The sequence below is a fragment of the Shimia sp. genome (assembly GCF_965227725.1).
In the GTDB taxonomy this organism is placed as follows: domain Bacteria; phylum Pseudomonadota; class Alphaproteobacteria; order Rhodobacterales; family Rhodobacteraceae; genus Shimia.
In genome coordinates this window covers 1,236,703-1,350,133 of sequence record NZ_CBDDGH010000005.1, presented here as the reverse complement: position 1 = coordinate 1,350,133, position 113,431 = coordinate 1,236,703, and the positions used below count along the sequence as shown (strand labels likewise).

At 59.4% G+C, this 113,431-nt stretch carries 98 protein-coding genes, 5 tRNA genes and 2 pseudogenes (2 of these 105 running past the window's edge); 59 read left to right on the top strand and 46 right to left on the bottom strand.

Features of this window, described 5'->3' with window-relative positions; genetic code table 11:
• The 13 genes from ACO07T_RS16920 to ACO07T_RS16860 all read left to right on the top strand — a co-directional run.
• Positions 1–758, top strand: the 3' end of a protein-coding gene (locus ACO07T_RS16920; RefSeq protein WP_422050346.1) for a PHA/PHB synthase family protein. Its footprint begins 1,036 nt before the window's first position; only the last 758 of its 1,794 coding nucleotides appear in the window; its start codon lies off the left edge, out of view; it ends in the stop codon at positions 756–758.
• 146 nt (positions 759–904) lie between these two features.
• The gene (locus tag ACO07T_RS16915; RefSeq protein WP_422050345.1) at positions 905–1,351 is read left to right on the top strand and encodes a phasin, PhaP; all 447 of its coding nucleotides are present in this window, start codon (positions 905–907) and stop codon (positions 1,349–1,351) included.
• Positions 1,352–1,480: 129 nt separating this feature from the next.
• Positions 1,481–2,035 carry a polyhydroxyalkanoate synthesis repressor PhaR gene (gene phaR / locus ACO07T_RS16910; protein ID WP_422050522.1) on the top strand — a complete coding sequence of 185 codons (555 nt, stop codon included), beginning with the start codon at positions 1,481–1,483 and terminating at the stop codon, positions 2,033–2,035.
• Positions 2,036–2,188: 153 nt separating this feature from the next.
• Positions 2,189–2,683, top strand: a complete 495-nt coding sequence (locus tag ACO07T_RS16905; RefSeq protein ID WP_422050344.1) for an HU family DNA-binding protein — start codon at positions 2,189–2,191, stop codon at positions 2,681–2,683.
• A 19-nt stretch (positions 2,684–2,702) separates the two neighbouring features.
• A tRNA-Val gene (locus ACO07T_RS16900) sits at positions 2,703–2,777 on the top strand.
• A gap of 132 nt (positions 2,778–2,909) precedes the next feature.
• Positions 2,910–3,491 (top strand): histidine phosphatase family protein, encoded by a 582-nt coding sequence (locus ACO07T_RS16895; protein WP_422050343.1) that lies wholly within the window; start codon positions 2,910–2,912, stop codon positions 3,489–3,491.
• A gap of 69 nt (positions 3,492–3,560) precedes the next feature.
• Positions 3,561–3,636: transfer RNA gene (locus ACO07T_RS16890), tRNA-Val, on the top strand.
• Between the two features lie 129 nt (positions 3,637–3,765).
• Positions 3,766–4,773 carry a tyrosine-type recombinase/integrase gene (locus ACO07T_RS16885; RefSeq protein ID WP_422050342.1) on the top strand — a complete coding sequence of 336 codons (1,008 nt, stop codon included), beginning with the start codon at positions 3,766–3,768 and terminating at the stop codon, positions 4,771–4,773.
• Positions 4,774–5,276: 503 nt separating this feature from the next.
• Positions 5,277–6,788 carry a hypothetical protein gene (locus ACO07T_RS16880; protein ID WP_422050341.1) on the top strand — a complete coding sequence of 504 codons (1,512 nt, stop codon included), beginning with the start codon at positions 5,277–5,279 and terminating at the stop codon, positions 6,786–6,788.
• 656 nt (positions 6,789–7,444) lie between these two features.
• Positions 7,445–8,830 (top strand): IS1182 family transposase, encoded by a 1,386-nt coding sequence (locus ACO07T_RS16875; protein ID WP_209101862.1) that lies wholly within the window; start codon positions 7,445–7,447, stop codon positions 8,828–8,830.
• Between the two features lie 318 nt (positions 8,831–9,148).
• Complete coding sequence (gene dcm / locus ACO07T_RS16870; protein ID WP_422050340.1) at positions 9,149–10,375, top strand: DNA (cytosine-5-)-methyltransferase; 1,227 nt, start codon at positions 9,149–9,151, stop codon at positions 10,373–10,375.
• Positions 10,368–10,844: a very short patch repair endonuclease gene (locus tag ACO07T_RS16865; RefSeq protein WP_422050339.1), complete on the top strand. Its 477-nt coding sequence runs from the start codon at positions 10,368–10,370 to the stop codon at positions 10,842–10,844. The genes dcm and ACO07T_RS16865 overlap by 8 nt, the downstream gene beginning before the upstream one ends.
• Positions 10,841–12,211, top strand: coding sequence for a type II restriction endonuclease (locus ACO07T_RS16860; RefSeq protein WP_422050338.1), 1,371 nt, complete (start codon positions 10,841–10,843; stop codon positions 12,209–12,211). The genes ACO07T_RS16865 and ACO07T_RS16860 overlap by 4 nt, the downstream gene beginning before the upstream one ends.
• Before the next feature lie 921 nt (positions 12,212–13,132).
• Here the strand turns inward: ACO07T_RS16860 and ACO07T_RS16855 are convergent.
• Positions 13,133–13,324, bottom strand: a complete 192-nt coding sequence (locus ACO07T_RS16855; RefSeq protein WP_209063537.1) for a hypothetical protein — start codon at positions 13,322–13,324, stop codon at positions 13,133–13,135.
• Between the two features lie 225 nt (positions 13,325–13,549).
• Between ACO07T_RS16855 and ACO07T_RS16850 the strand changes: the two genes are divergently transcribed.
• Together ACO07T_RS16850 and ACO07T_RS16845 are read left to right on the top strand one after the other, a co-directional pair.
• A tRNA-Asp gene (locus ACO07T_RS16850) sits at positions 13,550–13,626 on the top strand.
• A 66-nt stretch (positions 13,627–13,692) separates the two neighbouring features.
• Positions 13,693–13,769 (top strand) — tRNA-Asp (locus ACO07T_RS16845).
• A gap of 139 nt (positions 13,770–13,908) precedes the next feature.
• Here ACO07T_RS16845 and ACO07T_RS16840 read toward each other — a convergent pair.
• Positions 13,909–15,291 carry a M20/M25/M40 family metallo-hydrolase gene (locus ACO07T_RS16840; protein WP_422050337.1) on the bottom strand — a complete coding sequence of 461 codons (1,383 nt, stop codon included), beginning with the start codon at positions 15,289–15,291 and terminating at the stop codon, positions 13,909–13,911.
• Positions 15,292–15,515: 224 nt separating this feature from the next.
• Here ACO07T_RS16840 and hemA point away from each other — a divergent pair, with 224 nt between their 5' ends.
• The 3 genes from hemA (at position 15,516) to ispG (ending at position 19,357) form a co-directional block, all read left to right on the top strand.
• Positions 15,516–16,739: a 5-aminolevulinate synthase gene (gene hemA / locus ACO07T_RS16835; protein WP_422050336.1), complete on the top strand. Its 1,224-nt coding sequence runs from the start codon at positions 15,516–15,518 to the stop codon at positions 16,737–16,739.
• Between the two features lie 111 nt (positions 16,740–16,850).
• Positions 16,851–18,059 (top strand): helix-turn-helix domain-containing protein, encoded by a 1,209-nt coding sequence (locus ACO07T_RS16830; protein WP_422050335.1) that lies wholly within the window; start codon positions 16,851–16,853, stop codon positions 18,057–18,059.
• A 167-nt stretch (positions 18,060–18,226) separates the two neighbouring features.
• Positions 18,227–19,357, top strand: a complete 1,131-nt coding sequence (ispG, locus tag ACO07T_RS16825) for a flavodoxin-dependent (E)-4-hydroxy-3-methylbut-2-enyl-diphosphate synthase (RefSeq protein WP_422050334.1) — start codon at positions 18,227–18,229, stop codon at positions 19,355–19,357.
• 203 nt (positions 19,358–19,560) lie between these two features.
• On the opposite strand, the gene ACO07T_RS16820 is transcribed toward ispG, so the two are convergent.
• Both ACO07T_RS16820 and ACO07T_RS16815 read right to left on the bottom strand, forming a co-directional pair.
• Positions 19,561–20,307 carry a DsbA family protein gene (locus ACO07T_RS16820; protein WP_209079299.1) on the bottom strand — a complete coding sequence of 249 codons (747 nt, stop codon included), beginning with the start codon at positions 20,305–20,307 and terminating at the stop codon, positions 19,561–19,563.
• Between the two features lie 14 nt (positions 20,308–20,321).
• Positions 20,322–21,668 carry a M48 family metalloprotease gene (locus tag ACO07T_RS16815; protein WP_422050333.1) on the bottom strand — a complete coding sequence of 449 codons (1,347 nt, stop codon included), beginning with the start codon at positions 21,666–21,668 and terminating at the stop codon, positions 20,322–20,324.
• Positions 21,669–21,709: 41 nt separating this feature from the next.
• Here ACO07T_RS16815 and ACO07T_RS16810 point away from each other — a divergent pair, with 41 nt between their 5' ends.
• The 3 genes from ACO07T_RS16810 to ACO07T_RS16800 all read left to right on the top strand — a co-directional run bounded on the left by ACO07T_RS16810 (position 21,710) and on the right by ACO07T_RS16800 (position 24,893).
• Positions 21,710–22,861 carry a pyridoxal phosphate-dependent aminotransferase gene (locus ACO07T_RS16810; protein WP_422050332.1) on the top strand — a complete coding sequence of 384 codons (1,152 nt, stop codon included), beginning with the start codon at positions 21,710–21,712 and terminating at the stop codon, positions 22,859–22,861.
• A 188-nt stretch (positions 22,862–23,049) separates the two neighbouring features.
• A complete protein-coding gene (locus ACO07T_RS16805) occupies positions 23,050–24,312 on the top strand; it encodes an N-acetylmuramoyl-L-alanine amidase (protein WP_422050331.1) in 1,263 nt (420 codons plus the stop codon).
• A gap of 149 nt (positions 24,313–24,461) precedes the next feature.
• Positions 24,462–24,893 (top strand): NUDIX hydrolase, encoded by a 432-nt coding sequence (locus ACO07T_RS16800; RefSeq protein ID WP_422050330.1) that lies wholly within the window; start codon positions 24,462–24,464, stop codon positions 24,891–24,893.
• Positions 24,894–24,937: 44 nt separating this feature from the next.
• Here the strand turns inward: ACO07T_RS16800 and ACO07T_RS16795 are convergent, their stop codons facing one another.
• On the bottom strand, positions 24,938–25,651 hold the full coding sequence (locus ACO07T_RS16795; protein ID WP_422050329.1) for a class I SAM-dependent methyltransferase: 714 nt from the start codon (positions 25,649–25,651) through the stop codon (positions 24,938–24,940).
• Positions 25,652–25,936: 285 nt separating this feature from the next.
• Between ACO07T_RS16795 and ACO07T_RS16790 the strand changes: the two genes are divergently transcribed.
• A complete protein-coding gene (locus ACO07T_RS16790) occupies positions 25,937–28,492 on the top strand; it encodes a penicillin-binding protein 1A (RefSeq protein WP_422050328.1) in 2,556 nt (851 codons plus the stop codon).
• An 85-nt stretch (positions 28,493–28,577) separates the two neighbouring features.
• On the opposite strand, the gene ACO07T_RS16785 is transcribed toward ACO07T_RS16790, so the two are convergent.
• Both ACO07T_RS16785 and ACO07T_RS16780 read right to left on the bottom strand, forming a co-directional pair.
• On the bottom strand, positions 28,578–29,693 hold the full coding sequence (locus ACO07T_RS16785; RefSeq protein WP_422050327.1) for a Hint domain-containing protein: 1,116 nt from the start codon (positions 29,691–29,693) through the stop codon (positions 28,578–28,580).
• A gap of 417 nt (positions 29,694–30,110) precedes the next feature.
• Positions 30,111–31,940, bottom strand: a complete 1,830-nt coding sequence (locus ACO07T_RS16780; RefSeq protein ID WP_422050326.1) for a sensor domain-containing diguanylate cyclase — start codon at positions 31,938–31,940, stop codon at positions 30,111–30,113.
• A gap of 237 nt (positions 31,941–32,177) precedes the next feature.
• On the opposite strand from ACO07T_RS16780, the gene prfB reads away from it, so the two are divergent.
• The 3 genes from prfB (at position 32,178) to ACO07T_RS16765 (ending at position 35,893) form a co-directional block, all read left to right on the top strand.
• The gene (prfB, locus tag ACO07T_RS16775; RefSeq protein ID WP_209063510.1) at positions 32,178–33,305 is read left to right on the top strand and encodes a peptide chain release factor 2; all 1,128 of its coding nucleotides are present in this window, start codon (positions 32,178–32,180) and stop codon (positions 33,303–33,305) included.
• 191 nt (positions 33,306–33,496) lie between these two features.
• On the top strand, positions 33,497–34,939 hold the full coding sequence (locus ACO07T_RS16770) for an amidase (RefSeq protein ID WP_422050325.1): 1,443 nt from the start codon (positions 33,497–33,499) through the stop codon (positions 34,937–34,939).
• 228 nt (positions 34,940–35,167) lie between these two features.
• A complete protein-coding gene (locus tag ACO07T_RS16765) occupies positions 35,168–35,893 on the top strand; it encodes a DUF2189 domain-containing protein (RefSeq protein WP_422050521.1) in 726 nt (241 codons plus the stop codon).
• A 21-nt stretch (positions 35,894–35,914) separates the two neighbouring features.
• Here the strand turns inward: ACO07T_RS16765 and ACO07T_RS16760 are convergent, their stop codons facing one another.
• From ACO07T_RS16760 to ACO07T_RS16750, 3 genes are all read right to left on the bottom strand, one after another.
• Entirely contained in the window at positions 35,915–36,139 is a 225-nt protein-coding gene (locus ACO07T_RS16760) for a hypothetical protein (protein ID WP_422050324.1), read from the bottom strand.
• Positions 36,136–37,320, bottom strand: coding sequence for an aromatic ring-hydroxylating oxygenase subunit alpha (locus tag ACO07T_RS16755; protein WP_422050323.1), 1,185 nt, complete (start codon positions 37,318–37,320; stop codon positions 36,136–36,138). Before ACO07T_RS16755 ends, ACO07T_RS16760 begins: the two co-directional genes overlap by 4 nt.
• 139 nt (positions 37,321–37,459) lie before the next feature.
• Positions 37,460–38,275 (bottom strand): helix-turn-helix domain-containing protein, encoded by an 816-nt coding sequence (locus ACO07T_RS16750; protein ID WP_422050322.1) that lies wholly within the window; start codon positions 38,273–38,275, stop codon positions 37,460–37,462.
• 265 nt (positions 38,276–38,540) lie between these two features.
• On the opposite strand from ACO07T_RS16750, the gene ACO07T_RS16745 reads away from it, so the two are divergent.
• On the top strand, positions 38,541–38,939 hold the full coding sequence (locus tag ACO07T_RS16745) for a hypothetical protein (protein ID WP_422050321.1): 399 nt from the start codon (positions 38,541–38,543) through the stop codon (positions 38,937–38,939).
• A gap of 194 nt (positions 38,940–39,133) precedes the next feature.
• Here the strand turns inward: ACO07T_RS16745 and ilvN are convergent, their stop codons facing one another.
• Complete coding sequence (gene ilvN / locus ACO07T_RS16740) at positions 39,134–39,697, bottom strand: acetolactate synthase small subunit (protein WP_209079286.1); 564 nt, start codon at positions 39,695–39,697, stop codon at positions 39,134–39,136.
• An 11-nt stretch (positions 39,698–39,708) separates the two neighbouring features.
• Positions 39,709–41,463, bottom strand: coding sequence for an acetolactate synthase 3 large subunit (locus ACO07T_RS16735; RefSeq protein ID WP_422050320.1), 1,755 nt, complete (start codon positions 41,461–41,463; stop codon positions 39,709–39,711).
• 304 nt (positions 41,464–41,767) lie between these two features.
• Here ACO07T_RS16735 and ACO07T_RS16730 point away from each other — a divergent pair, with 304 nt between their 5' ends.
• Positions 41,768–42,151 (top strand): bleomycin resistance protein, encoded by a 384-nt coding sequence (locus ACO07T_RS16730; RefSeq protein WP_422050319.1) that lies wholly within the window; start codon positions 41,768–41,770, stop codon positions 42,149–42,151.
• Between the two features lie 7 nt (positions 42,152–42,158).
• Here the strand turns inward: ACO07T_RS16730 and ACO07T_RS16725 are convergent, their stop codons facing one another.
• Positions 42,159–42,818 carry a response regulator transcription factor gene (locus tag ACO07T_RS16725; protein ID WP_422050318.1) on the bottom strand — a complete coding sequence of 220 codons (660 nt, stop codon included), beginning with the start codon at positions 42,816–42,818 and terminating at the stop codon, positions 42,159–42,161.
• Positions 42,815–44,242, bottom strand: a complete 1,428-nt coding sequence (locus ACO07T_RS16720) for a cache domain-containing protein (protein WP_209079282.1) — start codon at positions 44,240–44,242, stop codon at positions 42,815–42,817. The genes ACO07T_RS16725 and ACO07T_RS16720 overlap by 4 nt, the downstream gene beginning before the upstream one ends.
• A gap of 248 nt (positions 44,243–44,490) precedes the next feature.
• Here ACO07T_RS16720 and ACO07T_RS16715 point away from each other — a divergent pair, with 248 nt between their 5' ends.
• The 4 genes from ACO07T_RS16715 (at position 44,491) to ACO07T_RS16700 (ending at position 49,596) form a co-directional block, all read left to right on the top strand.
• Positions 44,491–45,573, top strand: coding sequence for a TRAP transporter substrate-binding protein (locus ACO07T_RS16715; protein WP_209063482.1), 1,083 nt, complete (start codon positions 44,491–44,493; stop codon positions 45,571–45,573).
• Between the two features lie 118 nt (positions 45,574–45,691).
• Positions 45,692–46,606, top strand: coding sequence for a TRAP transporter small permease subunit (locus ACO07T_RS16710; protein WP_422050317.1), 915 nt, complete (start codon positions 45,692–45,694; stop codon positions 46,604–46,606).
• Positions 46,607–46,623: 17 nt separating this feature from the next.
• Positions 46,624–48,978 carry a TRAP transporter large permease gene (locus ACO07T_RS16705; protein ID WP_209063478.1) on the top strand — a complete coding sequence of 785 codons (2,355 nt, stop codon included), beginning with the start codon at positions 46,624–46,626 and terminating at the stop codon, positions 48,976–48,978.
• 258 nt (positions 48,979–49,236) lie between these two features.
• On the top strand, positions 49,237–49,596 hold the full coding sequence (locus ACO07T_RS16700) for an ASCH domain-containing protein (RefSeq protein ID WP_422050316.1): 360 nt from the start codon (positions 49,237–49,239) through the stop codon (positions 49,594–49,596).
• 213 nt (positions 49,597–49,809) lie between these two features.
• Here ACO07T_RS16700 and ACO07T_RS16695 read toward each other — a convergent pair whose 3' ends face one another.
• The 3 genes from ACO07T_RS16695 to ACO07T_RS16685 form a co-directional block, all read right to left on the bottom strand.
• Entirely contained in the window at positions 49,810–50,289 is a 480-nt protein-coding gene (locus ACO07T_RS16695; RefSeq protein WP_247743940.1) for an RDD family protein, read from the bottom strand.
• A gap of 101 nt (positions 50,290–50,390) precedes the next feature.
• Positions 50,391–50,816, bottom strand: a complete 426-nt coding sequence (locus ACO07T_RS16690; RefSeq protein ID WP_209063475.1) for a DUF2852 domain-containing protein — start codon at positions 50,814–50,816, stop codon at positions 50,391–50,393.
• Between the two features lie 175 nt (positions 50,817–50,991).
• Positions 50,992–51,459, bottom strand: a complete 468-nt coding sequence (locus ACO07T_RS16685) for a YbaK/EbsC family protein (protein ID WP_422050315.1) — start codon at positions 51,457–51,459, stop codon at positions 50,992–50,994.
• A 46-nt stretch (positions 51,460–51,505) separates the two neighbouring features.
• Between ACO07T_RS16685 and ACO07T_RS16680 the strand changes: the two genes are divergently transcribed.
• The 6 genes from ACO07T_RS16680 (at position 51,506) to ACO07T_RS16655 (ending at position 57,780) form a co-directional block, all read left to right on the top strand.
• Positions 51,506–51,892 carry a DUF4440 domain-containing protein gene (locus tag ACO07T_RS16680; RefSeq protein ID WP_422050314.1) on the top strand — a complete coding sequence of 129 codons (387 nt, stop codon included), beginning with the start codon at positions 51,506–51,508 and terminating at the stop codon, positions 51,890–51,892.
• 130 nt (positions 51,893–52,022) lie between these two features.
• Positions 52,023–54,821: a glutamine-synthetase adenylyltransferase gene (locus ACO07T_RS16675; protein ID WP_422050313.1), complete on the top strand. Its 2,799-nt coding sequence runs from the start codon at positions 52,023–52,025 to the stop codon at positions 54,819–54,821.
• A gap of 1 nt (position 54,822) precedes the next feature.
• A complete protein-coding gene (locus tag ACO07T_RS16670) occupies positions 54,823–55,095 on the top strand; it encodes a hypothetical protein (protein WP_209079276.1) in 273 nt (90 codons plus the stop codon).
• A 173-nt stretch (positions 55,096–55,268) separates the two neighbouring features.
• Positions 55,269–55,943: a DUF6778 family protein gene (locus ACO07T_RS16665; protein ID WP_422050312.1), complete on the top strand. Its 675-nt coding sequence runs from the start codon at positions 55,269–55,271 to the stop codon at positions 55,941–55,943.
• Between the two features lie 46 nt (positions 55,944–55,989).
• Positions 55,990–57,210 (top strand): RSP_2647 family RNA methyltransferase, encoded by a 1,221-nt coding sequence (locus ACO07T_RS16660; protein WP_422050311.1) that lies wholly within the window; start codon positions 55,990–55,992, stop codon positions 57,208–57,210.
• A gap of 36 nt (positions 57,211–57,246) precedes the next feature.
• On the top strand, positions 57,247–57,780 hold the full coding sequence (locus ACO07T_RS16655) for an RSP_2648 family PIN domain-containing protein (protein WP_422050310.1): 534 nt from the start codon (positions 57,247–57,249) through the stop codon (positions 57,778–57,780).
• 75 nt (positions 57,781–57,855) lie between these two features.
• On the opposite strand, the gene ACO07T_RS16650 is transcribed toward ACO07T_RS16655, so the two are convergent.
• Positions 57,856–58,548 carry a M48 family metallopeptidase gene (locus tag ACO07T_RS16650; RefSeq protein ID WP_422050520.1) on the bottom strand — a complete coding sequence of 231 codons (693 nt, stop codon included), beginning with the start codon at positions 58,546–58,548 and terminating at the stop codon, positions 57,856–57,858.
• A 107-nt stretch (positions 58,549–58,655) separates the two neighbouring features.
• Between ACO07T_RS16650 and ACO07T_RS16645 the strand changes: the two genes are divergently transcribed.
• A complete protein-coding gene (locus tag ACO07T_RS16645) occupies positions 58,656–59,144 on the top strand; it encodes a GFA family protein (protein ID WP_422050309.1) in 489 nt (162 codons plus the stop codon).
• Between the two features lie 24 nt (positions 59,145–59,168).
• Here ACO07T_RS16645 and ACO07T_RS16640 read toward each other — a convergent pair whose 3' ends face one another.
• The 5 genes from ACO07T_RS16640 to ACO07T_RS16620 all read right to left on the bottom strand — a co-directional run bounded on the left by ACO07T_RS16640 (position 59,169) and on the right by ACO07T_RS16620 (position 63,445).
• Positions 59,169–60,353 (bottom strand): vWA domain-containing protein, encoded by a 1,185-nt coding sequence (locus tag ACO07T_RS16640; protein ID WP_209063461.1) that lies wholly within the window; start codon positions 60,351–60,353, stop codon positions 59,169–59,171.
• Positions 60,354–60,359: 6 nt separating this feature from the next.
• Complete coding sequence (locus ACO07T_RS16635) at positions 60,360–60,527, bottom strand: hypothetical protein (RefSeq protein ID WP_209063459.1); 168 nt, start codon at positions 60,525–60,527, stop codon at positions 60,360–60,362.
• Between the two features lie 6 nt (positions 60,528–60,533).
• Positions 60,534–61,910: a DUF2927 domain-containing protein gene (locus ACO07T_RS16630; RefSeq protein ID WP_422050308.1), complete on the bottom strand. Its 1,377-nt coding sequence runs from the start codon at positions 61,908–61,910 to the stop codon at positions 60,534–60,536.
• Complete coding sequence (locus ACO07T_RS16625) at positions 61,910–62,374, bottom strand: GNAT family N-acetyltransferase (RefSeq protein WP_422050307.1); 465 nt, start codon at positions 62,372–62,374, stop codon at positions 61,910–61,912. Before ACO07T_RS16625 ends, ACO07T_RS16630 begins: the two co-directional genes overlap by 1 nt.
• A gap of 231 nt (positions 62,375–62,605) precedes the next feature.
• Complete coding sequence (locus ACO07T_RS16620; protein ID WP_209063453.1) at positions 62,606–63,445, bottom strand: AAA family ATPase; 840 nt, start codon at positions 63,443–63,445, stop codon at positions 62,606–62,608.
• Between the two features lie 184 nt (positions 63,446–63,629).
• On the opposite strand from ACO07T_RS16620, the gene dksA reads away from it, so the two are divergent.
• The 5 genes from dksA (at position 63,630) to ACO07T_RS16595 (ending at position 67,972) form a co-directional block, all read left to right on the top strand.
• Entirely contained in the window at positions 63,630–64,052 is a 423-nt protein-coding gene (dksA, locus tag ACO07T_RS16615; RefSeq protein WP_209063450.1) for an RNA polymerase-binding protein DksA, read from the top strand.
• Positions 64,053–64,125: 73 nt separating this feature from the next.
• The gene (locus tag ACO07T_RS16610; RefSeq protein WP_422050306.1) at positions 64,126–65,307 is read left to right on the top strand and encodes an FAD-dependent oxidoreductase; all 1,182 of its coding nucleotides are present in this window, start codon (positions 64,126–64,128) and stop codon (positions 65,305–65,307) included.
• Positions 65,308–65,461: 154 nt separating this feature from the next.
• Entirely contained in the window at positions 65,462–66,952 is a 1,491-nt protein-coding gene (gene glpK, locus ACO07T_RS16605; protein ID WP_422050305.1) for a glycerol kinase GlpK, read from the top strand.
• A 57-nt stretch (positions 66,953–67,009) separates the two neighbouring features.
• Positions 67,010–67,537: a PhnA domain-containing protein gene (locus ACO07T_RS16600; RefSeq protein ID WP_422050304.1), complete on the top strand. Its 528-nt coding sequence runs from the start codon at positions 67,010–67,012 to the stop codon at positions 67,535–67,537.
• Positions 67,538–67,636: 99 nt separating this feature from the next.
• Positions 67,637–67,972, top strand: coding sequence for a VOC family protein (locus ACO07T_RS16595; protein WP_422050303.1), 336 nt, complete (start codon positions 67,637–67,639; stop codon positions 67,970–67,972).
• Between the two features lie 22 nt (positions 67,973–67,994).
• Here ACO07T_RS16595 and dtd read toward each other — a convergent pair.
• From dtd to metF, 3 genes and pseudogenes are all read right to left on the bottom strand, one after another.
• Positions 67,995–68,430: pseudogene (gene dtd / locus ACO07T_RS16590) on the bottom strand (D-aminoacyl-tRNA deacylase).
• 150 nt (positions 68,431–68,580) lie between these two features.
• Positions 68,581–69,075, bottom strand: coding sequence for a PaaI family thioesterase (locus tag ACO07T_RS16585; protein ID WP_422050302.1), 495 nt, complete (start codon positions 69,073–69,075; stop codon positions 68,581–68,583).
• Between the two features lie 70 nt (positions 69,076–69,145).
• Positions 69,146–70,012 (bottom strand): methylenetetrahydrofolate reductase [NAD(P)H], encoded by an 867-nt coding sequence (gene metF, locus ACO07T_RS16580; protein WP_422050301.1) that lies wholly within the window; start codon positions 70,010–70,012, stop codon positions 69,146–69,148.
• 98 nt (positions 70,013–70,110) lie between these two features.
• Between metF and ACO07T_RS16575 the strand changes: the two genes are divergently transcribed.
• The gene (locus ACO07T_RS16575; RefSeq protein ID WP_209079417.1) at positions 70,111–71,016 is read left to right on the top strand and encodes a LysR family transcriptional regulator; all 906 of its coding nucleotides are present in this window, start codon (positions 70,111–70,113) and stop codon (positions 71,014–71,016) included.
• 167 nt (positions 71,017–71,183) lie between these two features.
• Positions 71,184–72,218, top strand: a complete 1,035-nt coding sequence (locus ACO07T_RS16570; RefSeq protein WP_422050300.1) for a Hint domain-containing protein — start codon at positions 71,184–71,186, stop codon at positions 72,216–72,218.
• 220 nt (positions 72,219–72,438) lie between these two features.
• Here ACO07T_RS16570 and ACO07T_RS16565 read toward each other — a convergent pair whose 3' ends face one another.
• Complete coding sequence (locus tag ACO07T_RS16565) at positions 72,439–73,479, bottom strand: NADP-dependent oxidoreductase (RefSeq protein ID WP_209063433.1); 1,041 nt, start codon at positions 73,477–73,479, stop codon at positions 72,439–72,441.
• Between the two features lie 184 nt (positions 73,480–73,663).
• Between ACO07T_RS16565 and ACO07T_RS16560 the strand changes: the two genes are divergently transcribed.
• Positions 73,664–74,455: an inositol monophosphatase family protein gene (locus tag ACO07T_RS16560; protein ID WP_209063431.1), complete on the top strand. Its 792-nt coding sequence runs from the start codon at positions 73,664–73,666 to the stop codon at positions 74,453–74,455.
• Positions 74,456–74,526: 71 nt separating this feature from the next.
• Here ACO07T_RS16560 and ACO07T_RS16555 read toward each other — a convergent pair whose 3' ends face one another.
• The 3 genes and pseudogenes from ACO07T_RS16555 to putA all read right to left on the bottom strand — a co-directional run bounded on the left by ACO07T_RS16555 (position 74,527) and on the right by putA (position 79,108).
• Complete coding sequence (locus tag ACO07T_RS16555) at positions 74,527–74,907, bottom strand: GFA family protein (protein WP_422050299.1); 381 nt, start codon at positions 74,905–74,907, stop codon at positions 74,527–74,529.
• Positions 74,904–75,651 (bottom strand): annotated as a pseudogene (locus tag ACO07T_RS16550) (rhomboid family intramembrane serine protease). The gene ACO07T_RS16555 and the pseudogene ACO07T_RS16550 overlap by 4 nt, the downstream one beginning before the upstream one ends.
• A gap of 31 nt (positions 75,652–75,682) precedes the next feature.
• Positions 75,683–79,108 (bottom strand): bifunctional proline dehydrogenase/L-glutamate gamma-semialdehyde dehydrogenase PutA, encoded by a 3,426-nt coding sequence (gene putA, locus ACO07T_RS16545; RefSeq protein WP_422050298.1) that lies wholly within the window; start codon positions 79,106–79,108, stop codon positions 75,683–75,685.
• Between the two features lie 103 nt (positions 79,109–79,211).
• On the opposite strand from putA, the gene ACO07T_RS16540 reads away from it, so the two are divergent.
• The 3 genes from ACO07T_RS16540 (at position 79,212) to ACO07T_RS16530 (ending at position 80,496) form a co-directional block, all read left to right on the top strand.
• The gene (locus ACO07T_RS16540) at positions 79,212–79,685 is read left to right on the top strand and encodes an Lrp/AsnC family transcriptional regulator (protein ID WP_209079257.1); all 474 of its coding nucleotides are present in this window, start codon (positions 79,212–79,214) and stop codon (positions 79,683–79,685) included.
• Positions 79,686–79,800: 115 nt separating this feature from the next.
• The gene (locus tag ACO07T_RS16535; RefSeq protein ID WP_422050297.1) at positions 79,801–80,277 is read left to right on the top strand and encodes a tetratricopeptide repeat protein; all 477 of its coding nucleotides are present in this window, start codon (positions 79,801–79,803) and stop codon (positions 80,275–80,277) included.
• Positions 80,278–80,409: 132 nt separating this feature from the next.
• Positions 80,410–80,496, top strand: a tRNA-Leu gene (locus ACO07T_RS16530).
• A 69-nt stretch (positions 80,497–80,565) separates the two neighbouring features.
• Here the strand turns inward: ACO07T_RS16530 and ACO07T_RS16525 are convergent.
• From ACO07T_RS16525 to ACO07T_RS16505, 5 genes are all read right to left on the bottom strand, one after another.
• Positions 80,566–80,724 (bottom strand): hypothetical protein, encoded by a 159-nt coding sequence (locus ACO07T_RS16525; RefSeq protein ID WP_422050296.1) that lies wholly within the window; start codon positions 80,722–80,724, stop codon positions 80,566–80,568.
• 224 nt (positions 80,725–80,948) lie between these two features.
• A complete protein-coding gene (metG, locus tag ACO07T_RS16520) occupies positions 80,949–82,664 on the bottom strand; it encodes a methionine--tRNA ligase (protein WP_422050295.1) in 1,716 nt (571 codons plus the stop codon).
• A gap of 158 nt (positions 82,665–82,822) precedes the next feature.
• Complete coding sequence (locus ACO07T_RS16515; protein ID WP_422050294.1) at positions 82,823–84,070, bottom strand: MFS transporter; 1,248 nt, start codon at positions 84,068–84,070, stop codon at positions 82,823–82,825.
• A gap of 95 nt (positions 84,071–84,165) precedes the next feature.
• Positions 84,166–85,260: an HNH endonuclease gene (locus ACO07T_RS16510; RefSeq protein ID WP_422050293.1), complete on the bottom strand. Its 1,095-nt coding sequence runs from the start codon at positions 85,258–85,260 to the stop codon at positions 84,166–84,168.
• Between the two features lie 104 nt (positions 85,261–85,364).
• Entirely contained in the window at positions 85,365–86,279 is a 915-nt protein-coding gene (locus tag ACO07T_RS16505; protein WP_422050292.1) for a LysR substrate-binding domain-containing protein, read from the bottom strand.
• Between the two features lie 110 nt (positions 86,280–86,389).
• Here ACO07T_RS16505 and katG point away from each other — a divergent pair, with 110 nt between their 5' ends.
• Positions 86,390–88,573 (top strand): catalase/peroxidase HPI, encoded by a 2,184-nt coding sequence (gene katG / locus ACO07T_RS16500; RefSeq protein WP_422050291.1) that lies wholly within the window; start codon positions 86,390–86,392, stop codon positions 88,571–88,573.
• 65 nt (positions 88,574–88,638) lie between these two features.
• Here the strand turns inward: katG and ACO07T_RS16495 are convergent, their stop codons facing one another.
• On the bottom strand, positions 88,639–89,121 hold the full coding sequence (locus tag ACO07T_RS16495) for a MarR family winged helix-turn-helix transcriptional regulator (protein ID WP_422050290.1): 483 nt from the start codon (positions 89,119–89,121) through the stop codon (positions 88,639–88,641).
• 63 nt (positions 89,122–89,184) lie between these two features.
• Between ACO07T_RS16495 and ACO07T_RS16490 the strand changes: the two genes are divergently transcribed.
• Positions 89,185–90,615 (top strand): multicopper oxidase domain-containing protein, encoded by a 1,431-nt coding sequence (locus ACO07T_RS16490; RefSeq protein ID WP_422050289.1) that lies wholly within the window; start codon positions 89,185–89,187, stop codon positions 90,613–90,615.
• Positions 90,616–90,671: 56 nt separating this feature from the next.
• Here the strand turns inward: ACO07T_RS16490 and ACO07T_RS16485 are convergent, their stop codons facing one another.
• From ACO07T_RS16485 to xylF, 4 genes are all read right to left on the bottom strand, one after another.
• A complete protein-coding gene (locus ACO07T_RS16485; protein WP_422050288.1) occupies positions 90,672–91,598 on the bottom strand; it encodes a glucokinase in 927 nt (308 codons plus the stop codon).
• 51 nt (positions 91,599–91,649) lie between these two features.
• A complete protein-coding gene (locus ACO07T_RS16480) occupies positions 91,650–92,414 on the bottom strand; it encodes an ATP-binding cassette domain-containing protein (RefSeq protein WP_422050287.1) in 765 nt (254 codons plus the stop codon).
• A 22-nt stretch (positions 92,415–92,436) separates the two neighbouring features.
• Positions 92,437–93,702, bottom strand: coding sequence for a sugar ABC transporter permease (locus ACO07T_RS16475; RefSeq protein ID WP_209063393.1), 1,266 nt, complete (start codon positions 93,700–93,702; stop codon positions 92,437–92,439).
• Positions 93,703–93,850: 148 nt separating this feature from the next.
• Positions 93,851–94,864 carry a D-xylose ABC transporter substrate-binding protein gene (gene xylF, locus ACO07T_RS16470; RefSeq protein WP_209079247.1) on the bottom strand — a complete coding sequence of 338 codons (1,014 nt, stop codon included), beginning with the start codon at positions 94,862–94,864 and terminating at the stop codon, positions 93,851–93,853.
• Positions 94,865–95,073: 209 nt separating this feature from the next.
• Between xylF and ACO07T_RS16465 the strand changes: the two genes are divergently transcribed.
• Positions 95,074–96,267 (top strand): ROK family transcriptional regulator, encoded by a 1,194-nt coding sequence (locus ACO07T_RS16465; protein WP_422050286.1) that lies wholly within the window; start codon positions 95,074–95,076, stop codon positions 96,265–96,267.
• Positions 96,257–97,798: a CRTAC1 family protein gene (locus tag ACO07T_RS16460; protein WP_422050285.1), complete on the top strand. Its 1,542-nt coding sequence runs from the start codon at positions 96,257–96,259 to the stop codon at positions 97,796–97,798. Before ACO07T_RS16465 ends, ACO07T_RS16460 begins: the two co-directional genes overlap by 11 nt.
• A gap of 18 nt (positions 97,799–97,816) precedes the next feature.
• Here ACO07T_RS16460 and ACO07T_RS16455 read toward each other — a convergent pair whose 3' ends face one another.
• From ACO07T_RS16455 to xylB, 3 genes are all read right to left on the bottom strand, one after another.
• Entirely contained in the window at positions 97,817–99,118 is a 1,302-nt protein-coding gene (locus ACO07T_RS16455; RefSeq protein ID WP_422050284.1) for a cytochrome-c peroxidase, read from the bottom strand.
• A gap of 80 nt (positions 99,119–99,198) precedes the next feature.
• Positions 99,199–100,503 carry a xylose isomerase gene (xylA, locus tag ACO07T_RS16450; protein ID WP_422050283.1) on the bottom strand — a complete coding sequence of 435 codons (1,305 nt, stop codon included), beginning with the start codon at positions 100,501–100,503 and terminating at the stop codon, positions 99,199–99,201.
• Complete coding sequence (gene xylB / locus ACO07T_RS16445; protein ID WP_422050282.1) at positions 100,500–101,954, bottom strand: xylulokinase; 1,455 nt, start codon at positions 101,952–101,954, stop codon at positions 100,500–100,502. Before xylB ends, xylA begins: the two co-directional genes overlap by 4 nt.
• A gap of 274 nt (positions 101,955–102,228) precedes the next feature.
• On the opposite strand from xylB, the gene ACO07T_RS16440 reads away from it, so the two are divergent.
• Positions 102,229–104,679 carry a heavy metal translocating P-type ATPase gene (locus ACO07T_RS16440; protein ID WP_422050281.1) on the top strand — a complete coding sequence of 817 codons (2,451 nt, stop codon included), beginning with the start codon at positions 102,229–102,231 and terminating at the stop codon, positions 104,677–104,679.
• The gene (gene cueR, locus ACO07T_RS16435; protein WP_422050280.1) at positions 104,676–105,062 is read left to right on the top strand and encodes a Cu(I)-responsive transcriptional regulator; all 387 of its coding nucleotides are present in this window, start codon (positions 104,676–104,678) and stop codon (positions 105,060–105,062) included. Before ACO07T_RS16440 ends, cueR begins: the two co-directional genes overlap by 4 nt.
• Positions 105,063–105,124: 62 nt before the next feature.
• On the opposite strand, the gene ACO07T_RS16430 is transcribed toward cueR, so the two are convergent.
• Positions 105,125–106,693 carry a 2-isopropylmalate synthase gene (locus tag ACO07T_RS16430; protein WP_422050279.1) on the bottom strand — a complete coding sequence of 523 codons (1,569 nt, stop codon included), beginning with the start codon at positions 106,691–106,693 and terminating at the stop codon, positions 105,125–105,127.
• Between the two features lie 600 nt (positions 106,694–107,293).
• On the opposite strand from ACO07T_RS16430, the gene ACO07T_RS16425 reads away from it, so the two are divergent.
• Positions 107,294–107,980 carry an SDR family oxidoreductase gene (locus tag ACO07T_RS16425; RefSeq protein ID WP_422050519.1) on the top strand — a complete coding sequence of 229 codons (687 nt, stop codon included), beginning with the start codon at positions 107,294–107,296 and terminating at the stop codon, positions 107,978–107,980.
• A gap of 74 nt (positions 107,981–108,054) precedes the next feature.
• Here ACO07T_RS16425 and ACO07T_RS16420 read toward each other — a convergent pair whose 3' ends face one another.
• Positions 108,055–109,464, bottom strand: a complete 1,410-nt coding sequence (locus ACO07T_RS16420; protein WP_422050278.1) for an MORN repeat-containing protein — start codon at positions 109,462–109,464, stop codon at positions 108,055–108,057.
• Between the two features lie 236 nt (positions 109,465–109,700).
• Between ACO07T_RS16420 and ACO07T_RS16415 the strand changes: the two genes are divergently transcribed.
• On the top strand, positions 109,701–111,359 hold the full coding sequence (locus ACO07T_RS16415) for an NAD+ synthase (protein ID WP_422050277.1): 1,659 nt from the start codon (positions 109,701–109,703) through the stop codon (positions 111,357–111,359).
• 39 nt (positions 111,360–111,398) lie between these two features.
• Positions 111,399–111,746, top strand: coding sequence for a RidA family protein (locus tag ACO07T_RS16410; RefSeq protein ID WP_209079234.1), 348 nt, complete (start codon positions 111,399–111,401; stop codon positions 111,744–111,746).
• 92 nt (positions 111,747–111,838) lie between these two features.
• Here the strand turns inward: ACO07T_RS16410 and gltX are convergent, their stop codons facing one another.
• Positions 111,839–113,164 (bottom strand): glutamate--tRNA ligase, encoded by a 1,326-nt coding sequence (gltX, locus tag ACO07T_RS16405; protein ID WP_209079233.1) that lies wholly within the window; start codon positions 113,162–113,164, stop codon positions 111,839–111,841.
• A gap of 229 nt (positions 113,165–113,393) precedes the next feature.
• On the opposite strand from gltX, the gene ACO07T_RS16400 reads away from it, so the two are divergent.
• Positions 113,394–113,431, top strand: the 5' end (the start) of a protein-coding gene (locus ACO07T_RS16400; protein ID WP_422050276.1) for an MBL fold metallo-hydrolase. 895 nt of this gene lie beyond the right edge of the window; only the first 38 of its 933 coding nucleotides appear in the window; it begins with the start codon at positions 113,394–113,396; its stop codon lies beyond the right edge, outside the window.

The following is a 113,431-nucleotide window of genomic DNA, read 5'->3' as shown; positions in this document are numbered from 1 at the left end:
AGCGCGGCGATGAGTCGGTGAAATCTGCCACGTTCTTCACCACGCTGACGGATTTTGGCGATCAGGGCGAATTCACACCTTTCCTTCAGGATGACTTCATCGACGGTATTGATGAGGAAATTGAGGAAGAGGGCGTGCTGCGCTCGTTCATCATGCAGCGCACCTTCAGCTTTCTGCGCTCAAATGACCTGATTTATACGCCTGCGATCAAAAGCTACATGATGGGGGAGGCCCCGCCAGCGTTTGATCTGTTGTTCTGGAACGGGGATGGTTCCGGTTTACCCGGCAAGATGGCGCATCAGTATTTGCGCGATCTGTGCCAATCCAACAAGTTTGTTGGCGAAGGTCTTGAGCTGTGCGGCGAGACGCTGAAGATTTCCGATGTGGACATTCCGACCTGCTCAGTGACCTGTGAAACCGATCACATTGCGCGTTGGAAAGATTGCTATCACGGCTATCAGCAGACCAAGAGCCGCTCCAAAACCTTCATCGTGTCCCAGTCCGGCCATATCGCCGGGATTGTGAATCCGCCGAGCAAAAAGAAGTACGGCCACTACACCAACAGCAAGCTGAGTTTGTCCGCGGATGAGTGGATGGAGGAGGCCACGTTCCACGAAGGTTCATGGTGGCCACGTTGGGACACATGGTTGTCAAAGAAATCTGGCAAACAGGTGGAGGCGCGGGTGCCGGGAACAGGCACGCATCCTGCGATCTGCGACGCGCCTGGCGAATATGTCCGGAAAAAAGCATTGAAATAATAGCGGCTTAATAGGTTTTTGCTGCAATGCAGCAAAAAATTCTTGAAATGCCGCAATGCAGCACGCATATTGTTTTCAGAGACTAGACGCGCAGCCCTGATCATCTGTTTCTTCCTTGGGCTGTTATTCAATTAAGGAACTGAAAAATGGCTAAAGCAGCACAGGACGTAACTGCAATGTTCAAAGACGTGATGGGCTCCTTCCCAGTTGATACCTCGGCTTTTGAAGATGCGTTCAAAAACACCGCAGCGCTGAACGAGAAACTCGCCGCTGTGGCGCTTGGTGCGGCAGAGAAGTCTTCTGAGATTTCTTCCAAATGGACCAAAGACACTCTGACAAAGCTGGGCGACATGTCCAAAGCCAAAGCAGAGCCGGCCGATTACGCAAAAGCGCTGACCGATTTCGCTTCCGCACAGGCCGAAGTTGCTTCTGAAAACATGGCTGCTTTTGCAGAAGTTGCGAAAAAAGTTCAGATGGAAACCGTCGAGTTGTTGATGTCTGCGGGCAAGGAAGCCACCGAAGAGGCGACCGCAGCTGTCAAAAAAGCCACCTCTGAGGTGACTGCCGCTGCGAAAAAAGCGACAGCAAAATAAAAACTACGCAAATCTCGCGCTTCTCCTCCTCCCCGATGCGCGGTTTGCAAGGGCAGGCTTCAGGCCTGCCCTTTCTTTTTGTTCTGCAGTCGCATAGGCTTTTTTCTGCACTGCATGAATATTGGGGAGATGGACGTGGGTGACGATAAAAAACCATTGCTGATCAAGCGCTATGCGAGCCGCCGGCTCTACAACACCGAAACCAGCGACTACGTGACGCTTGAAGATATCGCCGGATTTATCCGATCCGGGCGCGAAGTTCAGATCGTGGATCTGAAAAGCGGCGACGACCTGACGCGGCAATATCTGCTGCAAATCATTGCCGAGCATGAGAGCCGCGGCGAGAATGTTTTGCCGGTGAATGTGCTCAACGATCTGGTGCGGGCCTACACCACGCAAGCAACCTCCATGGTGCCGCAATTCCTTCAGACATCCTTTGAGATGCTGCGTGAAGGGCAGGAAAAAGTCATGGAGAGCATGGGCGGCGGCATGAAGATGCCCGGACTTGAGGCGATGCAGGCGCAACAGGAAGCTTTCATGAAGGCGATGACCGGCGGCATGGCCTGGCCGGGCAGCTCCTCACCGGCGCCGGAAGAGGATGCCGATAGTAGCGAGGGCGAAGATCTGGACGCGATCAAACGTCAGCTGGCGGATTTGCAGGACAAGCTTTCCAAACTGAAGTGACGCGGGCGATTCTGTTGGCCCAAATCGCCTAGATTATTTTGTGCGCATGATGTGAGTCGTGCGCACATATTGTATGTGAACGTGGAATTCCCTGTTGTTTTGAGCGGCCGCTTGTTAAGCTTTTGCTGTCGAGCAGACCAATGAGGGACCAAAATGGCCAAATCCACCACAGGGACAAGCACACGCAAACGCACCACAACGCGGGCGAAAGCCACGACCAAAACCCGTGCGCGCAGCACCTCCACCCGCAAAACCAGCACCAGCCTGCGCGAAGCCCCCAAGGGCGCCAAGGCGATTGCCGAAGAGGCTGTGGCACCGGTTGTTGAGGAAGCCGCCGCTGCAGAAGAAGCGGAGGCTTTTCGCAAGCGGGATCTGATCGAGGCGGTGGTGATGCGCTCAGGCGTAAAAAAGCGTGATGTGAAGCCTGCTGTTGAGGCGGCGCTGGCGATTTTGGGGGAAACCCTGGCACAGGGGCAGGGGCTTAACCTGCCGGAATTGGGCAAAGTCAAAATCCAGAATCAGAAGTCGGTTGGCGATGTGCAGGTGCTCAATCTCCGTCTGCGGCGCAAGCTTGCGGATGCGGAAACAGAGACCAAGTCCGGGGATGCAGAAAGTGACAAAGAGGGCCTTGCAGAGGCCGCGGAGTGAGGATAGAAGCCGCGTCACCGGGTGATTAGCTCAGTGGTAGAGCGCTTCGTTCACATCGAAGATGTCAGGAGTTCAAATCTCTTATCACCCACCATTCTTCCAAGCGGGCGCTCCCCTAAATGGGTTGAGCGCCCGTTTTTATTTATAAATCTCATCTCCTTGCACGGCGGGCCCGTGCGGGGCTAGGCTCCGCCAAAAGCGCGATGTGCGCCATATGAGGCAGCAGATGACAGAGTTTCCGACAATTTGGTTTTTGCGCCATGGGCAAACCACGTGGAATGCCGTGCGGCGGGTTCAGGGGCAGCTGGAAAGCGATCTGACGGAGCTGGGGCGGGCGCAGGCGGGCCAGCAGGCCGATTTGATCGCGCCGATTCTGAAAGCGCACAAACCGCACTGCCTTGTGTCTCCATTGCGCAGGGCACAGCAAACCGCAGCGATCGCGCTGGGTGGGCATCCTATGGTGAGCGATGCAAGATTGGCGGAGGCGCAGGCGGGTGTCTTTCAGGGCATGACCATGGATGAGATCGACGCGCGCTATCCGGAAATCTACGGAGCGAATCCCAAAGCGCTGGATCTTTTCTGCGCAGCGCCGGAAGGGGAGGGCTATGCCGCCTTTGAGGCGCGGGTGCGTGCGGTGTTGGAAAGCTTGGACGGGCCCACGGTGATGGTGGGGCATGGACTGTGGGGGCAGGTGCTGCGCGGGTTGATCTGCGGGCTGAGCCACGCGGAGACTGCGGCGCTGCTGAATTTGCAGGGCTGCGTCTATGAGCTGAAAGACGGCCGGGAGCGGGTTTTGCAGGTGGAATGAAAATTTCTGGAGATTTTCTCAAATCCCCTCTTGCGCTCCCCCGCGGTATTCTCTAAATCCGCCCTCACCGGGTCGTTAGCTCAGTTGGTAGAGCGCTTCGTTTACACCGAAGATGTCGGGAGTTCGAGCCTCTCACGACCCACCATAAAATCCTCACGTTCTACCAATGACTTGCACGTATCGGATCTCTGATCCGCATCTGCGTGATTGTGTCTCCGCTGCGCCTCCGCTGCACTCAGGCCCGAGATGTCTCCAACATACGGAGATATGAAGTATGGCAACCGCAGTGAAACGCCCAAGCGGAAAGTGGCAGGCAACAGTTCGCAAAGATGGGCGATCGCAGTCCAAATCGTTCCTCAAGCGCTCTGACGCAACGAAGTGGGCACGAGAGGCGGAGTTGCGCACGGATCAGGGGCAACTGGTTTCAGCACGCAATGCGGAAATACCCGAGATGACCTTAAGCGAGGTCATGAACAGATACCGGGATGATGTCACTAGTGCCAAGCGCTGCGCAGACAATGAGAGCTATGCCATAGATGGCTTCTTGCGAGAGAGCTCAAATCTGGCGGGCCGCAAAGTCGGTAAACTCAAGGCATCGGACTTTGTTGCATATCGAGACCGCCACATGAAGTCCATGAAGGCGGCAACAGTGGTCCGAGAGTTGGGTTGGCTGCAGCACGCTCTAGACGTCGCATGTGCGGACTGGGGGCAGCATTTGCCGCAGGGTAATCCGGTAAAGCCGGTGCGCCGTCCTAAGATTGACAACCGGCGCGAAAGGCGGCTGCAAGACGGAGAGTGGCATGCATTGCTTGGAGCCATTCATCAGGCTAGGTCGCCCTTGTTAAAGCCATTGCTGGTATTGGCCTTGGCGACCGGGATGCGGCGAGGGGAGCTCTTGTCTATGCAGTGGAAGCATGTTGACCTTGAGCGCTGCACCGTCTTCTTACCACAAACCAAGAATGGTCGTGCTAGGACCGTACCGCTTAGTCCAAGGGCTGTGCAGGTATTGTCGGAATTGCCGCGCAATGATGTTCGCTGTCTGCCGCTCTCAGGTAACTCTGTGCGGCTGGCGTTTGAGCGCCTCAGACGGCGCGCAGGGATCGTGGACCTGACCTTTCACGATATTCGTCATGAGGCGGTGTCGCGCTTTGTGGAGAGCGGGTTGTCACTTGCCCAAGTCCAGATGATCAGCGGGCATCGCGATTTGCGGATGTTGATGCGCTACACCCACTTGCAGACAGAAGACATCGTAGCGAAATTAGCCGCCGTGGATATTGCTTAGATAAGTTTGCGGTGTTGGGGCCTAGGTCCGGTGCGAGACCTTCAAAGCGCCGGGCCAGCTACGCGCCGCGATGCTATCGGGCTTGGGTATTCGTGTGTGATTTTAATAAACCAATATATTTCAAGTATTTAAGCTTAACCCTCCCTTCCTAGACAGGGTAGTCATCCGAGTTGTCGGGAAGGTAGACTCAACCCCTCCGTTCACAGACAGAGTAAGCGTCCTGTTGTACGGACCGATTTTCGGTGAGGTCCAACTTAGGCCATGTCATTGCTCCATTGTTAGTGGAGTGATGTTGGTTTAACTATTTGATTTTAAATAGTAAAATTAGTCTCACCTGTAGGGGAAGTTACTGGTTGGGTCCAGTTCTCAACTTGGTTTGACCTTCCTGTCTGTCCGGGAATGTTCCCCGGACGCCCGCAAAAGGCAATCCCATCAGCTCTGCAACTGACAGAGCGCCCTCCCCAAAAAAGACAGGTCCAGTGGGCCAAGTACAGGAGCAATCCATGTCACATATCCGAATTGTCGATATGCCTTGCGGCTATGGCAAATCCACACGCATCAACAACAGCTTTGATAAGCGTGAGAAGTACATCGCAGTTGTCCCCTATTTAAGTGAAGTTGAGCGTTTCATCGCAAATGCGCGAGAAAGCTCCGGCTTTCTGCTGACGCAACCTCAAAACTCTGCATCCAGCAAGAGTGATCACTGCGAGAAGCTCATCCGAGCGGGCAAGTCGATTGCGTGTACTCATGCACTATTTTACCGGCTTGGCACTCTAGCCACTCAAACGACCGGAGTTGTCCAGTGCGAAGTCTTTGAGAGCGACAAAGCACCAAAGGTTTCAGTGGGACACCTGTTGGATGACTACAACCTGACAATCGATGAAGTCATCGATCCGTTTCAGATTGACCAGTCTGTGAAGAAGGCCGACTTTGACATGGCTTACCTCGGTCTTGGGCTTGCAGAAGAACTGGCAGATGGCCGTATTGTTCCGACGCCTCTTTGGGACGAACAATATCAAAATGGGTGCAAGACATTCAGTCCGGCACTGTACGAAAAGGCCAAGTCTGGCGGGCTCTACCGACTGGGTGAGAAACTCTTTGTCTTGGCGTTTCCGCCTGAGCTGTTGCTAAGGCCCAAGTCCACCACCATTTACACCTACCTCTCGGAAGGATCACTTTTGTTGCAGTTCCTCAGAAAGCTGCAGAAGGATCGACCGGGTACGTTCACCTTTGAGGTGGAGCGGTTAGGCGAAGCTGAGGAGGCGGCATGGCGTCAAGATGTCGCCAACGCTTTAACGGTGAAGTCGGTTCCTGAACTTGAAGGGCAAGCATGGTCACACAATGCTCAGCTCAAGTCGATTAAGACCCATGCGCAATGCTCATCGTTTGGTCAGAAGTTACGCAAGCTCCGTGACACTGAATTGTATGGAGTGGCTCTCAATACGGTCATGCTGACTTGTGCGCGAGACCTTTGGCACGGGAACGTCAACAAGCAAAAGCCAAAGGCAGGTCGTCTTGCAAAGCACACAAGGATGTTCGGGCGGGCAACGAAAGAAGAGGTCTTCAACAATGACACGGAGACCTTTGAGGAAGTCTGGCGTACAACGGGTGTAACCTTTGTGCCGAACACGACACGCGGGACCAATGAGCACATCGGATGCGCAACAGCCGTGTATCTTTATGATCAGCATCCAAATCCACAACTTGTGACCTTTCTCGGCATGGAAAGAAACTCTGAGGAAGGGCGCAACTTTGCGGATGCCTATGCGCTCACAGAGTTGGTTCAGTGGCTGTTCCGATCCGCGATCCGGGTTGGCGGGCTGAATGGCTCTGGGAGGGCATACACGCCACGGCGACCGGTGACGCTCTACATGCCGTCGCAGCGGATGCGGAACCTTTTGTTGAACTGGCTGCTCTCCGGGCGGGTCAACAGCGGGCCGGTGAAGGCGAAAGACCAAAGGCAGCGAGAGATGCTGGATCGGCTTGAAGGTCGCCTTGTTGGGAGGGCTGCCTAATGCCGTTCGACATAACATCGGAACCGTGGTTCCCAACTCGTCAAGAGGCCGCCATGTGCGGCCTTTCTCGTTTCTAGACCGGGCGTCCATGCGAATTCGGGCATCTGGCGAAACGCTATGTGAGCAACGGTCAGTGCGTGCAGTGCAATGCTGAGAAGTCGACAGTGCGGGAGCGGGAGCTTCGGGCCGCCGACCCTTCGTATCGGATGTTTCGGTCTGTTCAGAATAGGTCCGGCAAGGTGCTCAAGGGGCGTGCCAGTCCGTCGCTGGTCTTGGGGTGCTCACAAGAGACCCTTAGAGCGCACATTGGTGCGCAGTTTGCCGAAGGCATGACATGGGAGCGTTACGGGCAATGGGAGGTTGATCATATCATTCCTCTGTCGGCAGCCCGGTCGCTAGATCATCTGATCGAACTCTGCCACTACACAAACCTGCAACCTCTCTGGAAGCGGGACAATATCGCGAAGGGCGGGGCGTAAGCCTCGCCCCTTGTGGGCCGTATCTGTCTGTTTTGGCAAGGCTGGGCTTGTCAGCGAATCGAAGCGAGCAGATGCCATGCATGCGGGTCAATATGGGCGTATTTTGTTGAAAAACTCATCCTTGATCGGTGCATGAACTGCTGATTCAATTCTTCCAATGGGTGGGAGGATAGAGCGATGTTGGGACCGAGGCAGGAAGCGCAGGCGTCGCTATTCTATGAGTTCTCATTGGAGAACCACGTGCCCCAAGATCACTTGCTTCGGTCGATTGATCGCTTTGTCGATTTGAGCAGCATTCGAGTGCATCTCGCGGATTTCTACAGCCACACCGGTCGTCCATCGGTCGATCCTGAACTGCTGATCCGTATGCTGCTGGTCGGCTATTGCTGCGGCATCCGCTCTGAGCGACGGCTGTGCGAAGAGGTGCATCTGAACCTGGCATATCGATGGTTTTGCCGCCTCGATCTGAATGACCGTATCCCGGATCACTCGACGTTCTCCAAGAACCGGCATGGGCGCTTCCGCGAGAGCGAACTGCTGCGCCACCTTTTTGAGACGACTGTCGCGCGGTGCATCGAAGAAGGTCTGGTCAGCGGTCAGCGCATGGCAATCGATGCCAGCCTGATCGAAGCCGATGCCAACAAGCAGAATTCAACGCCAAAAGAAGAATGGGATGCATCAACCATCGATCCAGAAGATGCGCCTCGTGCGGTTCGCGAATATCTCGACACCCTGGATAAGGCGGCTTTCGGAGCTGCGAGCGAAGTGCAACCCAAGTTTACCTCGCATTCTGACCCTGCCAGCCAATGGACGGCAGCGCGTAAAGGGCCTGCTTTCTTCAGCTATTCCGACAATTACCTGATCGACACGGATCACGGGGTTATAATCGACGTGGAAGGCACCAGATCAATCCGGCAGGCAGAGGTCGGATCGACCAAGACGATGCTGGACCGCGTGAAAGCGAAGTTCGATCTGCATCCGGAGCGCCTGATCGCGGACACCGCCTATGGCACCGGGCCGCTCCTGGGCTGGCTTGTCGACCGCAACATCGCCCCGCACATTCCGGTCTTCGACAAGTCCGGGCGCAACGATGGCACTTGGACGCGGGCGGATTTCGAGTGGGATGCAGAAAACGATCAATACATTTGCCCTGAGGGCCAGGAACTCAAGCAGTTCCGCCGCAACTATTCTGACCCAAACCGAGGGCCAACCGGCAAGGGCACGGCCCGCTACCGCGCCCTGAAAGAAGTTTGCCAGGCCTGTCCATCAAAAGCCAAATGCTGCCCTAATGCCGATGCGCGCAAAATCACCCGCGAAGAGCACGAAGACGCTCGTCAAGTCGCCCGCGAGATCGCCAAAACCCGCCAATACGACATCTCGATGAAACTCAGAAAGAAGGTCGAAATGCTCTTTGCCCACCTCAAACGCATCCTCGGTCTGGGACGGCTCCGACTACGCGGACCATGTGGTGCCAATGACGAATTCCTCCTCGCCGCCACCGCCCAGAACCTCCGCAAATTGGCCAAGATCTTTCCTGCGCCGCAGCAAACGCGCAAAGCCTGACCAGAAAGGCGCTCGCGCTCGGTTCAGCTCATCAATTTCTGCATCAGCAACACGTTGTTTTTCAACAGAATCGGCTCTTAGCGGCCATTCGCTGCTCCTAGCGCCTACGTCCGGTCTGAGCGGGGACCGCATGGCAATCCTCCCCCACACGGCATGGGAAGGCAGGGGGTGGCAGTCGCTATCCGTGATGGCATGGTCTTGATGGAGCACCTCGGCTAGTTGGGCGGCAGAATAAGCCGCACAACTTCGTCGTTTGTTCTTGAAAATGGTGAAAAATCATGCATAGTGTTAGAAAAGTTCCCAGAGGGATGCGGGTACATGCAGGCTGACTTTTCGACACTCTTGGCGCAGGCCGGATACACTGTGCCAGAGGCCGCGCGCATTCTTGGCTATTCAGAAGGTCACATCTATCGCTGGAAGCGCGGTGAGGAACCCCCCCGTGAAAGTGTAATGCGCCTGCTGAACATGGAGGTCGAGCGGCGGCGCGATGCTGGCAAAGCGGAAAAGACCTTCACCTTCATCGACCTTTTTGCCGGGATTGGAGGCCTGCGGAGGGCGATGGAGAATGCGGGTGGGCGCTGCATCTTCACCTCGGAATGGGACAAATTTGCTCAGCAGACCTATATGGCAAACTTTCCCGACAATCGCGTTCCGGAGGGTGATATCCGGGAGGTCGTTGCTGAAGATATTCCCGCGCATGACGTGCTAGTCGCGGGCTTTCCCTGTCAGCCCTTTTCAATCGCCGGGGTATCCAAGAAAAACGCGCTTGGCCGGGCGCATGGCTTTGATGACGAAACCCAGGGTACATTGTTCTTCGATGTACTACGGATCCTCATGCATCATCGCCCTGCGGCTTTTATGCTGGAGAACGTTAAGAACCTGAAAAGCCACGATAAAGGTCGGACCTTCGAGGTGATCCGGCGCAAGCTGGCGGAGGAGTTGGGTTACACGCTGGAGACCCGGATCATTGATGCCGGGCATTTCGTGCCACAGCACCGCGAACGGATTGTGATGGTCGGCTTCCGTGAAGCTACCGGGTTCAGCTTCGATCACGTGCATCTACCTGCATACGGCACCAAACGGATGCGTCATATTCTGCATCCTGAAAATGGCACGGAACAGCCCGAGGGTCATTTCACAGTGGGGCCGGACGCCGTGGTCAGCGACAAATACACACTGTCCGACAAGCTCTGGGCCTACCTGCAAGGCTATGCCGCGAAGCATAAGGCCAAGGGGAATGGGTTCGGCTTTGGTATGGTGGACGGGGACAGCATCTCGCGCACGCTTTCGGCCCGATATTACAAGGATGGCTCTGAAATTCTGGTGAGTCGGGGCGAAGGCAACAACCCACGCCGCCTGACGCCACGCGAATGTGCGCGCCTGATGGGCTATCCGGATGACTTCCGGATTCCGGTCTCGGATACGCAGGCCTACAAACAGTTCGGCAACTCGGTGGCCGTGCCTGTCTTTGCCGAGGTGGCAAAGGTGATGGCTCCGTACATCCTCGCGCTGACGCGTGCTGAACCGCTCAAGAAAGTTGACTGACGTTCACGACAGCAAAACCCGCAGCCGCAACATGGCGGCGATCCGGGGGACTGACACCAAACCGGAAATGCTGATCCGGCGCGCGCTGCATGCCCGTGGTTTTCGCTATCGGCTCCATGATCGGAAACTGCCGGGAAGGCCCGATATCGTGCTGCCAAAGCACCGTGCCGTGATCTTTGTGAATGGTTGCTTCTGGCATGGCCATGACTGCCCGCTGTTTCGATGGCCCGCAACGCGGCAGCAGTTCTGGCGCGCAAAGATTACCGGCAACATCGAGCGGGACGCGCGGAACATCGACATTCTGATCGCGTCGGGCTGGCGTGTCGCTGCGGTTTGGGAATGCGCTTTGAAAGGACGAGGCAAACTGCCGCTGGAAGCAGTGATTGACTCCTTGGCCCGATGGATATGTTCTGAGCGCCAAAGGCTGACTCTCGAGAGCCAGCACACAGAAACAGGCGATTTGAGTTGAGCGAGCAAGGTATTTTCGATTTTGAGGATGACGGCGGCGGGCAGGCCGGGCTTTTGACGGATCTTCTGGGTCGGGCTGAGCGGGTTCTGGTCAAGAAGCTCTCGAATAATGACCGGGACTGGGCGCGTTACGCCAACAAGCACCAAGCCGGGGTCTATATCCCGGCGGAACAGCGCGAAGGCGGGTTCTTTCCGCCGCTGGAGGTCAAGGCGCGCAATGATCCGGATGCGGCCCCGATCCGGGAGGCCTGGTTCGAGACGCTCTGGCCGCAAGCTTCGGAAGATGAGCGCAATAAACTTACCCGGATCGTGCATTACACTAGCAAGGGCCCCGAGACGCATATGACGCGCCTGCCGAAAGAGTGCTTTGAGCATCTTTCTCCAGCCTCTTTCCTCGTGATGGGGCGGTATCGGCAGGGTGAAAACACTATCTACGAATGCCTGACCGTCGATTCCGCCAGCGACGAAGCCGACTTGCTTCTGATGCATCTCGATATCACGCCGGACTTCCTGATCGATGAGTTTCAGCCCGCCGATGTCCGGGCACGGGAACAGGACCGTGTTCTGGATTTCGCGGAAGAACTGATCGCGGCTTGGAAAGCAGACACAATCGTCGAATTCGGTCGCGCTCGTGCGGCCATGCCGAAAACCGAGGAGCTGGCCAGACTCGCCCGGGCCCGTTACCTGGAGATCCACGGTCTGGATTGCCTCGATCCTTTTGCCATCGAGCGCCCCGGTGACGCGCTACGTGAAATTAGCCGGAGCATCGAGTGGGATATGTTCCGCGACTTTCAGCGTCGTGAGCGGGCGGTCGAACTGGTACGTATCGTCCTTGGAGATGTTCCACGCGATATGACCGTCGCTGAGACCATCCGGCAGCTGATCAATGAACTGCCCCGGATTGATGCGCTGATGCTTTCGGCCAGTCAGCAGCGGAAATCACGGGCGGGCTATTCCTATGAACACCATATCGAAGCGATGCTGAGCGGCGGGAAAATCCCGTTCGAAAAGCAGGTGGTCATCGAAGCGAAGAAGCGACCCGACTTCATTCTTCCCTCGCTGGACTTCATCAGCAGCGGCGAAGCCATTGCCGCAACCGGTCTGATCCTGAGCGCCAAAACCACCCTTCGAGAACGCTGGAAACAGGTCGAACGCGAGAAAGGAGAGCGCCAACTCTATCTGACCACGGTCGATGAAAACATCGCGGGGAATGCAATTCAGGATATGGCGAGCATCGGTGTGCAACTCGTGATCCCCGAAAGCCTTATGGACGCCAAAGAGACCGAATATGCCGACCACGCGAACGTGCTAACCTTGCGGCGCTTCTGCGATGAAGTGGTGCAGCCGAATTTGGTGGTTTGGGGGTAGTGCGGTGGCCGGTGGTTTAGGCAAAGTTGGCAGGAGAAATCTGAACAGACAGGAGAACTGGACTTCCAATGGCGCAGCGCGCACGACGGTCTCGGTCCACGCTGAGGATTTTGACCGTAAGAAAAGCTGCGCGACGCGTGAACGACCGTTTCGGTGAAGCTGCCCCACGGCGAGGTCATCCAGACCCAAGGTCGGCTCAGGGTCGCAATTGAAAATTGGCGGCACATTTTTTCGAGAGAGCATCTAAGTGTTGGGCACCAATTATAGGCCCCCATACCCCCCTTTGCTCACTTTGCAGCGCTGCGCCTCCGCTGTAGTTGGGCTGCAATTCGGGGCGTTGGGAAGGCGCTGAAAACCTGATTGTGGCGAGCGCGGACTTGCAGTCGGCCTGCGCTTAAGTTAGAGGTAAGGCACTGACAACATTAGGCATCTTGGTCTCTTGATGCGGGTGGCGGCAGTGGCTGACATAGCCTTGGTACTTGTGCGGATTAGGGTAGAGCGCTTCGTTTACACCGAAGATGTCGGGAGTTCGAGCCTCTCACGACCCACCATTCTCCTTCAGAATGTAGCTCTACCGGACGCCATATGGCGTTGCTGACATTTGGCTTTTGCTGCTTCCTTTTTCTTCCTCACTGCTGCACCGTTTGGTCTTTGGAATCGCGCTCCGCCTTTCGTTCATCGCATGGGCGGGCTGGCGAGATTCCTCACGAGGGTCGCGAGTCGGGCAGGCGCGCTATCAGGTGCTTCGCCTAAGGGCATTTTTGAATAACCGTGGCGGAATGAGTCCGGGCGTTTGAGGATTTGTTCAGGCTGGACGCTGCCTCAGGGGAGGGGCATGAGCCCGTAATCTTGAAGGGTCGCCCAACAAGAAAGCGGCCCCAGAGGGCCGCTTTAAGGTGTGAAACACGTCTTGGCTCTGAATTAGCCTGCGACGATTGGGGAGCAGATCAGCGCGCCGGTTTCGGTGCTCTGCAGCTCATAGCCACCTGGGCAGCTTGCGTCGCCTGCTTTGTCAAAGCTTGGCTGTACAGTGATCGGGGCCGGCTCTTCTTGTTGGCCACAAGCTGCAAGGGTCAGGCCGGCGATGCAAAGGGCAGCATAAATCGGTTTCATTTTGTTTTGTCCTTCAAAAAGCAATTGAATCGAGTGCGCCTATCTAATCACAAAACCGTCATTGCTCAAAGCGAACCCGACGTCGTGCATAACGGAAAAAATACGGGTTGGCAGGGGCTTGTGAAATTTCTTCGATTTTCGTGCGGATATCCGCTTGACGCGCCTAAGCGCTCAGCATAAACCCCACCACACGCTGAGGGGCACACGCCAAACAGCGAGCAGCGAGCGGTTGTAGCTCAGTTGGTTAGAGTACCGGCCTGTCACGCCGGGGGTCGCGGGTTCGAGCCCCGTCAACCGCGCCACCGCTGTCAGCCCCGACCTTGGGTGCCTTCGGGTAAAGGGTCATGCCGAAAGGCGAAGATATATGCGCGGTTGTAGCTCAGTTGGTTAGAGTACCGGCCTGTCACGCCGGGGGTCGCGGGTTCGAGCCCCGTCAACCGCGCCACTTCTTCCTCCCTCAAAAGTTGGTTGATCTGGTCGCTTCTAAGCGCGCATTATCTGCGCCTTGTTGCAACATCTTTGACCCGCCACAGAAAAAACGCGCCCAAAGGGCGCGTTTCTGATTCTTACATGATTCTAGGGTCTTAGCGTGTGAGCGCCTCAAGGATTCGCGCCCAGGAGCGGGTGCCTTTGTGAAAACTCTCCACATCATATTTTTCGTTGGGAGAATGGATCTGGTCATCATCGCGGCCAAAGCCGATCAGCATCGAGTCCATGTCGAGAATCTCTTTGAAGTAGCCTGCGATTGGAATCGAGCCGCCACAGCCCACATAGGCGGCAGGGCGGGGCCATTCGTCGCTCAGGGCGCTGCGGGCTTTTTCGAATGCCGGATCGTCAATGGACATATGGGACGCACCAGAGCCTTTCTCGGTGCGATACTCCACGGTGAAGCCTTCGGGCAGATTGCTCTCCAGATAGCTACGGAAGGCCGCGCGGATCTTGTCCGGATCCTGCTGGCCGACCAGACGGAAAGACAGCTTTGCGGAGGCCTGTGAGGGCAGAACCGTTTTAAAGCCATCGCCGGTGTAGCCGCCCCAGATGCCATTCACATCACATGTTGGACGTGACCAGATTTGCTCCAGCGGTGTGCGGTCCTGCTCACCGGCGGGTGACTTAAGGCCCACATCGCCGAGATAGGTGGCGTGGTCAAAGTTCAGCCCCTGCCACTGCGCGCGGATGTCGTCAGGCAGTTCGGGCACATCATCGTAGAAGCCATCAAGTGTCACCGCGCCGGTTTCATCATGCAGGCCCGCAAGGATTTTGTTCAGCACGCGGATCGGGTTCATCGCGATGCCGCCGTACATACCGGAATGCAGGTCACGCGACGGGCCGGTGATGGTGAAGTCTTCCCCCAAGAGACCCCGCAGCATGGTGGTGATCGCGGGCACGGCGCTTTCAAACAGGCCGGTGTCACAGATCAGCGCGATGTCACAGCTCAGCTCTTCGGCGTTTTCCTGAAGGAAGGGCACAAGGCTTGGAGACCCTGATTCTTCTTCGCCCTCAAACAGGAACGTGATTTTGCAGGGCAGGGCGCCATGCTCTGCGATCCATGCTCGGCAGGCTTCCACGAAGGTCATCAGCTGACCTTTGTCATCAGAGGCGCCGCGGGCGCGGATCACTTGGCCTGCGTCGGTGTCTTCAAGAGCTGGATCAAATGGATCGCGGTCCCAGAGTTCCAGCGGGTCCACTGGCTGCACATCATAGTGGCCGTAAAACAGGATATGGGGGCTGTCTTCGCTGGGGCCGTCCACATGGCCCACGACCATTGGATGGCCTGTGGTCATGCGCTTTTCTGCCGCGATGCCAAGGCTTTGCAGATCTTTCACCAGCCAGTCGGCGGCCGCTTCGACATCTGCATCAAAAGCCGGATCGGTTGAGATCGACTTGATGCGCAGCAAATCGAACAAACGCTCGATGGCCTCTGGCATATTTGCGTCAATCCGGAAGAGGACTGGATCAAGTGTCATGGGAACTCCTTTTCTATGCGCCACGGGTGCAGCGATTTGCGCAAACCGTAACATTCGAATCTGGGGTGTCCAGAGCGGGGCGTTAACACATTGATCGATATCAAAGTGCTACACTTTGTCAGTTTGCTACCCATTGCCCAAGACGCTGTTGAGGTTTAGAACAGCTCTAATATTCAGTCAGTTCCATCCCCGTGATGATCTGGCCGGGAAAAAGGAAAGCCACTGTGGATTACACTGCAAAGCTAGATGACGCTCTCAATCGTTTGCACGAAGAAGGGCGCTATCGCACGTTCATTGATATCGAACGTCAGCAAGGTCATTTCCCGCATGCCACATGGACCCGTCCTGATGGCACCCAGCGCCCGATCACCGTGTGGTGTGGCAACGATTATCTCGGCATGGGGCAGAACCCTGTGGTGCTGGAGGCGATGCACGAGTCTGTTGATGCCACTGGTGCAGGCTCTGGCGGTACCCGCAACATCTCCGGCACGACCGTCTATCACAAGCGTCTTGAGGCGGAGCTGGCGGATCTGCATGGCAAAGAATCAGCACTGCTTTTCACCAGCGCCTACATCGCAAACGATGCAACTTTAAGTACTTTGCCAAAACTCTTCCCGGGATTAATCATATATTCCGACGAATTGAACCACGCCTCCATGATCGAGGGCGTGCGCCGTAACGGCGGGGCGAAGCGTATTTTCAAGCACAATGATGTGGACCATCTGCGCAGCCTGCTTGAGGCTGATGATCCGGCAGCGCCCAAGCTGATCGCCTTTGAATCTGTCTACTCCATGGATGGTGATTTTGGCCCGATCGAGGCGCTTTGCGATCTGGCGGATGAATTTGGCGCGCTGACCTACATTGATGAGGTGCATGCGGTTGGCATGTACGGCCCGCGCGGCGGTGGCGTGACCGAGCGTGACAACCTTGCCCATCGCATCGACATCATCAACGGCACCCTCGCCAAAGCTTACGGCGTGATGGGCGGCTACATTGCCGCATCTGAAAAAATGTGTGATGCTGTAAGGTCTTATGCGCCAGGCTTTATCTTTACCACATCTCTGCCACCTGCTGTGGCAGCCGGTGCTGCGGCCTCTGTTGCGCATCTGAAAACCGATCAGGCGCTGCGCGAACGTCATCAGACGCAAGCAAAGATCCTGAAGCTGCGCCTGAAAGGTTTGGGCCTGCCGATCATCGATCATGGCAGCCATATTGTGCCTGTGATTGTGGGCAATCCGGTGCACACCAAAATCCTGTCTGATCACCTGCTGGACGACTATGGAATTTACGTGCAGCCGATCAATTTCCCGACGGTTCCGCGCGGCACAGAACGCCTGCGTTTCACACCGTCGCCTGTGCATGGTCCGAAAGAGATTGATGCGCTTGTGCATGCTTTGGATGCACTCTGGAGTCACTGTGCGCTGAATCGTGCCGACCTGGCAGGTTAACCAACACATATTGTTCTCAATTATACCACATATGGTATAGTATTGTTTAACAAGGGGATCGGTCCGAATCGGGGGAAGAACGGACCGGCGTTGCTAAACGAGGCATTTGGGATGATCGGGCGCAGATCCAAGCGCGATACCGAAGAGGTATCCGAGGGACCGAAAGGTTACGACGACTTTGCCGTGAGCCTAGGCGATATGATGCGGGGCGAACGGGCGACTTTGGGCAAGTCGCTGCTGGATGTGCAACGCGAGCTCCGAATACGCGCAAGTTACGTTGCTGCCATCGAAAACTGCGATCCATCCGCTTTTGAAACGCCGGGCTTTATTGCGGGCTATGTGCGCTCTTACGCGCGTTACCTCGGCATGGACCCTGAGCAGGCGTTTGACACCTTCTGTGCAGAAAGCGGTTTCACCACAGCGCATGGCATGTCTGCGGAGGCCTCCGGCGCGCGCAAAACGGAGAAGGCGGCACCTATTGTGTCAAGTGATCCCTTCTCCGGTGCCAATGCCCCCTTCACGCCGATCCAGGAATCCCTTCTGTCCCGTATAGAGCTGCGCGCCATCGGATCCTCGGTGGTCTTGCTCGCGCTGATTGCAGGGATTGGCTATGGCGGCTGGTCGGTGCTCAATGAAATACAGCGGGTGACTTTGGCCCCTGTGGAGCAGACGCCTGTTGTGCTGAGTGATCTGGACCCGCTGGAAGGCGCGGCCCGTGCGACCAATGAAGGCGATGATCTTGAGGGCGCGGAACTTGCGGAAGCCGGGGCAGGCGTGTTTGCGCCCTCTGAGGCGCTGGACCGTCTCTATCGCCCTCAGGCGTTGGATGTGCCTGTGCTGGTAGCGCGCGATGCGCCGATTTCCCAGCTGAACCCGGACAACATCGGTGTGTTCACGCCGGAAGTGCCTGAGCTGGTCGCAGCTGTCGTGCCGGAAGAAGATCGTCCGATCCCGATTGTGGTAGAGGAAGAAGCGCCTGAGATCGTCGTGATGGCGGTGCGCCCGGCCTGGGTGCGCGTGCGCGGAGCGGATGGCACGGTGCTGTTTGAGAAAATCCTCAACGCCGGTGAGGAATATGTGCTGCCCGCCACGGAAGAGGCGCCAATCCTGCGCGCGGGCATGAGCGGCTCTGTTTACTTCAAGCTCAATGGCGAAATCTACGGCCCAGCTGGTGAGGGCACCAGCGTGGCGCGCGATCTGCCGCTGGCGATGGATGCTTTGAAAGAAGGGTATCAAGTAGCTGATCTGGATGATGATCCGGAGCTGGCCCGTATTGTCGCTCTGGCTGCGGCAACAGATGTGGTGGTGGGCGAGGAATAAGCGCCCTGCCGCCGTCAAGGCGTCGTAAAATCCTCTGACTTTTCCGTGGTATAACATTGGCAGAGCGCAGCTTGGGCTGCGCTTTTCTTTATCGTGCATTGCCCCGACTGTGCAGAGAGACTAGATAGGCAGAAAGCTGTTTCCATGCTCTGATGAGGGGGCCTGCCATGTCGATGAACCACATTCGCCCTTGGCGTAATATCGAACGACGCAAGTCGCGCCAGATCATGGTGGGCAATGTGCCTGTGGGCGGCGATGCCCCGATTGCCGTGCAGACCATGACCAACACCGACAGCGGTGATGTGAAGGCCACTTTGGGGCAGGTGCTGGCCGCAGCAGAGGCCGGTGCGGATATCGTGCGCATCTCCGCGCCGGATGAGGCCGCCACCAAGGCCTTGAAAGAAATCACAAAAGAAAGCCCCGTGCCGATCGTGGCGGATATTCATTTCCACTACAAACGTGCGATTGAGGCGGCAGAGGCCGGTGCGGCCTGTCTGCGGATCAATCCGGGTAACATCGGTGATGAGAAGCGCGTCAAAGAGGTGATTGCGGCGGCCAAGGATCACGGGTGCTCCATCCGCATCGGGGTGAATGCCGGCAGCCTTGAGAAACACCTGTTGGAAAAATACGGCGAGCCGTGCCCGGATGCGATGGTGGAGAGTGGTCTCGACCATATTAAGATCTTGCAAGATAACGATTTTCACGAGTTCAAAATCTCGGTGAAAGCCTCTGATGTGTTCATGTCGGCAGCCGCCTATCAGCTGCTCGCAGATGCGACAGATGCGCCGATCCACCTTGGCATCACCGAGGCGGGCGGCTTTGTCAGCGGCACCATCAAATCCGCGATTGGCCTTGGTCAGCTCCTGTGGATGGGGATCGGCGACACGCTGCGCGTGAGCTTGAGTGCCGATCCGGTGGAAGAGGTGAAAGTGGGCTTTGAGATCCTCAAAAGCCTTGGCCTGCGTCACCGTGGGGTCAATATCATCAGCTGCCCAAGCTGTGCCCGCCAGGGGTTTGATGTGATTAAGACCGTGGAAACATTGGAAGAAAGGCTCGCGCACATCCACACGCCGATGAGCCTGTCGATCATTGGCTGCGTTGTGAACGGGCCGGGTGAGGCACTGATGACCGACGTGGGCTGGACCGGCGGCGGCAATGGCAACGGCATGGTCTATCTTGCCGGTAGGCAGAGCCACCGGATGTCCAACGACGATATGGTGGAACACATCGTTGAGCAGGTGGAAGCCAAGGCCGCAGAGCTGGAAGCGGCGAAGGCCGCAGCAGAGGCTGCGGAATAAGTTCCGATTTTTGCGCCAAAGGTTAACGGCGCCAGACGGGGCGAACACGGGACGTCGGTATCGCGTCGGTATCCCTACGGTATTGCGTAGGTGCAAAATCGCGACTTTGGCGGCTTAACGCGCCGCACGTTGCGCAACACTGCGCCACAAAAAAAGCAGCGGCCGGGCCGCTGCTTTTGTTTTTGGAAAGAAGGCGGTGCGGATTAGCCGCGTTTGTCGGCCACGATGGAGCGCATGCCTTCCAGCGGGACGTAGCCGCGCAGCATCTCGTCTTGCATCACAAAGGAGGGCGTGCCGGTGATCCGCATGTCGCGTGCGAGCAGGCGGGTGGTCATGATCTCCTCGGTGACCTCGTCGCTGTTCATATGCGCGAGCAGCGGGGCGGCGTCAAAACCGAGGCCTTTGGACAGGCGGGTCAGAGAACGCTCGGTCACGTCACCGCGCATTTTGATGAGCGCGTCATGGGCCAGCTTGTAGGACTCATTGCCCAGCTTCTGCTTCACGGCGATGGCAAAGCGGGAGCTCAGCTCGGAAGCTTCACCCAGGATCGGGTATTCTTTGACGATGAAGCGGATGTTGCCATCAGATTTGATCAGCTCGGCCACCTCGTCATGGGCCTTGCGGCAGTAGCCGCAGCGGTAGTCGACAAATTCCACCAGCGTGATGTCGCCCTCAGGGTTACCACCTTCCCAGCTGTAGCCGTCGTTAAACAGGCGCTCGGTGTTGGCCGCGACCAGCGCGAGGTCATCCTGCTCCTGCGTCTGTTCCTGGCGCGCCTGAAGGATGGCGACGGCCTCCATGATCACTTCCGGGTTTTCGAGCAGGTAGGCGCGGATTTCATCGCGAAACGCGCCGCGCTCTTCTTCAGACATGCTGTCGATGTCAAAGGCCATCGCGGAGGTGGCGCTGAGCCCGAGGGCGACGAGGGCGGGGGCGAAAAGGCGTTTCATCAGGGGTTTCTCCATCACTTTTTCTTTTGGGCACGCTTTGCAGCGGACACGATGTCTTGAGCACGGCGTGCGGCGCTTGATCCGCGCGGCAGGCGGGTCAGGGCGCGTTGGGCGTGTATGTCGGCATCTTTGAGGCGGTTGGCAAGGGCATAGCGCTCTGCCGTGGCCAGAGAGGCCATGCCGGGCTGGCCAGTCTGGGCATAGGCGGAACCGAGATCACGCAGCAGCTTGGCATTGCGGAAGTCACGCGCGCGCGCATTTTCCAGATGTTTGAGCGCCTCTTTGGGGCGGTTCACCGTCAGCAAGGAGCGGCCCAGCCCGCCAAGGATCAGCGGATTGCGCGGTTCAAGCTCTGCGGCCTTGCGATAGGCGGTGACGGCACTTTGGAACTGGCGGCTTTCCAGAAGGATCTGGCCCTTGAGCTCGTAGTAGTAGGCATCATTTGGGCGCAGCGCGATGGCCTTGTTGATATGGGCCAGCGCCTCAGAGCTGTTCTGCTGGCGATGATAGGCCACCGCGAGGCGCATGTGGCGCACGTCGTCAGCGCGGCTTTCACTGGCGCGTTGCAAGGTCCATTTGGTCGGGCGCATGAACGCGGTGATCTTGGAGCGCGCCCGGTCATACCAATAGTCCATTTCCGGCTGCGGGCGGCTTTTGCCGGTATAGGCGGCGACAAAGCGTTCCATGGCGCGCACCCGGTCACGCGATAGCGGGTGGGAGCGCATGTAAGGATCCTGACGGGAGACATTCAACAGCTCCTGGCCAACAAACAGCTGGTGCACATCGACAGCGCCCGCAGGGTCGATCCCGGCAGAGGCCATGTAGCGCACGGCGGATTGGTCGGCGGAGGCTTCTTCGGCCCGTGTGTGGGCGAGAAATTGCCGAAGGGCAGAGCTTTGGGTGCCAAGCGCGACACCGGCGGCGACATCGCCGCGGCCCGACGCCGCAGCGGCGGCCAGCGCCAGCGCCAGACCAAGGGTTGAAGCGGTGCGCGCCGAATCAAGATTGGCGATGCGGCGGGTCAGGTGACCGTTGGCGATATGGGCCGCCTCATGGGCGATCACCGCCTGCAGCATCTCCGGCGTTTCCATCCGCATGATCATGCCGGTGTGGATAAAAATATGTTGTGGATCAACGACAAAGGCGTTGAGGCTGTTGTCGTTCACCAGAAGGATTTTGACGTTACCACCAAGGCCCGCAGCCGTCAGAATGGGGGCGGCCATTCTGCTCAGGGCGTATTCGATATCCGGGTCGCGGATCAGCGAAACCGCCCGGGCCATCGGGGTGGTGATCAACAGGGCAAGCAGCGTCACCAGAGTGACGGCATGGATGCGCAAAGCGGTGATTGACGGCGCCGTCATTTCGCGGTGAAACCTCATGAGCGACACTAGGGAACAAATTCATGCGGAACTCAAGACGTGGGGCGGTTGATCCCTTCATTGTGATGGATGTGATGGAAGCGGCGCGTCAGGCCGAGGAAGCCGGACGCCACATCATACATATGGAAGTGGGCCAGCCGGGCACCGCCGCGCCGCAAGCCGCACGCCATGCGTTGAGCCAACAGATGGAGCAGGGGGCGCTTGGCTATACGGTAGCCTTGGGCATTCCGGAGCTGCGCGCGCGCATCGCCCAGCTCTATGGCGACTGGTACAATGTCGATCTGAACCCCAACCGCGTGATCGTGACCCCGGGCTCTTCGGGGGCGTTTGTGCTGGCGTTTTCCGCGCTGTTTGACGCGGGCGAGCGTGTGGCGATTGGCGCGCCGGGCTATCCGAGCTATCGCCAGATCCTCAAAGCGCTGAGTCTTGAGCCGCTGGATATCCAGACCGCACCGCAAAACCGTTTGCAGCCGGTGCCCGATGATCTGCGCGCGATGGATTTTGAGGGGCTGATGGTGGCCTCTCCGGCCAACCCGACAGGCACGATGCTCAACAAAGATGCCATGGGGGCGCTGATCGACCTCTGTCAGGAGAAAGACGCCGCCTTCATCAGCGATGAGATCTATCACGGCATTGAGTATGAGGCCAAAGCGGTCACTGCGCTGGAGCTGACCGATGAGTGCTATGTGATCAACTCATTCTCCAAATACTTCAGCATGACCGGCTGGCGTGTGGGCTGGATGGTGGTGCCGGAGGACCACGTGCGCAAGGTTGAGCGGCTGGCGCAGAACATGTTTATCTGCGCGCCGCACGCAAGTCAGGTGGCAGCATTGGCGGCGATGGATTGTCACGACGAGTTGGAAGCCAATATGGCGGTCTACCGCGCCAACCGCGCCATGATGATCGAGGAGCTGCCCAAAGCGGGCTTTTCCAAATTCGCACCACCCGACGGGGCGTTTTACGTCTATGTGGATGTGAGCGATTACACCAACGACAGCCGCGCCTTTGCGCAGGAGATTCTGGAGCAGGCCGGAGTGGCGGTGACGCCGGGGCTCGATTTTGATCCAGTACGTGGGCATCAGACGCTGCGGTTTTCCTATGCGCGCAGCAGCGAGGACATCGCGGAAGGTCTGGAGCGCTTGCAACGCTTCATGGCGGCGCGCGGGGCGGTTTAGCATCGCCCGAACCAAGGTAGCGAACGGGCGGGGAGGGGCCAGCCACTCTTGGCCCTTCGGGCCAATTCACCCCGGGATATTTTCGGCAAGAGGAAGGCCGCTTGGGTCGCGCAAGTCTGTCGTGGCGAGCGGCGCGCGGCTGGTGTAGGCTTTGGCCAACAAGAACGCGCAAGAGCGGTGAAACGAGCATGATTTTTGGCAAGAGAGCGGGCAGCATTCAGGCTTTGGCACGTGGGGCGGCTTTGGCGCTGACTGTGTGTCTGGCACCGGTGGCAGGGGCTGCGCAGGAAGAGGGCTTCTCGGCGCTGGCACGGCTGGATGTGGCGCAAAGCGGCCTGTCTGACGCACGCCGCGGGGCCACGGCCTTGGAGCTGAGCCTGAGCCAGGGGGTGCCCTGGCGGGTGTTCACGCTGGATGCGCCGCGCCGCGTGGTGCTGGATTTCCGCGAAATTGACTGGGGGCAGCTGCAGGCCGCAGAGCTTGGGGCCGCCGAAGGGGTAGCGGCGGTGCGCTTTGGGGCCTATCGCCCGGGCTGGAGCCGCATGGTGCTGGATCTGGCCGCGCCGCTGAAGGTTCAAAGCGCTGAGATGGCGGTGGCGGAGGCCACGGGGCGCGCGCGCCTGTCGCTGTTGCTGACCCCAACCGAAGCGGCCGCGTTTGCCGCAAGTGCAGGGGCGCCTTATGACCCGCGTTGGGATCTGCCCGCGCCGGCCACGGAGCCTGCGCCTGAGGCGCGGCCGGATTGGGCGCCAACCAAAGTGATGATTGATCCGGGCCATGGCGGGATTGATCCAGGGGCGGAGCGGGGCGAGACGCAGGAGAAAGACCTGATGCTGCTGTTTGCGCGCGAGCTGCGGGATCTTCTGCGCCGTTCGGGTGGCTTTGAGGTGGTGATGACGCGGGATGCGGATGAATTTGTCTCGCTGGAGCGTCGCGTCGCGCTGGCGCATCAGCATCAGGTGGATGTGTTTTTGTCGCTGCACGCTGACAGCCTGAGCCAGGGCAATGCCAAGGGGGCCACGATCTACACCCTGTCTGACGACGCCAGCGATGCGGCCTCAGCCCTTTTGGCGGAGCGCCATGATCGGGCGGATATCCTCTCCGGGGTGGATCTGTCCGGCGCGGATGATGAGGTGACCGATGTGCTGCTTGATCTGGCGCGTATGGAGACCGAGCCGCGCACCGACAGACTGGCGCGCTCCTTGGTGGATGCGCTGAAGGAAAGCACTGTAACTTTGAATCGTAAGCCGATGAGAGAAGGTGCTTTTTCTGTCCTGAAGGCGGCGGATGTGCCCTCGGTTCTGGTGGAGTTGGGCTTTATGTCATCGCAACGTGATCTGGCCAATCTGCAGGATCCGGGCTGGCGCGCGGCGATGGCGGCGGGCTTGCGTGACGGGCTGATGGCCTGGGTCGAGGACGATAAGGCAGCGCGGGCGTTGGTTCGGCAGTAAGCGGCGTGGCAGTGAACGGGCTGGACGAGGCAGGGCGGATCGGCGAAGCTTTGCCCATGCACGGAGATTTGAAGGCGTGCGGCTTTCCTTTCCGGGCAGAAGCCCGTCGAGTGATAGGCTGGGGTAGTTGAACATAAGAGCGGGCTGCGATGCGCGAATTTACCGATTTTGAGGGGGCCAAGCTGGCCATTTTGAAAGGCGATCAGCTGGTCTCGATCCTGCGCGATGACAATGCGGACATTCCCTTCCCGAACATGTGGGATTTTCCCGGTGGCGGGCGTGAGAAGGGGGAAAGCCCCGAGAGCTGCGCCCTGCGCGAGCTGCGTGAGGAGCTGGGACTGCGGCTTGATGAAGGGGCGCTGACCTATCGGCGGCGCTATGCCTCAGGTCGGCAGGGGGAGGTTGTGACGTGGTTCTTTGTCGCTGAGGTGCCGGATCTGGATATCAACCGGCTGCGGCTGGGTGAGGAAGGGCAGGCCTGGCGCATGTGGGATGTGTCCCGCTATCTGCGGATGGCCAATGCGGTGCCCAATATGAAAGCGCGGCTGGCGGAGTATCTGGAGCAGCGCGACGCGGGGTGAGGCGCGGGTGTCTTGGTTTTAGCCCTGTTTGCACAGATGAAAGATCATCTCCGGACTGTTTGGCGCGAAGTCGTCCCCGTACCAATTGCCACAAACGCTTGAGATTGTGAGCTTTGCTGCGGCTGCCAGTACCTTAATGCGATCAAGGCCCGGAAAGCGCAGCGTGCTTTGAGAGCAGAGAGGCTCTGGCAGATCGCTGAAGTGATAGCGCTCCTCAAATGTGACCAACCCTTGCGCGGCTTCCAACACCTTATGAACAACCTGAACGGTGCGGCCGTTGCCCAGATCAAAAGGCGGCGCAGCGGCTTCAGGAGACCAGTTGAGCCCGCGCGCGCGGCCGGGTTGCGGCTTTCAAAGTGAAACGTGCCGCCGGGTGTCAGACGCCGCGCAACACTCTGGAAAAGATCAGTGATTTGCTGGTCCGTCAAAAGACATTGAAAGGCGTGACCGGTCATAACAGCGGCATCAAAGCAAGGCTCGCTAGGAAGGTCAGAAACATACCCCGTGCGCCATTTGACCAATAATGCGCTGTCTTTTTGTTGTGCCGCAGCGATCATTGCAGGGGCAGGATCAATCGCAGTGACGTCATACCCACGCAGGGCCATCTCGCATGCGAAAGTGCCGGTGCCGCAGCCAATGTCGAGGAGTACCGCCGGAGGTGGCGGGAGCTGTCGAAGATAGAAGTCGAAATCCTCGCGCGACGCATTGATCACATCATAGACGTCGATGAGCCGTGTTTCGCTATATAGTTCGTCCATCCGGTCTGCCGTTGATTTGCGCGTCTTTGGGGAGAAGCATAAGCATCTGAACACGCGGGGTCTTTGGAAATATGCCAAAGCCCTGCTTTGGCAGCGCCCGAACCGCCCCCACGGGGCGGGCGCTTTGCTTCCTGCCCCTCGGTTCGGGCGCTGGTCGTGGCAATCTGCGAAATCCCGCCCGTTGACGCAGCGCATATTCGCGCGTGGAAACGGAGAGGTGTTTTGACCCGCCTCCCGGGCCTCTATATAGAGAGGCTAGCAGACCCGACTTAAAAGGCCTTCGGCGTGATACGATTTATCCTGTCTTTCTTTGGAACCATTTTCACCTTTGTTACCATGGGGCTGGCCGTTGTGGCGCTCTCCATTGGGGCGGTGTTCTGGATCTATGGCCAAGAGCTGCCAAGCCACGAAAGCCTGGCGCAGTACAAACCGCCGACCATCAGCCGGATCTATTCCGGCGAAGGCCATATCATTGACGAGTTTGCCAAGGAGCGGCGTCTGTTTGTGCCTGCGGAGGAGATCCCGGATCTGGTCAAAGAGGCCTTTATCTCCGCAGAAGATAAGAACTTTTACCACCACTCAGGGTATGACGCGCGCGGGATTGCGGCGGCGGCTGTTGAGGCTGTGCAAAGCCGGGGCGGCAGCGTGCGCGGGGCCTCGACCATCACCCAGCAGGTGATGAAGAACTTCCTTCTGTCCGGTGACCGCCGCATTGAGCGCAAGATCAAAGAGATCATTCTGGCGACCCGCGTGGAGGAGACGCTGACCAAGGAGCAGATCCTTGAGCTCTATATGAATGAGATTTTCCTCGGTCAGAACTCCTATGGTGTGGCCGCCGCAGCGCAGACCTATTTCAACAAATCGCTGGAGCAGCTTGCGCCCCACGAGGCGGCGACGCTGGCCTCCATGCCCAAAGCTCCCGGCAAATTCCATCCGGTGCGCAACAAAGAGCGCGTGCTGGCGCGGCGCAACTTTGTGCTGAAGGAAATGGCGGAGAACGGCTATATCACGCAGGCCGTCTATGAGGCCGAAAAGGAGCTGCCGCTGCGCTCGGTGCAGAACGGCGACTATGCAAGCTTCAAATCGACCCTGCCGCCACGGGATTACTTCACCGATGAGATCCGCCGCCAGCTGAGCCGGGATTTTGGCGAAGACGAATTTTTCTCCGGCGGTATGACTGTGCGTTCTACCGAAGATCCGGAGATGCAGAAGGTTGCCGCCAAGGCGCTGCGCCGCGCGCTTGAGAAATATGACCGCAGCCGCGGTGTCTGGCGCGGCACGGGGCAGGTGATTGACGCGGGCCTTCTGGAAGATGAGATCGCCTGGCGCGGGGCGCTGGCGGAGGTCTCTCTGCCACGGGATGTGGACCTTGAGGGGCAGTGGTATCCGGCCGTGGTGCTGCGGGTTGGCAACAATGACGCGCGCATCGGGATCGAAGGCATCGAGGATGATGAGGACGGTCACTGGATTGCCGCCAATGATGTGACTTGGGCGCGCAAGCGTCAGGCGGACGGCTCGCTGGGCCGTCAGGCGCGGGTGGCCGGTGATCTGGTCTCCGTGGGCGATGTTGTGCTGGTGCGCGCGATCACCAAAGATGACACCGGCGAGTTCGTGCGTTGGTCCCTGCGGCAGGTGCCGGAGGTGCAGGGCGGCTTTATGGCGATGGACGTGAACAACGGCCGTGTGATCGCCATGCAGGGCGGCTTCAGCTATCAGGACACGGTGTTTAACCGCGCCACACAGGCCAAGCGGCAGCCGGGCTCCAGCTTCAAGCCGTTTGTCTATGCCTCTGCACTTGATAGCGGCTATTCGCCTGCGACCATCGTGATCGACGCGCCGATTGAGATCGACACCCCGCAGGGGGTGTGGCGTCCGAAAAACTCCACCAACAAGTTCTACGGCCCAACGCCGATGCGTACAGGCATCGAGCAGAGCCGGAACCTGATGACCATCCGTCTGGCGCAAGAGGTGGGGATGGAGACCGTGGCGCGCTATGCGGAGCGCTTTGGTGTTTATGAAGACATGGGACCGTTTCTGGCGAACTCGCTGGGCGCGGATGAGACCACGCTTTATCAGATCGTGGCGGCCTATGCGATGTTTGCCAATGGCGGCGAGCGGGTGGAACCCACGCTGGTGGACCGCGTGCAGGACCGCTACGGCAAGACCATCTATCGCCATGATCAGCGCGAGTGTACCGATTGTCTTGATGCGACGATCCCGGCCACCCGTGGCCCGCGCATCGTGACCAACCGCGAGCGCGTGATGGATGCGGTCACCGCTTATCAGCTGACCTCGATGATGGAAGGCGTGGTCACACGCGGCACCGCCAGCAGCCAAATCAAACTGCCGGTGCCAGTGGCCGGTAAGACCGGCACCACCAATGAGGCCAAAGACGTCTGGTTTGTTGGCTTCACCAGCAACATCGTGGCGGGCTGCTATATCGGCCATGACCGTCCGCGCCCGCTGGGCCGCGGGGCCTTTGGCGGCACCACCTGTGGTCCGGTGTTCCAGGAGTTCATGGAAGAGGCGATCCAGAAATACGGTGGCGGCAAGTTCCGCGTGCCGCCCGGTGGCCACTTCATCAAGATCGACCGCTACACCGGCGCGCGTCTGGATGGGGACGCGAGCGGCACAAATGTGGTGGCGGAGTATTTCCGGGATGGCGAGGAGCCGGTGTTTGGCATCACCTACGACGGTGGCTTTGCTATGGGGCAGAACCTGCCGCTGGTCGAAGAGGTTGCCACGTCGCAGGGCCGCGAGGTGACCACCTCCTCAGGCGGCACCGGCATTGTGGGCCCGAAAGCCGACTTTGGCACCGTGAGTTCCGGCGGGCTCTACTAAGCTCAGCGCCCCCGTTGATCGGGGGCGTTGCTTGAGACTGTTCTTTGGGCGCTCAGATGGCGGCGCAACGAGCGCGGCGCAATCCTCAGAAGTGGCAGTACAAAGGCTTGTTGTTGGCCTGATGCCGCTCAATCATCTTTTTGACCTGCTTGCCTTTTTCCGGAATGTGACGGGCCGAAATGGGCTTGAAGTCCGGTTGGCAAATTTCTGGGAAGAGGCTCTGAATTTCCGCACGCCCCTCTGGCGACAGCGCCTTGAGCGCCTGCGGGCCGGTGTAGAGGCTTTCCGAGGGCGCACCGTTGGACCAGACCACCTGATGGCTGTCAAACAGGATATGCCAGTACTCCACGCCCTCCGTGGTGTCGCCCACCACCTCGATGCCATCCATCGGCAGCAGTTTTTGCGCGGGGATCAGCACGTCTTTGGAGCCGAACATGCGCATGGCTACCTTTGAGGACACCAGAAGGCGGTGTTGCGGGGAGACCTGCAAATCCTGTTTCGGGTATCCCAGCCCCAGCGCGTTGGCGCGGATCAGGATCGGCTTGAGCTTGGGTTTGGCGCGCAGTTGCGCCGCGGTGACTTTGCGCGAGCCAATCCAGCGGATCGGTTCATAGTCACAATCATAGGTCAGGACCATGTCACCCACCTGCAGGCTTTCAATCGGCTTGGGGCCAAACAGGGTGTCAATCAACGTGCCGGTGGTGAAGCAGGGCACATCGACAAATTCGCCGCTGGCGTTTGTGGGGCCGGTGACGATCTGATCCACGACAATGGTGTTTGAGCCGCTGTCGTTCCACGCGGCAGCCACCGCTGCGGAGTTCACAGAGAGCCCGTTGAAGAGCTCCAGCGGCTCCAGCGCGCCGCCGTTGGATTTCACACCAGAAAGCGTGACCGTGCCGTCCGGGTCCACCTGCAGCCGGAAAATGGGGTTTGCGGCGGTGCCGTTGAGCTGCCAAATCTCTGGGGTGTCGCTGGCGTAGCGGTCGCCATCGGCAAATCTGACGGTCTGACCTGAGGTCGCAGCGGTCTGAAACTGCAGCTCCGTTGCCGCGCCGCCGGGGCCGCCGACAAACAGATTAACCCCGTTGATCTGCACATTCAGGCTGTTGTCGAGCCGCACAAAATCAATGACGAAACCGCCATTGGGCGTCGTATCTGTGAACGTCGTGGAGTTCCCCCCGACGATACTAAAACTAGGCATCTAAAAACACTTCCCACAGGGCAGACACCCAATCTTTGTCGCTTCTCAACAAGGGTGCCTGTTAACCAAAATTCTCAAAAACCTGAGGTTCTCCTCGGTTTCTGGGAAAAAACTACTAATCAATTCGGGCGAAATTTAGATAATTTGAGGCGCATGCCATGGCGATTGTAGCACATTTTTAGCGAGACCGCATGGCGTGTTAGCCGACCCTGCAAACGCAGCTAAGCCGCCCTTGCAGGAGGCAAGGACGGGCGCGGGCTGAGGGGCAGTGCGGCGCTGTCGATGGGGCTGATCTGGTAGGGATTGCGGCGCCTGCGCAATGACGCTGGGTGGTCAGGAATGCGCCTTGGGTGCGTCGCGTAAGGCGCTGATCGCACAATAAGAAACGGCCCTGCCGGAAGCAGAGCCGCTGTTGTCTTAGCTGGCTTTTTTCTTGGGGGCGTCTTCTGCCCGATCTTCTGAGGGGGTGTCCTCAGATGTTGGCGTGTCCGGAGCGGCGGCGGGCAGGGCGGTGGGCATGGTCTTTTCCCAAAGTTCGCCTTCGTGTTCGCCGGTTTCCAGCGCGTCCGCCACGACCACGCGGTTGCGGCCCTGAGCCTTGGCCTGATAGAGCGCGTCGTCCGCGCTGCGCAGCAGCATCTGCGGCAGGGTGCCATGCGCCGGATAGGTCGCAATGCCGACCGAGATGGTGATGCGCGGCAAGGTCTTTTCGCCATAACGCACTTTGATATTCTCCACCGCGCGGCGCAGGGTTTCGGCGCGTTCCTGAGCGGTTTCAAGATCACTGTTTGGCAGAACCACGGTGAATTCTTCGCCGCCGGGGCGGCAGGCCACATCGTCGCGGTCACAATCCTGCTGCAGCACCGAGCCAACCGCGCGCAGCACCATGTCGCCTGCGTCATGGCCGTGGGTGTCGTTGAACTTCTTGAAGTGGTCGACGTCGATGGCCACCACAGAGAAAGGATCTGTGCTGCGCTGGCTGTCGCTGATGGTTTTGCGCAGGGTTTCATTCATGTGGCGGCGGTTGAACAGGCCGGTGAGCGGGTCACGCACCGATTGGTCATGCAGCTCGTCGCGCATGCGCACATTGGCAATCGCCATGGAAATCTGTTCCGAGCACATCTGCGCCAGATCCCGGTTGGCATGAAACACCTCGGCGTCTGCGCTCTTGGCGCGCAGATGTAGCAGGCCGACGGTTTCGCCATGCGCCAGAATGGGGAAGCAGAAATAGGGGTGATCATTGTGCGGCTCAGCATGGGAGCAGGTGAAGTTGATTTCACTGTCACCAAATTCATAGGTGCGGCCACGGCGCAGGCCCCAGCATTCATCGGGATGAATGTGATCCTTGTGCTCGCCACCGTTCCAGCTGGCCCAGCCATCCAGAACATCGCGGGAGTTGGAATAGACGTAAATGCTGCCCTCAGAATCCGGCAGGATGTGGGTCATGAAGCGTTTGACCATATCAAACAGCTCTTCCAGAGAGCGGCTGGATTGCAGCCATTCGTTCAGCTCGCCCAGCAGTTTCACATTGCGCGCCAGCTTGAGCTGTTCGTTCAGCAGATCTTTTTCTTTGGCGCTGCGGTTGGTGAGGGTCTGATACTGGCGGCGATTGGCGCGATAGAGCAGCACGGCGACGATGCTGACCGTGGCAATGGCCAGCGTGGTGAGCGCGGTGAGTAGCACACGGACGCGGAACAGGAAGCTTTTGCGCACATCGGTGATGTCCGTAAAAAATTCAAGCGCCCCGATCACCCGACCGTTGGAAATGATCGGTTCATAGAGTTCGGCCACCTCATGCGTCGCGACATCTTCCGACAGGGCATGTAGAGCCAGCCCGTCAATTTCAGAGGCAGGTTTTTGCTCGCGACGGTAGGAGGTAATGCCCTGCATGATTTCATCCGCGGGGAAGGTATCCGCGTCCGACAGGCCTCTTTCTCCGGGGCGGGTGGACCAGATCACAGTGCCCTCGGTGTCGTAGATTTTGAAGCGGTACACATCGGAAGCTTCGGGGAGAAGTTCGAAATAGGTGATGTTGTCGCTTGTCAGCTCTCCATACAGGAAGGTGCGGGATGGGTCGTCAAGATGCAGGACCACGCGGCGGTGCCAGAGCTCTGACTGTTTGCGCAGGTCGGCCTCCATCAGTTTCTCAACGATGGGCACAGAGACCTGCATCACGCCAAACAGGGCGGCAGCGGCCCCGGAGAGGCCAAAAAGGGCGGTGAAAGAGATCTTGGCGAGCGTGCGCATAGGAGTGGTCCTGGAAAGAAAGTCGGGGCGAGTGTCGCAACAAAGGTTAAGTGTTCGGTAAAACCGGGCAGGACATTGAATGGACAATTTGTGGTAAACATCGGCGGAATTATTATTGATCCACCTTGGGTTGCGCGCGGGGTGTGTTTTCTTCACCTGTCGGCGCGTGTGTGCCACCTTGCCCCCCTAGCGGCTCTGCGCTATCACCCTGATCTGAACCGGAATGAGGCTAAGATCATGCGCGCGGACGCTCAGAACACAGTTACAGAGATCGAGAAATCCCTGACCCTTTTGCGCCAGCGTATGGATTGGGAAACGGCTGCCTATCGCTTGGAGGAATTCAACGCGCGGGTGGAGGATCCTGACCTGTGGAATGATGCCGAGGGCGCGCAGAAGCTTATGCGGGAGCGTCAGTTGCTGGTGGACGCCATGGACACCGTGAAATCCATCGAAACCGAACTGTCTGACAACGTCGAGCTGATCGAGCTGGGCGAGATGGAAGAGGATGATGAGGTTGTGGCCGAGGCCGAAGCGGCGCTGAAGGCGCTGGCAGAAAAGGCTGCGGAAAAAGAGCTGGAAGCGCTGCTGGATGGCGAAGCGGACGGCAATGACACCTTCCTTGAGATCAACTCTGGCGCGGGCGGCACGGAAAGCTGTGACTGGGCCTCGATGCTGGCGCGGATGTATGTGCGCTGGGCGGAGAAAAAGGGCTATAAGGTTGAGCTGCAGTCTGAGACCGCGGGCGAAGAGGCGGGCATCAAATCCGCCGCCTACAAGATCTCGGGTCACAATGCCTATGGCTGGTTGAAGTCGGAAAGCGGTGTGCACCGTCTGGTGCGGATTTCGCCTTATGACAGCGCTGCCAAGCGCCACACGTCTTTCAGCTCGGTCTGGGTCTATCCGGTGGTGGATGACAACATCGAAATCGAAGTGAACCCGGCCGACATCCGTGTGGACACCTATCGCTCCTCCGGTGCCGGTGGTCAGCACGTGAACACCACCGACTCTGCGGTGCGGATCACCCACATGCCCACCGGCATTGTGGTGACCAGCTCTGAGAAATCACAGCACCAGAACCGCGACATCGCCATGAAAGCGCTGAAATCGCGGCTGTATCAGATGGAGCTGGACCGCCGGAACGCCGACATCAACGCGGCGCATGAGGCCAAGGGTGACGCGGGCTGGGGCAACCAGATCCGCTCTTACGTGCTGCAGCCCTACCAGATGGTGAAAGACCTGCGCACCAGCCATGAGACCAGCGACACCAAAGGCGTGCTCGATGGCGATCTGGACGGGTTTATGGCGGCGACGCTGGCGATGGATGTGGCGGGCATGAGCCGCGCCGATGCGCAGGCGGACGACTGAGCCTGACCTTGGGGCATAAGCTGCGCTGAGAGGGAAGAGAGGGGCGTTGCCCCTGCCACCGCAAGCGGTGGCCACCCCAGGATATTTGAGGAATGAGAAGACGGCGTGTCCTTTGAGGGTGCGCCGTTTGCGCTTTGAGGCTTGCGGTTGTGGGCGGATCGTGCTGCGATTGCCTTGGAGGGTGAAAGCAGATGAGCGATTTTCTCGATTGGGATGCAGGGGTTCTGAGTGCCGCGCTGCGGGAGGGGCGGCTGACCGCTGAGGCGGTGATGACGGCCACGCTGGAGCGGATTGCGGCGCGCAACGGTGCGGTGAATGCGATTGTCGATCTGCGCGACGCAGAGGCGCTTCTGGCGGAGGCACGCGCGGCGGATGAGGTGCCTTATGAGGCGCGGGGCGCACTGCATGGCATGCCCATGGCGGTCAAGGCGTTGGCCCATGTGAAAGGCACCCGCAACACCGAAGGCAGCCCCTTGTTTGCCGAGCGGATTTCGGAGGCGGACAGCGCCTTTGTGGCGCGGATGCGGGTGGCGGGTGCGATCTTTATCGGTAAGACCAATGTGCCGGAATTTGGCCTTGGCAGTCACAGCTACAATCCGGTGCATGGGGTCACGCGCAACCCGTTTGATGCCGCCCGTACCGCCGGGGGCAGTTCCGGCGGGGCCGGTGCCGCGCTGGCACTTGGGTTGGTGGCCCTGGCCGATGGCAGTGACATGATGGGCTCGTTGCGCAATCCGGCGGGCTGGAACAATGTCTACGGTTTTCGTCCCAGTTGGGGCGTGGTGCCGCGGGAGGTCGGGGCGGAGAGTTTCTGGCAGCAGCTTTCGACCATTGGACCGATGGGGCGCAGCCCGCGCGATTGCGCGCTGCTGCTCAAGGTGATGGCACAGGCAGAGCAGGGCGTGCCCTTCAACATGCCCGCGCAGGACTGGGAGGTGCCTGAGCTCTGCGCCGCTGACGGCTTGCGGATCGGCTGGCTGGGCGATTGGGGCGGCGCGATGCCCATGGAGGAGGGCATTCTGCCGCTCTGTGAGGCGGGGCTCAACGTGCTCGCGGGCGCGGGGGCGGAGGTAGCGCCTGTGGATCCGCCGTTTGATGCGGAAGCGATGTTTCAGAGCTGGAGCGCTTTGCGGGCCTTTGCTTTGGCGGGGGAGCTTGCGCCGCTCTATCAGGAGGAGGCGACCCGCGAACGGCTGAAACCCGAGGTGCAATGGGAGGTGCGGCGCGGCATTGAGATGGACGCCATGGCGCTGCATCAGGCCACCCGGGTGCGCTCTGCCTGGTTTGCCGCCGCGGCAGAGATGTTTGCGCGGTTTGATGCGGTTGTCCTGCCGGTGGCGCAGTGTTTCCCTTTCCCGGCGGAGTGGGACTGGCCCAAGGACATCGGCGGCCAAGAGATGGACACCTATCACCGCTGGATGCAGGTGATGGTGCCCGCAAGCCTGTTGGGGTTGCCCGCAATCAGTGTGCCGGTGGGCTTTGATGGGCGTGGATTGCCCATGGGGATGCAGATCATTGGCGCCAAAGGGGCGGACCGCAAGGTGCTGGAGATTGCGCAGGCCTACCACAGCGCAACCCATTGGCCGCAGCAGCATCCACCGCAACCGCGCGAGGTTGCGGCAGCAAGCAGTTGATTTGACGCGGCAAAGCCGCTTTCATGACAGCTGGAGGAACAGGCGCGGGGAGGGCGCATGTCTGAGGAGAGCACTTTTGGTGGTGAGACACCAAACACCCAAAACACAGCCACGCAAAATACGGCCACGCAAAGCCCAGCCATAGAGGAAACCAAGCTGTCTGCCGCGCGCTCTGCCAATGGCGAGCGCGAACATGGCGCGCCGCCTTTGGGCGCGGTGCGTTTTGCCATGCTGGTCGCGGCCTTGCGGCTGGGCCTGCGGGATTTTATGAAAAAGCCGGTCTACGGGCTTGGGTTTGCGTTGTTTTATGTGCTCGGTGGATGGGCCATGGTTTGGCTGACGCTGGCCAGCGGGCAGAGCTATTGGCTGACCTTTGCGGCGATTGGCTTCCCGCTGCTTGGCCCGTTTGCGGCTGTGGGGCTTTATGAGGTGTCGCTCAGGCTGGAGCGCGGCTGGGAGATGAACTGGCCGCTGATTGCCGGGGTGGTGATGCGCCAGAGCAAGCGGCAGCTGCCGTCGATCTGTGCGGTGATCATCATCGTGTTTCTGTTCTGGTTTTTCCTTGGCCATATGATCTTTGCCCTGTTTCTGGGGCTGTCGGTGATGACCAATGTGTCAAGCTCGCTGGAGGTGTATTTCACCGCCAATGGCATGATGATGCTGGGTTTTGGCTCGGTGGTCGGCTTTCTCTTTGCGCTGTTGCTTTACATGATCACGGTGCTGTCGCTGCCGCTGCTGCTGGACCGTGAGCTGGATTTTGTGACCGCGATGATCACCAGCTTTCAATATGTGCAGAGCCATTTTCTGGTCATGCTGATCTGGGCCGGGATTGTGGCCGGGCTGACCTTTGCAGCGATGATCCCCGGCTTTCTCGGGCTGTTTGTCATCTTTCCTGTGGTCGGGCATGCGAGCTGGCATCTTTATGCGCAGATCAAGGCGGCGGGGGCGGCGTAAACCACCTGCCGCTCAATCCTCTCAGTCCTCGTGCGCCTGTTCGCAGCCTAGGGCGTGTAGCTGCGCCCTAAGCCTTTCCGTGGCGGCGTGCCCGCTTTCCAGCGCATAGACATAGGCCTGCGTGAGGTAGAAGCCCTGCGCGTCCATGTCAGGCGCGGCATCGGCAGCCTCCTGATAAAGCGCCACGAGGGCTGCTGCGTCTTCGCCTGCATGGGCCGCCAGCAGGCGCTGGTGCAGATCGCTCATTCTGCAGCGGCGGGGGTGCCGGGGGTGCGATGTGCCATCATGCGCGCGGCGACCCAGTCATGAAAGCAATGGGTTGGCCCATCCATGGCTGGAGAGAAGCGGCCGCCGTCAAAACCCGGGGCATGGCGGCCTTTCTGCATGCCTTCCACTACAAAGATGTCCTCTTCAAAGACCTCTTTCCACTGGGCAGCGTTTTGCGCGCGCAGGGCGGGGTCGGTTTCAGAGGCGGCGTAGTAGAGATGCACATGTTCGCGGGTTTGGTCACAAGAGACCGGCTCCAGCACGATGGCAAAGCTGTGATCGCGCTGGGCGCCCAGAAGCACGTTGGGGTACAGCGCGACATATTCCGCGCCTTCGTCCCAAAAGGCAGGCAGATCGGCAAAATCGGGGAAACAGGTGCCGTCTTCGGCTTTGAGCTGGCGATAGACGTGGGTGCCCTGACCGGAATAGTGATCGGGGGCGGTGATGTTGTAGTGGTCTTCGAGCCGGGAATAGCTGTTCAGACCCGGATGGACCCATGGCAGGTGGTAGCTTTCACAGTAGTTTTCGACCGCGAGCTTCCAGTTGGTCTGCACATCCAGCGTGAAGCGGCTCTCTGCGCCGCCGTGATGCTGCGGCTGATCCAGCGCGGCCCAGCGGGTGATGAGATCGGCGTGAACCTCCGCGAAGGGCGGCGCGGTGCCGTCGATGTTCACAAAGACCACGTCGCGCCAGATGTGGCTGCGCACTTCGATCAGGCCAAGGGTGCTGCGGTCGATATCGGCGTGGGTGTTCTGCCCCGGGCCACCCACATGCGGGGTCGTCACAAGGCGGCCATCAGTCGCGTAACACCAGCTGTGATAGGGGCAGCGCAGCGCGCCCTCGATCTTGCGCGGCTCCTCCACAAGGATCATGCCCCGGTGGCGGCAGACATTGTTAAAGACCCGCACAATGCCTGCCTTGTCGCGCAGCAGCAGGAGCGGCATGCCAAGGAAATTGACCGGCTTGGCATCCCCCGGCTCGGGCACATCGGCAGCAACGCCAAGACCGGCCCAGGTGGATTTTAAGAGCGCCTCTGCCTCTTCTTCAAACAGGGCGGGGTTGGTGTAGTGGCTGTTGGGCAAGCCTTGGGCCTGCGCCACGGGCGCGCGCACCTTGTGCAGCGCTGTGGCCGAGGGGGGCGTGGGGCGGCTGTTGGACATGGCGGCACTCCTCCTGATCATTGAGATCAGTCTAGGCCCCGCGCTCAGCGGCGCACTGGCCTGTCTGCGACCTCTGATGACGGAGACAAACCAGTCTGACTACCCGATGCTGGGCCTGAGGCTGGCCGATGCGCGCGCGTCAGCTAAATGGTGTGCCCACGCGCAGGTGGCGCTGGTGCAGCTCTGGGATTTCGCTGAGGGGGACATAGCCGGTGGTTTTGGCCACTGCGCGCACGTCAGAGAAGGAGCCGTTTATCTTTTCATAGACCAGCCGCGTGACCCGGCGTTTGGTCACATTGTCTCGCTCGGGGCGGGCGGAAAATCCGACCCAGATATTTTGCTGCAGGGCGCTCGCGCGGCTGAGGTAGTTGAAGACCGTGGCGATGTTGTTGCGGTGGGAGATGGTGAAATGCACGCCTTCTTCCTGCGGTGTCAGCACGCCGCGGAATTCGCGGATGGGGCTGTTGGTGGGCAGGGCCAGGTCTCGCATGATGCTGCGGCTGGCATAGCCGCGGATGAAGGCAAACCCGTCCCGCCGGAAGACATAGACCAAGCCGTTCATCACCAGATCCGTGTCCAGAAAGCTGCGGCGGCTGAAGCGGTAAAAGCCTGAGGGAAAGCGCTCTTCGCTGATCGTGTCAGGCTTGGGGCCGACAAAATCGTCCAGAAACGGATGCTCCCGCCCGATCTGGATTTTCTTGCGGCGCGCAAACGGTCCCAGCAGCGTTTGGGCGTCAACCTCAAAAAAAGCGCAAATTTGAGCTAGAATTTCAGGACGGGGAAAACTCTCGCCAGCGAGGTAGCGATTGAACTGGGTCCGGTTGATGCCAAGCTCGCGGCAGAGACCGGAGATCGAGCGGTAAGGTTTTGTCAGCTCACGCAGATTGCGCCCGAAGGTCTGGCGCAATTCGGTCGGGGACAGTTCCAGATCATTCTCGGAATTGATGTTCTTCACAGTGCTCTTTCATTGATCATTGTCAAATTAAGTAGTTACCGAGGACATACTCATTCAATTTTCGCTGGATTTTACCCAACTTCAGACGCTAACGTGAGGCAGTTGATGCATATTAGCGTCAACTTTGCGCCAGAACGGCGCGATTACAAACCCTGACGGCCAGAAGGCAGTATTTAATGGGGGGCGGCTGTGTGCAAGCCCCCGCCAGGGCGAAAGGAAATGTGTGTGACAACACGGGGTAAATGGGACTTTTGGGGAGTACGGGATGCTCGGTTTGGTACTTTGGAGCAATCCAAAGCGCCGAAAGGCTCTGATCTGGTGCGAAGATCAAAGAGATCTTGCGTATTTTGATGGGGCCGAGGAAGGCGAGAATGCCTCTCAATTTGGCACAGGGGACACTTCGGTGGTGCCAGTTGTGGGTGACATGTTGATTTTCGACATCTGCAGTCGAAGCGAAATGCGTCGCGCAATCAATGTGCGGGCTTTGGCCAACGGTGCAGTGGACGATCTGATCGCGCGGCTGAAAGCGGCCGGGCGTCGGGCAAATGGCGCGGATCTTGACGCGCTGGTGGCAGAGTCTGCCGCCAACAAAGACAATGTGGTGAGCTTCCCGTCTGAGGGCCGCTCACGCAAGCTGGAACCACGTCTGGTGACTGTCGGTTAAGGCAAACACGCCCGGGGAGAGGGAGTGGTCTGGTCAGAAGGCGCCTTTTGGGACCAAAGCTTTCTGGCCGGATCCGCGGGCGGATGCCGAAGAATTCGGAGGGGGGATCCTCCGTTTACTGCGACCACTCACGAACCAAAAAGGGAGGCAATCTGCCTCCCTTTACTGTTTTCACCTGTGAGAATGTGGCGGCGTTATTCCGCGCCGCGCGACAGGGCCGCAACACCGGTGCGCGCCACCTCAATCAGGCCGAGCGGGCGCATGAGATCGGCAAAGGCGTCGATTTTCTCAGGCGCACCAGTGAGTTCAAAGACAAAGCTCTCCAGCGTGCTGTCCACCGCATTGGCGCGGAAGATATCGGCCAGACGCAGGGCTTCCACACGTTTGTCGCCGGTGCCTGCCACTTTGAAAAGCGCCAGTTCACGCTCAACAGAGGGGCCTTCCACGGTCAGGTCATGCACGTCATGCACCGGTACAATGCGGCCCAGCTGTGCCTTGATCTGTTCGATCACCTGCGGTGTGCCGGTGGTCACAACAGTGATGCGCGACAGCTTGCCGGTGTGATCCACCTCAGCCACGGTGAGGCTCTCGATGTTGTAGCCACGGCCGGAGAACAGGCCAATCACACGCGCCAGAACGCCTGGTTCATTGTCGACCAGAACCGCCAGCGTGTGCGCTTCCTGTGTGTCCGAGAAGTTGGGACGTAGGTTGTAAGCAGAGTGGCTCGTGGAGCCTTTCTTGATTTTTAGAGCAGCCATGATCTTTCTCCTTACACCAGTACCGCGCCGCCGGCCTCGATTGCGCCCTGCGTGCTGGCTTCGCCCAGAAGCATTTCATTGTGCGGCTTGCCTGATGGGATCATCGGGAAGCAGTTCTCATGTTTCTCCACCAGACAGTCAAAGATCACCGGACCGTCGTAGTTCAGCATTTCCATGATCGCCTCATCCAGATCATCCGGATCAGAACAGATGATGCCTTTGGCGCCAAAGGCTTCGGCGAGCTTCACAAAATCAGGCAGCGCCTCAGACCAGCTGTGGCTGTAGCGTTCGCCGTGCAGCAGCTCCTGCCACTGGCGCACCATGCCGAGGCGTTCGTTGTTGAGGATGAACTGTTTCACCGGCAGGCGGAACTGAACCGCGGTGCCCATTTCCTGCATGTTCATCAGCCAGCTGGCCTCACCGGCCACGTTGATCACGAGGCTGTCTGGATGGGCCACCTGCACACCCACGGACGCCGGCACACCATAGCCCATGGTGCCCAGACCACCGGAGGTCATCCAGCGGTTGGGATCTTCAAAGCCCAAGTACTGCGCCGCCCACATCTGGTGCTGGCCCACTTCGGTGGTGATGTAGCGGTCGTGGTCCTTGGTCAGGGCCTCAAGACGCTCGAGCGCATATTGAGGTTTGATGACTTTGCCTTCCTGCGTGTACTTCAGGCATTCGACCTTGCGCCAATCGCTGATCTGGCCCTGCCACTTGGCAATCGCGTCGCGGTTCACAGTGCGGCTACGGGCTTTCCAGACTTTCAGAATGTCGGTCAGCACGCTTTCCACATCGCCCACAATCGGGATGTCCGCCTTGATCACCTTGTTGATTGAGGAGGGGTCAATGTCGATATGCGCTTTGATGGAGTCTGGCGAGAAGGCCGAGATCAGGCCGGTGATGCGGTCGTCAAAGCGCGCGCCGATGTTGATCATCAGATCGCAGTCATGCATCGCCATATTGGCTTCATAAAGACCGTGCATGCCCAGCATACCAAGCCAGTTCTCACCAGACGCCGGATAGGCACCCAGACCCATCAGGGTGGAGGTGATCGGAATGCCGGTGGCATCCACCAGCTCGCGCAGCAGCTGGGAGGCTTTGGGGCCGGAGTTGATCACCCCGCCGCCGGTGTAAAACACCGGACGCTCGGCCTTTTCCATCGCCTCAACCAATTCGTTGATCGCGGTGATGTCGCCTTTGGTCTGCGGCTCATAGATCGAGGTGTCCGACTTCTCAGGCGCGGTGTAGGTGCCGGAGGCAAACTGCACATCTTTGGGGATGTCGATCAGCACAGGGCCGGGGCGGCCGGAGCGCGCCACGTGGAAGGCCTGATGCAGGGTCTCGCTCAGGGTTTCGGTCTCTTTCGCGAGCCAGTTGTGCTTGGTGCAGGGGCGGGTGATGCCTACGGTGTCTGCTTCCTGAAAGGCGTCAGAGCCGATCATGAAGGTTGGCACCTGTCCGGTGAGCACAACGATTGGAATGGAATCCAGCAAAGCATCGGTCAGACCGGTCACCGCGTTGGTGGCGCCGGGGCCGGAGGTCACCAGCGCGACGCCGACCTTGCCGGTGGAGCGAGCATAGCCCTCAGCCGCATGCACCGCGCCCTGCTCGTGACGCACGAGGATGTGGCGGATGTCATTTTGCTGAAAAATCTCGTCGTAAATCGGTAGGACGGCTCCCCCCGGATAGCCAAAGACTGTGTCCACACCCTGATCCTTCAGGGCTTGAACAACCATTTTTGCTCCGGTCATCTGACGTGTCATCACTCTCTCCGTTACCGACGTCATTTCACATTCGTTGCGCACAAAAAAACCCTCGCTTTTGGCGAGGGCGCATGGGGTACCATTATGGTGTCCGTTACCGGCCCATGCGCCAATTTCTTAGAATGACGACTAGCTGTTGCATTGCGTCGGTCCTCAAGTTGGGTTCCATTGTGTTCGAACCGGACCTTATGTGTGCTGCACAGCGGCGTCAACCGCGAATGGTAAGAGAAATGCATATTTTGGGTCGAAAATCTTTTCATTTGTTGCGCGGATTGCAGGTCTCCGTGAAATTTGAGGAAAAATCATGGGTGCATTTCAACTGATTCAGATCACACCGTTTGTTCCGTGCCGCAATTTGGAGCGCCAAATCGGCTTCTATCGGGATGTGCTGGGCTTTGAGCTGGGTTTTCAGGCGGAGAATTACGCCTTCCTGCGGGCAGGGCCCGTGGCGATCCGTTTGATTGAGGTGGAGGAGGGGGAAGACCTCGCTGCCGCGGGCAAGGAGACGTCCTTTTATGTCGATGTGGTTGGCATCGACGCGCTTTATGAGCGGCTGCGCCCGCAGCTTGAGACTTTGGCGGAAGGCCGGGTGCGCGCACCCTTTGATCAGGATTACGGCCAGCGCGAATTCCATGTGAAAGATGAGGATTGCACGCTGGTGTTTTTTGGCGAGGCTATTGCGGGCTAAGCCGCTGTTATAGCCCGACGCCGGTGCCTTGCAGCACGCCGTGTTCCATGGCGTAGCGGGTCAGGCCTGCGGTGGAGGAAATCCCCAGCTTGCGTTTGATGTTCTTGCGGTGGGTCTCCACTGTGCGCACAGAGATGTTCAGATCAATCGCAACCTGCTTGTTGGATTTGCCCTGCGCCAGTTGCAGCAGAACGGTCTGCTCGCGGCTGGTGAGCGGTTCGCGCCCTTCGCCATCCGCAGGAGACAGCGATCCGGCCGCACCGGTGCAGAGATAGCGCTCGCCCTGCATCACCGCATCAATCGCGGTTTTGATTTCCTCGGTGGGCACATCTTTGAGCACATAGCCCATCGCACCATGGCTGAGGGCGGTGTTGATATACTCCGGGCTGTCGTGCATCGACAGGATCAGCACCCGCAGATCCGGGTTCATCTCCAGCAGCATCTCGGTGGCGGTCAGCCCGCCGATCTCCGGCATGTTGAGATCCATCAGCACCACATCAGGCGCAAGTACCGCAATCTGATCCACCGCTTCGCGCCCATTGGAAAGCGTCCCCACCACGGTGATGTCATCATAGCTTTCCAGAATGCTCTCGATGCCTTCGGCGACCATCGGGTGATCGTCGACAATCATGACTTTGGTGGCGGGGCTGTCGGAAGGGGCGGTCATGCGCGGGCCTTTCTACTGTTGTCGGTCCCCTCGCTTTCAGGGGGGAGAATGTGACTTAGCGGGACTTCTGCCACAATCACGGTCCCGGTGCGAGATGAGAATATGCGCAGGGTGCCTTCCAGCTGCTCGACCCGCTCCTGCATATTGCGCAGACCAAGCCCGCCGCGCTCTGAGGGCGGGGCATCCTGAGGCAGGCCGCAGCCATTGTCAGCGATGCGCAGGGTGGCACCGCTTTTGTGGCCGCGCAGATCCATGGTGACTTTGCTGGCGCCGGAGTGACGCTCGACATTGGTCAGCGCTTCCTGCGCGATGCGATAAAGCGCGATCTTGGATTCCTGATCCAGCCGGTTGCGGAACACCACAGTCTGAAAATCCACCTCAATGCCGGTGCGCGCAGCATATTCATCCGTCAGCACCTTCAGTGCGGGCCCAAGGCCCAGATCATCCAGCACGCCGGGGCGCAGATCACGCGAGATGCGACGCACCTCCTGTATGGCACCTGACAGGTGGTCGATGCCTTTCTCCAGCGATTGCAGCCCCCGTTCATCGCCGGATTTCACCCGCCTGCGGGCGCTGTCGAGCGCATAGCGCACGCCCACCAGCAGCTGGGAAATTCCGTCGTGCAGTTCACGCGCCACCCGGCCGCGCTCTTCTTCCTGAGCGTCAAACACCCGCTGCGTCAGCGCCTTCAGCTTGGTGTCTGCCAGCCTGCGCTCGCGCACGGTGATCACAAAGCCGGAGAAGAACACCAAAAGCAGCGCGGCCACGGTGATCACGAGGATATAGAAGGAGGTGCGCTGCACACGCTCTTCCACATCCGCCCGTGCAGCGGCCACGCTTTCCAGCACATCGTCAATGAACACCCCGGTGCCGACCACCCATTGCCAGTCCTGCAGACCCACCGCATAGGTGACCATGCGCGCGGTCTCATTGGTGCTGGGTTTGGTCCAGTCAAAGCTGTGATAGCCCCCACCGGAGCGGGCGATCTGAATGAGTGGATCCGTGATTTCCGTGCCGTTGAGATCGGTCAGACCCCGCCAGTTTTTGCCAATCAGATAGGTCTGGCGCGGGCTCACCAGATTGGTGCCCTCATAGTCAAAGACAAAGAAGTAGCCGTCCTGACCATAGAGCATGGAGGACAGAATCTGGGTGACCGCCAGCTTGGCCTGATCATCATCCGGCGCGGCGCGGCCATAGATGTTCACAAATGCGGTGCGGGCAATAGAGATGTAGTTTTTCAGCTCTGCCTTCTTGGCCTCGATCAGCTGGGATTCCAGCGCGCGGATTTCACGTTCGGCCAGTTGGCGCGACTGGTTGGCCACCAGCACGGAAATCGCCGCCACCGCCAGCAGAAGCGGCAGGGTCGCCAGCAGGAAGAGCTTTTGCCCATAGGAAGGGCGCAACAGAGACAGGAGGAGGCGCATACCCGATTCGTTACGGAATTTTTGCAGCGAATCAAACCCAAGAATCACGTGATACAACTTGCGCGGACAAGGATTCACATGTGGGTAACCCCATACTGGCCAGTATTTTTTACCATTTGCCGCCTTTCTACGCGGTAGTGGGTATTTCTTCTACGTAGGGGCAAGGCTAGGCTCTCCCCACTTCAACGATCCGCTCGGACTCTCTGGAGGGAGGGCCGGGCTGAACAAATTCTGGGAGGAATACATAAATGGATCGTCGTTCTTTTCTGAAGACTTCTGCTCTGGGCGGCACCGCAGCCGCGGCAACCACTCTGGCCGCACCTGCATATGCTTCCGGCAAGCGCACTCTGACCATGGTGACCTCTTGGGGTCGTGGCCTGGCAGGCGTGTTTGACGCTGCGCAATACGCTGCAGACACCATCACCGCGATGTCTGACGGTGACCTGACCGTGGAAATCAAAGCCGCTGGCGAACTCGTTGGCGCATTTGAAGTATTTGACGCTGTGACCGCAGGTCAGGCCGACATGTACCACGCCGCTGACTACTACTTCGTCAGCCAGCACCCAGGTTACGCCTATTACACCTCTGTTCCGTTCGGCATGACCGCACAGGAACTGGTGAACTGGTACTACCACGGTGAAGGCGCGGCTCTGCATGACGAGCTGGGCGAAATCTTCGGTCTGAAATCCTTCCTCGCAGGCAACACCGGCGCGCAGGCAGGTGGCTGGTTCTCCAAAGAGATCAACGGCCCGGAAGACTTCCAAGGTCTGAAGTTCCGTATGCCAGGTCTCGGTGGCCAGGCGCTGGGCAAAATGGGTGCATCTGTTCAGAACCTTCCAGGTTCCGAGGTGTATCAGGCGCTGGCATCCGGTGCGATCGACGGCACCGAGTGGATCGGCCCATGGGCTGACGAGAAAGCCGGTTTCCAGGAAATCACCAAGTTCTACTACACCGCAGGCTTCCACGAGCCAGGCGCGGGTCTGTCCCTGGCGACCAACCGCGAAGTCTTTGACAGCCTGTCCCCTGCGCACCAGAAGATCATTGAGACTGCAGCAGCAGCGTCCCACCAGTGGAACCTCGCTCAGTTCCTCAACAACAACGGTGCCGCGCTTCAGCGTCTGCAGGCAGGTGGCGTGAAAACTCTGGAATTCCCAGACAGCGTTTGGGACGCCATGGGTGCAGCTGCGAAAGAGACTCTGGACAGCTACATGGACGACGATCTCTTCGTGAAAATCCGCAGCTCGGTCGAAGCAAGCATGAAAGCGTCTTCTGGCTGGCTGGTGAAATCTGAAGGTGTGTATCGCGCGCAGCGTGACCGCATCCTGGGCTAAGCCCATCTATCGCTAAAGACATTGACCCCTCGGTACTCACGCCGAGGGGTCTTTTTCTAAAATCTGTCCGGCGGTCTGGCGGTGCCGTCATTTCGAACAATAAGGGGATGAGGGGACAATGCTGGACGGTCTGGTCTGGTTTTTTTCCAACATTGGCCAAGCTTTTGTGAACGCCGCTTACGCGATCACACATCCAAGCAGCTGGCTGAGCTGGATAGGCGGCCTTGAAACCACCGAGGACAAACAGGCGCTGATGCGCTTTGTCTACTACGGTGGCTCGGTCGAGTTTTTCTTTGTGGTGTTTACACTCTTCCTGATCGTGACCGCGGTCGGGATCTGGCGGAACAGTTTCATGTGGGGCTGTGTGCGCGTGCTGGAAGGTCTTGCCAACTCGGTGGGCCGTTTCTTTGCATGGGCGGGCCTTCTGATGGTGCTGCAGCAGATCGTGATCGTTTTCATGCAACGGATCTTCACCGTGGCGGAAATCTCGCTGATCTGGAAGGCGGACTGGCTGACAGCGGATGTGAGCTGGTGGGCGGAAGAGCTGAAGCTCTATAACGCCATGATCGTCTGCCTCTGTGCGACCTACACCTTTGTGCAGGGCGGCCACGTGCGTGTGGACCTTGTCTACTCCACGATCAGCCACCGCGCCAAACGTGTGATCGACATGCTGGGCTCGCTGATCTTCATGATGCCAGCTGCTGTGCTGACATGGATGTACGGCTGGTTCTTCATGTGGCGCCACCTTGTGACACCGAAGGTTTCGGCGTCTGACAAGCTTTCTCTGCTGGAGAAAAAAGCGCGTATCCTGAAATGGAACGTGGAAACCATTGGCTTCTCGCCAAACGGGTTTAACGCCTATTTCCTCTTCAAAGTGCTTCTGGTGCTCTTCGCCGGCATGGTCTTCTTGCAAGCCATCGCCTTCTTCTACCGTTCCTTCCTTGAATTCAAAGAAGGTGCAGGCAGCGCAGGCAAATACCTCGACCGCGACACGCTGGGCGAAGGTGAAGAAGCCTACGAAGGCACACACTGATCTAAGGGGCAGAACTTATGCTATTCGGACTTGATGGGGTCGAGGTCGGCCTGATTATCGTCTTCCTCTGCCTCTTTGGGGGCATTCTTTCCGGCTTCCCGGTGGCCTTTGCCATTGGTGGGGCAGGGGTGATCTCTTTCGGGATCATTGCTGCGCTCGACAGCGCCGGTATTCTCATTCACCAGGCCATTGATACGGGCTCGGCCATGTATGGCGATCTGATCTCGCAAGGGATCAAGGCCGATACAATCTCGATCTTCCGCTACCCGGATTTGCCGCGCATTGCGGAACCGGTGTTCCCGGGCGGTTGGGAACAGGCCATGGACCGGAACCTGAGCTTCATCGTGAACCGGATGAACGAGCGTGTGCTTGCCGGTCAGTCGATTGAGACCCTGCTTGCGGTTGTGATGTTTGTTCTGATGGGCATCACGCTGGAACGCTCCAAGATCGCAAACGATCTGCTGACCACCATGGCGCGCGTCTTTGGCCCGCTGCCCGGCGGTCTGGCTGTGTCGGTTGTGGTTGTGGGTGCGTTCCTCGCGGCTTCCACCGGTATTGTGGGCGCGACAGTTGTGACCATGGGTCTGCTATCGCTGCCGACCATGCTCAAGCACGGCTACAACCCGAAGCTGGCAACTGGTGTGATCGCAGCCTCCGGCACATTGGGGCAGATCATTCCGCCCTCCATCGTGATCGTTCTGCTCGGCACGCTGGCAGGCGACCTCTACTCTGCGGCACAGGAAAACCGTGCGCAGGTGGCAGGTTGTTCTGACGCGCTGACCTTCCTGGGCGAACCGGCGGTTGTCTCTGTGGGCACATTGTTCCAGGCGGCGCTGATCCCCGGCATCATGCTGGCGGTGCTCTATGGTCTCTATGCCTTTGGCTATGCCCTGCTGAACCCGAAAGAAGCGCCTGCCGTGGAATTCGGCGAAGCCTCTGGTGAAGCCGTCACCCGTGGTGAAAGCCTGACATGGTTCCTCGCGGTGCCTGCGGGTCTGATCGCTGGCGTGATCCTGCTGGGTCAGGTGAACTTCATTGGCGACCAGAACGTCACCGTGGACAGCTTCTCTGATGCGGGCAAAACCGCAAGCTTGCGCACAAACGTGAGCGAGGAGTGCCGCGCATCCATGATCGATCTGCACGGGCAGCTGGCGTGGGATACCGCCGTGGCCGAGCAGGCAGCGATTGACGAGGCCGGTGGTGTGGCAGAAGCCCGCGCGCTGACTGAAGACGAACGCGCCGAGCTGCGTGCCGAGAAGATCGCCGCAGCCGCGCCCATTGGCTCCGGCATCGCGATTGGCTTCCTGCTGCTGGCGCTGGTCATCACCACCGCACGTGGTGTGTCGCCAAGTGCCGACAGAACGCCTCTGATGGTTGGGGCGGCCGGCATCGTGCTGGCGCTGGCTGTGGACACGATCCTGATCTCGCCGGTGACAACACCGGGCTGGACGCTGATCTATCTGGCGATCCCGCTGGCGCTGACGCTTTACGGCGTGCGCTATGCGGCCGGTCTGCTGGGCAAGAATGATCTGCTGCGCGTGGTCTTCCCGCCGCTCGTGCTGATCATTGCGGTGCTTGGCTCGATCCTGGGTGGCATCACCAACCCGACGCCCGCAGCGGCGCTGGGCGCAGGTGGCGCGATCATGCTGGCGGCCTACCGCAAGCTGAAGGATCAGGAACGCTCTGGTGCGATCATCATCTGGGCCACATTTGCGGTGATCATCATGATCCTCGTTGGTGTGAACTTTGATCTGCGCGTCAACCAGGCTGAAGTCGAAGTCGAGAACTACATCGCCTTCTTCGTGGCCAAAGGGACCTATCTCTTTGCCATGTTCGGTCTGCTTTACGGCTGTTGGGTGCTGTTCCGCGGCAAGGTGCTGACACCGATCGTGCGCGAAACGGCGAAAGTGACCTCCATGGTCTTCACCATTCTGATCGGCTCCCAGCTGCTCAATCTGGTGGTGATCAGCTTTGGCGGGGAACACTATATCCAGCAGTTCCTGCAGTCCTTTGACAATGAGTTCAAAGTCTTCCTGATCGTGATGCTGGTGCTGTTTGTGATGGGCTTCGTGCTCGACTTCCTGGAGATCATCTACATCGTGATCCCGATTGTCGGACCGGTCATCTACGGCGGCACCTTTGATCCGAAATGGGTGACCATCATGATCGCGGTGAACCTGCAGACCTCGTTCCTGACGCCGCCCTTTGGCTTCGCGCTCTTCTATCTCAGAGGGGTTGCGCCCAAGGAGGTCACGACCGGGCACATCTACAAGGGCATCATCCCCTTCGTGCTCATCCAGGTCGTGGGTCTGGCGATCCTGTGGTATTTCCCCTCCATCGTGACGATCCTGCCGGATCTGCTCGGCGGCTGAGGATAGTGACTTAAGACAGAATATTGGGGGGCCTTCGGGCCCCCTTTTTTGTGCGGGGATTTGTGTGGTGCTTGAAGTGTGGGAGTTTGGGGGGAAGGTCGGCAAGGAGCCCAATCTACATAATGCTGCGCGAGGCACCAACATACGCTTTCTTGAAGTACAACCAGTGGCGTGCCAAAAGCTGCTATGCTTCTGCCCATAGTGTATTAAAAAGCAATATTCACCTAGTCCGATGAACTCCATCCTACAAGAGACCTGATGAAAGCATTGTCCATAGTCGCCCCAAGCGGAACCAAAATCGCGAACGGAATGAAAACTCTAGAGATAAGAAAGTGGAAGCCTTCGCTTCGCCCAGATGAAGACCTTCTTATTGTAGAAAACACTCGCTTTCTTCGTCGGGAAAATGAAACAGACCAAGATGGGCGGGCGATAGCGATTGTCAGGGTTCAAAAAGTCAGACCATTTGTTCAAGCGGATGTAGACGCAGCCTGCGCCAGTTACTTCGAAGAAGGTTGGCTCGCATGGGAACTTACAGACATTCGGAAAATCTCTTGTTCAAAACCTGTGCTGGCAGCGAGAGGAATATACGACTTGCAAGTCGATCTTGATCAAGGCTGACCTCTTTACCAACATCAATCAATATTGTCATACCTTCCCAAAGCAGGCACCTCTGGTAAGACTACGAATGGAAGCATAGTCCGCAAAGCGAGCATTCTGAGGTTTAAAGGCGCCGCCATACTGCCATGGACATTGGCGCCTGCTCAGCCAACCCTTCGGATACGCAAAAGCCCGATCCTCTCCGCTCATCGCGGAGCGCCCTCACACATCAGCTCAATACCGCGCCGCGCGGTTGATCAGGACTGACCCCATCACGTGATCGGTCAAACCCTGTTTGCGCGCGGTGGTGATCATCAGCACAATCGAAATGATTTGCAGGATCGGAAAGGCCACCGAGATGGTGAAACCCAGCGTGTGTAGAAAGGCTGCGCCAAGGCCGAAGCGCGCGCCGTCTGACTGGCGCAGCTCAATGGACATCAGGCGCATGCCCCAGGTGGCAGAGCCGGTGGCGATGGTCACCACACGATAGGCAAACCCGAAGACAAACAGCAGCGCGCCAAAAAACAGGATCCCGGTGAAGGCCGTGAACGGCAGCACCAGCACACAGAGCACAAAGATCACGGCGGTGTCGATCAGCCAGGCCAGAAGCCGTTTGAAGGTCACATCCTCATAAAACTCCGCCTGTGTGTCAGGATCGGGCAGGGCATAGCTGCGGGTGTTGGCGTTGTGTTGTGACATATCGTACTGGGTCATGACCCTCTCTCCGGGGTGAACATCAATAACAGGCTATTTCAAAACAGCAGCGCGGAAGAAGCCTCCCGCGCCACGATTTTTTTGGGGTTTCCAAAGCGCGCTTACGCGTCTTCGGTTTCCTGCTTGGCATTGGCCGCTTTGGTGGCGCGCTCGTCCATGAACTGGTCAAACTCTGCCTTGTCCTTGGCCGCACGCAGACGCTCAAGGAACTCCTCAAAGCTTTTCTGCTCGTCTTCCAGACGGCGCAGGGTCTCGTCGCGGTAGGAATCAAAGGCGCTGTTGCCGGTTGGGGTCATCACATGCATCCGACGCGAGCAGCTGCGGCTGCGGTGAGATTTCTTGAACATATCCTTGCTCCAGATCATGTAAAACAGAAGGGCCAGGCCAATCGGCCAGAAGAACACAAAACCAAGCACCATGGCGGCGATCCAGGCACCTTTGCCTTTACTGTCAAGCCATGCCTCGCTTTTGCCAAACCAGCCAAGATGGCGCGTGTCAGCGGAATATGCGGTTGCGGCAGGGGTCATTTGGGTCTCCGAAGTTGGTGTTTCTAGCTACGCTGTGGTGGGGTATGTAAATCCCTTTCACATTACCTAGATTGGCACTGCGGGCCTCTAATGCAAGCGTAAATGTGAATAGTTTTTACATTTTCGACTTATGTGGCTGATTTTGATTGGATTTTTTATCAGAATGAAGTTTGGGTCAGCTGCTGAAGGCGCTGATTTCCGCGCCGGTCAGCTCTTGTAACACCTGCGGCGCAAGGCAAAACACGTGGTTTGGCGTGCCTGCGGCGGCCCAGATCTCCGCAAATCCCATCAGATGGGCATCCATAAAGCTGCGGATCGGGGAGAGATGCCCCAAAGGGCTGACCCCGCCGATGGCAAAGCCGGTCTGGCTGCGCACCACAGCGGCATCCGCGCGCGCAAGCGGCCCACCGGCCAGCGCTGCGGCGGCCTCAAGATCCACCTGCCGCCCGCCAGCTGTCAGAAACAACACCACATCGCCGCTGTCTTGCCGCTGAAAAACAATGGATTTGGCAATCTGATCCACATGGCACCCCACCGCTGCGGCGGCCATCTCTGCGGTGCGCGCGCCCTCTGTTTCGCGGATGTCGATGGCGGCACCTGCGGCTTCCAGCGCGGCGCGCACCCGTTTCAGACTTTTGCTCATGACAGGCCCCTCTCGTTTGGGTTGATTTCTAGCGCAGCTTGTCATCATGAGAGCAGAGGATATCCAGAAAGACGCGCTTCTGGCGCTGGAAACCCGTGTGTGGACAGCCTTGGTGCAGGGCGACGCGGCGGCGGATGGTGCGCTTTTGACGGCGGATTTTCTTGGCGTGTATTCCGACGGCTTTGGCGACAAGGCGGATCACACTGGCCAGCTGGCCCATGGCGCCACCGTGGTGGATTTTCGCCTCAGCGACGTCAAACTGCGCCAGATCTGCGAAGACGCGGCCCTGCTGATTTACCGCGCGGATTATCTGCGCGTGGGCGGCGCGGATTGGGAAGCCATGCTGATCAGCTCACTCTGGGAGAGGCGCGACGGGGCATGGCGCAACAGCTTCAGTCAGGACACCCCGCTGACCGGCTACACCCACCCTTAAGGCCCGCGCCTAAGCGCTTCTCATTCCTGATATATCCCGGGGTAGCCACATCGCAGATGTGGCAGGGGCAGCGCCCCTTTGCCATCACGCCGCATTGACCTTCGCGGCGTGCGGGTTTCAAAGTCCCCCCATGACGTTTGCATCCCAAATCACCCGCCTGCCACATGCCTATGACGCTGATCTCGGGGCGGAGGCCTGCGCCGCCGTGCCGGGCCTGTCCGGCGATCTGGCCAAGCTGATCACCGGCACCGCAGGCTCAAGCCCCTATCTCAAAGGTCTGATCCACAAAGAGGCGGAGTGGCTGCCCGAAGCGCTCACGGATGCGGATGCGGCGCTGGCACAGCTGTTTGCCACCTTGAAAGAAAGCGCACCGGATCAGCGGCCAACAGCGCTGCGCGCGGGCAAGCGCAAGGTGGCGCTTCTGACCGCTTTGGCGGATCTCTCCGGGGCGTGGTCTCTGGAAAAGGTCACCGGCACCTTGACCGAATTTGCCGATCTGGCCAGCCAGTTGGCGATGGAGGCCACCATCGGTGCTGAAATCCGGCGCGGCAAGCTGCCCGGTGCCACCGAAGACGATATTCCCACGGCGGGCGGCATGGTCACGCTGGCGATGGGGAAAATGGGTGCGCATGAGCTGAACTACAGCTCCGACATTGATCTCATCTGCCTGTTTGATGAGACCCGCTTTGATCCTGATGATTATCACGATGCCCGCGCCAGCTTCATCCGCGCGACCCGCAAAATGGCGGCGATGCTGAATGATCTGACCGGCGAAGGCTATGTCTTCCGCACCGATCTGCGCCTGCGGCCCGATCCGGCGGTGACACCGGTGTGCATCGCCATGGAAACGGCAGAGCGCTATTATGAAAGCCTCGGGCGCACCTGGGAGCGTGCCGCCTATATCAAGGCGCGGCCCTCCGCGGGCGACCTCGAAGCCGGGGCGCGTTTTCTGAAAACCCTCACGCCCTTTGTGTGGCGGCGGCATCTGGATTTTGCCGCCATTCAGGATGCCCATGACATGCGCCTGCGCATTCGCGAGCACAAAGGCCTTGGCGGGGAGATCACGCTGGACGGCCACGACATGAAACTGGGCCGCGGCGGCATCCGCGAGATCGAGTTCTTCACCCAGACCCGCCAGCTCATCGCCGGGGGGCGCGATCCTTATCTGCGTGACCGCCATACGGTGCCGGGGCTGCGCAAGCTGGCCTCCAAGGGCTGGGTGCCCGATGAGGTGGCCGAGGGGCTGTCTGATCACTACCGCTTCCACCGCGAGGTCGAGCACCGCGTGCAGATGGTGGCAGATGCGCAGACCCACCGCCTGCCCAAGGGGGCCGAAGGCTGGGGCCGCATTGCCGGGCTTATGGGACGCGATATCGAGGATCTTCAGGCCGAGCTGCGCGCCCGTCTGACCGAAGTGCATGACATGACCGAAGGCTTCTTTGCGCCGGATGCCTGCGCGCCGGAGGCGGTCAGCGATCACAGCTTTGATCCGGATGTTTTGGGCCGCTGGCAGACCTACCCGGCCTTTCGCAGTGCGCGGGCGACGGAGATCTGGGGGCGGTTGCGGCCGGAAATCCTACGTCGTCTGGCGCAGAGCCCACGGCCTGATGAGGCGCTTCTGGCGCTTGATGGTTTTCTGCGCGGCTTGCCTGCGGGCGTGCAGCTGTTCTCGCTGTTTGAGGCTAACCCGCAGCTGATTGATCTGCTGATTGATATTGTTGGCACCGCACCAGCGCTGGCGCAGCATCTGTCGCGCAATTCCGGCGTGTTTGATGCGGTGATCGGCGGCGGCTTCTTTGCGCCCTGGCCGGGCAAGGCGGCGCTGTCAGAGGAGCTGGCAGAGCGGCTGGCGCAGGAAAATGACTATGAAACCCAGCTCGACACCACGCGCCGCTGGGCCAAGGAATGGCAGTTCCGCATCGGTGTGCATCACCTGCGCGGGCTGATCGGGGCTGAGGAGGCCGGACAGCATTATGCCGATCTCGCAGATGCGGTGCTCGCGGCGCTCTGGCAGCCGGTGGCCGATCAATTTGCTGCCAAACACGGCCCGATGCCGGGACGTGGCGCGATGGTTCTGGGCATGGGCTCGCTTGGCGCGCGTCGCCTCAATGCCACCTCTGATCTGGATCTCATTGTGATCTATGACGCCGATGGGGTGGAGGCCTCTGAGGGGCGTCGCCCGCTGGCAGCGCGGCCCTATTATGCGCGCTTCACGCAGGCGCTGGTGACCGCGCTCAGCGCCCCCATGGCGCAGGGGCGGCTTTATGAAGTGGACATGCGGCTGCGTCCCTCTGGCACCCAAGGGCCGGTGGCCACCTCGCTGGCGTCGTTTCAGAACTATCAGCAAAATGAGGCCTGGACCTGGGAGCACCTCGCGCTCACCCGCGCGCGGCCAGTGACCGGCACGCCCGAGCTGATGGCAGAGGTCGAAGCCTTCCGCCAAGAGGTGCTGAGTGCGCCCAAAGTACCGGAGACAGTGGCGCAGGACGTGGCGGACATGCGCGCGCGCATCGCCGCCGCCAAAGCGCCGGATGGGCCATGGGACGCCAAGATCGGGGCAGGCCGCCTGCAGGATATTGAGCTGCTGAGCCAGGCAGGGGCGCTTTTGGCGGGCAGCCCGCGCCGCGCGGTCACGCAGGGCCTGCAGGCCGGTGTCGCAATTGGATGGCTGAACGGCGACATTGTGACAGAGCTGGCCAGCACCTATCGGCTTTGTTGGCAGGTGCAGCTTGCCTCCAAACTGCTGTCTGGCCAGACCATTGATCCGGATCAGATCGGCGAGGGCGGGCGCGCATTCCTGTTGCGCGAAACCGGCGCGGCAGACATAGAGGCGTTGCAGACGCGGCTGAGTGAGGCCTGCGCCCGCGCGGCGGCGGCGATCACGGCGGCGCTGGCGGACACAAGTGAGATCGCCAAAAGGGAGGCGTGAGATGGATCTTTCAGAGTTTGACCCCAAGGGGCTGATCCGGGAAAGCTACCGGATCGAGGGAATCCAGCTGCCTGAATGCCGCTCGATCTTTTTGGATTGGGCGCTTTCCCTGCCGGTGGGCGCAGACACGCAGGTCGCGATCGAAGCGCTGCGCAAGGCCTATGGCACAGATCATCCGGACCACCCGATGACCGAGGTTCTGAAAGACGGTCAGGTGCAGATGAGCGGCACCCCGCGCCGGCGTGGCGGCTGGCGCAGCCGCGAGCGTGGCTGAAGCGGACCCGGGCAAATCTACCCCTATCGCGCGGGGGAAATGCACGGCTCAGAGGGCTTTGACAATTTTATTCAATTCCCTCGAATCGTCCTGAGCCCGCCCCAATCGCGCCCCAATTGCCGCGCATCTTGATTGACATACAGAACAGGCGAAATCCGCCGAAGGAGTCGATCATGTCTATGAAGCGTGTGTTTGCAGCAATGGTTTTGGGACTGGGTGTCAGCGCCTGTGCGTCCGTGGATACCGCGAGCCGGAACGCGCCGTTTGACGTGCCTCCCACCGAGATCGCAGCGCCTGCGCCGTCTTATCAGATGGCCAGCTTTGAGGTTTCCGTGCCGCGCAGCCTGCGGGTGTCTGAGGCGAATATGTATTACCCCGGCGGCGACATCGTCTGGCGCGGGGATGGCTATGGCGACCGCTACAAACAGGTTCAGGCGATCTTTGAAGAGGGGCTGCGCATTGGCGGTGGCCCGCTGGAAGGCGCCCGTCCGGTTTCGGTGCAGATCGAAGTCACACGCTTTCACGCGCTGACCGAAAAAACCCGCTACACCGTGGGCGGCGTGCACTCCATTGAGTTTGTCATGACCATTGTCGACGCTCAAACCGGCACCGTGTTGCGCGGGCCCAAGCCGATCAAGGCAAGCCTTGTGGGCTATGGCGGTCAGAAAGCCGTGGCCGCAGAGGCCCGTGGTCTGACCCAGAAATACCGCATCACCCAGCATCTGGCCTATGTGCTGCGCGAAGAGCTGACCAAAGCGGAAGGCTTTGTGCCCCCATCACGTGGCGCAACCAAGACCATCACGCCGCTGTCGCCGGTTGGCTCAGAGCAGGTGGCACAGCTGAACTGACCCGTCAGGGCTTTTCACATCCCACAGAACACAGTAGGAGGGCGGCATGTCTATGCCGTCCTCTTCTGTTTCCGCCACCGGCGATCTGCCGGTTGTCCGCCTCAAGCCCAAAGCCAATGCGCGTGCAATCCGCCATGGCTTTCCTTGGGTCTATGACAATGAGCTGGTGACCGACCGGCGCACCAAAGCGCTCACGCCCGGCACCCTGGCCATTCTGGAAGACGACAACCGCGCGCCCATCGGGCTGGTGGCCACCAACAGCCAGAGCAAGATCTTCTGCCGGATGCTGGACCGCGATGTCACAACCTTGGTGGATCAGGCGTGGTTTGAGGCCAAATTTGCCTATGCGCTGGCGATGCGGGAGCGGCTATACGACACGCCATACTACCGTTTGATCCATGCCGAGGCGGACGGGCTGCCCGGTGTGGTGGTGGACCGCTTTGGCGACACCGCCGTGATCCAGCCCAATGCCGCCTGGGCGGATGCGCGCCTTGATATGATGGTCGCGGCCTTGGCCAAGGTCACTGGCGTCAGCACCATCCTGATGAACGGCTCTGGCCGTGCGCGCAGCCTTGAGGGGCTGGAAGAGCACAGCGCCGTGATGCTGGGCACCGCGCCCGAGGCACCGGTGCCCGTGGTGATGAACGGCGCCACCTATATGGCGGATCTGACCGGCGGGCAGAAAACCGGGCTTTTCTACGATCAACGTCCCAACCACGGATTTGTCGCCGGGCTTTGCAAAGATGCAAAAGTGCTGGATGTGTTTTCCCACGTCGGGGGCTTTTCGCTGGCCGCGCTTGCGGGCGGTGCTTCTGAGGCCATGGCGGTTGACGGCTCTGCCGCGGCATTGGAGCTGGCGCAGGCCGGCGCCGCGGCTGCGGGCGTGGCGGAGCGGTTCACCACCCGCAAGGGCGATGCTTTTGAGGTGCTGACCGCTTTGGCGGAAGAAGGTGCGCAGTTTGATGTGGTGATCTGTGACCCACCGGCCTTTGCGCCCTCTAAACCTGCGCTGGAAAAAGGTCTGCGGGCCTATGAACGTGTGGCGCGACTGGCCGCGCCCCTGGTGGCAGAGGGCGGCTATCTTGGCCTCTGTTCCTGTTCCCATGCCGCCGATGTGGCGCGCTTCCGCGGCGCAAGCCTGCGCGGGATTGGCCGGGCAGGGCGTCAGGCACAGCTTCTGCACACCGGCTTTGCCGGGCCGGACCACCCGCTGATGCCGCAGCTCGCGGAAAGCGGCTATCTCAAATCCCTGATCTTCCGCCTGTGAGGCGCGCGCAGTGAGGTTCATGCTGTGAAGCGGCTCTTGCTTGACGCCTGCGTGCTGTACCCCACGGTGATGCGCGAGGTGCTGCTTGGCGTGGCCAAAACCGGCGCGTTTGAACCGCAATGGTCGGCCCGCATTCTGGAAGAATGGGCGCGCGCAGCGCGCAAGATCGGCCCCTCTGGTGAAGCGCAGGCGCGCAGCGAGATTGCCCTGATCCGCGCCGATTGGCCCAAGGCAGAGGTCGCATGGCCCCAAGGTTTGCAGGACCGTCTCTCACTGCCCGATGAAAACGACACCCATGTGCTTGCCGCAGCGATTGCAGGCTCTGCAGATGCGATTGTCACGATGAACGTGAAAGACTTCCCGCGCCATATTCTGGCCGAGGAAGGCGTCGCGCGTCTCGGGCCGGATGAGCTGTTGCGCAAATGCTGGGAGGACGATCCGGACGGTGTGGCGCAGGTCTGTGAAACGGTGCGGCAACAGGCCGAGCGGCTCAGCGGGGCGGCGTGGGAGATGCGCGGGCTTTTGAAGAAAGCACGGCTGCCCAAATTGGCGAAAGCGGTGAGCCTTTAGGGCAGGCAAGGGCGCTGCCCTCGCCCCAACGTGGTTGGGGCTTCACCCGGGATATTTGCAGAATGAGAAGCGCGCTCAGGCCTTTGTAAGACCCCAGTCGGTCTCAAGCTTCTCGATGGCCTTGATACGCTCTTCGGTCTTTGGGTGGCTCAGCAACCAGGCGGGCACACTGGCGCCGCGCGCGCCGGTCAGATGGCTGAGTTTTTCAAACAGCGCTTTTTGTGGGGCGGTGCCAATGCCGGATTTCACCAGCAGGGCAGCGGCATAGGCATCGGCCTCAAATTCATCAGAGCGGGACAGGCGTGCCATCAGCAGCGACAGCGCCGCGCCGGAGATCACCGCGCCCAGCCCGGGCAGAAAGCGGTTGAGAATCATGGCAAGCGCCGTGCGCAGGGCGTTCTGGCCGGAAAAGTCGATCATGCGGCGACGCGAATGGCCCAAGGCCACATGGCCCAGCTCATGGGCGATCACGCTGGCCATCTCCTCCGCGCTGACCGCGCCCTGACGGTAGCGTTCATAAAAGCCGCGGGTGAGGTAGATTTTGCCATCCGGTGCCGCAAGGCCATTCACCGGTTCGATTTCGTAGATGTGCACCCGAATGCGCGGCAGATCGAGCGCCTTGGCCATATCCTTGATCAACGGCGTCAGGCGCGGGTCAGCCAGTTCCGTGGAGCGCGCCTTGAGCTCCTTGGCGGTGCGCCATGCGGAGAACTTGAAGGACACAAGACCCATGATCAGGGCCAGCAGGATGGGCATGAATTTGATCATGCAGAAGATATGGGGCGCAGAGGGCAGTGGCGCAAGCGGCAAAGCGCCCCTTACGTCATCCGGATGCGGCGTTGACGGGGAAAGCGCGGCGCGCTTAGGGTGGCGTCATGCAAGAGATCAAGACAAGTTGTGGTTGTGGTGCGGCCGGGGTTACCATCCGCGTTGCCCCACGTGTGCGCTTTCGCTGCCATTGCAGCAAATGCCAGTCGGTTTACCGCGCGGCCTATGCCGATGCGCTGATGTTTCGCCGGGGGCAGGTGAAGCCTCTGGATCCGGCCAAGCTCAAGTGGATCCGCACAAAATCGCCTTCGCCGCTGGTGCGGGGGGTATGCCGGGCCTGTGAAGCGCCTGTGGTCGCGCATCTGTTTGGTGGCGTGAGCATTGTGCCCGCTGCGACTTTGCCTGATGCTTCAAGTGGTGCAGGCGCGTCTATCGCGCTGCCTGAGGTGGCCTGTGACATCTACTATGACACACGGCTGCAGGATCTCTCTGACGCGGCCCCCAAATATGAGGGCGCTTTGGCGGCCTATGTCGGGCTGACCCCCTCTGTCACCAAGGTGTTGGCCTTGCCGGGGCGGGCGCTCTCTGCCGCTTGAGGGGGCAGGCCAAAGGGCAGGGGGTTAGCGCGTCAGCTCGCGCATGCCGCGCTCCAGCCCCTCAAGGGTCATCGGCACCATACGGTCTTCAAAGATCTCGCGGATCATGCCGATGGAATGGGTGTATTGCCAATGGCTTTCAGGCACCGGATTGATCCAGAGGTTGTCGCGCCACTGATCGCGCGCCCGCTCCAGCCAGACCTGACCGGCTTCCTGGTTCCAATGTTCATTGGCCCCACCGGCATAAGCAATCTCGTAAGGTGACATGGAGGCGTCCCCGACAAAGATGCATTTGTAATCCGGCCCATAGGTGCGCAGCACCTCATGGGTGGGGGTCTGGTCATTCCAGCGGCGCTGGTTGTTGCGCCACACGCCTTCATAAAGGCAGTTGTGGAAGTAGTAATATTCGAGATGTTTGAACTCTGCGCGCGCGGCGGAGAACAGCTCTTCCACCACTTTGATATGCGGATCCATCGAGCCGCCCACATCCAGAAACAGCAGCACTTTCACAGCGTTGTGCCGCTCGGGGCGGGTTTTCACGTCGAGATAGCCGTGTTCTGCCGTGGCGCGGATGGTGCCGTTGAGATCCAGCTCATCGGCCGCGCCCTCCCGCGCCCAGCGGCGCAGGCGTTTGAGCGCCACCTTGATGTTGCGGGTGCCGAGCTCCACCGTGTCGTCAAAATTGCGGAACTCGCGCTTGTCCCAGACTTTCACAGCGCGGCGATGGCGGCTTTCTTTCTGGCCGATGCGCACGCCTTCGGGGTTATAGCCATAGGCGCCAAAGGGGCTGGTGCCTGCGGTGCCGATCCATTTGTTGCCCCCCTGATGGCGGCCTTCCTGTTCTTTCAGGCGCTCCTGCAGGGTCTCCATCAGCTTGTCAAAGCCGCCCATGGCCTCAATCTCGGCCATTTCTTCCGCGCTCAGATGTTTCTCGGCCATCTTGCGCAGCCATTCCTCGGGAATGTCCACGGCCTCCAGCACATCCTGCGCGGAAATCTCCGCCAGCCCGTCAAAGGTCATGGCAAAGGCGCGGTCAAACTTGTCGATGTTGCGCTCGTCTTTCACCATCACCGTGCGGGCGAGGTAGTAAAAGCTCTCCACATCATAAGTGGCAAGCCCCGCGCGCAGCCCTTCCAGAAAGCCCAGAAATTCGCGCAAAGAGACCGGCACACGGGCCGCACGCAGGTTTTCAAAGAAGGGTAGAAACATGAGGTTTTACAGCGCCATACGGTGGATGATTAAAGTGACGAACAGCCCGAGCATAGCAAAAATCATTGCGTAGACACCGACATATTGCAAGATATCCAGCCGTTTGCCGCCACGTCTTTTGGCGATGGTGCCGCCCAAGATTGCGCCCAGAAGCGCTCCGATAATCACGAACATATGGTCTTATGATCCCCCTCTGATCGGGCTGAGCGTCGCGATCTCGCGCAGTTTTGCGCGCACCGCCCAGTCCGGACCAAAGCCGTAGCGTGCCCAACCCAGACTGTCCAGACGCAGGCTGGCCGCATCGTTGAACTGACCCTCAAGGTCCAGCGCTTCGGCCTGCAGCAGCATCAGCGTGGACAGCAGGGCGGCGTTTTCATATTGCGCCGCCGGGGTGAGCTGTGGGCCGATGATATTGAGCGCTTCGCGACTCTGGCCTGCGCTGATGGCATAGGCCGAGAGCTGGGTGGCGACAAAGGCGCGGTGCGGCCCGAACCCTTCGGTGCTGCGATAAGCGCGGTCTGCGGCGCGGAACTGTGTCAGCGCGGCGCTGATGTCTTGGGACTGCAGCAGGCGTCCGAGTGCGTAGTGGGAAAAGCCCAGCCGGTGATCACGCCAGCCCTCAGCCTGCGCAATCGCCAGCGCCTGACGCGCGGCAACGCGGCGTCCGGCCGGAGTGGTGCCCGGCCCAAGCGCGGTTTGCACCGCGTCAATCCAGCTGCGCGGTGTGGCGGGCAGGGGATTGGAGGAGAGCTGATCGCCGCGCGGGTTGATCCGGGTCAGGATCGCAGGCAGGCGGTTGGCCACCTGATTGCGGCTCATGCCATTGGTCAGCGTGGGGTCATAAAATGCCCGCAGGATGGTCATGTCAAAGCCGGTCAGAACCGCGTGGATATTGTCGTCGTTAAACACGCTGTCGGGCAGGCGGTAGAGATCATTGAGCGGCCCAAGCGCCTGTGCCAGCTCTTCATGCAGACAGTCGCGGGTTTCCTGCGGGCTGGTGTCATTGGGCAGGAAGATCGCGATTTTCTCGCGTTTTTCCAAAAGCGCCCAATTGGCTGCGCCGGTGCGGCGGGCAGAGCGGTATTGATTGAGCGAGGAGATATTGGGGACCACAAAGCAGGCTGCCTGAGGCAGGGCTTTGCGAATGTCGCGGCGGGACACGGCCTGAATGGTGATATTGGCCGAAGACGCGCTGGTCAGGCTGATGTCGATGCGCGCCTCATTGCGCAGGCGCGACAGCAGTGCGCGCAGATCGGTCATCATCCCGGGCGGTGGCGCGCCGGTGACGCGCACGGTGATCGGTCCTTCAAACCGGGTCAGCCGGTCCAGATTGCGCCCGCTCTCAAGCTCAAAGGTCAGATCCAGAAAGTCCCGCGCAATATCGCGGTTGGAGCGTGCCGGTGGCTGCGGGCGCGGGGTGGCAAAGCCTTTGACCGGGGGCAGGGTGGTGTCTGCCACCGCAGCGCGGGTGGAGGTGCCGCTCTCGCCAATCGGCGCGCAGGCCCCCAAAGCCAGGGCGCCCAAAACCGAGGCGACAGGAAGCAAAAATCGAAACATCAGGGCCTTTGATACTTAATAAACGGGGTGACCTTGCCAATGCGATCATAAAGCTGGCGGGCCGTTGTGTTGAACTCTTGGGTCAACCAATACACCGCGGGCGCGTCTTTTGCATCTGCAGCGGCATAAACCGCTTCAATCAATTTGCGCCCGACGCCGGTGCCACGCACCTCTGGGTCGGCATAGAGGTCCTGCAAATAGCAGACATTTTCGACGCGCCATGCGTGCCGATGAAACAGATAGTGGGTGAGGCCGACCAGAACGCCGTCTTTCTCGGCCACCAGACAGGAGAAATCCTGCGGATCGTCCCCCAGCAGTCGCGCGAAGGTCGAGACATAGACCTCTTCCGCCACGGAGCTTTCATAAAACGCGAGATAGGCGGTCCAGAGCCTGCGCCAGTCGTCGTGATCTGAGCGCTCAAGCGGGCGAATGCGCACATCATCGGTCGCGGGGGCATTGGTCATGGGCCTCGTTTGCTCCTTGTGGTCCGCACCTTGTGGTCTGCGCCGGTGGCGCGGTTTGGACAAGTGGTCTGCTCAGACTACGGCAAGAATAGGGACAAGGGACGTGAAATTCTGGGCCAAGCCGAAATTTTTTGAAGTCTTGCGCCTGAGGTTGTGGCTCTCAGGCGCTTTTTTGTCGTTCGCGCGCTTTGCAGCGGGATATGCCCACGGCAATGTGTCGAGGGGCAGGGCTTACCGTCCGGAGCGCGCCATGAAGGCCAGACGCTCAAACAAATGCACATCCTGCTCGTTTTTCAAAAGCGCGCCATGCAGTTTGGGCAGGGCGTTTGCGCCATCGCGCTTGAGGTCTTCCGGAGAGAGATCTTCCGCCAGCAGCAGCTTCAGCCAGTCAATCACCTCAGATGTGGAGGGTTTTTTCTTCAATCCGGCGGTCTCGCGGATTTCAAAAAACTGTGTCAGCGCGGTGGTCAGCAGGGACTCTTTGATGCCCGGATGGTGCACTTCGACGATCTTTTTCAGGGTCTCCACGTCCGGGAAGCGGATGTAGTGGAAAAAGCAGCGGCGCAGGAAGGCGTCGGGCAGTTCTTTTTCGTTGTTGGAGGTGATGATGATGATCGGGCGGTGCTTGGCGGTGACGGTTTCCCCGGTCTCATAGACGTGGAACGCCATCTTATCGAGTTCCTGCAGCAGGTCGTTGGGGAATTCGATGTCGGCCTTGTCGATCTCATCAATCAAAAGCACGACTTTCTCATCGCTCTCAAAGGCTTCCCAGAGTTTGCCGCGCTTGATGTAGTTGGAGATGTCGTGCACGCGCTCATCTCCAAGTTGACTGTCGCGCAGGCGGGACACGGCGTCATATTCGTAGAGACCCTGCTGCGCCTTGGTGGTGGATTTCACGTTCCACTCGATCATTTTCAGACCCAGTCCACGGGCCACCTGCAGCGCCAGTTCGGTCTTGCCGGTGCCGGGTTCACCTTTCACGAGCAAAGGGCGCTCGAGCGCGACCGCGGCATTTACCGCCACAGTCAGATCGTCGGTGGCCACATAGTCTTTGGTGCCTGAAAACTGCATAAAATTTCTCCGCCCGTTCGCCAATTTTTCGCCGCACCCTATCGTGAACATATTTTGTCCGCAATGTGCCATTATGAGGTAGTGACATTCCCGCTCCAAGGGAGTATTTGCAGGCATTAGAGAAGGGGGTGGCATGTCTGACTTGAATAGCACCACGGACGTTGACCACGGTAAGGGAGCACAAATGAAAGCAGAAACTTTCCTGCCGGATGACTATCGTCCCGCAGAGGATGAGCCGTTCATGAATGACCGGCAGACTGAGTACTTCCGTCGTAAATTGCTGAACTGGAAAGAAGAGCTTCTGGCCGGCAGCCGCGACACCATTGAAGGCCTGCAAGACAGCACACGCAACATTCCTGATGTTGCCGACCGCGCAAGCGAAGAAACCGACCGCGCCTTGGAATTGCGCACCCGGGACCGCCAGCGCAAACTTGTTCTGAAAATCGACAGCGCCCTGCGCCGCATTGATGAAGGCGAATACGGCTACTGCGAAGTGACCGGCGAGCCGATTTCCCTGCGCCGTCTGGATGCCCGTCCGATTGCGACCATGAGCCTTGAGGCGCAAGAACGGCACGAGCGCCGCGAAAAAGTACACCGCGACGACTGATTTTTTTTGAATTGCGGAAAAAAACAGCACGTCGGGGCTTTTGCCCCGGCGTTTTTTTGTAGATACGGCCGCAATGAATTTGAGTGAACAGAAAGTTTGCGTCATTGGCGCCGGGATTGGCGGGCTGACGGCGGCTCTGGTTTTGCGTCAGCTTGGCGCCCGCGTGTGCGTGCTGGAGCAGGCCGAGGCGATCAAAGAGGTCGGTGCCGGTCTGCAGGTCAGCCCCAATGGTCTGGCGGTGCTGCGCGCCCTGGGGCTCGACAAACATCTTGAAGCGCGCGCGGTACAGGCACAGGCCGTGGAGCTGCGCGACTACGCCGCCGGACGTCTGGTTGCCAATCTGGATCTTTCGCTGATCAAAGCAGGCTCTCCCTATCATTTTGTCCACCGCGCCGATCTGATTGACCTTCTCGCGCAGGCAGTGCGGGCGGCAGGCGTGAAAGTGCTGCTGCTGCAAAAGGTCGATACGGTGCATCCCGGCACAAACGGAGAGCGCGCCCGTGTGGTGATGGCCAATGGCTCTGAAATGCGCGCAGACCTTGTTGTTGGCGGCGACGGGCTGCATTCGCGGCTGCGCGGCGTGATCAACGGCACGATTGCCCCGTTCTTCACCCGACAGGTCGCCTGGCGCGCCACGGTGCCCAACACCATGGGGCATGGCAATCTGGTGCAGGTTCACATGGGCCCACACCGGCATGTGGTCAGCTATCCGCTGCGCGGCGGCACCATGGTCAATCTGGTGGCGGTGCAGGAACAGATGGGCTGGACCGAGGAGGGCTGGCACCATGTGGATGCGCCTGACAATCTGCGCAGCGCCTTTGCCGATTTTGGCGGAGATGTGCCGCGGATCATGGCCGAGGTGAAAGAGGTTGGCCGCTGGGGCCTGTTCCGTCACCCGGTTGCGCCCCGTTGGCATCAGGACAACTGCGCCCTTCTGGGGGATGCGGCCCATCCCACGCTGCCCTTCATGGCGCAGGGCGCGGTGATGGCGATGGAAGATGCCTGGGTGCTTGGCGACGCCATCCAGAAAGCCGACACTATTCCCGAAGCACTCGCCGCCTATCAGGCCCGCCGCGAAGCGCGGGTGAAGCGGATTGTGGACACCGCCAGCGGCAATGCGTGGAAATACCACCTCGCCAACCGGCCGCTGCGGATGGCGGCGCATATGGGCATGCGCATGGCGACCCGTTTTGCACCGCAAAAGCTGATGGGACAGTTTGACTGGATCTACAGCCATGATGTGACCAAGGGCTAAGGCCTTTGGCCCGTTGCATCTGGTCTGCCGCACCTGACCTGCCGCATCTGTCTACGAAAAAAATAGTAGGTTGACGCGGCGCGGGTTATCTTGCTGATTGCGGTAACAGAATGCGCGGCCTAATGTGCCCGCCAAGACCAGCAGGGAGGCCGTCATGACACATATTCTCGCCATCGATCAGGGCACCACATCCAGCCGCGCGATCGTCTTTGACGGCGACATCCGCCCCGGCGCCAGCGCGCAGGTGGAATTCACCCAGCACTTCCCGCAATCGGGCTGGGTGGAGCATGATCCCTCCGACATTTGGACCACCACGCTCAGCACCTGCAAAGAGGCGCTCAGTTCCGCAGGCCTCAGCGCCGCAGATGTGGCCGCCATCGGCATCACCAACCAGCGCGAAACCACGCTTGTGTGGAACAAGCACACCGGCGAGGCGGTCTATAACGCCATCGTCTGGCAGGACCGCCGCACCGCGGCCATCTGCGACGCGTTGAAAGCCGCAGGCCACGCCGATCTGGTCCAGCGCACCACGGGCCTGCTGCTCGATCCCTATTTCTCCGGCACAAAGATCAAATGGATCTTGGACACGGTCGAAGGCGCGCGTGCGTCCGCAGAGGCGGGTGATCTGCTCTTTGGCACCGTGGACAGCTACCTGATCTGGAAGCTCACCGGTGGCAAGGTCCATGCGACGGACGCCACCAACGCCGCCCGCACCCTGATCTATGACATCCATCAGGGCGCATGGAGCGCGGAGATCTGCGAGATCCTCGGCATCCCCATGTCGATGCTGCCAGAGGTCAAAGACTGCGCCGCTGATTTTGGCGACACCGATGCTGAGATCTTTGGCGCGCCCATCCCGATCCGCGGCGTGGCAGGAGACCAGCAGGCCGCCACCATCGGGCAGGCCTGTTTTGAGGCTGGCATGCTGAAATCCACCTATGGCACCGGTTGTTTTGCCCTGCTGAACACCGGCGACACGCCGGTGACCTCGCAAAACCGCCTGCTGACCACCGTGGCCTATCAGCTCGACGGCAAGCCCACCTATGCGCTGGAAGGCGCGATCTTCATCGCCGGCGCGGTGGTGCAATGGCTGCGCGACGGGCTTGGCATCATCGAGGACGCCGCCGCCACATCCGGTCTGGCAGAAGCGGCTGATCCGGGGCAGGAGCTCATCATGGTGCCCGCCTTCACCGGCCTTGGCGCGCCTTACTGGAGCCCACAGGCCCGCGGCGCGGTCTTTGGTCTGACCCGTGGCTCCGGCCCGGCAGAATTCTCCCGCGCGGCCTTGGAAAGCGTCGGCTTTCAGACCCGCGATCTGCTGGAAGCCATGCAGGCGGATTTTGACTTCTCCGGCGACACAGTGCTCCGCGTTGATGGCGGCATGACCGCCTCGGACTGGACCATGCAGTTCCTCTCTGATGTGCTCGGCGCGCCGGTGGACCGCCCCGTGGTGGCCGAAAGCACCGCCAAAGGCGTGGCTTGGCTCGCGGGCATGCAGGTCGGCGTTTACCCCGATATGGAAGGCTTTGCCGCCACTTGGGAGAAGGAGCGCGAATTCACCCCGGCCAAAGATGCGGCATGGCGCGACGGGCGCTATGCAGGCTGGAAGAAAGCGATTGACGCCACCCTGTCGATGACCGATTGAGCGGGCCTCACACACCGATCCGCACAGCCCCGCCTGTGTCCTGTCAGGAGGCCCCAAATGTCAGAAACCTGTGTGCTCTGCGGAGCCTCCGAAACCCTCGCGCCCATTGTTGTTGCGCCGGAAGACACCACCGTCACCCTCTGCGCCACCTGCGCAGAAGGCGTCGCCAATGGCCCCAAAGACGCGCCCCATTGGCAATGCCTGCATGACACCATCTGGAGCGAGACCCCGGCAGTGCAGGTGCTGGCGTGGCGGCTGCTCAACGGCCTCACCGAAGCCCCATGGGCCCGCGACCTGCTGGACATCGCCTATCTTGCGCCAGAGGTGCAGGCCTGGGCGGAGGCTGGTCTTGCTGCTGAGGGCGAAGACATGGTCACCCACCGCGACAGCAATGGCACAGTGCTGGCCGCCGGAGACACGGTGGTGCTGATCAAGGATCTGCCGGTCAAAGGCGCAGGCTTCACCGCCAAACGCGGCACCGCCGTGCGCAATATCTCACTCGTGGCCGACAACGCCGAGCACATCGAAGGCCGCGTCGAAAGCCAACGCATCGTGATCCTGACAAAATTTGTGAAAAAGAGCTGAGGGCAGGCGGGGGCAGGCTTCGGTTGTATAAAGTTCCGTCTTGACGGAATGGAACAAAGTGTGAACATTTAGGGCGTACCGTTTAAACAGGAGACCGGGATGCCCCTCAATCTGAAAATAGACTACGTCGAATTTTACAGTGCTGAGCTGGAGGCCACCGAAGACTTCTTTGCCAAAGCTTTTGATTGGAATTTTGTGAAATACGGTCGCGACTATCGCGACATTCAGAACGCAGGCATCGGTGGGGGGATCGCACGCAGCGTGCCTCAGGCGCCTCTGATTGTGCTGAAGGCAGATGATCTTGAGGCCGCTTACCAGCAGATTTCCGACACAGGCGCGGAGATCACCAAAGAGATTTTTGAGTTCCCCGGTGGCAAACGGTTTGAGTTCCGTGAACCGGGTGGCACAGCCATGGCGGTCTGGTGCCCGGCGTAAGCCACCGCGAAAAGGCGCGGTGTCAGATCTCCATCGGAATGGTCACCGGCCCATCGTTGACCAACGAAACCTTCATATCCGCGCCAAAGCGGCCGGTCTCAACCGGCACATAGGCGGCAAGTTCCTTGGCAAAGAGCTCATAAAGCCGTTTGCCCTCCTCGGGCGCAGCAGCTGTGGAAAATCCGGGCCGGTTGCCGCTGCGCGTGTCCGCCGAAAGCGTGAACTGGCTGATCACCAACGCGCTGCCGCCAATATCCACCACGGATTTGTTCATCTTGCCGGCCTCATCCTGAAAGATCCGGCATTTCGCCACTTTGCCCGCCAGCTTGACCACCTGCGCCTCGGTGTCGCCCTGCATCGCACAGACCAGCACCATCACGCCCGCACCACAGGCCCCGATGACTCTCGCCATCCACACGCACCTGCGCCTCGCTCACCCGCTGTATCACTGCCCGCATCTTTTGCCCCTTTGTGGCCCTAGTGTTTCCCCGCGCAAAATGCGCCAGCGGGCAGGGCGCTGCAAGCCGCGCTTCTCATTCTCAAAATATCCCGGGTGAAGTCCCAACTTGCTTGGGACGAGGGCAGCGCCCTCCTTGGCAACGCCGAGGTTAGCGCTTCGGTCCCGCCATCATGATACAGGTGGTGGAGCCGGTGGCATAGAGCTTGCCATCCTCAATGCCGCGGATCTCGCCATTGGCAATGCCGGTGGAGCGTCCCACATGCTGCACCTTGCCCACCGCGCGCACTTTCATGCCCACAGGGATCGAGCGCAGAATGTTGATCTTATATTCCAGCGTTGTGTAGATCTGCCCCACCGCCAGCGTGCTCTGCACCGCGCAGGCCATGCAGCTGTCCAGAACCGTGCCGTACCAGCCGCCATGCACCGTGCGGATCGGGTTGAGCACGCCAAACTCCGGCGCGCCTTCAAAGGTCACGCTGCCATGTTCCGCATGTGTCGGCAGAAACCCCATGGTCTCGCCAATCGGCGCACCAGGCAGATCGCCGTCGATGATCGCCTGCATGAACTCCAGCCCGCTCATCGACAGGATGTTGTCAAAATTGGCCATCTCTTCAAGCGACTGGGCGTAGCGATGTTCCGGCATTGGGGCCTCCTCTGTGTTACTCAAAGAAGGCCGCAAGCGGGTGCGTGGCGCAAGAGCACAGGGGCGAGGGTTACGCGACGTTTTGCAGCTTCACTTCCGGCACCACGCCAAGCGCATGACACACATCGCGGGTCAGCTCCGGCCGGTTCAGCGTATAAAAATGCAGCGCATCCACACCCTCATCCAACAGCTCAGAGCACATCTCGGTGCAGACCGCCGTGGCCAGCAGATCCTCACGGTCATCGCGCACCGCCTTTTCAAAGGCATTGGCCAGCCATGTGGGCACAGAGGTGCCGCAGCGCGCGGCAAATTTCTGCACGCCTTTCCAGTTTTCTATTGGCAGCACACCGGGCAGGATCGGGGCGTCAATACCCGCCTTCACACAGGCATCGCGGAAGCGCAGGAAGGTTTCGCTTTCAAAGAAGAACTGGGTGATCGCCTCACTGGCTCCGGCATCGATCTTGCGCTTGAGCCACTCCACATTGGCGGCCATATCGGCGGCCTCCGGGTGGCTCTCAGGATAGGCGCCCACACGGATGGTGAATTTGCCGGTGGCGGCCAGCGCTTCAATCAGCTCCACAGAGGAGGTGAAGCCTTCTGGATGCGGCGTAAAGCCCGCGCTGCCTTTGGCGGGATCCCCGCGCAGCGCCACAATCTCGCGTACCCCTGCGGCGGCAAACTCTTCGGCAATGCGCAGGGTCTCGGCCTTTGAGGCCTCCACACAGGTCAGATGCGCCGCCACATTCAGACCGGAGGATTTGTGCAGCGTCGCCACAGCCTCCCGTGTCAGATCCCGCGTGGTGCCACCGGCGCCATAGGTGACAGAGACAAACCGCGGATCCAGCGGTGCCAGCGTCTGCACCGTGTCCCACAGGCGAAAGGAAGCTTCCAAAGACTGCGGCGGGAAGAATTCAAAAGAAACTTGAGGCGTGGTCATAACGGGCATCCTGTAACTTGCTGTTGTCCTCATGTCCCATGCGTGCGATCATTACGCAAATTCATAATACTCAAGAAGGTCATGAGCTTCATATGAAGATGCACATTGAATTCCGCCACCTGCGCACCGTGCGGGCGATCCATGAATGTGGCGGATTGGCGCGCGCGGCGGATCAGCTCAATATCACGCAGTCGGCATTGTCCCACCAAATCAAAGGTTTGGAAGAGCAAGCTGGCGTAGAGCTCTTTGTGCGCCGCTCCAAACCGATGAAGCTCTCCGCCGCAGGTCTGCGCCTGTTGCGGCTGGCCAATCAGGTGCTGCCGGAGGTGGAAAAACTTGAGGCGGAGTTTAACGGTTTGCGCGACGGCAGCTCCGGTCGCCTGCATATCGCCATCGAATGCCACGCCTGTTTTGAATGGCTCTTTCCGGTGCTGGAGCAATTCCGCAAGAACTGGCCGGATGTGGATGTGGACATCCGCCCGGGGCTTGCCTTTGACGCCATGCCTGCCTTGCAGAAAGAAGAGGTGGATCTGGTGGTCAGCTCTGATCCGGAAAATCTGCCCGGCGTCTCCTTCAGCCATCTGTTTGACTACGCGCCGGTCTTTGTTGCCTCCTCCCAGCATCCGCTGGCCCAGAAAGACTATGTGGAGGCCACTGATTTTCGCGGGGAAACGCTCATCACCTATCCGGTGGAGCGCTCCCGTCTGGATGTGTTCTCCCAGCTCCTGATCCCGGCGAAGGTGGAGCCCGGTGCCGTGCGTCAGGCGGAGCTGACCGCCGTGATCCTGCTGCTGGTCGCCTCAAACCGAGGTGTCTCTGTGCTGCCCGACTGGGTGGTGCGCGAGGTCAAATACTCCTCTGATTATGTGACCCGCCCGCTGACCGCCGAAGGGCTCACACGCCAGCTTTTTGCCGCCACCCGTGATGAGGATTTGAGCAAGCCCTACATGCAAGACCTGATCCAAATGGCGGGCAAAGAGGCCCGCAGGTTGCAAGAAACCTAAAAAAGAGTTGATAATACATCTAAGATTTTCCCCTTTAAGAATCGCTTAAGGGGGATCAAAGAAGCGCGCACTACGTTCATCTGTGTCTGGGAGGGGGCTCTGAGATCATAGATTGGTCATGTTGCCTGGCAGCTGATTGGATCTTGGTTCGGCCCTCATGTGTAAGTATGTCGACCACCTTTAATGCGCTCTCGATTGGCCAATTGGCCGAGATTGATACGTTCGAAGGCAATTCCTTTGCTGAAAACGCCTCCGCTCTGGTGGGGCTGACCTTTGGCGGCCCAGGTGCGGCTTTGCTGAACAATTTTGTCGAAGTCTCTGCCACCAGCGGTGTCGGCGCATTTTATGCGATGAACAACAATCCAAACGACCGCTTCCGGATTGACGGCGGTGCGCCGCAGCAGTTTGACGGTGTGGCGGTCTACAACGCCACCATCACCTATCTGGATGGCAGCACGGCGACTTATTCTGCGGTGTTGTTTCAGGATGTGGACGGCAACAGCTATCTCGCACCGGAACTGACCAACAACACGGATCAGGCCACGCTGGAAGCAGGCCCGATCCAATCCATCTCGCTGGACAGTCTCGCGGCGAACCGCGCGCAAGGCTTAGCGGCCAACCGTCAGGAGTGGGATTTTGTGCCCTGCTTTGCGGCAGGCACGCCGATTGTCACGCAACAGGGCGAGCGCGCGGTGGAGACGCTGCAAGCGGGCGATATGATTTTGACGCTGGATCACGGCTTTCAGCCGTTGCGCTGGATCGGTCAGCGCACGGTGGCGGCGCAAGGCGCGGTGGCCCCGGTGCGCTTCGCCGCCGGAGCGCTGGGCAATGACGCGCCGTTGATGGTCTCACCGCATCACCGGATGATGCTGCGCGGCTGGCGGGTGGAAATGCACTTTGGCGAAACCGAAGCCTTGGTGCCCGCGATCAGCCTCGTCAATGGCGACACCATCTGTCAGGTCGAGGGTGGGGAGATCACCTATGTCCATCTGATGTTTGACTGCCATGAAATTGTCTATGGCGGCGGCGTGCCAAGCGAGAGCTTCCTGCCGGGGGCGCAGGGGCTGAACGCTCTGGAGCGCTCGGTGCAGGAGGAGATCTTTGCCTTGTTCCCGGAATTGCGGGACGGGGGATTGCAGGCTTACGGCGCCGAGGCGCGGCCTGCTTTGCGGGTGCAGGAAGCGCGTCTGCTGGTGGCCTGAACAGGCGGCCTACCTAAGCCAGAACCCGCAGCCAAACATATCGAAAATCAAATGAAAAACCCCGCGCAACGCACGCAGGGTTAAGATGTTGCAGCGCTGAAAATCGCACCTACGCAATACCACCGCGATACAGACGCGATACCGACGTTCCAACACGGCGGCTTTTGGCGTTAACCAATTGCCGCCGCCACGCAACAGCGCGCGTGATTTGGGGGCTGGATCAGATCAGTTTGACGATCTGTTTGCCCTTATTGCCGCCGGTCAGCATGGAGCGGAAGGCGGCAGGCGCATTTTCCAGACCTTCGGCTATATCTTCCTGATAGGCGATCTTGCCAGCGGCCAGTTGCGGGCCGACCTCACGCAAGAAATCGCCGTAGCGATCGTAGTGGTTTGAGATGATAAAACCGTTTACGGACAACTGGCTAACCAGAATGGTGCGCCACAGGCGCGGGCCTGTCAGGGCCTCCATCGCCGCATCCGCCCCAAGGCCTCCGGCATTGTACCAGGAGATCATGCCACACAGCGGAATGCGCCCGGCCCGGTTCATCATCGGCAACACCGCATCCAGCACCTTGCCGCCCACGTTTTCAAAATAGATATCAATGCCTTGCGGGCAGTGCTCTTTGAGGGCATTGCGCAGGTCCCGGGCGGTCTCATAGGCGTGGTGGTCCAGACAGGCGTCAAAGCCGTAAGTCTCTGTTGCGGTTTGACATTTCGCCGCACCACCGGCGATGCCCACCACCCGCAGACCGTGCAGTTTGGCGATTTGCCCAACCATGGAGCCCACAGGGCCGGTTGCTGCTGCCACAACCAGCGTTTCACCGGCCTTGGGTTTGCCGTGTTCCGTCAGGCCAAACCAGCCGGTAAAGCCCGGCATGCCCATCACGCCAAGCGCGGTGGTGATTGGGGCGAGATCAGGGTTAAGCTTTTGCATTTCCTCGCCTTTTGCCTTGCCATGGCTGGCCCAGCCAAACATGCCAAAGGCAAAATCACCCACACTGAAGTTGGGGTGGTTGGAGGCGATCACCTCGCCCACGGCACCACCTTCCATGGTGCCGCCGATCGGCACCGGATCGGCGTAGGATTTGGCATCATCCATCCGGCCGCGCATATAGGGATCAAGCGACATATAGTGGCTGCGCACCAGCACTTCGCCGTCGCCGATTTCCGGTAAATCCGCTGTTTCCAAACGAAAATTCTCGTCCTGCGGCGCGCCGGTCGGGCGGCTGGCCAGCACCATGCGTTGCATTTTCTCTGTCATCTGGGGTGTCCTCCGAAGCTCTGCTTTCAGCTTGCGCCCAGTGCCCCGCTCTTGCAAGCAATGGCCCCTGGCAGGCGATTTTCGTGACGCGGCGTTTCAAAAGGGGCTGCTATGCGCCCATTGGCCCTTGGCAAAAAGGGTTTGGCGGCGTATACGCCCGCTCTGAGCCAAAAGGAGCCGTGCCATGCCGGGCAGCGCAAATCTGAACATCATGATGAAGGCCGCTCGCAAAGCGGGGCGGTCACTGGTCAAAGACTTCCGCGAGGTTGAGAACCTGCAGGTGTCGATGAAAGGGGCAGGGGACTTTGTCAGCCGCGCCGACATCGCTGCCGAAAAAATCCTGAAAGAAGAGCTGCTTGGCGCGCGTCCGACCTACGGCTGGATCGCTGAGGAAGGTGGCGAGATTGCGGGCAAAGATCCGACCCGCCGCTGGATTGTGGACCCGCTGGACGGCACCACCAACTTCCTGCACGGCCTGCCGCACTGGGCGATTTCCATCGCGCTGGAGCACAAGGGGGAGATCGTTGCGGGCGTGGTGTTTGACGCCGCCAAAGACGAGATGTTTTATGCCGAGCGCGGCGAAGGTGCCTGGCTGAACGACAGTCTGCGCCTGCGTGTGTCCGGCCGTCACCGCATGATTGAATCGATCTTTGCCACTGGCCTGCCGTTTGGCGGCCGTGCGGATCTGCCGGAAACCCTGCAGGATCTGGCGCGCCTTCTGCCTGCCACCGCAGGTGTGCGCCGCTTTGGTGCCGCCTCTCTGGACCTCGCCTATGTGGCCGCTGGCCGCTACGAGGGCTTCTGGGAACGTGGCCTGCAGCCATGGGACGTCGCCGCAGGTCTGCTGATCGCCAAAGAAGCCGGTGCGCTGGTTGAGCCGGTCAACCCGGATGGCGATATGGTCGAAGATGGCGAAGTGATCGTGGCCAACGAGCCGATCTTCTCGCAGTTTGCAAAGGTCATCCGCAAGGACTGATCCACGCAACGCACGCTGCCCTAAGGCGGCTTTGATGCGCCTGAGATAATTTGAAACCTGGCCCGATTGGGTCAGGTTTTTTGTTTTGTGTCTTCATCAAGGGCGAAATTGACGCCATCAACCCAGTCAAACGGGGCATAATCGGCAGGGTTCACGCCTTCGAGAGCCCCGATGTTGACGCCGTAGACGTTGGGGTTTGAGCGGCGTTGGTGGTGGGTGTAAATCCCGCAATGGCGGCAGAAGTAATGCTGCGCGGTCTTTGTACCCCAGGTGTAACGCGACAGGCTGTTCGCACCCTTGATGATGGTGAGATCCTCAAGCGCCACATCAACGTTTGGCGCAGCGCGGCGTCGGCAAAACGAGCAATCGCAGGAGCGTGCTTCGCTCAGGTCTTGTGCGAGGGTCACTTGAATTTCAACAGCCCCGCAATGGCAGGTCAGTCTTTGGCTCATCGGCGTCTCCTGACACGTGGAATGGAACTCTGGCTGAGACGATAGCGGGTCTCAGGGTGTGGCGGGTGTCCGTGGGTGCGCTGCCAATATCCGGTGCCGCCAAGGCGGAGCCAGACCGGAATGGCCAGCACCACACCGATCACAAAGCCGCCCGCATGGGCCCAATGGGCCACGCCTCCGGTTTCCGGATCACTCAGCACCCCGTTGAACAGCTGAAGGCCAAACCAGAAACACAGCATGATCCAGGCAGGGATGGTGAAGATGCGGAAAATAATGATGAGAATCAGCAGGATGTCGACACGTGCCTTGGGAAACAGCAGGAGGTAGCCACCCATCACACCGGCGATGGCACCTGAGGCCCCCACCATGGGGATGATGCTGTCAGGGTCCGCTGCGATCTGGGCAAAGCCCGCGCCGAGGCCGGACAGGATGTAGAAGACGAGAAAGCCGATATGGCCCATTTCATCTTCGAGGTTGTCGCCAAAGATCCACAGGAAACAGCATGTTGCCAAGCAGATGCATCCAGCCGCCGTGCAGGAACATGGAGCTGAAAAGTCCATGCAGGCGCTGGCCCTCGGTGACAGCGGCGGGGATCAGCGCCCATTGATCAAAGAACAGCGCAAGACGGTAATCATCGCCCATAATCGGCTGATAACTCAGGAAGATCCCGATATTGAGGATGAGCAGCGCATAGACGACAAACGGCGTGCGGCCTGACGGATTGTGATCGCGGATTGGAAACATGCGGCCAAGCTGCGGTGAATTGCGGGGGAGGTCAACCGCCCCCGCTCAAAAGCGCTGCGTTACCTCCGGCGGCGGTGGTGTCCACGCAGACGTGGCGCTCGCCCAGAACCCGTGCGGCATCCGGCAGGCCGGTGATCAGCGGCAGGATCGGGCCTTCGCGCTTGGCCAAAGCCTGCTCCATCTGGCGTCCGGTTTCGTCATTCCCCCACCAGATCGCGCCCGAGAAGCCCGTGAGTTCACTCAGAGCCTCTGGTCGCAGCAGGCCATCAGAGACAACTGCCCGCCCGCCCAAACTGACGACAGCCTGCGCTTGGGCCTGCGCGGTTTCTTTACCGGGGCCAAGACAGAGGAGCGGTGATTTGGCAAATGTTGTCAGGCGGTTGGACTCGCCTGTTGGTCCGGGGAGGGATGTTGTGTGAGGCTCGGACAGTAGCGCCGCTTCGCGGGCTTGATCCAGCTGTCCCTGCACATGTTCGCGCGCAACCTCTGTGCTCCAGTGGCCGGAAGGCTGGCTTTGCGGTTTGGCAAACCGGGACAGGTAATGCGGGCCACCCGCCTTGGGGCCGGTGCCGGAAAGGCCTTCTCCGCCAAAAGGTTGAGAGCCGACGATTGCGCCAATCTGGTTGCGGTTCACATAGATGTTGCCCGCTTTGATGCAGTCAGAGACATGCTGCACACGGTCATCAATCCGGGTTTGCAGACCGAAGGTCAGCCCGTAGCCGGTGGCGTTGATGTCGTCGATCACCTGATCCAACTCACTGGCTTTGAAGGTTGCCACATGGAGGACCGGGCCAAAGATCTCCCGCGTGAGATCGGCAATGCCCTGCACGCGGATCAATGTGGGGGCAATGAATGTGCCGGTTTGCGGCGTTGGCAGTTGATAAAGAACGCGTTTTTCCGCTTCAGCCTGCGCAATATGTGCGGCGATGGTGCGATGCGCGGCGGCGTCGATCACGGGGCCACTGTCAGTAGACAGCTCCCAGGGATCGCCCAGTGAAAGCTCCTTCATTGCGCCTTTGAGCATGTCGAGCAGGCTGTCGGCGATGTCTTCCTGAACATAAAGGCAGCGCAGGGCTGAGCACCGCTGGCCAGCCGATTGGAAGGCGCTTTCGACAATTGCGGTCACGGCCTGCTCAGGCAGGGCGGTGGAGTCCACGATCATCGCGTTCAGACCACCGGTTTCGGCAATCAGTGGTGTGCCGGGGGCGAGGTTGGCGGCCATGGTCTGGCGAATGCGCAATGCGGTGGCCGTGGAGCCTGTGAAGGCCACGCCGTTGATGCGCGGATCAGAGGTGAGCGCGGTGCCAACGGTCGCGCCTGCGCCCGGGAGCAATTGCAACGCGCTGCGCGGCACGCCGGCCTCATGCAGCAGCTTGACCGCTTCATGGGCAATCAGCGGCGTCTGGTCAGCCGGTTTGGCCAAAACCGAATTGCCCGCCGCCAGCGCAGCTGAGATCTGACCGGTGAAAATGGCCAGCGGGAAGTTCCAGGGAGAGATGCAGGTGAAGAGACCTTTGGGCGGGGTTTCGGGCGCGTTGGCCCCGTAATAACGCAGGAAATCAACTGCTTCGCGCAGCTCGGCAACAGCATCCTTCGGCGTTTTTCCGGCCTCCCGCGCAAGCAAGGCAAAGAACACGCCGAAGTTTTCTTCATAAAGATCCGCCGCGCGGGCCAAGATGGCGCCGCGTTCTTCAGTTGAGGCATCCCAAGGCGCGGCAGCGCTGAGCGCGGTGTCGATGTCCGTCTGGCTGGTATGGGCGACGGTGCCCGGACTGTCGGTCGGCAGGGTTGGATTTTCAACGGCGACTGCAGGCTCGGGCTGTGTCGGGCCATCAATAAGCGGCGCTGCGGCCCATGTGGTTTTGCGATAAGGTTCGCGCGCCGTGTCGATGGCATCCAATGTGGGCAGATCGGTCAGATCAAACCCTTTGGAGTTTGGCCGTTCAGGGGCAAACAGCGCGGGGCCTGTGAGCAGCTTGGCGGTTGGTTTGAGCGCTTCGGGGAACGGGTCACGGGCAACCACTTCCGCAGGCACGTCTTCGTCTACGATCTGATTGACAAACGAGCTGTTCGCGCCGTTTTCCAGAAGGCGGCGCACAAGGTAGGCAAGCAGATCGCGATGCGCCCCAACAGGTGCGTAAATGCGGCAACGGGTGCTTTCATCGGAGAGCACAAGATCATGCAAAGCTTCACCCATGCCGTGCAAGCGTTGGAACTCAAAGGAAGATTTGTCCTCAGCCATATGCAGAATAGCGGCAACCGTATGGGCGTTGTGGGTGGCAAACTGCGGGTAGATGAGATCGGTCATGCCCAGCAGTTTACGGGCGTTGGCGATGTAGGAGACATCGGTGGCGGCTTTGTTGGTGAAGACCGGAAAGCTCTCCAGCCCTTCAACCTGTGCGCGCTTGATCTCTGTGTCCCAATAGGCGCCTTTCACCAGTCGCACCATGATCTTGCGCTCACATTTTTGGGCAAGCTCATAGAGGTAATCAAGCGTCGCGCCCGCGCGTTTGCCGTAGGCCTGTACCACGACGCCAAAGCCGTCCCAGCCCGCCAGCGCTGGCTCCGCCAGAACCGCGCTGATCACATCCATGGAGAGTGACAGGCGGTCGGCCTCCTCAGCGTCGATGTTCAGCCCCATGCCTGCGGACTTGGCCAGCAGGGCGAGGGAGCGCAGGCGCGGGACGAGCTGTTCCATGACTCGCGCGGATTGCGCGACCTCATAGCGGGGATGAAGTGCTGAGAGTTTGACCGAGATGCCGGGGTTTTGGCGGATGTCGTCGTGGACACAGGCGGTTGCGATGGCGGAGATCGCGCGGGAATAGGCGAGGTGGTAGCGCATGGCGTCCGCGTCGGTTTTCGCCGCTTCACCAAGCATGTCGTAAGAATAGGTGTAGCCTTTGGCCTCCATATGCGCCGCGCGCTCCATGGCGGAGGTGATGGTTTCTCCCAGCACGAACTGGCGGCCCATCTCTTTCATGGCGCGGCCGACCGCGGTGCGGATCACCGGTTCGCCCAGACGTTTCACCGCGCCGCGCAGGGTGCCGATCAGGCCGGGATTGCTGTCTTCCATCACCTTGCCTGTCAGCAGCAGCGCCCATGTGGAGGCGTTGACCAGAGGCGAGGTGGATTGCCCCAGATGTTTGCCCCAATCTGAAGGGGCAACCTTGTCTTCGATCAGCGCGTCGATGGTTTCGGCGTCCGGCACGCGCAGCAATGCCTCGGCCAGACACATCAAAGCGACGCCTTCATCTGTGGACAGGCCATATTCTGCGAGAAAGACCTCCATCAGGCCGGGGCGTGTTTCTTCGCGGATTTTTGTCACCAGCTGTGCGCCGCTTTGGCAAATGGTGGCACGGTCGCTGTCAGACAGCGCAACCTGTTGCGCCAGCTCTGCAATCAAGGCGGTTTCGTCCCGGTAAGTCGTGGTGTCGATCAAATCGCGCGTATTGGTCATGTCGCCTCCTGTCTTTTGTGTAGTATATCTTGGTGTAGATGGTCATATTCTCCTAAAGGGGATGGTTAAGTAGTCTAAATGTGCTAAAATTTGGGAGCTAGATATGCAAAGTGAAAATGTCGCGCTTGATGGCTATGACCGGGCGATTCTCGATGTGCTGTCACGTGATGGGCGCATTTCGATCACTGATCTGGCGCGTGAGATCGGCCTCTCCAAGACCCCGACCCAAGCGCGGTTGCGGCGTATGGAGCGCGAAGGGGTTATCACGGGCTATCGCGCATTGTTGGATCCGATACGGTTGGGGCTCGATCATGTGGCCTTTGTCGAGGTGAAGCTTTCAGAGACCCGAGAGCGCGCACTGCAGGCTTTCAATGAGGCCGTTGCCGAGGTGCCGGAGATCGAGCAGGCCCATATGATTGCCAGCCATTTTGATTATCTACTCAAAGTGCGCACGGCGAGCATGTCAGCTTATCGACGGGTTCTGGGGGAGAAGATTTCCGCTTTGCCTTATGTGGCCAGCACCTCAACCTATGTGGCCATGCAGGCGGTGAAAGAGACCGGCCTCGCAGAGATGTGACTTGGCGCAATGCGGGATGCCGTGTCAGCCTTTGCGGATGTTGAGATATCTTGCTGCGATTTGCCTCTGTCACCCCGCATTTGCTGCGGATTGTCCTGCGCCACCTGATCATACTGTGGCCTTGGATGCCCTGATTGAGCGGGTTCAAAGGGCGCCGGATCAGGCCTCGGCACAGATACTTTCCGGGGAGATGTGGCAATATTGGGCGGATGCGCCGGATGACACCGCGCAGGAGATTTTGAACCGGGGGATGCGCAAGCGTGAGTCCTGGGATTTGCTGGGTGCGCGCTCGGATTTTGACGCGTTGATTGCTTACTGTCCAGATTATGCGGAAGGGTACAATCAGCGGGCGTTTGTGAATTTTCTGAGCCAGAATTTTGAGGCGGCTTTGCCGGATCTGGAGCGGGCGCTTGATCTATCTCCGCGTCATGTGGCGGCGCAGTCCGGGCTGGCGTTGACGTTGATTGGCCTGGGACGGGAAGCTGAGGCACAGGATGCTTTGGCTGCGGCTTTGGAGCTTAATCCATGGCTGCCAGAGCGCTCGCTTTATCGGGCGCCGGGTGTGTCAGACAAGCCGGGAGAAGACCTGTAACCTGTGCGCGGCGCTTGGGATCAGCCGGCTTTGGAGATGTGCAAAAAACTTTGCATTTTGACAGGCAAACCCTCTTCACACTGACGGCCAACACGCTATTGTCGCGCCGCTGACGTTATGTTCGCGCTGCGTGCCCGCGTGGTGGAATGGTAGACACAGGAGACTTAAAATCTCTAGGCCGTATTGGCCGTGCCGGTTCGAGTCCGGCCGCGGGTACCAGATAAATCTCTGATAATTCGAAGCTTTGCAGGCGGTGTTCCTGAGTGCGCGACTGCTGAAAAGGCGATGTCAGTGCGCCTTATTTTCGCGGCGCATGGCCAGCACAGCCACGAAGAGGCACAGGAGCGCACCTGCAAAGGCGCTGATGCCTAGCATCATGATGGATGCCGTGATGACGGGTGGGATGATCTCAATGATATTCCAGATCACGTTCAGGATGGCTTCCATTTCTTGGTCTCCTTTTGCGTCGGTCAAACATCACGTCAGAGCACGCATCGCGCGCGGTCGACATCACCTTACTATGAAATACCTCAAGGTCGCGCTTTGATCTTGGTCAGATTTGCAGGGCAACCGGCGAGGGGCCATAACGTTTGAGGGTAAGAGCGCAAAAATAAAGGGCCGCACCAACGTTTAAGAAGGTGCAGCCCCAAAGATTTCAGCTTACGTGCGGTTTAGCTCTCGCGCTTGCCCGCGAATTTTTCCTGCCACTCTTCGCGCTCTTCATCAGAGACTTTGCGGAAGGTGACGTCGGGCACTGTGAAGGCGTGACCGGCGGCGAGGGTGTCCAGCGCTGCAGCCACATCTTCAGGCCAGCTTGTGTTCTCAGTCTGCATCGCTGCCATCAGCTGGGCTGAGGCGTCTGGAATGAACGGCGCAGACACAACGGCGTAGAGGCGGATCAGGTTGAGCGCGAGGCGAATTTGGGCTGCGGCTTTTTCCGGATCCTCTTTGAAGGTGGACCAAGGTGCAGCCGTTTGCAGGTATTCGTTGCCCGCAACCCAGATGGCGCGCAGTTCCTGAGCGGATTTGCGCACTTCCATGTCCGCCATATGGCCCTCATAGGCGCGCAGACGGGTTGTGAGTTCGTTGATCAGCGCGGTCTCAGTTTCGCCGAGCGTGCCACCTTCGGGGATCTCTTCGCCAAATTTGGAGCGGCAGAATTTGGTGACGCGGCTGACGAAGTTTCCAAGCACGTCAGCGAGGTCTTTGTTCACCGACTGCTGGAAATTCTCCCATGTAAATTCGCTGTCAGAGCTTTCCGGCGCATGGCTCAACAGCCACCAGCGCCAGTAGTCGGACGGCAGGATTTCCAGCGCCTGATCCATGAAGACGCCGCGTCCACGTGAGGTGGAGAACTGGCCGCCGTCATAGTTCAAGTAGTTGAAAGATTTGATGTAATCCACGGCCTTCCATGGCTCCTCAGAACCGAGGATGGTGGCGGGGAAAGACAGCGTGTGGAAAGGCACGTTATCCTTTCCCATGAACTGGGTGTAGGTCACATCTTCAGCGCCTTTGTCGGTGCGCCACCAGCGTTCCCAATCGTCGCCCTTACCGGCGTCGACCCATTCCTGGGCGCAGGCGATGTATTCGATGGGGGCGTCAAACCAGACGTAGAAGACTTTGCCTTCCATGCCGGGCCAGTCTTCGCCGCCTTTCTTAACAGGCACACCCCAGTCCAGATCGCGTGTGATGCCGCGGTCTTGCAGGCCGTCGCCGTCGTTCAGCCATTTGTTGGCAATCGAGGTGGTCAGAACCGGCCAGTCACTTTTGCTGTCAATCCAGGCCTGCAGCTTGTCGCGCATTTGCGACTGACACAGGAAGAGGTGTTTGGTTTCCCGCTCCTCCAGATCGGTTGAGCCGGAAATGGTGGAATAAGGGTTGATCAGATCGGTTGGGTCGAGCTGCTTTGTGCAGTTGTCACACTGATCGCCACGCGCGCTTTCAAAGCCGCAGTTGGGGCAGGTGCCCTCGATGTAGCGGTCTGGCAGGAAGCGCCCATCTGCGTTGGAATAGACCATCTTTTCAGCGACTTCGCGGATCAAACCCATCTCGGCAAGGCGGCCTGCGAAATGCTGGGTCAGCGCATGGTTCTGCGGGCTGGACGAGCGGCCGTAGTGGTCAAAGCTGAGGCGGAAGCCTTCGGCGATTTTGGTCTGCACGGCGTGCATCTCGGCGCAGTAATCTGCGACGTCTTTGCCTGCTTTGGCAGCCGCGAGTTCAGCCGGGGTGCCGTGCTCGTCGGTGGCGCAAAGGAACAGAACTTCGTGGCCGCGCGCGCGCATGTAGCGGGCAAACAGATCGGCAGGCAGCTGGCTGCCAACGAGGTTGCCGAGGTGTTTGATGCCGTTGATATACGGCAAGGCCGAGGTGATCAGATGGCGCGCCATTTTGGGTGTCCCTTAACTGTTTCGACCCCAATTAGCTCAAAGGGCGGAGCAATTCCACAGGGGAAATCGCACGTTGGTAACGCGTCGGTATTACGTCTGTATCGCGGTGGTATCGCGGGAGTGCATTGTCGGTGGATTTTTGCGCGGGTTTTTGCGCCTCACTTGTCGGGCTCATCAGACTTGGTGGGCTGTTCGCGCTGCCGCTTGGTGATGCGCCCAACCGTGAAAGAGGTGCGCGGCGCATAGACGTAGCGTGTGCGGTCGGCGACGGTTGGACGGGCGAGCATCCGGGCGAGACCAAAGACGATCAGAAGCAGATGACCTGCGGCGATCATGATGAAGAGCGCTGAAGGACCAAAACGTTCGATCAGGCCTGAGGCAAAGAGCGGGGTGCCAATGGCGCCAACGGCAAAGAAGAACATGAGCGCAGCGGAAAGCTCGACCCGTTCCTCAGACGTGGCGAAGTCATTGGCGTGGGCGGCAGCCACCGAATAGATCGGGAAGGAGGTAAAGCCGAAGAAGCCTGCGTTCAGCATCACCATGGCGGTGCTGCCCCCGCCAAGGGTCACGGTGGTGGCGCAGCTGAGCACGGCGGCGGCCGAGAGCCAGATCAGCACCCAGCGGCGGTCATATTTGTCTGCAAGCCAGCCCACGGGGTATTGCGCGATGGCGCCACCCAGCACAAAGGCGGCCAGGAACCATGCGATCTGGCTGACCTGCAGGCCGACCTCGGTGCCATAGACCGGGCCGACCATACGGAAAGAGGCGGAGCTGAGTGCGGCGACAATCACGCCCGCCACGGCGAGGGGTGAGCGCTCATAGGCGAGCTTGGGGCGCAGGCGCGGGGCCGCAGGGGTTTTGGGTTGTGGTGAGGTTGTGAGGGTGATCGGCAGCAGGGCGACACAGCACAGCAACGCTAACAGATTGTAGGAGACATAAGAGGCAGGCTCCAAAACGCTGATCACCAGCTGCGCGGCGAGGGAGGCAACCATATCCACCACGCGGTAGGTGCCCATGGCGCGGCCGCGGGTTTCATTGGTGACTTTGGATTGCAGCCAGGCCTCCACCACGGTGAAACAGCCTGCCACGCAGAGGCCGGATGCGATCCGCATGATCGCCCAGGCGGTGGGGTCAACAATGATGAAGTGGCCGAGAAGGCCCATGGCCCCAAGCGCGGTGAAGGTGGCAAAAGCGCGGGAATGGCCGACGCTGCCCATAAGGCGCGGCGACCACCAGCAGCCGATGAAAAAGCCGAGGAAGTGGGCTGAGCCCAAAAGGCCGATTTGTTCGGTGGAGAAGCCAAGCGCGATGCCTGAGAGCGCATCCAATGGCCCCACGCCGCCGGAGCTGAGCTGCAAAAGGATGACGGAGAGGAAGAGGGCCGAGAAGGTCAGGATCATACGCATGAGGGCAGAATGCCGCAAAGCGTTGGGAATGCTAGGGGAAAGTTGGACCTAGTTCCTGAATGACCAACAAAGCTGATCACCAATCGGCACCTAGCTCATCCATCGGGAAAGCCATATGCGTTTCGATGTAGTCGCAAATATCCCTTTTCTGCTTCGCCCAAGGGCTCTCTTAGATTCCCTGCTAAATTCAGGATATTGATTTCGTCTGAACTGATTTTAGAGGAAATCAAAAGAGCTCCATCGCTACTAAATGATATGAGGCCCTTGTCAAAAAGTGCGTCAAAATGAGCAGCGAGCAGCAACCCGTTGGAGGGATCTAGACGCTGCCTATTGTCACTGTCTTTCCACGCCACGATATGCGAAGCGCGATTTACCTCTCTGACAGAACACCCGGAGACAGCACATTTTCCATCCCAGCGTTTCTCCAGTTTTCTCCTGAATCCCCCCTGTCCTTTTCTTGCAGCTATCAGCGCTTGTTTTGTGGTTTCATCTAGCGACTGGTCTTTGTCTATGTTTTCCAGGTCTTTGGCTTCGGAAAGCGCCTCGACAAGCTCAACAATAGTGGCCCATTTATGGGGTCTCTGCGCTTCAGGAATGACATTGAGAATGGTCCGCATTTGGTGCTCATCCAAATTTTGATGACTGCCAAACCTTTGTACCAATTTTTCTTTTCCGCTAATTTTTTCGGGACTCAGTGTTACCGGTTCGTCTAGCCAAAGAAAGTAGTCGTCAGGGCAAATCCAATTGGCCGTCCACTCCGTGTTTTCTGCCCAATTGTCTAGGAAACTCTTTTGGTCGTAATTGAATTTCTGCTGAACAGAGCTCTGCCGCCATGCACTTTCCCAAAGATCGTAAATTTTCAGGTCTTTAGAGAGCTTGACGCGTTCTTCCCTGTCGTCTTCTAGTGAAATAGCTTTTGCGGCGAGACCAACCATCTGTTGAATGCCGTCATGAGACGAGATGAATACTAGGAATGCGGTGCAGTTTCTGGTTGCCTTAATGCCGCTCTGTTCTGCATGAAACGCTCTATATTTTATACCATCTTTGAAAAAGAGCATTTTGTCAGAGTTGTTCCACTCTTCATGTCCATAGCCGTTTTCCTGCGGGTACCCTGAGCTAGAATGTTCTCCAGATGGAGCTTTGTATTGATTGGAGTTCCAACAGACAGGTTTTAGGTATGCATTGATCATCTGAAAAGGTGTCCGACAACGTGAAGTTTAGAGTAAGGTAGCTTTTCTGTGATTCTTCCTAGAATTGCAATTCAGGAGGGGGATGTAGGTTTAGGCGAGTGCATTTAACTAGTTGTAACGAACCTTATGCTGCTCGCCGCACTTGTCTGAACCGAGTACCCAATCCTCTGCAGCTGCGGCGCAAGCGGGCTGCTTTTGCGCCAGATCATGCCGATTTTGCGGTTGGGCTCGACACCTTTGAAACGCGCGACGGTGACCTCTGCGGAAGGGGTTTCGACCGGGACCGCCATTTCCGGGATCAGGGTCACGCCCAGACCTGCGCCGACCATTTGCACCAAAGTGGAAAGCGAGGAGCCGTCGAGCCCTTCATGGGCGCGGGCGGTGGGCATGCCGCAGAATGACAGGGCCTGATCGCGGAAGCAATGGCCCTCTTCCAAAAGAAGCAGACGTTCGCGCTCCAGATTTTCCGGTGCCGGGACGGGGGTATCGCCCTCGGACTTGGGGCGCACCAAGACGAAATTTTCCGACAGAAGCGGCATTTCCTCAAAGGTCGGCTCTGAGACGGGCAGGGCGACAATCGCGGTGTCGATGCGGCCCTGACGCAGCTCCTCAATCAGCGTGGCGGTCATGGTCTCGCGCACGTGCAGTGTGAGATCGGGGAAATCGGTCTTCAGCCGACGCAGCAGATTGGGCAGCAAATAGGGCGCGATGGTGGGGATCACACCAAGCCGCAAACGCCCTACGAGACCCGATTGCGCCATCCGCGCCATTTCGCCGATTTCCTCCACACCGCGCAGCACGTTGCGGGCACGTTCTGCCATGTCTTCCCCAAAAGGCGTGAGACGAATTTGGCGGCTGGAGCGCTCAAACAGGGGGAGGCCAAGATCCTCCTCCAACTCTTTGATTTGCAGGGACAAAGCCGGTTGGGAGATGGCGCAGGCGTCAGCCGCGCGACCGAAGTGACGGTGCAGGGCAAGGGCTTCGAAGTAGCGCAATTGGCGGAGCGTGAGATTTGTCATTTGTTTTACTTATTAAACCGATTGGAAAATGCAACTTCTTTAAATACCTGCGTTGGGCTTAGACTGCTTTCAGAGAATCGACAAACCCATCTATCCGACAGGAGACCGATATGGACGGAGATATGAAAACAGGTGGTTGCCCGGTGATGCATGGCGCCACCAGCAACAAGACACGTGGCAACCGCGACTGGTGGCCAAACCAGCTTAACCTGCGGATTTTGCACCAGAACTCTGCCAAATCTGACCCGATGGGCACCGCGTTTGATTATGCGGAAGAATTTAAGAAACTGGATTATAAGGCGCTGAAGGCAGATCTGACGGCGCTGATGACAGACAGTCAGGACTGGTGGCCTGCGGACTATGGTCACTATGGCGGTCTGTTTATCCGTATGGCGTGGCACTCTGCCGGGACCTACCGGACCGCGGACGGCCGTGGCGGTGGCGGCACAGGGCAGCAGCGTTTTGCGCCGCTGAACTCCTGGCCTGACAACGGTAACCTCGACAAGGCGCGTCGCCTGTTGTGGCCGATCAAGCAGAAATACGGCAACCAGATCAGCTGGGCGGACCTCTATATCCTCGCGGGCAACGTGGCGATTGAGAGCATGGGTGGCACCACCTTCGGCTTTGCCGGTGGCCGCGCAGATGTGTGGGAGCCGGAAGAGGACGTTTATTGGGGTGCGGAAGCGGAATGGCTTGCGAGCTCTGATGCGGACAACTCCCGCTACTCCGGTGAGCGCGACCTGGAGAACCCGCTGGCCGCAGTGCAGATGGGTCTGATTTATGTGAACCCGGAAGGCCCAGACGGGCAGCCGGACGTGCTGGCCTCCGGTCGTGACATTCGCGAGACCTTTGCGCGGATGGCGATGAACGATGAGGAGACCGTGGCGCTGGTGGCTGGTGGCCACACCTTTGGTAAGGCGCATGGCGCGGGCGACCCTGAGCTGGTCGGCCCGGAGCCGGAAGCGGCCCCGATCGAAGCCATGGGCTTTGGCTGGATCAACAAGCACGGCAGCGGCAAGGGCGGCGACACGACCACCTCCGGCATTGAAGGCGCGTGGACCGCAAACCCGATCCAGTGGGACAACGGCTATTTTGACCTGCTGTTTGGCTATGAGTGGAACCTGACCAAGAGCCCCGCGGGTGCGTGGATCTGGGAGCCAATCGACGTCAAAGAAGAAGACATGGCGCCAGCGGCCCATGACGCAAGCCAGAAGGTGAAGACCATGATGACCACCGCCGATATGGCGATGCGTCTGGATCCGATCTATGGCCCGATCTCCAAACGGTTCCATGAGAACCCGGAAGAGTTCGCCGATGCCTTTGCGCGCGCCTGGTTCAAGCTGACCCACCGCGATATGGGCCCACGTGCCCGGTATCTGGGGGAAGAAGTGCCAGCGGAAGAGCTGATCTGGCAGGATGTGGTTCCGGCCAGCGAAACCGACCTGTCTGACGACGATGTGGCTGCACTGAAGGCGGCTGTGATCGGCTCCGGTCTGTCGGTGAGCGATCTGGTGAAAACCGCCTGGGCGTCTGCCTCCACATTCCGTGGCAGCGACATGCGCGGCGGGGCCAATGGCGCCCGTGTGCGTCTGGCACCGCAGAAAGACTGGGCGGCCAACGAGCCTGAAGAGCTGGCGCGCGTTCTGGACAAGCTGGAAGAGGTCAAAGCCGCGTTTGGCAAGCCTGTCAGCACAGCAGATTTGATCGTGATCGCGGGTGCCGCGGCAGTGGAGAAGGCTGCTCTGGATGCAGGGCATGACGTCTCCGTGCCGGTCTCCCTGGGTCGTGGGGATGCGACCCAGGAGATGACCGACGTGGAAAGCGTTGGCATGCTGGAGCCACAGGCAGACGGGTTCCGCAACTATCAGCGGGCACAGTTCACGATCTCTCCGGAGGAGCTGCTTGTGGACAAGGCACAGCTGTTGACACTGACCGCGCCGGAAATGACCGCATTGGTCGGTGGCCTGCGTGTGTTGGGTGCCAACCACGGCGGCAGCAAGCACGGTGTCTTCACCGACCGCGTCGGCCAGCTCAGCAACGACTTCTTTGTGAACGTGCTGGACATGGGCACCGAGTGGTCTGAAGGCGAAGACGGCGTCTATGAGGGCAAAGACCGCGCCAGCGGCGACGTGAAATGGACAGCCACCCGTGTGGATTTGGTGTTCGGCTCCAACTCACAACTGCGCGCAGTGGCCGAGGTCTATGGCCAGAGCGACGGTGAGGCCAAGCTGGTCAGCGACTTCGTCGCGGCTTGGACCAAAGTCATGAACGCGGATCGCTTTGATCTGAAGTGATCTGAGTGGATAAGAGATGAGAGAGGCGCAGCCTAGGCTGCGCCTTTTTTTGTTTGGGGTGGGGATCATGTATTTCCGGTAAGCGTGATCAGGTGCCGACGCAGGCTTTCCTTGCCATCTGAACCGATAGCCTCACCTATCTCGGTTTCTATTCTTCGAATTTGCTCGGCCGCGATTGTGCGCCACCGGTGGCCCTTGGGCGTGATGGAAACGAGCTTGTCGCGTTTGCTCTGGGGATCAGATTGCACTGTGATCATACCGTGACCAGTCAGACGCTCCACGGCTTGCTGCGCTGCCTGCCGCGAAAAGCCCATCTCGCGGTGTATTGTCGACAGTTTTACGGTGCGCCCCCGCAGTTGTGCAAAAACCCGAATGTCTGCCGGGCGCACATCTGCAAATTCTGTTTCTGCGCGTGCCTCATCCATTTCAGCATTCCAGCGCGCGATCAGCGTCATCATCATGCCTTTGATGTTTTGCCCGAGAAAGGCGTCGTCTTTTTTATCAATCACGGTTGACAAATCACTTCTTGCTACTTCTATATCAACCATAGTTGACGTTCTTTGGGGGGTTCAATGGATCGTAGAACTTTCTTGAAGTCCACTGGAGCAGGAATGCTTCTTACTGGTGGTGGCCTCGGCTGGGCACAACCTGCGATGCGTCCACTTCCACTCATCCCTTTGACAGACTTAACGGGCGGGATCGAAGATCGAGTTCCTCTCTCTCTGGGCATAGGTCGACATGATTTTGGAACCGGGACTGCGAGTGACACCTTTGGGATAAATAACGCCTACCTCGGTCCCGTTCTGAGGGTGAAGCAGGGGCAGACGCTTCCTTGTGATGTCGCCAATAATATTGGTGATACCTCGACAATTCACTGGCATGGGCTGCACATTCCCGGAGATGTCGATGGCGGACCTCATCAGGAGATCGCGCCCGATGCCGTCTGGTCGCCGGATGTCCCGATTGTCCAGCAAGCCTCAATGAACTGGTTTCATTCGCACATGCACGGCAAGACGGCACGTCAGACCTACAATGGTCTGGCGGGTGTTCTGCTGGTCGAAGATGACGCCAGCCTGTCAGCAGACCTCCCCAAGACCTACGGCGTGGATGATTTCACGCTGGTCCTGCAGGACAAGATGTTCGACGCAAATGGGCGCATGACCTACGAGCTGTCTGCAGCCGTCTTTGAGGACGGGTTTGAAGGGGATACGCTGGTGGTAAACGGAGCCATCGCCCCTGTTGGTCAGAATGTACCTACGGGTCTTGTCCGACTGCGCATTCTGAACGCCTGCAATGCACGGTTTCTCGGGCTTTCGATGGAAGCCGGGCCCATCACTGTGATTGCATCAGATGGCGGGTTTCTTTCGGCTCCGGTTGCGGTTGAGAGCATTTTGATGTCGCCGGGCGAACGTTATGAAGTGTTGGTCGATATGAAGACCTTTGAAACGAACACCTTGAACGTGAACCTGAATGGGGACGGCGGTGGTTTCTTTGAAAACCTCTTTGGCGGAGGCCAAACTGTTCCAGCTCTGTCGCTTACCCGCACGGCAGACAAAGGGTTTGATGGGGCGATGCCGACGCAACTGGCGATCCTTGAACCACCAAAGCCGGAGGATGCCACTGTTACGCGCTCTTTCCAGCTAGAAATGGATGTGGGAGCCGACTTGGCGGCGCTCGCTCTGGCGTGGGACAATTTTTGCGGCGATGCGGGCGCAATGGCAATCAATGGCCAGCCAATGAAAATGGATCGGATCGACGAAGAAGTGCGCAAAGGCGATACCGAGATTTGGCGTATCTCGGTGGATGACCAATTACATCCATTTCACATACATGGGTGTTCTTTCCGCATCCTCAGTCAAAATGATGCCCCGCCGCCAGCCTATGCCGCTGGTTGGAAGGACATGGTTCACGTGGAAGAAGGGTGGTCGGAGGTTCTGGTCCGGTTTGACTATGAGGCCACGAAGGACGCGCCTTATATGTATCATTGCCACATCCTTGAACATGAGGACTGCGGTATGATGGGTCAGTTCACGGTTAGCTAGACGTTGGTTGCGCCAAACAAAAAAGCCGCTGGCAGCCCTTACTAGCCGATAGAGCTTCAGCGCGCGGTTTGCACCAAGTGCTGCAGGCACCCCTGCAGCGCTGCAGCATCATCTGTGATGACGCTGAGCGGGATCGTGGCTGGGGCGACGATGCCGGGGCCTTCGGATTCCAGTGTCTCTACAAACAGCGGTAGGGCGCGGCTGCCCAGCACGCCTCGGGCGGCGCTGCCGGCGAAGACGATGCCGTCACGCGGCAGGTATTGGTGGATCAGGGCGCGGGTGAGATAGGCCAGCGCCTTGGTGAAGAGCTCTACCGTGGCCGTCGCGGCTTCGTCGTTTGCCTCATAGGCTGCGATGATGCTGCCACCGTCCAGCGTTGCGCCGCTCAGAAGGCTATGCAGGCGTTCAAGACCGGGGCCGCAAAAGAGGTCTTCGACAGTTTTGAGAGGCGCGGCCTCTGCACCAAGGGCGTCTTGCATCAGCTGGCCGATGCTGTGGGGCACTTCGGCGTGTCCGAGCTCGGCCTCAATCACCAGAGTATCGCCGTGGCGGGTCTGTTTGGTGAGGCTGACGTTAAAGCCCGTGCCCAGACCCGTGACCAGAGATTGACCATTGGTGGGGGCGACGCGGGTGCCAAAGATATGCTCAGGCGTGATACGGGGCAGGGCGTAGCCGAGGGCGGCGAGGTCGTTGATCAGCTCGGCACGTGCTGCGCCGGATTGTACGCCAAAGCCTGCGGCAGAGAGCGCCCAGTTGCGGTTGGTGAGGCGGCCTTCGCCCGCTTGCACGGGGCCAGCGATGGCGATGCAGATGCCATCAAGGTGGCCGGTTCTCTGGGTCGCGAGGAAATGCGCGAGGACAGCGTCAAAGCTGTCAAAGTCGTCATTGCGGGCGCGCAGTATCGTTTCCTGATGCACGCCTTCCGGTCCGGCCAGTGCCAGACGGGTGTTGGTGCCTCCGATATCGCCGACAAGGTAGGTCATGCGCCCGCAACTTTCTTGGTTCATCTGTTTTGGTTCGTTTAGCGAATTTATTCAGCCCTGAACAGGGACGCCTTCGGGGCGTTTGCCCAGAATGATCATGCCGAGGAGGTCGTCGTCGGTGACGTCTTTCACGTCCACCGTGCCGACGAGCTGGCCATTTTTCATCACTGAGGCGCGGTCACAGAGTTCCATGACATCGTGGATGTCGTGGCTGATCAGGAAGATACCGATGCCTTCGGCCTTAAGCTGTTGGATCAGCTCAGACACCATTTGGGTCTCATGCGGCCCAAGGGCGGCGGTGGGTTCATCCATGATCAGGATCTTGGCGTCAAAATAAACTGCGCGCGCAATGGCAACCGATTGGCGCTGACCACCTGAAAGGGCAGAGACAGGCTCGGAGAACTTCTGGAAGTTCGGGTTGAGCTTGCCCATGATCTTGCGAGTTTCGGCCTCCATCGCGTCGTCATCCACGGTGCCAAAGGCGGTGGTGAGCTCGCGCCCCAGGAACAGGTTGGAGGCAGCATCGAGGTTATCGGCCAGCGCAAGGGTCTGGTAGATGGTCTCGATGTTGTATTTGCGCGCATCACGCGGGTTGTGGATCTCTGCCTTTTTACCGTTGATGTAGATCTCGCCGCCGTCAGCCTGGTAGGCGCCAGACAGGATCTTGATCAGGGTGGATTTGCCTGCGCCGTTGTGACCCAGAAGGCCAACCACTTCGCCAGGGTGTAGATCAACAGAGACATGGTCGACCGCTTTGATCCCACCAAAGGAGATGTGGATGTCGCGCATGTCTACGAGAGGGGTTTGCTTGTCCATAATAGAACTCCTTATGCGCCGGTTACGCGCCAGTGCGGCGGCGGTAGACGATGTCGACATAAACGGCGAAGACGAGAACGATGCCTACAACGATGTTTTGCAGCGGGGCGTCCACACCCACGGAAGCCATGCCCGATTGCAGGGATTGCATGATCAGGGCGCCGATGACAGCACCGTAGATGGTGCCTGCGCCGCCTGCCAATGCAGTGCCGCCGATCACGGCTGCCGCGATCACACGCAGCTCGTCCAGTGTGCCGAGGCCCACGTCTACCGCGTTCAGGCGGGCTGAGGCGATGATGGAGGCGATCCCGGTCAGTGCGCCCATCAGGGCAAAGATTTTCACGGTCAGAAGACGGGTGTTGATGCCGGAGAGCTCTGCCGCTTCAGGATTGCCACCGGTGGCGTAAACATAACGGCCAAAGCGGGTGCGGGTGGCGACGATGGTCATTACAATCGCAACGCCCAGAAGGATCACAACAGGGATGGCAACACCGTGGTTCCAGACCAGACCGTCGGTGTATTCGATCCCTTGCGCTTCGGTCATGCGGCGCATCGCGCCTTTGGGGATCGGGTAGCTGTTCATGATCCACACAAAGCACATGATCAGGCCAGCAGCGATCGCGATCAGGACGCCTTCGGCCCAGACCGGCTTTACGGTAAAGCCGTGGCTCGCTTTGTTGCGGCGGCTCATCAGCATGAGGGCGACGGCGACAACGGATGCAAAGATGCCAAAACCCCAGCTGAGCGTTTCGCCCAAAGTGCCTTCTGCGCCGCCGCCAAGGAGGCGGAAGGTTGGGTCAAGCGGGGCTTGGGTCTGGCCTTTGGTGACCCACCACATGGCACCGCGATAGACGAGGAAGCCACCCAGTGTCACGATGAAGGCCGGCACAGTGAGATAGCCGATGATCCAGCCCTGAAACGCGCCGAGCAGCGCCCCCATGAACACAGCGGCAAACACAGCGATGATCCAGATCGACCAATGGCCGAGGCCAACAATCTGAGGCAGCCATTGCACCTGAAGCGCGGCGACGGTCATGCCGATGAAGCCCAGCATGGAGCCGACGGACAGGTCGATGTTGCGGGTCACGATCACAAAGACCATGCCGGTGGCCATCACGGCGACAGAGGCGGTTTGGACCGAGACATTGAAGAAGTTACGTGGAGATAGGAAGCGGCCATCGGTGAAGATGCCGAAAACAACCCAGATCACCACAAGCGCGCCGATCATGCCAAGCAGACGGACATCCAGCCCAAGCTTGTCGATCAGGTTTTTGGCTTGTTTTTGCATTGTGCGTTACCTTTTTGAGCGCCGGAATTTGGGTGTACAGGGCCAGCCTGTGCGACCCGGGCCGCGACAGCAAAGTCTTTTGCAGTTGTGTGTGGGGGTGGGGAGTGAGGTGTGCCCCCCTGACGGATCAGGAGGGCAAAGTATCAGATCAGTTGCAGGCGGCGTTGGAAGAGCCGGCGCAGAGCACGTCTTTGGCAATCCAGCCCGCGTCCAGAACAACGTTCAGATTGTCGGCGGTGACAGGCACAGGTGCCAGGAACATGGAGGTCATTGTGGTGCCGCCTGGGGATGTCCAGTCGGAAGCACCGTCAACCGCTTCGCCTTTGGCCAGAGATACAGCGATCTCACCAGCCGCTGCGCCAAGTGCGCGTGCGTCTTTCCAGACAGACACGGTCTGGGTGCCGGTGGCAACGCGGTTCAGAGCGGCGTGGTCACCGTCCTGACCGGAAACCGGAATGCCTTCCATGCCTTGAGCGGTCAGTGCGGCCACAACGCCACCAGCGGTGCCGTCGTTAGAAGCCACAACCGCGTCCACTTTGTTGTCCACAGAGGTCAGGATCTGTTCCATGTTGCGCTGTGCGTTGGCTGGAACCCAACCATCGGTGTAGGCTTCGCCAACGATCTTGATGTCGCCGGAGTCAATCGCTGCCTGCAGCACTTCCTGCTGACCACCGCGCAGGAAGTCTGCGTTTGGATCGGTCGGGGAACCTTTGATCATCACGTAGTTGCCCTTTGGCATCGCTTCGAGCACGGCGCGGGCCTGCATACGGCCAACTTCAACGTTGTCAAAGGTCAGGTAGAAGGCGCGGCTGTCTTCGATCAGGCGGTCATATGCAACGACAGGGATCTCTTCGTCCGCTGCGGCCTGCACGGCTGGGCCAACAGAGGAGGCGTCCTGTGCAAGGATGATCAGCGCGTCTGCGCCCTGAGCAATCAGGCTTTCGATGTCAGACAGCTGCTTGGCAGAGGAGCTCTGCGCATCGGCGGAAATGTACTTGGCGCCAGCTGCGTCCAATGCGCTTTTGATGGCGGCTTCGTCGGTTTTCCAGCGCTCTTCCTGAAAGTTGGACCAGCTCACGCCGATCACCAGATCTTCGGCAAACGCCGCTGTGCTCATAAAGGCGCCGGCGATGATGGCCGTCGCAGAAGCGAATAGTTTCATGGTTTCCTCCCAAAGGTTTTCCCCGGCAGTGGCCGATGTGAATCGGTTTTGGTCCGGGTTGTCCCATTGTTAGCAAAATAAATTTGTAAATCAAATTAATTCAGCTAAGCTTGCATGAAGGCACAGAACGCCGCCATGGTGGTGGGCCAGTTCAGCGCTGTATTCCACGACCGGAATGACGCGATGCCTGATGGGAGGGAGGTCCGTAAATGTCTGTTAATCAGAGGGAAATTGGTCGCCGTGTGCTGCTGGGAGAAATCCGCAGACATCAGCGCATCCCGCGGATCAACCTCAGTGAGATTACTGGCATTAGTAGAGCGACTGTGACCACGATCACTGCAGAGTTGTTGCGAGAAGGATTGATCGAGGAGGTCACCAGCGAATCTCCTGACAAGGATGCGCGCCGGGGACGGCCCAAAGTGGACCTCAAGATTCGCGGTGCGGCGCGATTGATTGCCGGGGCGAAGATCTCAAACCGGACGGTTTCTTTGGTGTTGCTGGATTTTGAGGGCAATCAGCTGGCTTCCCATGAGGCGGAACTTGAACATGCGGTGCAACCCGCCAAAGACTTGGCGGACACTCTGGCTGAACTGGTGGAGGCTCTGGCGCAGAAGATCGACAAGTCGCTGACAGATGTCGCCGGGCTTGGGCTGGGCATTGCGGGCATTGTGGATGCGCCGCAGGGGTTCGTGCATTGGTCGCCGTCCTTAAGCACGCGCAATGTGCAGTTTGGCGCGGTTCTGGAGACGGCGCTGGGCATTCCCGTTTTTCTGGACAACGATGCCAACCTTGTGGCGATGGCGGAGAAGAGCTTTGGCCTGGGGCAGGGGCATCGCGATTTTATTGTGGTCACCATCGAGAGCGGTGTGGGGATGGGGATCGTCATCAATGATGAGATCTACCGAGGGACACGCGGCTGTGGTGCGGAATTTGGCCACACCAAGGTTCAGCTTGAGGGCGCTTTGTGCCGATGCGGGCAGCGGGGATGTCTTGAGGCCTATGTGGCGGATTACGCGCTGATGCGCGAGGCAATGATCGCGACTGGTGAAATGGCGGAGCGACAGGTGGTGGATATTCTGGCCTCTGCCAAGCAGGGCGATGAGGTGGCGGCCTCCATCGTGGAGCGCGCCGGACGGATGTTTGCGATGGGGCTGGCCAATCTGGTGAACATTTTTGACCCGGAGCTGATCATCCTTGCCGGAGAGCAGATGCAATCCAGCCACCTTTACGCCGAAGAGGTGATTGATGCGATGCGTAAGTCGATTGTGCAGATCGACAAGGCCCCGCCGGAGGTGGTGATCCACAAATGGGGCAACCTGATGTGGGCGCGAGGTGCGGCGGCTTATGCGCTTGAGAATGTTTCGGAAACCGCGCTGCAGGGGATGGCAGATCATGTTGGATAAGCTTGTGACGGGCTTGGCTGTGCTGGCGGCAAGTGGTGCTGGGGCAGAGGTGAAATTTGCGCCGGTCGATGTGACGCCGCACAGCTATGATGGCGGCTGGGAATTTTTCGTCGGCGGGGGCGTGGCCGCCTTTGATTGTGATGGCGATGGGCTGTCGGAGCTGGTGGCGGCAGGCGGGGCAAACCCACCTGTGTTGCTGCGCAATCGCAGTGAACTTGGTGGCGCTGTGGTGCTTGAAGCGACCTTGCCTGAGGCACTGAATATCACGGGGACCACCGGGTTTTACGCGCTCGATATCGATGGCGACGGGTGGCAGGATCTGGTGGCGTTGCGCGTCGGAGAGAACAAGCTGTTCAAAGGCGGCCCTGACTGCAGTTTCACACCTATGGATCTGCCGGGCTTTGAGGGCGGCGATGCCTGGACCACGGCGTTTTCAGCCACATGGGAAGGGGAGAACGCGCTGCCCACGTTGGCCTTTGGCAATTATGTGGATCGGGAAAATCCGGATGGGCCTTTTGAGGCCTGTGATACAAACGATTTGTTCCGACCGGACGGTGATGGCTACGCGCACAGCGCGTTTAAGCCGGGGTTTTGCCCACTGTCGATCCTGTTCTCAGATTGGGGGCGCAACGGGCGTGCTGATCTGCGGATGAGCAATGACCGGCACTACTACGTGGGTGGCGGGGCGGAGCAGCTTTGGGCGATGGAGGCCACGCCGCGGCTTTATGGGGAGGCGGACGGCTGGGCGACCCATATGCTTTGGGGCATGGGGATTGCGGAGCGTGATCTGGATTTTGATGGCGTGAGCGAGGTGTTTCTCTCCTCCATGGGGGATCAGCGCCTGATGCGGCGCACGGATGGGGCGCTGCCGACCTATGAAGATGTGCCTTATGCGCTGGGCACCTCGGCGCATCGGCCCTATGTAGGTGATGACGGGCGGCCTTCCACCGGTTGGCATATCGCCTTTGGGGATGTGACCAACGATGGGTTGGATGATGTGTTCATTGCCAAAGGCAATGTGGAGCAGATGCCGGATGCGGCGATGGAAGATCCCAACAACCTGTTGATCCAGCAGGAAGATGGCAGCTTTGCCGAGCAGGGTGATGCGGCCGGGATCGCCACATTGGCGCGCAGTCGGGGCGCCGCTTTGGTGGATCTGAATGCAGACGGGTTGTTGGATCTGGCAGTGGTCAACCGTCGAGCGCCGCTGGAGGTGTATCAGAATGTCAGCGCAGCGGCGGGCAACTGGCTGTCGTTGAGTCTGCAGGATGACGGGCCAAATCGCGATGCGGTTGGCGCGGTGATCGAGTTGCAGGCCGGAGAGCGGGTCTACACCCGTGAGATCACTGTGGGCGGCGGCCATGCCGGTGGTGTGTCTGGTGCAGCGCATTTTGGGCTTGGATCATCTGAGGTTGCGAAGGTGCGCGTGATCTGGCCGGAAGGCGCAGTGGGGTCTTGGCAGGAGGTGCCCCTAAATGGGCACTGGCGGATTGAGCGCGACGCGGGCCTGACTGCCTGGCCAAAGAGCTGAGCGGGGCGGCTTTCTCGATCAGTTGTCGAGTGGCAGCCCTGAGGGGACCGATGTTGGCACACCTAGGCGACCCTTGATCGCGTCATAATCCGTGAGGCTTTCCAGGAAGGCGAGGATCTGGCTGACCTCTGTGTCTGAAAGCGACACCGAAGGCAGATCGTTGGCCTGGGCGATTTGGCTGACTTCAGGCGCATCGTTCATCAATTTGAAATCATTTGAAAATGTCCCGTCAGAGAAAGTGGCCGCCGCAAGGGTGTAGGCGCTGAGCGAAGCCTCCGGGGTTAGGTGGTGACGCACGATGCCTTCGAGGCTTGTGAAAGCCCCGTTGTGCCCATAGGGGGCGGTTTGCGTGATGTTGCGCAGCGATGGCGTGCGGAAGCGATAGAAATCCTCGGCTGCACCGGTCACGCGACCGCGACCGACGTCGCGATTGTGGCGTTCAAAGCGGGCAGCCTTGCCCGGGCCGATCTGCGGCAGGGCGATGGCGTGGAAGCCATGGTCGGTCTGGAATTGGCCACTGTGACAGGTGCTGCACTGTGCCTTGCCGTAAAAAAGGTCCATGCCCGCGGCGGCATCCTCGGTGAGAGGCGTGCCATCGCGCAGAAAGGCGTCGAAGGCGGAGGCATCCGCGCGCCATTCAAAGGCGATGAAGGCGGCCATGACATTGGCGATGTCGTGGAACTTGATTGGGGCTTCGCCGATGACCTCGTCAAAGGCCGCGCGATAAGCGGGGATGGCCTCCACGCGCTTGGCCAATATGTCCCAGGCACCGCCGGGGCCGGTCAGGCGACCGAGGCGGACAGCTTGGGAAACATCGTTTTCAGAATAGTGCCCGGCCATTTCGTCACCTGACAACACGGGGAACATGGCTTGCGCGGCGAGCGCGTTGTCAAACCCCATTTCCATTTCGGCGCCCAGCGGGGTGCGGATGCCAGAGGGGCGGGTTGGGTCGTCTTCCAAACGCCCGTCGTGGAAGAAGACGGTAAATTCAGTTGCGCCGAGATTCCAAAGTGCGGGGGCGTTGCGTGGGATGCGTTGTTCCGGTGGATTGTCCGGATTGATTTTGCGGTTGAGCCCAAGGCCGGTTGCGCCGTCGCCGAGCCCCAAGGAGACCCCGTCAGAGGTGCCGAGATCTGGATGGTGGCAGGAGGCGCAGGAGACAGATTTGTTGCCCGACAGAATGGGATCATAGAAAAGAAGTTGACCAAGTTTGACCTCCGCCATGTCCTGTTCCGGGAACGTCGCATCTGCTTTGGGCAGCGGTGAAGCGTTTGCCAAAGCGGGCAAGATGGCGACGGTGCAGAACAGGAGATGGCGCATGGCTGGTCTTCCTTGGCAGTGTCTTCCCCACCTCGCTAGGCGAGGTGAGGAGAGTGGTTAAATTTCAATTAAACAGTATCTTAGACGAAGCGGTTTACGTAGTTTTCAAGAATCTCCTGACGACCGGATTTGGGTGCAGGGTTGATTTTACCGCTCATCACATCGGCGAATGTGCTGTCCAAATCACCGGCGAGCATGGCTTTGGCTTCGTCGCTTTCCCAACCGGCGTAGCGTTCGTTGAGCGCTTGTTCCAAGCCGCCGTCCTCAATCATCGCTGCCGCCGCTTTCAGGCCGCGGGCGCAGATGTCCATGCCGCCGACGTGTGCCGCGATGAGGTCTTCGGCATCCAGTGACTGGCGGCGGAGTTTGGCGTCAAAATTGGTGCCGCCTGTGGTGAAGCCGCCTGCTTTCAGGATGTGATAGTAGGACAGAGCCACTTCCGGCACGTTGTTGGGGAATTGGTCGGTGTCCCAGCCGGATTGATAATCGTTGCGGTTCATGTCGATTGAACCAAGAACGCCAAGCGCGGCGGCGGTGGCGATCTCATGTTCAAAGCTGTGACCGGCGAGGATCGCGTGACCTTGCTCAAGGTTCAGCTTCACTTCGTTTTCAAGACCGTATTTCTGCAGGAAGCCATAGCAGGTAGCGGCGTCAAAATCATATTGGTGCTTGGATGGTTCCTGGGGTTTGGGCTCAACCAGAATGGTGCCCTCAAAGCCGATCTTGTGTTTGTAATCCACCACCATGTTGAGGAAACGGCCCATGTGATCAAGCTCGCGGCCCATGTCAGTGTTGAGCAGGGTTTCATAGCCTTCGCGGCCGCCCCAGAGCACGTAGTTTTCGCCGCCCAGACGTTTGGTGGCATCCATGCAGGTTTTCACGGTGGCGGCAGAATAGGCAAACACTTCCGGATCGGGGTTGGTCGATGCGCCTGACATCCAGCGGCGGTGGCTGAACATATTAGCCGTGCCCCAGAGCAGTTTGATTTTGCGTGTGCTCATCTTTTCTTCAAAGTAATCAATGATCTCTTCGAAGTTTTTCAGGCTTTCGGCAAAGCTGTCGCCTTCGGGGCGCACGTCTGCGTCGTGCCAGCAGAAGTAAGGCTGGCCGAGTATGTCAAACATCTCAAAGGCGGCATCTGCTTTGACTTTGGCCATGTCCATGCGGGTTTGCGGATGCCAGGGGCGCTCAAAGGTCTGGCCGCCAAATGGGTCGCCGCCCTCCCATGCAAAAGAGTGCCAGTAGGCGATGGCAAAGCGCAGGTGGTCCTCCATGCGTTTGCCCATAACAACCTCTTCGGGGTTGTAGTGGTGGAAGGCCATTGGGTTGGTGCTGTCGGCACCCTCAAATTGAATGGGGGCGATGTCTTTGAAGAAGTCGGTCATTGTGTCAGGGCCTTTATGCCGGGGTAAGTTTTGACGAAGGCAGCGTAGGCCGCCTCATAAGCGTCGCGCAGCTCAGTGCGCGGGGCGATCGTGGTTGCGATCTCGGGTTTGGTCATGATCTCTTCGGGTGCGGCGCCGGTGGCGGCGCAAATCGCGAGGCGGGCGGCCCCCAAGGCTGCGCCAAATTCGCCCGCTGCGGGCAGGGAAATCGGCAGGTTCAGAAGCGTGGCGATGAGTTCGACCCAGTAAGGCGATTGTGCGCCGCCGCCGATTGCAATCAGGCTGTCGAGCTCTGCGCCCGTGGATCTGAGGGCCTCGTAGTTATCGCGCAGGGCAAAGGCCACGCCTTCGAGCACCGCTTGGCTCAATGCCTCGGGGCCGGAATTGATGTCGATGTTGAGGAAGCCGCCGCGGATTTCCGCGTCATTGTGCGGCGTGCGCTCACCCGACAGGTAGGGCAGGAAGCGGATTTGGCCGGGGCCTGTGATGGTGTTGCCCAAGGCGCTGGTGAGGTCGGCGGGGCTTTGATTTAGGTTGCGGGCGAGCCAATTGAGGCTATCGGTGGCCGCAAGGATGACACCCATCTGATACCAGCGGCCCGGAATGGCGTGGCAGAAGGTGTGCACAGCGCTTTCGGGTTTTGGCACATAAGCGCCGCGCCCGGTGAGCAGCACGCCGGAGGTGCCAAGGGAGACAAAACCGTCCCCTTCGTTCAGTGCGCCAATGCCGCATGCGGCGGCGGCGTTGTCTCCGGCCCCTGCGGCAACGATCACGCCCTTGGGCAGGCCAAGTTCTGCGGCGATGTCGTCACACACCGTGCCGATGGCCTCAGAGCCTTCAAAGAGTTTGGGCATTTGATCGGCGCGCATGCCGGAAGCGGTCAGCAAGGTGTCTGACCAATCGCGCGCGCCAACGTCGAGCCAGCTGGTGCCAGCGCTGTCAGACATGTCTGAGGCATAGACGCCAGTGAGCCAGAAGTTCAGATAATCCTTTGGCAGGAGGACCTTGGCGGTCTTGGCATATGTCTCAGGCTCATTGTCGGCGACCCAAGCAACTTTGGGGGCGTTGAAGCCTGGAAAGACGATGTTACCGGACAGTATTCGTACCTGATCAGTGGCGTCCAGCCGTGCTGCCTGATCGACAGAGCGGGTGTCGTTCCACATCATACAGGGGCGCAGAGGCGCACCGGTTTCGTCCAGCAGGTTGGCGCCGTGCATGTGGCCAGAGACGCCGATGCCTTTGATTGTGGCAACCTCATCGGGGAAGTCGGCGGCCAGTTGGGCGAAGACCTCTTTGGCGGCGCGGGTCCAGTCGGATTGCGCCTGTTCGCTCCAGCCAGCATGGGGGCGGGCGGTGTCATAATGCGCCTCACGCGCGGCGATCACATTTTGGCTCGCGTCAACCAACAGCGCACGCAAGCCAGACGTGCCCAGATCCAATCCCACAAACATGGGGGTCCTCCCTAAGTCTCCTCGACTTAATTTTTGCGTCAAATTAAATTGGAGATCAAACAGAAAATTGCGGTCGGCGCAGTTTTCATTACGTGTAGGTTCGCAGGGAGTGCTAAAAATCAACGGGTTGTTGATCAATATCAATGTGTTGAGGGGCTCTGAGGCGCAAATCGTGGGCAAACGACATGCTTTGCCAAGTGGCCTTGACCTTCCACTTACTGGAACCTTTATATCCCTTAGTGGCGGGTGACGCCGACTCAGAAAAGACAGATCCATGCAAACACTGACCTTTCATCTTGACGGCCTGAACTGTGCCGCATGCGTTTCGCGTGCTGAAAAGGCCTTGGCGAAGACTGAAGGGGTGCACTCTGCAGAGGTCAATCTGGCCAATGAGAGCGCACGTGTGGTGGTGATGGAAGGCGGCACTGAAGCTGTGTTGGGGGCCTTGAAGGACGCGGGATATCCAGCGCGTGTGCGGTCAGTGACCTATGATGTGGCGGGTATGAGCTGCGCAGGCTGTGTGCGCCGGGCTGAGGCGGCTCTGTCCGAAACGCCGGGCGTGGTGGCGGCCAATGTGAACTTTGCCAGTGAAACTGCGACCGTTGAATATCTCGAAGGTGAGGCCACGCCGGGTGAGATTGCGGCACGCAGCACCAAGGCGGGCTACCCAGCGCGGCTGCAGGAAGAGGGTGCCGAAGAGGTCGATCACAAGGCAGACGGGGCGGCGAAGCTCAAGCGTGATGTGCTGATCGCTGCGGCGCTGGCGTTGCCGGTGTTCGTGACCGAAATGGGCGGGCACATGGTTCCGGCGCTGCATCATTGGTTGATGGCTCAAGTGGGGATGCAGGCGCTGTATTTGATGCAGTTTGCGCTGACCTCAGCTTTGCTGATCGGACCGGGGAGGCAGTTCTACGCCAAAGGGTTTCCGGCGCTGATCAAAGGTGCGCCAGAAATGAATTCGCTGGTCGCTTTGGGCACCAGCGCGGCCTATCTTTTTTCCGTGGTCTCAACCTTTGCCCCCGGCTTGCTGCCTGCGGGCACCGCGCATGTCTATTATGAGGCGGCAGCGGTGATTGTGGTGCTGATCCTCACGGGGCGCTGGATGGAAGCGCGCGCGAAGGGGCGCACGGGGGAGGCGATCCGGCAGTTGATGGGGCTTCAGCCGCGGGTGGCGCGGGTGGAGCGGAAAGGCGCGGTGCAGGAGATTTCCATTGATGCCGTGGCCGTGGGGGACGTTTTGCATCTGCGGCCCGGCGAGCGTGTGGCTGTGGACGGGCGCGTGATTGACGGACAGTCCTTTGTGGATGAGAGCATGCTGTCAGGCGAGCCGGTCCCGGTGGCAAAGGCCGAAGGGGATGCGGTGATTGGTGGCACAATCAACGGGCAGGGCGCGCTACGTTATGAGGCCGAGAAGGTCGGGCGGGACACCATGCTGTCTCAGATCGTTGCGATGGTGCGCGAGGCGCAGGGTGCGAAGCTGCCTATTCAGGCACGGGTGGATCGCGTGACTGCGGTGTTTGTGCCAGCTGTGATGGCTGTGGCGGCGCTGACTTTTGGGATCTGGATGTTGGTGGGGCCGAGCCCGGCGCTCGGCCATGCGATTGTGGTGGCTGTGGCGGTGCTGATCATTGCCTGCCCCTGTGCCATGGGTCTGGCGACGCCGACCTCCATCATGGTGGGCACGGGCCGCGCGGCACAGCTGGGTGTGCTGTTTCGCAAAGGGGATGCGCTGCAGAGCCTTCGTGATTGCAATGTGGTGGCCTTTGACAAGACAGGCACGCTGACGATGGGCCAGCCGGAACTGACGGATGTGGCGCTGGCTGAAGGGATTGAAGAAGCGGATGTGCTGGCGCTTGTTGCGGCGGCGGAGGCCTCCTCGGAGCATCCTTTGGCGCAGGCTTTGGTGCGTGCGGCAAAGACTCGCGGGTTTGATGTGCCACGTGCCACGCGTTTTGAAGCGCAGGTTGGCATGGGGATTTCTGCTGAGGTTTCTGGACGGTCTGTGCTGGTCGGTGCGGCGCGGTACATGGCGCAGGAAGCGGTGTCCTTTGCTGCGTTTGGGGCGCAGATTGAGGATCTTGCATCAGGTGGGAAAACACCGATCTGTGTGGCGATTGACGGGCGGGCTGCGGCGGTGTTGGCGGTGTCTGATCCGATCAAACCCGGTTCGGCAGCGGCTGTCCATGCGCTGCATGACATGGGCCTGAAGGTGGCGATGATCAGCGGCGACGCGCGTGGCACGGCAGAGGCTTTGGCTGCGCAACTGGGGATCGATCATGTGGTGGCCGAAGTTCTTCCGGATGGGAAAGTGGCCGCGCTGGAAGAGCTTCGCGCGCGCTTTGGCAACGTGGCCTTTGTCGGGGATGGCATCAACGATGCGCCCGCATTGGCCAGCGCGGACGTCGGACTGGCAATCGGCACGGGCACGGATGTGGCAATGGAGGCGGCGGATGTGGTGCTGATGTCCGGCGACGTGGGTGGTGTGATCAACGCCTTTGAAGTGAGCCGTCGCGTGATCCGCAATATCGGGCAGAACCTGTTTTGGGCCTTTGGCTACAACGTTGCGTTGATCCCGGTGGCAGCAGGCATTCTGGTGCCCTTTGGCGGGCCTGCTTTGTCCCCTATGCTGGGGGCAGGGGCCATGGCGCTATCCAGTGTGTTTGTACTGTCAAACGCGCTGCGCTTGCGCCGTGTTGCGCCGGTTTTGCGGGAGGAGGGCGCATGAACATCGGAGAAGTTTCAAAACGCTCCGGGCTGCCCGCGAAGACGATCCGCTACTATGAGGACATCGGCTTTGTGACGCCCGCGCGTGGAGAGAATGGATATCGCAGCTTTTCAGAAACGGACCTGCACAAGCTTGCGTTTCTGGGCCGGGCGCGGGGGCTTGGGTTTTCCATTGAGGACTGCCGGACGCTTTTGGCGCTTTATGAAGATCAAGGGCGGGCGAGTGCCGATGTGAAGCGGGTCGCGGAGCGGAATCTGACAGAAATTGACGCGAAGATTGCCGATTTGCAGGCGATGCGGGCGACGTTGAGCCATCTGGTGGAAAGCTGTGCAGGGGACGCACGACCGGATTGCCCGATCCTGGAGGATTTGGGGCGATCTTAGATCACCCCGGAAAAAAGGCCGCCCTGTTTGGCGGCCTTTTCTATGGATAGTAGAATGGGTGCTCAAGCCAGATCTTTGTAAGACACCTCTTTGGCGTCCACACCTTCGCCGACTTTGTCGCGGCGCACGAGAAGGCGGTTCAGCGCGTGGATGTAGGCTTTGGCGGAGGCCACAACCGTGTCGGTGTTGGCCGACTGGCCGGTTGCGATCACGCCGTCTTCTTCCAGACGCACAGAGACCGTGGCCTGCGCGTCGGTGCCTTCTGTCACAGCGCTCACCTGATAGAGCTGCAGGCGGGCGGTGTTGGGGTGGATTTTGCGGATCGCTTTGAAGGTCGCATCCACCGGGCCGTCACCTTCGCAGGTTGCGGTGACGTCTGCGCCGTCCACTTCCATCTCGACGGTGGATTCTGCCGGACCACCTGTGCCGCAGACCACTTTCATGGAGACGAGCTGTAGATGATCGTTCTCGGCATCTTCGCCGCCACCGGCACGCACAAGCGCCACGATGTCGTCGTCAAACACTTCTTTCTTGCGGTCGGCCAGCTCTTTGAAGCGCACAAAGATGTCTTTGAGCTGGTTGTCGCCCACTTCAAAGCCGAGCTGCTCCAGCTTGTCGCGCAGTGCGGCGCGGCCGGAGTGTTTGCCCAGCGGCAGGGAGGTGCCGGAGAGGCCCACGTCTTCCGGGCGCATGATTTCGAAGGTCTCTTTGTTCTTCAGCATGCCATCCTGGTGGATGCCAGACTCATGCGCGAAGGCATTTTTGCCGACGATGGCTTTGTTGAACTGCACCGGGAAGCCGGAAACGGTGGCCACGCGACGAGAGATGTTCATGAGCTTGGTGGTGTCGATGCCCGTGGTCCAAGGCATGATGTCGTTGCGCACTTTCAGCGCCATCACGACCTCTTCCAGCGCGGTGTTGCCCGCGCGTTCGCCCAGACCGTTGATGGTGCATTCGATCTGACGCGCGCCACCCGCCACAGCGGCCAGCGAGTTGGCGGTCGCCATGCCAAGGTCGTTGTGGCAGTGGGTGGCAAAGATCACATCATCCGCGCCTGGCACGGTTTCGATCAGTTTCTTGATCAGATCAGCACTTTCCATCGGGGCGGTGTAGCCAACGGTATCTGGAATATTGATGGTGGTGGCACCGGCTTTGATGGCGATTTCGATCACGCGGCAGAGATAGTCCCACTCAGTGCGGGTGGCGTCCATCGGGGACCACTGGACGTTCTCACAGAGATTGCGGGCGTGGCTGACGGTTTCGTGGATCTTGTCGGCCATCTCATCCATGGTGAGGTTGGGAATGGCGCGGTGCAGAGGCGAGGTGCCGATGAAGGTGTGGATGCGGTTTTTCTCCGCATGTTTCACCGCTTCCCAGCAGCGGTCGATGTCTGCGATGTTGGCGCGTGCAAGACCGCAGATGCGGGAGTTTTTGGCGCGCTTGGCGATCTCGGAAACAGCGGCGAAATCGCCTTCAGAAGCGATCGGGAAACCGGCTTCGATGATGTCCACACCCATGTCATCCAGCATCTCGGCGATTTCGAGCTTTTCGTCATGGGTCATGGTGGCGCCGGGGCTTTGCTCACCGTCGCGCAGGGTGGTGTCAAAAATAACAACGCGGTTGTCGGACATGGGGTTGGTTCCTGTTTAGATATGCGGGGGGAAGATCGCGGTAGTCGCGCGGGCTTCGAAATTGGGAATGCCTTGCGGCGCAACAGTGCTTGGGCCCCAAGAATTTGAAAAATATGGCTGTTTTTCAAAGAAACTGGATGTTTGCATAGGGTTTCCTAGAGGCCTGTCAGTGTCGGGTTGCCGTTGGGCGGTTCAGGGCACTTCGCGTTTGGTTTGAATCTCTTGTTTGCGGCTTATTCCATAGGGGAAACGCAAAAGTCGATTCTGTTTGTACTTATAAAAACGCGAGGTGCTTTAGACATTCGGCGCGGACATCTCTCCTCTGAGCACGCGCGCCGACACGGTCACGCTCAGAGGCGGACTAGGAGTAGGTCTAGGCCACGCGCAAACGGTGCCGGAAGGCGTGCGGATGTTGCGATATGGGCCAAACGTGTCATGACGCAGAGTTATACATGCCGAAGGGTAAATGAAAAGAGCAAAAGTGGCGCGTTTTGCGAGCGAGGATGGCGCGGGACGTTGGGACGGAGCTGGCCTTACAACGCTGCGACAACACCCTTGGGGATTCTGACCAAAATGAAGCTATGGGCGGGGCTGCGCCGTATGCTCTTGAAAAGAAGGAGATTGACTGTGCGGGCCTTGGTGATTGGCGACAGCGGCGGCATTGGTGCGGCGATAGCGGATAGGTTGAGAGAGCGTGGCGCCGAGGTGGTGGGGCTTTCTCGTACGCACGACGGATTTGACATAACAGACCCTGAGCCTGTTGAGGCGTCATTGAACGCGCTCGAGGGCGAGTTTCAGCTCGTCTTTGTGGCGACGGGCGCTTTAGTGGTGACCCGGCAGGGGCCAGAGAAATCACTGCGGGAGGTGACTGCTGAAGAGATGGCCGCTCAGTTTGCGGTCAATACAATTGGGCCGGCTTTGGTGATGCGCCACGCCGCGCGGCTGTTGCCGCGCAAGGAGCGGGGCGTTTTTGCGACCTTGTCGGCGCGGGTCGGGTCAATCGGCGACAATCGCGCAGGGGGGTGGTACTCTTATCGCGCCTCCAAAGCGGCACTCAATCAGGTGATGCGGACCGGCGCGATTGAGTTGGGCCGTAGCCACAAACAGTCCATTTGTGTGGCGCTGCATCCGGGCACTGTGGAGACATCTTTTACTGCCAATTACCCTGCCCATAAGAAGCACAGCGCGGCGGTGGCTGCGCAAGCTTTGCTGGATGTGCTGGACGGTTTGTCACCCAAGGAAAGCGGGAGCTTTTATGACTATGAGGGTGCGCCTGTGCCTTGGTAGCGGAAGGGACCGTCTCCCACAAAACAGAAAAGCCGCGCTCAGGGCGCGGCTTGATTGATGTTTGATCCGGTATCTCAGCCGTCGGTCTGCGCGGCACCGTTTTCGGCGAGTGAGCCATTGTTCCAGTTGCCGCTGCGTTCCTCGCCGGAGGCATAGCGCATCGTGCCTTCGCCCTGACGTTTGCCAGCCTTGAATGTGCCTTCGTAGATGTCGCCATTTGCGTAGGTGGCCACGCCAATGCCGTTGATCTCGCCAGCTTGCCATTGGCCGGAATATTTGAAGCCGTCAGGCATGATAATTTCGCCGCTGCCTTCGCGCTGACCATTGGCGAATTGCCCGGTGTAGACGGTGCCGTCAGCGTAGGTTGCGGTGCCGGTGCCATGGCGCTGGCCGTTTTGCCATTCGCCTTCATAGCGATAGCCATCCGCATAGGTCATCACGCCACGACCGTGATTGCGCGCGCTTTTGAATTCACCTTCATAGATTAGCCCATTGGCATAGGTTGCCTTGCCCGCGCCATCGATCACGCCAGCTTTCCAAGCGCCTTCGTAGGTTGACCCGTCGGTGTAGGTGATTTTGCCCTGGCCGTCGGCAAGATCATCCTGAAACTGACCTACATAGACAGACCCATCAGGGTAGGTGACCTGACCTTGGCCTGCGATGTGGCCTTCGACCCATGCGCCGACATAGACATAGCCGTCGGTGCCGGTGAATGTGCCCTGACCATCGCGTTGATCGGCGCTGAAGTCTCCTTCGTAAGTGTCTCCATTGGCATAGGTAACAAAGCCTTTGCCTTGGCGTTTGCCACCAACGAGCTGTCCCACATAGACGTCGCCGTTGGGTTGGGTCAGAGTGCCGTCCCCTTCGATCTGGCCAGCAACCCAGTTGCCTTCATAGACCAGCCCACCGGGCATGGTGAGGCGGCCTTGGCCCGCGCGTTCGCCGCCTTTGATTTCGCCGTCGTAGATGGTGCCGTCATTATAGGTGATTTTGCCAAGGCCTTCTTTAACGCCATTGATCCAATCGCCCTCATAGCGATAGCCCGCCGGGCTGATCATCACGCCTTTGCCGTGGTGGTTGGCATTCTGGAAGCTGCCTTCGTAGCGCACACCATTCGCGTAGCTGGCCACGCCTGTACCGGTGATTTTGCCGTCGACCCATTCGCCTTCATAGGTGCCGCCGTCGGTGAAGGTGATTTTGCCAAACCCATGCGGCTTTCCCTTGGCAAAGGCCCCCTCATAAACAGAGCCGTTGGGGAAGCGGGCAATGCCCTGACCGCGGATCTCGCCGTCAGCCCATTCGCCCTTATATTCATAGCCGTTGGGCAAGCGATAACTGCCGGTGCCGTGCTGCAAACCACCCTTGAAGGTGCCTTCATACACACCGCCGTCGTCATATTGTTTTGTCAGAACCTGGCTGTCCTGTGCAAAGGCTGCTGTGCCCGCGAGCAGGATGGCTAATGTAAGTGCCTGAGTTCCGCGCATATTTTTGGCCTCGACTTTTCCCCAAATCGCTCCTCTTGGACGCGAGAAGCATTAACCTGATTTTAGGACATGGGGTTCGGCGGGGCAAACTGTTTTGCGCTTTTTCGCGCGTAAGTCCTAAGCAGAGTGAGGAGACAGGGGATAAATTGCTGTGCTTTGCGCTTTTCCTTGGCGCTGTGTCTGCTACATCTCTGGCAAGACCCGCAGAACAAGACCTGCAGCATAGGAGAACACCCATGGCCGATACATTCCGTTTGACGTTGGCGCAGGCCAATCCGGTCATGGGGGATTTGTCTGGGAATGCGGACAAAGTGCGCGCTGTTTGGCAGGAGGCCAAAGCGGCAGGCGCGGATATGGTGGCTTTCCCTGAGATGTTCATCGTCGGCTACAACGCGCAGGACTTGATCCTGAAACCTGCGCTGCAGGCGGCCGCTTTGGCAGAGATTGAGCAACTGGCCAAAGACTGTGCCGACGGGCCGGTGGTGGCCGTTGGCGGACCGCTGAAAGAGGGCGGCGCGCTTTACAACGCCTATTTCATTCTGCGGGATGGCAAGATTGCGCATATTCAGCGCAAGCACAATTTGCCGAACTACACAGTGTTTGACGAAGAGCGCCTGTTTACAAGCGGGCCGATGGGAGGGCCTTACAGTGTGAACGGCGTTCGGGTTGGCTCGCCCGTCTGTGAGGATGCGTGGTTTGAGGATGTGCCGGAGACGCTGGAGGAAACCGGTGCGGAGTTTCTCGTGGTGCCCAATGGATCGCCTTATTACCGCGACAAGTTTGATCGCCGCATGAACCATATGGTGGCGCGGGTGATCGAGACCGGATTGCCGCTGGTCTACCTCAACATGGTGGGTGGCCAGGACGATCAGGTGTTTGATGGCGGCTCCTTTGTGCTGAACCCGGGCGGGCAATTGGCGGTGCAGCTGCCGGTGTTTGACGAGGTTGTGACCCATGTGGATTTTGAGCGCGCGGCTGAGGGCTGGCGCTGCAAAGAGGGGCCGAAAGCCGTTCTTCCTGCGGGCGAGGAACAGGACTATCGCGTCTGCGTTGAGGCGCTGCGCGATTACATGGGCAAGAGCGGATTTTCCAAAGTTTTGCTGGGCTTGTCGGGCGGCATTGACAGCGCGCTGGTGGCGACAATCGCGGTGGATGCGCTGGGCGCGGAGAATGTGCGCTGTGTGATGCTGCCAAGTGAATATACGTCGCAAGGCTCACTGGATGACGCGAAAGACATCGCTGAACGGCTTGGCGTGCGCTATGACTATGTGCCCATCTCAGAGGGGAGGGATGCGATCACCAACACTTTGGCGCCGCTGTTTGAGGGGCTTGAGTCCGGGCTTGCCGAAGAAAACATTCAGAGCCGTCTGCGTGGGCTGCTCCTTATGGCAATGTCCAACAAGTTTGGGGAAATGCTGCTGACCACAGGCAATAAATCTGAGGTCGCGGTAGGCTATGCCACGATCTATGGCGATATGGCCGGTGGCTACAACCCGATCAAAGACATGTATAAAACGCGGGTGTTTGAAACGTCTCGCTGGCGCAACGAGGTGCATCGTGACTGGATGATGGGGCCGGAAGGTGAGGTGATCCCACCGGCGATCATCGATAAGCCACCCTCAGCAGAGCTGCGCCCGGATCAGAAAGACGAAGACAGCCTGCCGCCTTATGATGTGCTGGATGCGATCCTTTACATGTTGGTGGATGAGGACAAATCCGTCGCGGAGTGTGTGGCTGCTGGCTATGATCGGGAGACGGTTAAGCGGGTGGAGCAACTGGTTTACATCAGCGAATACAAACGCTTTCAGTCGGCACCCGGTGCGCGGCTCAGCAAGAAAGCGTTCTGGCTTGATCGACGCTACCCGATTGTGAACCGGTTCCGCGATCCGAGCTGATCGACCACGCAAAAGTACACAAATATAAGGGCTTAAACCATGATAGAGCGCATTCACACTGGCACCCGCATGTCAAAAATCGTGATCCACAATCAGGTTGCCTACCTGTGTGGTCAGGTTGGCGCGGGTGACACCGTGGCCGAGCAAACCCGAGATTGTCTGGCCCGCGTAGACGCGTTGCTGGAAGAAGCGGGCTCTGATCGTGAGCACATCCTGCAGGCCATTGTTTGGCTGTCAGATATGAGCGATTTTGCCGAGATGAACGAAGTCTGGGACGCTTGGGTGCCGGAAGGCCATGCCCCAGCGCGTGCCTGTGGCGAAGCCAAACTTGCGCGCGATGTGCTCAAGGTTGAGGTGATTGTCACCGCAGCTGTAAAGGGCAGCTGATCTCACACACGCTTGGTTAGGGTGTTTGTCACAATGCCCTAAGTCTTCGGCGCGCCCCAGCTAAGCGGCGCGCCGTTTTTGTTTTGGAGTGATCAGCCGCGGGCTTTGATCACTTGCAAGAGCGGCATCACGGCGGACATGTCCGGGCCGTGGCTTTGGCCGGTGAGAGCCTTGCGCAGGGGCATGAAGAGACCGCGCCCTTTGCGGCCGGTGGCCTCTTTTACGGCGGCGGTCCAGCTGCCCCAGGTGCTGTCATCAAACGGGCCTTCGGGCAGAAGCGCCATGGCCTCTTTGATGAAGTCTTGGTCTTCGTCTTCGATGGCAGGCTCCGCACCGTTGGCGAAGAGATCCCACCATGGCGCGATGTCTTTGCGGGTGGTGATGTTCTCGCGGGTCACGTTCCAGAAGCGCTCAGCCAGATCGGCAGGCACGCCAGCGGCGGCGATGTCATCGGCCATCTCCGAAAGCGGTTTGTCGTGAAGAACTTTGCCGGTGAGCGGGTAGAGGTCCTGCTCGTCAAACTTGGTGGGCGCTGCGCCGAATTTGTTGACGTCAAAGCCTTCGGCGATCTCCTCAATGGAGCCGCGCAGCTCAACCGGATCGGAGCTGCCAAGGCGGGCCATCAGGCTCAGGAGGGCCATCGGCTCCACACCGGCTTCGCGCAGATCGCGTAGGGCCAGAGTGCCGAGGCGTTTGGAAAGCGCCTCGCCCTGTGGGCCGGTCAGCAGGGAGTGGTGGGCGAAGTTTGGCACGCCGCCGCCAAGTGCTTCGATGATCTGGATCTGGGTCGCCGTGTTGGTCACGTGGTCAGAGCCGCGCACAACATCTGTGATGCCAAAGTCGATGTCATCGCAGACAGAGGCCAGCGTATAGAGGAACTGACCATCCGCACGGATCAGGACCGGATCAGAGACAGAAGCGGCGTCAATGGAGCGATCGCCCAGGATGCCATCGGTCCATTCGATGCGGGCGTGGTCGAGCTTAAAGCGCCAGTGACCATTGCCACGGTCCGCGCGCAAAGCGGCTTTCTCGTCCTCCGACAGTGCAAGAGCGGCGCGGTCATAAACCGGCGGTTTGCCCATGTTGAGCTGTTTCTTGCGCTTGAGGTCCAACTCGGTTGGCGTTTCAAAGCACTCATAGAAGCGGCCCATGTCGCGCAGTTGCTGCGCGGCGTCTTCATAGCGCTCAAGACGGGTGGATTGACGCTCCATCCGGTCCCAAGTCAGGCCGAGCCATTCCAGATCTTCCTGGATGGCATCCACATATTCCTGTTTGGACCGCTCTGGGTCGGTGTCGTCGATGCGCAGGATGAAGGTGCCGCCGGATTTGCGAGCGATCAGGTAGTTCATCAGCGCGGTGCGCAGGTTGCCAACGTGGATATAGCCGGTTGGCGAAGGGGCGAAACGGGTCGTCGTCATGGGAATCTCCTGTTGGGGCCTCCCTTCCCACATGAATGTCATTTTGTCCAGAAATCCGGCTTAGATCCGCGCAACAAGGGCGGTTGAGCCCGATTTCTTAATTTTCTCGTAAGGAAAGTGGGCTGGTTCCTGCTCCTCAAGGGACCGTGAATTGCAATCCAAACGCGTAAATCTATCGTAGCCCCAACAATATAAAAAAATAGATGTTTTTCCGCAGGAGGATTGGACCATGACCAAACAAACCAAATTGACCCGCCGCAGTATGTT

What these genes read in the sequence shown, in the direction of transcription:
- ACO07T_RS16915 (WP_422050345.1), top strand. Translation starts at nt 905, where the DNA reads ATGGCTAAAGCAGCACAGGACGTAACTGCAATGTTCAAAGACGTGATG.
- phaR (WP_422050522.1), top strand. Translation starts at nt 1,481, where the DNA reads ATGGACGTGGGTGACGATAAAAAACCATTGCTGATCAAGCGCTATGCG.
- ACO07T_RS16905 (WP_422050344.1), top strand. Translation starts at nt 2,189, where the DNA reads ATGGCCAAATCCACCACAGGGACAAGCACACGCAAACGCACCACAACG.
- ACO07T_RS16895 (WP_422050343.1), top strand. Translation starts at nt 2,910, where the DNA reads ATGACAGAGTTTCCGACAATTTGGTTTTTGCGCCATGGGCAAACCACG.
- ACO07T_RS16885 (WP_422050342.1), top strand. Translation starts at nt 3,766, where the DNA reads ATGGCAACCGCAGTGAAACGCCCAAGCGGAAAGTGGCAGGCAACAGTT.
- ACO07T_RS16880 (WP_422050341.1), top strand. Translation starts at nt 5,277, where the DNA reads ATGTCACATATCCGAATTGTCGATATGCCTTGCGGCTATGGCAAATCC.
- ACO07T_RS16875 (WP_209101862.1), top strand. Translation starts at nt 7,445, where the DNA reads ATGTTGGGACCGAGGCAGGAAGCGCAGGCGTCGCTATTCTATGAGTTC.
- dcm (WP_422050340.1), top strand. Translation starts at nt 9,149, where the DNA reads ATGCAGGCTGACTTTTCGACACTCTTGGCGCAGGCCGGATACACTGTG.
- ACO07T_RS16855 (WP_209063537.1), bottom strand. Translation starts at nt 13,324, where the DNA reads ATGAAACCGATTTATGCTGCCCTTTGCATCGCCGGCCTGACCCTTGCA.
- ACO07T_RS16840 (WP_422050337.1), bottom strand. Translation starts at nt 15,291, where the DNA reads ATGACACTTGATCCAGTCCTCTTCCGGATTGACGCAAATATGCCAGAG.
- ACO07T_RS16830 (WP_422050335.1), top strand. Translation starts at nt 16,851, where the DNA reads ATGATCGGGCGCAGATCCAAGCGCGATACCGAAGAGGTATCCGAGGGA.
- ispG (WP_422050334.1), top strand. Translation starts at nt 18,227, where the DNA reads ATGTCGATGAACCACATTCGCCCTTGGCGTAATATCGAACGACGCAAG.
- ACO07T_RS16820 (WP_209079299.1), bottom strand. Translation starts at nt 20,307, where the DNA reads ATGAAACGCCTTTTCGCCCCCGCCCTCGTCGCCCTCGGGCTCAGCGCC.
- ACO07T_RS16815 (WP_422050333.1), bottom strand. Translation starts at nt 21,668, where the DNA reads ATGACGGCGCCGTCAATCACCGCTTTGCGCATCCATGCCGTCACTCTG.
- ACO07T_RS16810 (WP_422050332.1), top strand. Translation starts at nt 21,710, where the DNA reads ATGCGGAACTCAAGACGTGGGGCGGTTGATCCCTTCATTGTGATGGAT.
- ACO07T_RS16805 (WP_422050331.1), top strand. Translation starts at nt 23,050, where the DNA reads ATGATTTTTGGCAAGAGAGCGGGCAGCATTCAGGCTTTGGCACGTGGG.
- ACO07T_RS16800 (WP_422050330.1), top strand. Translation starts at nt 24,462, where the DNA reads ATGCGCGAATTTACCGATTTTGAGGGGGCCAAGCTGGCCATTTTGAAA.
- ACO07T_RS16795 (WP_422050329.1), bottom strand. Translation starts at nt 25,651, where the DNA reads ATGGACGAACTATATAGCGAAACACGGCTCATCGACGTCTATGATGTG.
- ACO07T_RS16785 (WP_422050327.1), bottom strand. Translation starts at nt 29,693, where the DNA reads ATGCCTAGTTTTAGTATCGTCGGGGGGAACTCCACGACGTTCACAGAT.
- ACO07T_RS16780 (WP_422050326.1), bottom strand. Translation starts at nt 31,940, where the DNA reads ATGCGCACGCTCGCCAAGATCTCTTTCACCGCCCTTTTTGGCCTCTCC.
- prfB (WP_209063510.1), top strand. Translation starts at nt 32,178, where the DNA reads ATGCGCGCGGACGCTCAGAACACAGTTACAGAGATCGAGAAATCCCTG.
- ACO07T_RS16770 (WP_422050325.1), top strand. Translation starts at nt 33,497, where the DNA reads ATGAGCGATTTTCTCGATTGGGATGCAGGGGTTCTGAGTGCCGCGCTG.
- ACO07T_RS16765 (WP_422050521.1), top strand. Translation starts at nt 35,168, where the DNA reads ATGCTGGTCGCGGCCTTGCGGCTGGGCCTGCGGGATTTTATGAAAAAG.
- ACO07T_RS16760 (WP_422050324.1), bottom strand. Translation starts at nt 36,139, where the DNA reads ATGAGCGATCTGCACCAGCGCCTGCTGGCGGCCCATGCAGGCGAAGAC.
- ACO07T_RS16755 (WP_422050323.1), bottom strand. Translation starts at nt 37,320, where the DNA reads ATGTCCAACAGCCGCCCCACGCCCCCCTCGGCCACAGCGCTGCACAAG.
- ACO07T_RS16745 (WP_422050321.1), top strand. Translation starts at nt 38,541, where the DNA reads ATGCTCGGTTTGGTACTTTGGAGCAATCCAAAGCGCCGAAAGGCTCTG.
- ilvN (WP_209079286.1), bottom strand. Translation starts at nt 39,697, where the DNA reads ATGGCTGCTCTAAAAATCAAGAAAGGCTCCACGAGCCACTCTGCTTAC.
- ACO07T_RS16735 (WP_422050320.1), bottom strand. Translation starts at nt 41,463, where the DNA reads ATGACACGTCAGATGACCGGAGCAAAAATGGTTGTTCAAGCCCTGAAG.
- ACO07T_RS16730 (WP_422050319.1), top strand. Translation starts at nt 41,768, where the DNA reads ATGGGTGCATTTCAACTGATTCAGATCACACCGTTTGTTCCGTGCCGC.
- ACO07T_RS16725 (WP_422050318.1), bottom strand. Translation starts at nt 42,818, where the DNA reads ATGACCGCCCCTTCCGACAGCCCCGCCACCAAAGTCATGATTGTCGAC.
- ACO07T_RS16720 (WP_209079282.1), bottom strand. Translation starts at nt 44,242, where the DNA reads ATGCGCCTCCTCCTGTCTCTGTTGCGCCCTTCCTATGGGCAAAAGCTC.
- ACO07T_RS16715 (WP_209063482.1), top strand. Translation starts at nt 44,491, where the DNA reads ATGGATCGTCGTTCTTTTCTGAAGACTTCTGCTCTGGGCGGCACCGCA.
- ACO07T_RS16710 (WP_422050317.1), top strand. Translation starts at nt 45,692, where the DNA reads ATGCTGGACGGTCTGGTCTGGTTTTTTTCCAACATTGGCCAAGCTTTT.
- ACO07T_RS16705 (WP_209063478.1), top strand. Translation starts at nt 46,624, where the DNA reads ATGCTATTCGGACTTGATGGGGTCGAGGTCGGCCTGATTATCGTCTTC.
- ACO07T_RS16700 (WP_422050316.1), top strand. Translation starts at nt 49,237, where the DNA reads ATGAAAGCATTGTCCATAGTCGCCCCAAGCGGAACCAAAATCGCGAAC.
- ACO07T_RS16695 (WP_247743940.1), bottom strand. Translation starts at nt 50,289, where the DNA reads ATGACCCAGTACGATATGTCACAACACAACGCCAACACCCGCAGCTAT.
- ACO07T_RS16690 (WP_209063475.1), bottom strand. Translation starts at nt 50,816, where the DNA reads ATGACCCCTGCCGCAACCGCATATTCCGCTGACACGCGCCATCTTGGC.
- ACO07T_RS16685 (WP_422050315.1), bottom strand. Translation starts at nt 51,459, where the DNA reads ATGAGCAAAAGTCTGAAACGGGTGCGCGCCGCGCTGGAAGCCGCAGGT.
- ACO07T_RS16680 (WP_422050314.1), top strand. Translation starts at nt 51,506, where the DNA reads ATGAGAGCAGAGGATATCCAGAAAGACGCGCTTCTGGCGCTGGAAACC.
- ACO07T_RS16675 (WP_422050313.1), top strand. Translation starts at nt 52,023, where the DNA reads ATGACGTTTGCATCCCAAATCACCCGCCTGCCACATGCCTATGACGCT.
- ACO07T_RS16670 (WP_209079276.1), top strand. Translation starts at nt 54,823, where the DNA reads ATGGATCTTTCAGAGTTTGACCCCAAGGGGCTGATCCGGGAAAGCTAC.
- ACO07T_RS16665 (WP_422050312.1), top strand. Translation starts at nt 55,269, where the DNA reads ATGTCTATGAAGCGTGTGTTTGCAGCAATGGTTTTGGGACTGGGTGTC.
- ACO07T_RS16660 (WP_422050311.1), top strand. Translation starts at nt 55,990, where the DNA reads ATGTCTATGCCGTCCTCTTCTGTTTCCGCCACCGGCGATCTGCCGGTT.
- ACO07T_RS16650 (WP_422050520.1), bottom strand. Translation starts at nt 58,548, where the DNA reads ATGATCAAATTCATGCCCATCCTGCTGGCCCTGATCATGGGTCTTGTG.
- ACO07T_RS16645 (WP_422050309.1), top strand. Translation starts at nt 58,656, where the DNA reads ATGCAAGAGATCAAGACAAGTTGTGGTTGTGGTGCGGCCGGGGTTACC.
- ACO07T_RS16640 (WP_209063461.1), bottom strand. Translation starts at nt 60,353, where the DNA reads ATGTTTCTACCCTTCTTTGAAAACCTGCGTGCGGCCCGTGTGCCGGTC.
- ACO07T_RS16635 (WP_209063459.1), bottom strand. Translation starts at nt 60,527, where the DNA reads ATGTTCGTGATTATCGGAGCGCTTCTGGGCGCAATCTTGGGCGGCACC.
- ACO07T_RS16630 (WP_422050308.1), bottom strand. Translation starts at nt 61,910, where the DNA reads ATGTTTCGATTTTTGCTTCCTGTCGCCTCGGTTTTGGGCGCCCTGGCT.
- ACO07T_RS16625 (WP_422050307.1), bottom strand. Translation starts at nt 62,374, where the DNA reads ATGACCAATGCCCCCGCGACCGATGATGTGCGCATTCGCCCGCTTGAG.
- ACO07T_RS16620 (WP_209063453.1), bottom strand. Translation starts at nt 63,445, where the DNA reads ATGCAGTTTTCAGGCACCAAAGACTATGTGGCCACCGACGATCTGACT.
- dksA (WP_209063450.1), top strand. Translation starts at nt 63,630, where the DNA reads ATGAAAGCAGAAACTTTCCTGCCGGATGACTATCGTCCCGCAGAGGAT.
- ACO07T_RS16610 (WP_422050306.1), top strand. Translation starts at nt 64,126, where the DNA reads ATGAATTTGAGTGAACAGAAAGTTTGCGTCATTGGCGCCGGGATTGGC.
- glpK (WP_422050305.1), top strand. Translation starts at nt 65,462, where the DNA reads ATGACACATATTCTCGCCATCGATCAGGGCACCACATCCAGCCGCGCG.
- ACO07T_RS16600 (WP_422050304.1), top strand. Translation starts at nt 67,010, where the DNA reads ATGTCAGAAACCTGTGTGCTCTGCGGAGCCTCCGAAACCCTCGCGCCC.
- ACO07T_RS16595 (WP_422050303.1), top strand. Translation starts at nt 67,637, where the DNA reads ATGCCCCTCAATCTGAAAATAGACTACGTCGAATTTTACAGTGCTGAG.
- ACO07T_RS16585 (WP_422050302.1), bottom strand. Translation starts at nt 69,075, where the DNA reads ATGCCGGAACATCGCTACGCCCAGTCGCTTGAAGAGATGGCCAATTTT.
- metF (WP_422050301.1), bottom strand. Translation starts at nt 70,012, where the DNA reads ATGACCACGCCTCAAGTTTCTTTTGAATTCTTCCCGCCGCAGTCTTTG.
- ACO07T_RS16575 (WP_209079417.1), top strand. Translation starts at nt 70,111, where the DNA reads ATGCACATTGAATTCCGCCACCTGCGCACCGTGCGGGCGATCCATGAA.
- ACO07T_RS16570 (WP_422050300.1), top strand. Translation starts at nt 71,184, where the DNA reads ATGTCGACCACCTTTAATGCGCTCTCGATTGGCCAATTGGCCGAGATT.
- ACO07T_RS16565 (WP_209063433.1), bottom strand. Translation starts at nt 73,479, where the DNA reads ATGACAGAGAAAATGCAACGCATGGTGCTGGCCAGCCGCCCGACCGGC.
- ACO07T_RS16560 (WP_209063431.1), top strand. Translation starts at nt 73,664, where the DNA reads ATGCCGGGCAGCGCAAATCTGAACATCATGATGAAGGCCGCTCGCAAA.
- ACO07T_RS16555 (WP_422050299.1), bottom strand. Translation starts at nt 74,907, where the DNA reads ATGAGCCAAAGACTGACCTGCCATTGCGGGGCTGTTGAAATTCAAGTG.
- putA (WP_422050298.1), bottom strand. Translation starts at nt 79,108, where the DNA reads ATGACCAATACGCGCGATTTGATCGACACCACGACTTACCGGGACGAA.
- ACO07T_RS16540 (WP_209079257.1), top strand. Translation starts at nt 79,212, where the DNA reads ATGCAAAGTGAAAATGTCGCGCTTGATGGCTATGACCGGGCGATTCTC.
- ACO07T_RS16525 (WP_422050296.1), bottom strand. Translation starts at nt 80,724, where the DNA reads ATGGAAGCCATCCTGAACGTGATCTGGAATATCATTGAGATCATCCCA.
- metG (WP_422050295.1), bottom strand. Translation starts at nt 82,664, where the DNA reads ATGGCGCGCCATCTGATCACCTCGGCCTTGCCGTATATCAACGGCATC.
- ACO07T_RS16515 (WP_422050294.1), bottom strand. Translation starts at nt 84,070, where the DNA reads ATGCGTATGATCCTGACCTTCTCGGCCCTCTTCCTCTCCGTCATCCTT.
- ACO07T_RS16510 (WP_422050293.1), bottom strand. Translation starts at nt 85,260, where the DNA reads ATGATCAATGCATACCTAAAACCTGTCTGTTGGAACTCCAATCAATAC.
- ACO07T_RS16505 (WP_422050292.1), bottom strand. Translation starts at nt 86,279, where the DNA reads ATGACAAATCTCACGCTCCGCCAATTGCGCTACTTCGAAGCCCTTGCC.
- katG (WP_422050291.1), top strand. Translation starts at nt 86,390, where the DNA reads ATGGACGGAGATATGAAAACAGGTGGTTGCCCGGTGATGCATGGCGCC.
- ACO07T_RS16495 (WP_422050290.1), bottom strand. Translation starts at nt 89,121, where the DNA reads ATGGTTGATATAGAAGTAGCAAGAAGTGATTTGTCAACCGTGATTGAT.
- ACO07T_RS16490 (WP_422050289.1), top strand. Translation starts at nt 89,185, where the DNA reads ATGCTTCTTACTGGTGGTGGCCTCGGCTGGGCACAACCTGCGATGCGT.
- ACO07T_RS16485 (WP_422050288.1), bottom strand. Translation starts at nt 91,598, where the DNA reads ATGACCTACCTTGTCGGCGATATCGGAGGCACCAACACCCGTCTGGCA.
- ACO07T_RS16480 (WP_422050287.1), bottom strand. Translation starts at nt 92,414, where the DNA reads ATGGACAAGCAAACCCCTCTCGTAGACATGCGCGACATCCACATCTCC.
- ACO07T_RS16475 (WP_209063393.1), bottom strand. Translation starts at nt 93,702, where the DNA reads ATGCAAAAACAAGCCAAAAACCTGATCGACAAGCTTGGGCTGGATGTC.
- xylF (WP_209079247.1), bottom strand. Translation starts at nt 94,864, where the DNA reads ATGAAACTATTCGCTTCTGCGACGGCCATCATCGCCGGCGCCTTTATG.
- ACO07T_RS16465 (WP_422050286.1), top strand. Translation starts at nt 95,074, where the DNA reads ATGTCTGTTAATCAGAGGGAAATTGGTCGCCGTGTGCTGCTGGGAGAA.
- ACO07T_RS16460 (WP_422050285.1), top strand. Translation starts at nt 96,257, where the DNA reads ATGTTGGATAAGCTTGTGACGGGCTTGGCTGTGCTGGCGGCAAGTGGT.
- ACO07T_RS16455 (WP_422050284.1), bottom strand. Translation starts at nt 99,118, where the DNA reads ATGCGCCATCTCCTGTTCTGCACCGTCGCCATCTTGCCCGCTTTGGCA.
- xylA (WP_422050283.1), bottom strand. Translation starts at nt 100,503, where the DNA reads ATGACCGACTTCTTCAAAGACATCGCCCCCATTCAATTTGAGGGTGCC.
- xylB (WP_422050282.1), bottom strand. Translation starts at nt 101,954, where the DNA reads ATGTTTGTGGGATTGGATCTGGGCACGTCTGGCTTGCGTGCGCTGTTG.
- ACO07T_RS16440 (WP_422050281.1), top strand. Translation starts at nt 102,229, where the DNA reads ATGCAAACACTGACCTTTCATCTTGACGGCCTGAACTGTGCCGCATGC.
- cueR (WP_422050280.1), top strand. Translation starts at nt 104,676, where the DNA reads ATGAACATCGGAGAAGTTTCAAAACGCTCCGGGCTGCCCGCGAAGACG.
- ACO07T_RS16430 (WP_422050279.1), bottom strand. Translation starts at nt 106,693, where the DNA reads ATGTCCGACAACCGCGTTGTTATTTTTGACACCACCCTGCGCGACGGT.
- ACO07T_RS16425 (WP_422050519.1), top strand. Translation starts at nt 107,294, where the DNA reads ATGCTCTTGAAAAGAAGGAGATTGACTGTGCGGGCCTTGGTGATTGGC.
- ACO07T_RS16420 (WP_422050278.1), bottom strand. Translation starts at nt 109,464, where the DNA reads ATGCGCGGAACTCAGGCACTTACATTAGCCATCCTGCTCGCGGGCACA.
- ACO07T_RS16415 (WP_422050277.1), top strand. Translation starts at nt 109,701, where the DNA reads ATGGCCGATACATTCCGTTTGACGTTGGCGCAGGCCAATCCGGTCATG.
- ACO07T_RS16410 (WP_209079234.1), top strand. Translation starts at nt 111,399, where the DNA reads ATGATAGAGCGCATTCACACTGGCACCCGCATGTCAAAAATCGTGATC.
- gltX (WP_209079233.1), bottom strand. Translation starts at nt 113,164, where the DNA reads ATGACGACGACCCGTTTCGCCCCTTCGCCAACCGGCTATATCCACGTT.